At 56.9% G+C, this 115343-nt stretch carries 89 protein-coding genes and 1 pseudogene (2 of these 90 running past the window's edge); 59 read left to right on the forward strand and 31 right to left on the reverse strand.

Annotated elements, in window-relative coordinates:
- Both leuS and K3556_RS00835 read right to left on the reverse strand, forming a co-directional pair.
- Positions 1 to 2047, reverse strand: the 5' portion of a protein-coding gene (leuS, locus tag K3556_RS00830) for a leucine--tRNA ligase (protein WP_260517848.1). It extends 497 nt beyond the left edge of the window; only the first 2047 of its 2544 coding nucleotides appear in the window; its start codon is at positions 2045 to 2047; its stop codon lies off the left edge, out of view.
- Positions 2048 to 2122: 75 nt separating this feature from the next.
- Complete coding sequence (locus K3556_RS00835) at positions 2123 to 2617, reverse strand: DUF3576 domain-containing protein (protein WP_260517849.1); 495 nt, start codon at positions 2615 to 2617, stop codon at positions 2123 to 2125.
- Positions 2618 to 2912: 295 nt separating this feature from the next.
- Between K3556_RS00835 and K3556_RS00840 the strand changes: the two genes are divergently transcribed.
- Positions 2913 to 3749 carry a porin gene (locus K3556_RS00840; RefSeq protein ID WP_260517850.1) on the forward strand — a complete coding sequence of 279 codons (837 nt, stop codon included), beginning with the start codon at positions 2913 to 2915 and terminating at the stop codon, positions 3747 to 3749.
- Between the two features lie 94 nt (positions 3750 to 3843).
- Positions 3844 to 4497, forward strand: coding sequence for a YggS family pyridoxal phosphate-dependent enzyme (locus K3556_RS00845; protein ID WP_260517851.1), 654 nt, complete (start codon positions 3844 to 3846; stop codon positions 4495 to 4497).
- A gap of 60 nt (positions 4498 to 4557) precedes the next feature.
- Here the strand turns inward: K3556_RS00845 and K3556_RS00850 are convergent, their stop codons facing one another.
- Both K3556_RS00850 and ribA read right to left on the reverse strand, forming a co-directional pair.
- Complete coding sequence (locus K3556_RS00850) at positions 4558 to 5055, reverse strand: L,D-transpeptidase (protein WP_260517852.1); 498 nt, start codon at positions 5053 to 5055, stop codon at positions 4558 to 4560.
- A gap of 17 nt (positions 5056 to 5072) precedes the next feature.
- On the reverse strand, positions 5073 to 6152 hold the full coding sequence (gene ribA / locus K3556_RS00855; RefSeq protein WP_260519279.1) for a GTP cyclohydrolase II: 1080 nt from the start codon (positions 6150 to 6152) through the stop codon (positions 5073 to 5075).
- A 202-nt stretch (positions 6153 to 6354) separates the two neighbouring features.
- Between ribA and K3556_RS00860 the strand changes: the two genes are divergently transcribed.
- Positions 6355 to 7041 (forward strand): response regulator transcription factor, encoded by a 687-nt coding sequence (locus K3556_RS00860; RefSeq protein ID WP_260517853.1) that lies wholly within the window; start codon positions 6355 to 6357, stop codon positions 7039 to 7041.
- A 121-nt stretch (positions 7042 to 7162) separates the two neighbouring features.
- A complete protein-coding gene (locus K3556_RS00865; protein WP_260517854.1) occupies positions 7163 to 7669 on the forward strand; it encodes a GNAT family N-acetyltransferase in 507 nt (168 codons plus the stop codon).
- Between the two features lie 53 nt (positions 7670 to 7722).
- Here the strand turns inward: K3556_RS00865 and K3556_RS00870 are convergent, their stop codons facing one another.
- Both K3556_RS00870 and soxR read right to left on the reverse strand, forming a co-directional pair.
- A complete protein-coding gene (locus K3556_RS00870; RefSeq protein WP_260517855.1) occupies positions 7723 to 8196 on the reverse strand; it encodes a DUF4188 domain-containing protein in 474 nt (157 codons plus the stop codon).
- Positions 8197 to 8332: 136 nt separating this feature from the next.
- Positions 8333 to 8797: a redox-sensitive transcriptional activator SoxR gene (soxR, locus tag K3556_RS00875; RefSeq protein ID WP_260517856.1), complete on the reverse strand. Its 465-nt coding sequence runs from the start codon at positions 8795 to 8797 to the stop codon at positions 8333 to 8335.
- An 81-nt stretch (positions 8798 to 8878) separates the two neighbouring features.
- On the opposite strand from soxR, the gene K3556_RS00880 reads away from it, so the two are divergent.
- The 5 genes from K3556_RS00880 (at position 8879) to K3556_RS00900 (ending at position 11957) form a co-directional block, all read left to right on the forward strand.
- On the forward strand, positions 8879 to 9256 hold the full coding sequence (locus K3556_RS00880) for a VOC family protein (protein ID WP_260517857.1): 378 nt from the start codon (positions 8879 to 8881) through the stop codon (positions 9254 to 9256).
- Between the two features lie 88 nt (positions 9257 to 9344).
- Entirely contained in the window at positions 9345 to 10133 is a 789-nt protein-coding gene (locus tag K3556_RS00885) for an exodeoxyribonuclease III (RefSeq protein WP_260517858.1), read from the forward strand.
- Between the two features lie 55 nt (positions 10134 to 10188).
- Positions 10189 to 11097 carry a thioredoxin gene (gene trxA / locus K3556_RS00890; protein ID WP_260517859.1) on the forward strand — a complete coding sequence of 303 codons (909 nt, stop codon included), beginning with the start codon at positions 10189 to 10191 and terminating at the stop codon, positions 11095 to 11097.
- A gap of 27 nt (positions 11098 to 11124) precedes the next feature.
- Positions 11125 to 11769, forward strand: a complete 645-nt coding sequence (locus K3556_RS00895) for an LON peptidase substrate-binding domain-containing protein (protein WP_260517860.1) — start codon at positions 11125 to 11127, stop codon at positions 11767 to 11769.
- A complete protein-coding gene (locus tag K3556_RS00900) occupies positions 11766 to 11957 on the forward strand; it encodes a Trm112 family protein (RefSeq protein WP_260517861.1) in 192 nt (63 codons plus the stop codon). The genes K3556_RS00895 and K3556_RS00900 overlap by 4 nt, the downstream gene beginning before the upstream one ends.
- Positions 11958 to 11961: 4 nt before the next feature.
- Here the strand turns inward: K3556_RS00900 and K3556_RS00905 are convergent, their stop codons facing one another.
- Positions 11962 to 13188 carry an FAD-dependent monooxygenase gene (locus K3556_RS00905; RefSeq protein WP_260517862.1) on the reverse strand — a complete coding sequence of 409 codons (1227 nt, stop codon included), beginning with the start codon at positions 13186 to 13188 and terminating at the stop codon, positions 11962 to 11964.
- An 84-nt stretch (positions 13189 to 13272) separates the two neighbouring features.
- On the opposite strand from K3556_RS00905, the gene K3556_RS00910 reads away from it, so the two are divergent.
- From K3556_RS00910 to K3556_RS00930, 5 genes are all read left to right on the forward strand, one after another.
- Positions 13273 to 14601: an amidase gene (locus K3556_RS00910; RefSeq protein ID WP_260517863.1), complete on the forward strand. Its 1329-nt coding sequence runs from the start codon at positions 13273 to 13275 to the stop codon at positions 14599 to 14601.
- Positions 14602 to 14731: 130 nt separating this feature from the next.
- Complete coding sequence (locus K3556_RS00915; protein WP_260517864.1) at positions 14732 to 15916, forward strand: aminotransferase class I/II-fold pyridoxal phosphate-dependent enzyme; 1185 nt, start codon at positions 14732 to 14734, stop codon at positions 15914 to 15916.
- A 12-nt stretch (positions 15917 to 15928) separates the two neighbouring features.
- Positions 15929 to 18856 (forward strand): DNA translocase FtsK, encoded by a 2928-nt coding sequence (locus K3556_RS00920; protein WP_260517865.1) that lies wholly within the window; start codon positions 15929 to 15931, stop codon positions 18854 to 18856.
- 57 nt (positions 18857 to 18913) lie between these two features.
- Positions 18914 to 19261, forward strand: coding sequence for a RidA family protein (locus tag K3556_RS00925; protein ID WP_260517866.1), 348 nt, complete (start codon positions 18914 to 18916; stop codon positions 19259 to 19261).
- 104 nt (positions 19262 to 19365) lie between these two features.
- Positions 19366 to 19968, forward strand: coding sequence for a LolA family protein (locus K3556_RS00930; protein WP_260517867.1), 603 nt, complete (start codon positions 19366 to 19368; stop codon positions 19966 to 19968).
- A gap of 28 nt (positions 19969 to 19996) precedes the next feature.
- Here K3556_RS00930 and K3556_RS00935 read toward each other — a convergent pair whose 3' ends face one another.
- Complete coding sequence (locus tag K3556_RS00935) at positions 19997 to 20575, reverse strand: transglycosylase SLT domain-containing protein (RefSeq protein WP_260517868.1); 579 nt, start codon at positions 20573 to 20575, stop codon at positions 19997 to 19999.
- 223 nt (positions 20576 to 20798) lie between these two features.
- Between K3556_RS00935 and hspQ the strand changes: the two genes are divergently transcribed.
- Positions 20799 to 21125: a heat shock protein HspQ gene (gene hspQ, locus K3556_RS00940; protein ID WP_260517869.1), complete on the forward strand. Its 327-nt coding sequence runs from the start codon at positions 20799 to 20801 to the stop codon at positions 21123 to 21125.
- A 7-nt stretch (positions 21126 to 21132) separates the two neighbouring features.
- On the opposite strand, the gene K3556_RS00945 is transcribed toward hspQ, so the two are convergent.
- From K3556_RS00945 to K3556_RS00955, 3 genes are all read right to left on the reverse strand, one after another.
- Positions 21133 to 22719 (reverse strand): gamma-glutamyltransferase family protein, encoded by a 1587-nt coding sequence (locus K3556_RS00945; protein ID WP_260517870.1) that lies wholly within the window; start codon positions 22717 to 22719, stop codon positions 21133 to 21135.
- Between the two features lie 107 nt (positions 22720 to 22826).
- The gene (locus K3556_RS00950; protein WP_260517871.1) at positions 22827 to 23255 is read right to left on the reverse strand and encodes an ATP-binding protein; all 429 of its coding nucleotides are present in this window, start codon (positions 23253 to 23255) and stop codon (positions 22827 to 22829) included.
- Between the two features lie 67 nt (positions 23256 to 23322).
- Positions 23323 to 23670 carry an STAS domain-containing protein gene (locus K3556_RS00955; protein WP_260517872.1) on the reverse strand — a complete coding sequence of 116 codons (348 nt, stop codon included), beginning with the start codon at positions 23668 to 23670 and terminating at the stop codon, positions 23323 to 23325.
- A gap of 100 nt (positions 23671 to 23770) precedes the next feature.
- Here K3556_RS00955 and K3556_RS00960 point away from each other — a divergent pair, with 100 nt between their 5' ends.
- From K3556_RS00960 to K3556_RS01015, 12 genes are all read left to right on the forward strand, one after another.
- Positions 23771 to 24949: a thiolase family protein gene (locus tag K3556_RS00960; protein WP_260517873.1), complete on the forward strand. Its 1179-nt coding sequence runs from the start codon at positions 23771 to 23773 to the stop codon at positions 24947 to 24949.
- A gap of 58 nt (positions 24950 to 25007) precedes the next feature.
- Positions 25008 to 25463 (forward strand): GAF domain-containing protein, encoded by a 456-nt coding sequence (locus K3556_RS00965; protein ID WP_260517874.1) that lies wholly within the window; start codon positions 25008 to 25010, stop codon positions 25461 to 25463.
- A gap of 108 nt (positions 25464 to 25571) precedes the next feature.
- The gene (locus K3556_RS00970; RefSeq protein ID WP_260517875.1) at positions 25572 to 26144 is read left to right on the forward strand and encodes a helix-turn-helix domain-containing protein; all 573 of its coding nucleotides are present in this window, start codon (positions 25572 to 25574) and stop codon (positions 26142 to 26144) included.
- Between the two features lie 10 nt (positions 26145 to 26154).
- Complete coding sequence (locus K3556_RS00975) at positions 26155 to 26529, forward strand: GFA family protein (RefSeq protein ID WP_260517876.1); 375 nt, start codon at positions 26155 to 26157, stop codon at positions 26527 to 26529.
- Between the two features lie 23 nt (positions 26530 to 26552).
- Positions 26553 to 29006, forward strand: coding sequence for an FAD-dependent oxidoreductase (locus K3556_RS00980; RefSeq protein WP_260517877.1), 2454 nt, complete (start codon positions 26553 to 26555; stop codon positions 29004 to 29006).
- 19 nt (positions 29007 to 29025) lie between these two features.
- Positions 29026 to 29988 (forward strand): GlxA family transcriptional regulator, encoded by a 963-nt coding sequence (locus tag K3556_RS00985; RefSeq protein ID WP_260517878.1) that lies wholly within the window; start codon positions 29026 to 29028, stop codon positions 29986 to 29988.
- Positions 29989 to 30076: 88 nt separating this feature from the next.
- Positions 30077 to 32524, forward strand: a complete 2448-nt coding sequence (locus K3556_RS00990) for an FAD-dependent oxidoreductase (RefSeq protein ID WP_260517879.1) — start codon at positions 30077 to 30079, stop codon at positions 32522 to 32524.
- Positions 32521 to 33063: a GNAT family N-acetyltransferase gene (locus K3556_RS00995; RefSeq protein WP_260517880.1), complete on the forward strand. Its 543-nt coding sequence runs from the start codon at positions 32521 to 32523 to the stop codon at positions 33061 to 33063. The genes K3556_RS00990 and K3556_RS00995 overlap by 4 nt, the downstream gene beginning before the upstream one ends.
- Before the next feature lie 110 nt (positions 33064 to 33173).
- Positions 33174 to 34067 carry an EamA family transporter RarD gene (gene rarD, locus K3556_RS01000; RefSeq protein WP_260519280.1) on the forward strand — a complete coding sequence of 298 codons (894 nt, stop codon included), beginning with the start codon at positions 33174 to 33176 and terminating at the stop codon, positions 34065 to 34067.
- 38 nt (positions 34068 to 34105) lie between these two features.
- Positions 34106 to 34753, forward strand: a complete 648-nt coding sequence (locus tag K3556_RS01005) for an RluA family pseudouridine synthase (protein WP_260517881.1) — start codon at positions 34106 to 34108, stop codon at positions 34751 to 34753.
- Positions 34754 to 34832: 79 nt separating this feature from the next.
- On the forward strand, positions 34833 to 35960 hold the full coding sequence (locus K3556_RS01010) for a beta-ketoacyl-ACP synthase III (protein WP_260517882.1): 1128 nt from the start codon (positions 34833 to 34835) through the stop codon (positions 35958 to 35960).
- Positions 35961 to 36076: 116 nt separating this feature from the next.
- Complete coding sequence (locus tag K3556_RS01015) at positions 36077 to 36604, forward strand: DUF3833 domain-containing protein (RefSeq protein WP_260517883.1); 528 nt, start codon at positions 36077 to 36079, stop codon at positions 36602 to 36604.
- A 115-nt stretch (positions 36605 to 36719) separates the two neighbouring features.
- On the opposite strand, the gene K3556_RS01020 is transcribed toward K3556_RS01015, so the two are convergent.
- Complete coding sequence (locus K3556_RS01020) at positions 36720 to 38159, reverse strand: aldehyde dehydrogenase family protein (RefSeq protein WP_260517884.1); 1440 nt, start codon at positions 38157 to 38159, stop codon at positions 36720 to 36722.
- A gap of 190 nt (positions 38160 to 38349) precedes the next feature.
- Here K3556_RS01020 and K3556_RS01025 point away from each other — a divergent pair, with 190 nt between their 5' ends.
- Positions 38350 to 39003, forward strand: coding sequence for a peroxiredoxin (locus tag K3556_RS01025; protein WP_260517885.1), 654 nt, complete (start codon positions 38350 to 38352; stop codon positions 39001 to 39003).
- A gap of 72 nt (positions 39004 to 39075) precedes the next feature.
- Here K3556_RS01025 and K3556_RS01030 read toward each other — a convergent pair whose 3' ends face one another.
- From K3556_RS01030 to K3556_RS01040, 3 genes are all read right to left on the reverse strand, one after another.
- The gene (locus tag K3556_RS01030; protein ID WP_260517886.1) at positions 39076 to 39270 is read right to left on the reverse strand and encodes a DUF2783 domain-containing protein; all 195 of its coding nucleotides are present in this window, start codon (positions 39268 to 39270) and stop codon (positions 39076 to 39078) included.
- Between the two features lie 5 nt (positions 39271 to 39275).
- Positions 39276 to 40886, reverse strand: a complete 1611-nt coding sequence (locus K3556_RS01035) for an FAD-dependent oxidoreductase (protein ID WP_260517887.1) — start codon at positions 40884 to 40886, stop codon at positions 39276 to 39278.
- A 114-nt stretch (positions 40887 to 41000) separates the two neighbouring features.
- On the reverse strand, positions 41001 to 41951 hold the full coding sequence (locus K3556_RS01040; protein ID WP_260517888.1) for an MBL fold metallo-hydrolase: 951 nt from the start codon (positions 41949 to 41951) through the stop codon (positions 41001 to 41003).
- Between the two features lie 52 nt (positions 41952 to 42003).
- On the opposite strand from K3556_RS01040, the gene K3556_RS01045 reads away from it, so the two are divergent.
- Positions 42004 to 42570, forward strand: coding sequence for a DUF2585 family protein (locus K3556_RS01045; protein ID WP_260517889.1), 567 nt, complete (start codon positions 42004 to 42006; stop codon positions 42568 to 42570).
- 15 nt (positions 42571 to 42585) lie between these two features.
- On the opposite strand, the gene fahA is transcribed toward K3556_RS01045, so the two are convergent.
- The 3 genes from fahA to hmgA are packed head-to-tail and all read right to left on the reverse strand — an operon-like array spanning position 42586 to position 45852.
- Positions 42586 to 43842, reverse strand: coding sequence for a fumarylacetoacetase (gene fahA, locus K3556_RS01050; protein ID WP_260517890.1), 1257 nt, complete (start codon positions 43840 to 43842; stop codon positions 42586 to 42588).
- 16 nt (positions 43843 to 43858) lie between these two features.
- Positions 43859 to 44503 carry a maleylacetoacetate isomerase gene (maiA, locus tag K3556_RS01055; RefSeq protein ID WP_260517891.1) on the reverse strand — a complete coding sequence of 215 codons (645 nt, stop codon included), beginning with the start codon at positions 44501 to 44503 and terminating at the stop codon, positions 43859 to 43861.
- A complete protein-coding gene (gene hmgA, locus K3556_RS01060) occupies positions 44500 to 45852 on the reverse strand; it encodes a homogentisate 1,2-dioxygenase (RefSeq protein WP_260517892.1) in 1353 nt (450 codons plus the stop codon). The genes maiA and hmgA overlap by 4 nt, the downstream gene beginning before the upstream one ends.
- 194 nt (positions 45853 to 46046) lie before the next feature.
- Between hmgA and K3556_RS01065 the strand changes: the two genes are divergently transcribed.
- The 11 genes from K3556_RS01065 (at position 46047) to K3556_RS01115 (ending at position 60089) form a co-directional block, all read left to right on the forward strand.
- Positions 46047 to 46865, forward strand: coding sequence for a flagellar motor protein MotB (locus K3556_RS01065; RefSeq protein ID WP_260517893.1), 819 nt, complete (start codon positions 46047 to 46049; stop codon positions 46863 to 46865).
- A gap of 122 nt (positions 46866 to 46987) precedes the next feature.
- On the forward strand, positions 46988 to 48295 hold the full coding sequence (locus tag K3556_RS01070) for a flagellar hook protein FlgE (RefSeq protein WP_260519281.1): 1308 nt from the start codon (positions 46988 to 46990) through the stop codon (positions 48293 to 48295).
- A gap of 28 nt (positions 48296 to 48323) precedes the next feature.
- Complete coding sequence (flgK, locus tag K3556_RS01075; RefSeq protein WP_260517894.1) at positions 48324 to 49781, forward strand: flagellar hook-associated protein FlgK; 1458 nt, start codon at positions 48324 to 48326, stop codon at positions 49779 to 49781.
- Positions 49782 to 49791: 10 nt separating this feature from the next.
- On the forward strand, positions 49792 to 50802 hold the full coding sequence (locus K3556_RS01080; RefSeq protein ID WP_260517895.1) for a flagellin: 1011 nt from the start codon (positions 49792 to 49794) through the stop codon (positions 50800 to 50802).
- Positions 50799 to 51902: a flagellar basal body P-ring protein FlgI gene (locus tag K3556_RS01085; protein ID WP_260517896.1), complete on the forward strand. Its 1104-nt coding sequence runs from the start codon at positions 50799 to 50801 to the stop codon at positions 51900 to 51902. The genes K3556_RS01080 and K3556_RS01085 overlap by 4 nt, the downstream gene beginning before the upstream one ends.
- A gap of 357 nt (positions 51903 to 52259) precedes the next feature.
- Complete coding sequence (locus tag K3556_RS01090) at positions 52260 to 53054, forward strand: DeoR/GlpR family DNA-binding transcription regulator (RefSeq protein WP_260517897.1); 795 nt, start codon at positions 52260 to 52262, stop codon at positions 53052 to 53054.
- Positions 53048 to 53827, forward strand: coding sequence for an inositol monophosphatase family protein (locus K3556_RS01095; RefSeq protein WP_260517898.1), 780 nt, complete (start codon positions 53048 to 53050; stop codon positions 53825 to 53827). The genes K3556_RS01090 and K3556_RS01095 overlap by 7 nt, the downstream gene beginning before the upstream one ends.
- Before the next feature lies 1 nt (position 53828).
- Positions 53829 to 55508 carry a Na/Pi cotransporter family protein gene (locus K3556_RS01100; RefSeq protein ID WP_260517899.1) on the forward strand — a complete coding sequence of 560 codons (1680 nt, stop codon included), beginning with the start codon at positions 53829 to 53831 and terminating at the stop codon, positions 55506 to 55508.
- A 295-nt stretch (positions 55509 to 55803) separates the two neighbouring features.
- Positions 55804 to 56826 carry a putative 2-aminoethylphosphonate ABC transporter substrate-binding protein gene (locus K3556_RS01105; protein WP_260517900.1) on the forward strand — a complete coding sequence of 341 codons (1023 nt, stop codon included), beginning with the start codon at positions 55804 to 55806 and terminating at the stop codon, positions 56824 to 56826.
- Between the two features lie 129 nt (positions 56827 to 56955).
- Positions 56956 to 58071, forward strand: coding sequence for a putative 2-aminoethylphosphonate ABC transporter ATP-binding protein (locus K3556_RS01110; RefSeq protein WP_260517901.1), 1116 nt, complete (start codon positions 56956 to 56958; stop codon positions 58069 to 58071).
- Positions 58071 to 60089, forward strand: coding sequence for a putative 2-aminoethylphosphonate ABC transporter permease subunit (locus tag K3556_RS01115; RefSeq protein ID WP_260517902.1), 2019 nt, complete (start codon positions 58071 to 58073; stop codon positions 60087 to 60089). The genes K3556_RS01110 and K3556_RS01115 overlap by 1 nt, the downstream gene beginning before the upstream one ends.
- A 32-nt stretch (positions 60090 to 60121) precedes the next feature.
- Here K3556_RS01115 and K3556_RS01120 read toward each other — a convergent pair whose 3' ends face one another.
- A complete protein-coding gene (locus tag K3556_RS01120; RefSeq protein ID WP_260517903.1) occupies positions 60122 to 61006 on the reverse strand; it encodes a LysR substrate-binding domain-containing protein in 885 nt (294 codons plus the stop codon).
- A gap of 119 nt (positions 61007 to 61125) precedes the next feature.
- On the opposite strand from K3556_RS01120, the gene K3556_RS01125 reads away from it, so the two are divergent.
- The 5 genes from K3556_RS01125 to K3556_RS01145 all read left to right on the forward strand — a co-directional run bounded on the left by K3556_RS01125 (position 61126) and on the right by K3556_RS01145 (position 67312).
- The gene (locus tag K3556_RS01125) at positions 61126 to 62313 is read left to right on the forward strand and encodes a 2-aminoethylphosphonate--pyruvate transaminase (protein ID WP_260517904.1); all 1188 of its coding nucleotides are present in this window, start codon (positions 61126 to 61128) and stop codon (positions 62311 to 62313) included.
- 20 nt (positions 62314 to 62333) lie between these two features.
- Complete coding sequence (gene phnA, locus K3556_RS01130; RefSeq protein WP_260517905.1) at positions 62334 to 63578, forward strand: phosphonoacetate hydrolase; 1245 nt, start codon at positions 62334 to 62336, stop codon at positions 63576 to 63578.
- A 16-nt stretch (positions 63579 to 63594) separates the two neighbouring features.
- Complete coding sequence (phnY, locus tag K3556_RS01135) at positions 63595 to 65043, forward strand: phosphonoacetaldehyde dehydrogenase (protein WP_260517906.1); 1449 nt, start codon at positions 63595 to 63597, stop codon at positions 65041 to 65043.
- Between the two features lie 77 nt (positions 65044 to 65120).
- Positions 65121 to 66476, forward strand: a complete 1356-nt coding sequence (locus tag K3556_RS01140) for an aspartate aminotransferase family protein (protein ID WP_260517907.1) — start codon at positions 65121 to 65123, stop codon at positions 66474 to 66476.
- Complete coding sequence (locus K3556_RS01145) at positions 66473 to 67312, forward strand: DMT family transporter (protein ID WP_260517908.1); 840 nt, start codon at positions 66473 to 66475, stop codon at positions 67310 to 67312. Before K3556_RS01140 ends, K3556_RS01145 begins: the two co-directional genes overlap by 4 nt.
- A gap of 8 nt (positions 67313 to 67320) precedes the next feature.
- On the opposite strand, the gene K3556_RS01150 is transcribed toward K3556_RS01145, so the two are convergent.
- Positions 67321 to 68334: a 2-hydroxyacid dehydrogenase gene (locus K3556_RS01150; protein WP_260517909.1), complete on the reverse strand. Its 1014-nt coding sequence runs from the start codon at positions 68332 to 68334 to the stop codon at positions 67321 to 67323.
- 178 nt (positions 68335 to 68512) lie between these two features.
- Between K3556_RS01150 and K3556_RS01155 the strand changes: the two genes are divergently transcribed.
- The 3 genes from K3556_RS01155 to K3556_RS01165 all read left to right on the forward strand — a co-directional run bounded on the left by K3556_RS01155 (position 68513) and on the right by K3556_RS01165 (position 72376).
- A complete protein-coding gene (locus K3556_RS01155; RefSeq protein WP_260517910.1) occupies positions 68513 to 68737 on the forward strand; it encodes a hexameric tyrosine-coordinated heme protein in 225 nt (74 codons plus the stop codon).
- 276 nt (positions 68738 to 69013) lie between these two features.
- Positions 69014 to 71437, forward strand: a complete 2424-nt coding sequence (locus K3556_RS01160; RefSeq protein ID WP_260517911.1) for an FAD-dependent oxidoreductase — start codon at positions 69014 to 69016, stop codon at positions 71435 to 71437.
- Between the two features lie 9 nt (positions 71438 to 71446).
- On the forward strand, positions 71447 to 72376 hold the full coding sequence (locus K3556_RS01165) for a choline/ethanolamine kinase family protein (RefSeq protein WP_260517912.1): 930 nt from the start codon (positions 71447 to 71449) through the stop codon (positions 72374 to 72376).
- Between the two features lie 49 nt (positions 72377 to 72425).
- On the opposite strand, the gene K3556_RS01170 is transcribed toward K3556_RS01165, so the two are convergent.
- The 5 genes from K3556_RS01170 to K3556_RS01190 form a co-directional block, all read right to left on the reverse strand.
- Entirely contained in the window at positions 72426 to 74870 is a 2445-nt protein-coding gene (locus K3556_RS01170) for an FAD-dependent oxidoreductase (protein WP_260517913.1), read from the reverse strand.
- Positions 74871 to 74881: 11 nt separating this feature from the next.
- Positions 74882 to 75763 (reverse strand): choline kinase family protein, encoded by an 882-nt coding sequence (locus K3556_RS01175; RefSeq protein WP_260517914.1) that lies wholly within the window; start codon positions 75761 to 75763, stop codon positions 74882 to 74884.
- A 3-nt stretch (positions 75764 to 75766) separates the two neighbouring features.
- Positions 75767 to 77758 carry an ABC transporter permease gene (locus K3556_RS01180; RefSeq protein WP_260517915.1) on the reverse strand — a complete coding sequence of 664 codons (1992 nt, stop codon included), beginning with the start codon at positions 77756 to 77758 and terminating at the stop codon, positions 75767 to 75769.
- Positions 77758 to 78780, reverse strand: coding sequence for a glycine betaine/L-proline ABC transporter ATP-binding protein (locus K3556_RS01185; RefSeq protein WP_260517916.1), 1023 nt, complete (start codon positions 78778 to 78780; stop codon positions 77758 to 77760). Before K3556_RS01185 ends, K3556_RS01180 begins: the two co-directional genes overlap by 1 nt.
- A 76-nt stretch (positions 78781 to 78856) precedes the next feature.
- Positions 78857 to 79801 carry an ABC transporter substrate-binding protein gene (locus K3556_RS01190; protein WP_260517917.1) on the reverse strand — a complete coding sequence of 315 codons (945 nt, stop codon included), beginning with the start codon at positions 79799 to 79801 and terminating at the stop codon, positions 78857 to 78859.
- Positions 79802 to 80013: 212 nt separating this feature from the next.
- Between K3556_RS01190 and K3556_RS01195 the strand changes: the two genes are divergently transcribed.
- Entirely contained in the window at positions 80014 to 80787 is a 774-nt protein-coding gene (locus K3556_RS01195) for a DeoR/GlpR family DNA-binding transcription regulator (RefSeq protein ID WP_260517918.1), read from the forward strand.
- 536 nt (positions 80788 to 81323) lie between these two features.
- On the opposite strand, the gene K3556_RS01200 is transcribed toward K3556_RS01195, so the two are convergent.
- Positions 81324 to 81773 carry an Lrp/AsnC family transcriptional regulator gene (locus K3556_RS01200; RefSeq protein WP_260519282.1) on the reverse strand — a complete coding sequence of 150 codons (450 nt, stop codon included), beginning with the start codon at positions 81771 to 81773 and terminating at the stop codon, positions 81324 to 81326.
- Between the two features lie 120 nt (positions 81774 to 81893).
- Here K3556_RS01200 and K3556_RS01205 point away from each other — a divergent pair, with 120 nt between their 5' ends.
- The 6 genes from K3556_RS01205 (at position 81894) to K3556_RS01230 (ending at position 102042) form a co-directional block, all read left to right on the forward strand.
- A complete protein-coding gene (locus K3556_RS01205) occupies positions 81894 to 83033 on the forward strand; it encodes an amidohydrolase (protein WP_260517919.1) in 1140 nt (379 codons plus the stop codon).
- A gap of 22 nt (positions 83034 to 83055) precedes the next feature.
- Positions 83056 to 84249 (forward strand): diaminopropionate ammonia-lyase, encoded by a 1194-nt coding sequence (locus K3556_RS01210; RefSeq protein WP_260517920.1) that lies wholly within the window; start codon positions 83056 to 83058, stop codon positions 84247 to 84249.
- Positions 84250 to 84279: 30 nt separating this feature from the next.
- Entirely contained in the window at positions 84280 to 85035 is a 756-nt protein-coding gene (locus K3556_RS01215) for an aspartate/glutamate racemase family protein (protein ID WP_260517921.1), read from the forward strand.
- A 626-nt stretch (positions 85036 to 85661) separates the two neighbouring features.
- Positions 85662 to 97124 (forward strand): hypothetical protein, encoded by an 11463-nt coding sequence (locus tag K3556_RS01220; protein ID WP_260517922.1) that lies wholly within the window; start codon positions 85662 to 85664, stop codon positions 97122 to 97124.
- A 20-nt stretch (positions 97125 to 97144) separates the two neighbouring features.
- Positions 97145 to 100564, forward strand: a complete 3420-nt coding sequence (locus K3556_RS01225; protein WP_260517923.1) for a hypothetical protein — start codon at positions 97145 to 97147, stop codon at positions 100562 to 100564.
- Positions 100565 to 100887: 323 nt separating this feature from the next.
- Positions 100888 to 102042: a homocysteine S-methyltransferase family protein gene (locus K3556_RS01230; protein WP_312847274.1), complete on the forward strand. Its 1155-nt coding sequence runs from the start codon at positions 100888 to 100890 to the stop codon at positions 102040 to 102042.
- Positions 102043 to 102324: 282 nt separating this feature from the next.
- Here the strand turns inward: K3556_RS01230 and K3556_RS01235 are convergent, their stop codons facing one another.
- From K3556_RS01235 to K3556_RS01245, 3 genes are all read right to left on the reverse strand, one after another.
- Positions 102325 to 103866 carry a trimethylamine methyltransferase family protein gene (locus K3556_RS01235; RefSeq protein WP_260517924.1) on the reverse strand — a complete coding sequence of 514 codons (1542 nt, stop codon included), beginning with the start codon at positions 103864 to 103866 and terminating at the stop codon, positions 102325 to 102327.
- Between the two features lie 15 nt (positions 103867 to 103881).
- Positions 103882 to 106335 carry an FAD-dependent oxidoreductase gene (locus tag K3556_RS01240; RefSeq protein WP_260517925.1) on the reverse strand — a complete coding sequence of 818 codons (2454 nt, stop codon included), beginning with the start codon at positions 106333 to 106335 and terminating at the stop codon, positions 103882 to 103884.
- Positions 106336 to 107270: 935 nt separating this feature from the next.
- Positions 107271 to 108467 carry an ROK family transcriptional regulator gene (locus tag K3556_RS01245; RefSeq protein WP_260517926.1) on the reverse strand — a complete coding sequence of 399 codons (1197 nt, stop codon included), beginning with the start codon at positions 108465 to 108467 and terminating at the stop codon, positions 107271 to 107273.
- Between the two features lie 173 nt (positions 108468 to 108640).
- Between K3556_RS01245 and K3556_RS01250 the strand changes: the two genes are divergently transcribed.
- From K3556_RS01250 to K3556_RS01260, 3 genes are all read left to right on the forward strand, one after another.
- Positions 108641 to 109654 carry a sugar ABC transporter substrate-binding protein gene (locus K3556_RS01250; protein ID WP_260517927.1) on the forward strand — a complete coding sequence of 338 codons (1014 nt, stop codon included), beginning with the start codon at positions 108641 to 108643 and terminating at the stop codon, positions 109652 to 109654.
- A gap of 119 nt (positions 109655 to 109773) precedes the next feature.
- A complete protein-coding gene (locus K3556_RS01255; RefSeq protein WP_260517928.1) occupies positions 109774 to 110859 on the forward strand; it encodes an ABC transporter permease in 1086 nt (361 codons plus the stop codon).
- A complete protein-coding gene (locus tag K3556_RS01260) occupies positions 110856 to 111650 on the forward strand; it encodes an ATP-binding cassette domain-containing protein (RefSeq protein ID WP_260517929.1) in 795 nt (264 codons plus the stop codon). The genes K3556_RS01255 and K3556_RS01260 overlap by 4 nt, the downstream gene beginning before the upstream one ends.
- A 641-nt stretch (positions 111651 to 112291) precedes the next feature.
- Here K3556_RS01260 and pta read toward each other — a convergent pair.
- Together pta and K3556_RS01270 are read right to left on the reverse strand one after the other, a co-directional pair.
- Positions 112292 to 113290, reverse strand: a complete 999-nt coding sequence (pta, locus tag K3556_RS01265) for a phosphate acetyltransferase (RefSeq protein ID WP_260517930.1) — start codon at positions 113288 to 113290, stop codon at positions 112292 to 112294.
- Between the two features lie 11 nt (positions 113291 to 113301).
- Positions 113302 to 113877 (reverse strand): annotated as a pseudogene (locus tag K3556_RS01270) (YeiH family protein); the annotation flags it as partial.
- A 167-nt stretch (positions 113878 to 114044) separates the two neighbouring features.
- Here K3556_RS01270 and istA point away from each other — a divergent pair.
- Positions 114045 to 115343, forward strand: the 5' portion of a protein-coding gene (gene istA / locus K3556_RS01275) for an IS21 family transposase (RefSeq protein ID WP_260517931.1). Its footprint extends 231 nt past the window's final position; the window shows 1299 of its 1530 coding nt (coding positions 1–1299); it begins with the start codon at positions 114045 to 114047; its stop codon lies beyond the right edge, outside the window.

Genomic DNA, 115343 nt, shown 5'->3' on the forward strand with positions numbered 1-115343 from the left:
CGCTGATTTTCAAGGCAGTCGCGTGAACGCGTGCCAGGTGCTTGGCAGCGGCTTCTGCGCCCGAGGCCGTCCATTCGACATCGCGCTCGGGGGGCGAATCGCTGAGCACGAACCAACGAGCGGTGTCAGCACCGAAAGCCGAGATGATGTTCGCCGGGTCGACCACGTTCTTCTTGGACTTTGACATCTTGGCCGAGGGGATGACTTCCACCTCGGATCCGCAAGCCCCAAGCCGTGCTCCGGTTTCGGTCCACTCGATGTCTTCCGGCAAGTGGTACACGGGCCGGTCATTTTCATCACGGGTGACATAGATTTCATGCGTCACCATACCTTGAGTGAACAATGCGTCGAACGGCTCGATCGCTTTGTCAGGCAGGTGGCCGCAGATATTCATCGCGCGGGCAAAGAAGCGCGAATACAGCAGGTGCAGGATCGCGTGCTCGATGCCGCCAATATATTGGTCGACATTCATCCAATAAGCGGCGTCTTCCGCATCCGTGGGTGTTGTCGCATTCGGAGACGTGAAGCGTGCGTAATACCAGGACGAATCAACAAACGTGTCCATCGTGTCGGTTTCGCGCTTGGCAGGCTTGCCGCAGGAAGGGCAGGCGCAGTCGCGCCATGTCGGGTGACGGTCCAGCGGGTTGCCGGGCACGTCGAATGTGACGTCCTCGGGCAGTTGGACCGGCAAGTTCTCTTTTTTCTCGGGCACCACGCCGCAATCCGGGCAGTGCACGACAGGAATCGGGCAACCCCAATAGCGTTGGCGGCTCAGGCCCCAATCGCGCAGGCGGTAATTGGTGACGCCGGTGCCCCAACCCGCTTTTTCGGCGAAATTGATGGTTGCGGCGATCGCTTCGTCACCCGTTGCCTCGTCCAGTTCGGCGAAATGATTGATCCACTTAACTTTTTCGGCCTTTGGCGGAACGAAGGCCTCGTCTGTAACGGGGGTCGGTTCATCAATAGATAAGAAGGTATCGATCACCGGCAAATCGTATTTGCGGCAGAAATCAAGGTCCCGCTGGTCATGCGCCGGGCAGGCGAAGATCGCACCGGTGCCGTAATCCATCAGGATAAAGTTGGCGATCCAGACCGGCAGCTCCCAATTCGGGTCCAGCGGATGCTTAACGCGAATGCCAGTGTCGTAACCCAGCTTTTCAGCCGTCTCGATTGCTTCTTCGGTCGTCCCACCCTTGCGCATCTCGGCGATTTTGGCGGCGATCTCGGGGTTTTCAGCCTCAAGCGTCTTGGAAATCGGATGATCGGGCGAAATACCAACGAAGGATGCGCCCATCAGAGTGTCAGGACGTGTGGTGTAAACTTCGATCTCGCCGCCATCAGTGCGTTCAAAGCTGAATTGCAGACCTTGCGATTTGCCAATCCAGTTGGCTTGCATGGTGCGCACTTTCTCTGGCCAGTTGTCTAACCCGTCCAGCGCGTCCAGCAATTCGCCGGAATAATCCGAGATCTTGAAGAACCATTGCGTCAGCTCGCGCCGTTCCACCGGTGCACCCGAACGCCAACCGCAGCCGTCAATCACCTGTTCATTGGCCAAAACGGTCATATCGACCGGGTCCCAGTTCACGGTCGCGTTCTTACGGTACACCAGACCCTTCTGCATGAAGTCGATGAACATGGACTGCTGTTGACCATAGTATTCAGGATCGCAAGTGGCGAATTCGCGGCTCCAGTCAATCGACAGGCCCAGTGGCCGCATCTGACCTTTCATGGTCGCGATATTGCCGTAGGTATAATCTTTCGGGTGGCCACCTGTTGCCATTGCTGCGTTTTCGGCGGGCATACCGAACGCATCCCAGCCCATCGGGTGCAACACACTGAAACCACAGGATGATTTGTAGCGCGAGATCACATCACCCATCGTGTAGTTGCGCACGTGCCCCATATGGATACGGCCTGACGGGTACGGAAACATCTCAAGCACATAATACTTAGGACGGCTTTCATCGCGCTTTGCGGTGAAAATTCCGGCCTTATCCCAGGCTTCTTGCCATTTTGGCTCGATATCGGCGGCGGTGTATCGCGACATGTGGTCGTGGTCCTTGATGTAAAAACGCCGGGCAGTTGGCCCGGCGTATGTCTTAATCTTGTGGTCGGTCCGGGTCTAGAGCTTGCCGTCACGAATACGTAGCTGACGCGCGCGGGTCAGAATCGCATCTTCGACCTTGCGCACCGCTTCGGCGCTGGCTGGGCCGGACCGAGTATAGAGTGCAACCGACAGCGAACGCGCGTCCAATGCGGGGTCGCGCACGTATACGGTGGCTTTATACGCTGTTCCGCCACCGGGTGGGCGCCCGAAGCCAAAGACAATTATCCCCGAGAATGGATCAGCTGCCTGAACCGGCATGAAGCTCAGTACATCCAGCGAGGCGTTCCAAAGATAGCGGTTAACTTCAACGGTGGTGTTGGGGTCATCCACATTCGTGAACAGATCCCAAATGGTCTCGCGTGGCTCTTCTGCTTTTGGCGAATGCTGAATTGTCTGGCTTTGGTTCTGACTCCCGCCGAACCCAGCAGAGCCGCTGCCGCCACCGCAGGCAGACAGCCCAAGCATGCCAATCAATGAAATCCCAAATGCGGCAGACTTAAAGATGCGCATAAAAAAGCCCCGTTTCCTCAATTTCCTCTTGTTAGTATATAAGCGCCAAGAGGCGGGCAAGCGTTTTCCCAAATGCCGCCTATGCATGCCAAAACGCTGGAAAAGCCTGTCAATAAAGGGATCGGCGAAAAGCGCCCCGCGAAACTGTGGCATAGAAGCACCAATTCCGGCCACAATCTGGTTTCCGGTTTCGCATTTCTTGCAAACGCCAGCGGAAAGGTAGATTGAACCAACATACTCAATTCGGATTTCCCTGAATTGAGGTGAACTTTTGAAACACATGAGGGAAAACGAAATGAAAAAGATTCTCTTCGCTTCGACCGCGCTGATCGCTTCGGCTGGCTTCGCTGCCGCTGAAATCAGCTTCTCCGGTGAAGCTGGTGCTGGTTTTGTCTATAACGACGCAACTAGCGACTGGACACTGGACCACTACGTAACACTGTCGGTTGCCATGACTGGTGAAACCGATGGCGGCCTGGGCTTCGGCGCAAACTTCGACATCACCACCGGCACAACCGGCGGCGCAGTTGACGGTTCGTCAGCTTACATCGAAGGCGGCTTCGGCAAGTTCTCGGTTGGTAACGTTGGTTCGGCTGTTGACGAAACTCTGGGCCTGTCAGACATCGGTTACTCGGGTCTGGGCACCGACAACGTTGCAGAAGCTCTGGTTGACGCAGCTGACTCGGGCAACCTGATGTACCAAGGTACATTTGGCGACTTCGGCGTTGCGATTTCGCACGACCTGGACGGCACCGAGATCACTTCGGTTGCAGCCACCTACTCGATGGGTGACTTCAGCGTTGGTCTGGGTTACGACGACTGGGGCCTGATCGACACGTCGAGCACCATTCACGTGAAAGCTGGCGCAAACGTTGCTGACTTCTCGCTGAACGCTCTGTACTCGCGTAACGACGACAACGACATCACCGCATACGGCATCACCGCTGGCTACACCATGGGTGCAGTTGCTGTGACCGCTGCTTACTCGGAAGTTGACGTCATGGGCGTTTCGGCTGACGCATACGGTCTGGGCGTTGCATACGACCTGGGCGGTGGCGCATCGTTCAACGCTGGTGTTGGCGAAGTTGGCGGCGTGACCGTTGCTGACCTCGGTATCATCATGCTGTTCTAATCCTAACGGATTATTACTTAGGGAAGAGCGGGCCTTGTGCCCGCTCTTTTCTTTTGGGACACCTGTTTTTGAGACTTTAGATTCTGGGGGTTCCATGCCACTTTCCGACATCATCGACCGTATCGCCAAGGAAGAAGCGCGCGTGGGCCGCGCACCCGGATCGACTCAGTTGATCGCAGTGTCCAAAGTGCAGCCGCTGGAGCGGGTTGTTGCCGTTTTGGAAGAGGGCCACCGTGTCTTTGGCGAAAACAAGGTTCAAGAGGCCGCAAGCAAGTGGCCAGATTTGAAGGAACGGTTCGATGGTGTCGAACTGCACCTGATTGGTCCGCTGCAATCCAACAAAACCCGCCAGGCCATGGGTCTGTTCGATGTGATCCATTCGGTCGACAGACCAAAGCTTGCCAGTGCGATTGCCCGTATTGCCGTTGAAGAGGGCCAATGTCCGAAGCTCTTTATTCAGGTGAATACAGGCGAAGAACCGCAAAAGGCTGGGATCATGCCAGCGGATCTAGACGAGTTTGTTGAGGAGTGCCGCGCGCTGGGCCTGCCAGTTGTCGGTCTGATGTGTATCCCGCCCGTTGAGGAAGAACCGAGCCTGCATTTTGCGTTGCTGGCAAAGATGGCGAAGCGCAATGGGTTGGACCAGTTGTCGATGGGAATGAGCAGCGATTTTGAGAGTGCGATTGCCCAAGGGGCGACCCATGTTCGTGTGGGCTCTGCGATCTTTGGAGAGCGCGAGTACGGGTAAGGGGCTTTGCCCCTCAGCCTGCGGCCTTCACCCCAGGATATTTATAGCCAGAAGAAACATTTAGCGGACAATGATGCGGCTTTGCAGTGTCCAGCGCTTAAGGATCCAGCGCAGATCTTCTGGGGCGAAGGCTAGGCATCCGGCGGTGGGGTGGCGCGGTTTGCGCCATTGATGGATGAAGATGGCCGAGCCCTTGCCAGGTTGGGCGTCGGGCCAGTTCCAATCGCTGATCAGAAAGACATCGTACAGCCGGGGCGCCATGCGCAGTCTTTCATGCCTGAATGGATGGTTGGGGGTGCTGAGGGCGTGATTATAAGCAGGATCTTCGGGGTCATCTGACCAGATGTCTTGCGGGCCAATCGGTTGGAGCGCAATGCCGCTGTTGTTCAATTGCGGTATTACGGTTCGGTCGGCGCGGTAGCCGCCGCCCATGATCCGCCAGATCCCTCGCGGGGTGGCCAGGTCGCCTTCGCGCTTGTTGCCCGTCATGCCGCCGCGCCCGATTGAAACGCGAAACCGCCGCCCCAAGAAGCGCGCATTCCAGCGAGTCACCACCATGTCCGTCCGCTGCGCGATCACAGCAGATGACCGGACTTGGCAGCTTTGGTCGCCAGATACTCTGCATTATGAGCGCTTTTGCCTGCTTTCAGTGGCACGCGTTCCACGACAGAGATGCCGGCTTCTTCCATCATGGCGACTTTTCGCGGGTTGTTGGTCATCAACCTTACGGAGGAAAACCCCAACGACTTGAGAATTTTTGACCCGATGCGGAAGTCACGCTCGTCGTCTTCAAATCCGAGGCGATGGTTTGCTTCGACTGTGTCAAAGCCTTGATCCTGAAGCGAATAAGCGCGCATCTTGTTGGCTAGTCCGATACCGCGACCTTCTTGATTCAGATAGAGCAGCACGCCATGCCCTTCGTCGCCCATCCGCTCCAAAGCGGTGTGCAATTGCGGACCGCAGTCGCATTTTAGGCTGCCAAGCACATCACCGGTGAAGCAGGCCGAATGCAGGCGGGTCAAAACCGGTTTGTCGCGAGGCGGGCGCCCGATCTCGACGGCATAGTGCTCTTCGCTGCCGTCGTCCGGGCGAAAGATATGCAACCGCCCGGCGTCGCTGACCGAGAGAGGCAGCCGGGCATGGATCACGGGCGCAAGGGACAAGCTATCGATCAGTTCGTCATCAATCGACAGGGCGGTAAGGTTGTTTCCGGCGATGAGGTCAGATGCGTTGGGCAGATCGACCACCAAAGCCGCGGGTAACAGCCGTGCGGATTTACACAATGCGATAGACTGTGCCTCTAGTTTGTCATCACCGTCACGCAGTGTACGAAACGGTCCTTTCATCGGGTGCGTCAGATCGTCGGCGGGGTCAGCGGCCGACGCGATCCAGTCGGTTCCGGCATCGCGGGGAAGCTCGATCCGGGCTGCGTGGTCGGAGTAGGCGCGTGCCTTCAATGTGTTCGCTCGTCGTGGTGAAATCGCAAGTATCGGTGCGCCAAGGCTCCTCATCTCTGCCAATCGGCCAGACGACAGCGTCTCGGCCGCAGCGATCAGAACTGCGCGCGTGTCATGCATCAGCACAACCGGCACCCCCATGCGCAGATCGGCGCGGGCGCGGGCCAGAAGCTCGGTCTGATTGGGGGCAAGTGTCATCGGCATCCTTTCACGCCCCATAGTTAAAGTGTTTCGCGAAGAACTTGAATCACCGATTTTCGCGAAGTGCGTCAGGACGAACTGACACGATATGAAACATTTACCGGGCAATTGACACGAGGGCGTGAACCCATTGTTGCAAATCTTGCCAATCACGTGAGCTGGTAACAACTGTTTAGACAACACGACAGAGGAGGGCGAAATGTCCACGCTGAAAAAGATATTGCTGGTTGATGATGACGAAGACCTGCGCGACGCGCTGGCTGAGCAGCTCTTGATGACCGAGGATTTCGATGTTTTCGAAGCCGGGAACGGGTCCGAAGCGCTGACCAAGTCGAAAGAGGCGATCTATGACCTTGTGATCCTTGATGTGGGTCTGCCGGACACCGATGGCCGCGAGCTGTGCCGCGTCATGCGCAAGCAGGGCGTAAAGTGTCCTATTGTGATGCTGACGGGCCATGACACCGATTCCGACACCATTTTGGGTCTGGACGCTGGCGCGAATGATTATGTTTCCAAGCCCTTCAAATTCCCGGTTCTTTTGGCCCGCATCCGTGCCCAGTTGCGCCAGCATGAACAAAGCGAAGACGCGGTGTTCCAGCTTGGACCGTACACGTTCAAGCCCTCGATGAAGATGCTGATCACCGAAGAAGACCGTAAAGTCCGCCTGACCGAGAAAGAGACAAACATCCTGAAGTTCCTCTATCGCTCAAACGACGGCGTGGTGGCGCGTGATGTGCTGCTGCATGAGGTCTGGGGCTATAACGCGGGTGTAACGACTCATACGTTAGAGACCCACATCTATCGCCTGCGCCAGAAGATCGAGCCTGATCCGTCGAATGCGCGATTGTTGGTGACCGAAAGCGGCGGGTATCGCCTGAACGCTTAATATATCCCTTGTGTCCAGGGTTATGGGCACATCCTCCCTGATGGACTGGCCGGGCTTTGCGCCCGGTCTTTTTTTGCCAACTGGCGAGGTTTGCGAGTACACTTCTGTCGGGGGATAGAACATGTCAGCAAATATCATTTCAGTTCGCAGCGCGGAAGAGATCGACCATGTAAGGACATTGGTCTGGGAGTTTTTCGATTTTCTGCGCGTCAGATACCCGGAGATGCTTGCCACGATTGATGAGTATCTTGAGGAGCAGAACGTCAAAGGCGAGCTTGAGAACTTCGAAGACTATTTCCTGCCACCGCACGGCGATAGTTTCCTTGCCCTTCTGGATGACGCTCCGGTCGGGATCGTAATGATGAAACCGAAGGGCGACAATGACGCCGAGATGAACCGGATGTATGTGCGCGATACAGCACGCGGCAAAGGGATTGGCCGATTGCTGGGCGAGGCGTTGCTGTCAGAGGCGCGGGCGCAAGGCGTCGGCACGGTCTGGCTTGATGCGCTTTATCGCCACGCCGAGGCGCTGCCGCTTTATGAGAGCTTGGGGTTCGTCAAGTTTACGGATCCAGAGGCGTTTGGTGGGGATGACGAGCGGGTGATTCATATGAAGCTGAAGCTTTGAGGTGGAGAGGGAGCTTTGCGGGACAAAGCTACAACTGCTGCTTTGAGGTCAAATCACGTTTCCAACCTTGTGCGTGCCTCACTCCGGTTTCCCGTTGCCGGCAACAACTCAGAAGCTTTGCCCAAGCCAAAAGGCGGCATCGCTGAGTAAACAGTCTCGTATTGCCCAGCTTTCACCAGATAAGTTTCGTGCCAAATTCCAACGTCTGCTCGGTTGGTTTTCATGCGCTTATTGAATGCCACCCATGCCGGAAAATGCGCATGATCCTTTGAGCGGGCATAACGCTCAAGATGTTCGAAACTCCTCCAATACTGGAGGGTTACACCAAGGCCGGCACTGGTTGCGCCCAGAAACCCGGTCTCTTCCGAGGGCAATGCGTTCAGCTCCTTCAACATCCTTGGCATCGCCATAACAGCCGGAAGCCACTTGTGAGGCTTCAGAAGCTTGTTAATTCTCATGCCAATCAGAAAGACAACGAAGTCCCCCTCTATGTGGGCGGTCATTCTTTTGTCGTTCACTTCGGACATTTCTGGGCTCCAGCTGTTTTGCTACAAGTCAACACACTACGCTTATGCGGTCTTGGTCGGCAAATAAATCTATCAGTCAATTTTTACTGGTCTGTTTGGGCTGAAAGCTGTCAATGCCAGAGAACTGTGAACTCATTCACCCCTCCGGCCGTACCGTCTCATCCCCCAGCAAATACCGCGGTCCGGCGCCATTCTCGGCCGCCACATCCTCCGGGTTGTAGAGCGCGCATCGGTCCAGCGACAGGCAGCCACACCCGATACAGCCGTCCAGCTTGTCGCGCAGGCGGGTGAGCGCTGCGATTTGTTCATCCAGCTCCGCGCGAAAGTCTTGCGAGATCGCGGTCCAATCTCTCGCGGTGGGGGTTCGGTTTTCGGGCAAGCGGCCCAACACCTCGCGGATACGATCCAGTGTGAAGCCAAACTTCTGTGCGATCATGACGAAGCTCAGGCGGCGAATATCCGACCGCAAGAACCGGCGTTGCCCGCCCGCGTTGCGTTCAGGTGCGACCAGACCTTGGGTCTCGTAATACCGGATGGCGGATACGGCCAGCCCGGTGCGGGATGCCAGTGTGCCGATGGAAATCTCGTTTCTGCGCTCCATTGGACCTCTCAAAAAAAGCTTGAGCTAAAGTTAGCTTTAGGAATTATCAACCGAGTCGCAACGAAGATCAAGGAGGCCAAAATGGCAAATCTAGAGCATGTGAATGTGACTGTAAGCGACCCCAAGGCGACAGCTGCTTGGTTGGGGGCGGTGTTTGATTGGAAAGTCCGTTGGGAAGGCGATGCGATCTCGGGTGGGCACACCGCCCATGTCGGGGATGAGCGCAGCTATGTGGCTCTGTACACGCCCAACCGGCGTATTGACGACCCCCAGCATTCCTATACCACCCGGGCCGGTTTGAACCATGTGGGGGTGACTGTTGATGATATCGACGCGGTTGAAACGCGTGTGAAAGCTGCCGGATTTACCCCGCATAATCATGGGGATTATGAACCGGGGCGGCGCTTCTATTTTGACGACCATGATGGCGTCGAATGGGAAGTGGTATCTTACGCTTGAGGGCATGGGGCGGGGTCAAACTCGCCCCTGTTCACTTTTTGATCCGTCCTCTATGGTCGCCTCAAATGCGCGACAATCGGAGGATAACATGAGCTTCACCCTGGCCACCTGGAACATCAACTCGGTCCGTCTGCGCGAACCGATTGTGCAGAAGCTTTTGGCCGAAGAAGGTCCCGATGTGCTGTGCCTTCAGGAATGCAAAAGCCCGGTTGACAAGATCCCAACAGAAGGCTTTGCGGCACTTGGCTACACCCACATGGTGGCGCGCGGGCAGAAGGGATACAACGGCGTCGCGATCCTGTCGCGCCTGCCGATGAAAGAGGTGGTGAGCTTCGATTTCGCAGGCCTAGATCATGCCCGCCATATCGCGGGGCAGTTAGAGAACGGCGTTACGATCCACAACTTCTATGTGCCCGCAGGTGGCGATGTGGCTGACCGTGTGGTGAACGAGAAGTTCGGCCAGAAACTCGATTACCTGACCGACATGCGTGACCAATTCTTCGCCGAGAAACCCGGCAAATCGATCCTTGTGGGGGATTTGAACATCGCCCCGCGCGAGGATGATGTCTGGTCTCACAAGCAACTTCTGAAAGTGGTCAGCCACACCCCGGTCGAGGTTGAAGCGCTGGCGGAGGTTCAGGATGCCGCGGGTTGGGTTGACGTGACCCGGCAGGACATCCCCGAAGGGCTGCTTTACACTTGGTGGAGCTATCGTGCGAAGGACTGGGATGCAGCCGACAAAGGGCGCCGTCTGGATCATGTTTGGGCCACGCCGGATATTTCGAATGCCGCTCATGGCTCGCGCGTGCTGCGCGATGCGCGCGGTTGGGAAAAACCATCGGATCACGCGCCAGTCTTTGCCACTTTCGACCTTTAAAAAAGGCGGGACAGGGGTCATATAGGCCCTAGAGAATTTGCAGGAGCTAATGACAATGGAACTCGAACTCGGTGGCGCGCCAGCCGCAACTGACCTGATCAAAGATGTGGGCGAAGCAACCTTCATGCAGGATGTGGTTGAGGCGTCTCAGGAAGTTCCGATCATTGTTGATTTCTGGGCGCCGTGGTGTGGCCCGTGCAAAACGCTTGGTCCCGCGCTGGAAGCGGCCGTCACCGAGGCCGGCGGCAAAGTGCGCATGGTGAAGGTCAATGTGGACGAGAACCAGGGGATTGCGGGGCAATTGCGCGTGCAGTCGATCCCGACCGTCTATGCTTTCTGGCAGGGCCAGCCTGCTGATGGGTTTCAGGGGGCAGTTCCGGCTTCTGAAGTGAAAGAGTTCGTCAATCGCGTGGCAGCCTTGGGAGGCGATGCGGATAACGGTCTGGCCGATGCCATTGCCGCCGCCGAAGAAATGTTGGAAGCCGGCGAAATAGATGATGCAGCGCAAACCTTCGTTGCCGTGCTTGAGGAAGACCCCAAGAATGCGGCGGCGTTCGGCGGTTTGGCGCGAGCACATGTCGCTGCCGGAAAACCGGACGAGGCAGAAGCCGTTCTGAACGGCGCGCCTGCCGAGATCTCGGACGCACCAGAATTAGAAGTTGCCCGAGCGAAGATCGAACTGGCGCGTCAGGCGGAAAGCGCAGGGCCGGTGGCCGAGCTGCGTGCTGCCGTGGATGCCAACCCAGAAGATCATCAAGCACGGTTCGATCTGGCTGTGGCCCTGAACGCATCAGGCGATGTGCAGGCGTCGGTGGATGAGTTGTTAGAACTGTTCCGCCGGGATCGGGACTGGAACGACGGGGCCGCGAAGGTGCAATTGTTCACTATTTTTGATGCGTTGGACGCGAAAGACCCGGTTGCCTTGACCGGTCGGCGCAAGTTGTCATCAATGATCTTTGTGTGATCGCGTCAGCCGCGCTACAGTGTGGGTATGATCTCAGCCGCTGACCTGCCAGATTTCTTGCCATTGTTCCCATTGCCTGGGGCATTGCTGTTGCCACGCGGGCGTTTACCATTGCACGTGTTCGAACCGCGTTACCTTGCGATGTTTGACGATGCCCTGAAAACGCCCGAGCGACTGATTGGAATGATACAGCCGATGGGCGACGACGAAGGCGAAAATGCCCGCTTGCACGCCATCGGAAGCGCGGGGCGGATCACCTCGTTCACCGAAACCGAAGATGGCCGCTATATGATTACGCTGACAGGTGTGTCGCGCTTTCGGTTGGGCGCGGTACAGCAGGGGTTCACGCCCTACCTGCGCGCTGAAGTGGATTGGCGCAGTTTTGACCGCGACCTTGGCAAGCCAGAACATGACCAGGGGCTGGATCGCGATGCGTTCTTCAAGCTGCTTGAGCGTTATTTTGAATTGGAAGAGTTGCAGACCGATTGGGACAACCTGCAAACCGCAGAAGATGAGTTGATGATCAACGCCCTGTCTATGTTGTGCCCCTTTGATCCCGAAGACAAACAAGCGCTGCTGGAAGCGCCATCGCTGACCACGCGGCGTGAGACTCTGGTGACGTTGATGGAATTTACCCTGCGCAAAGGCGTGGGTGAGGAGAAGGTACAATGAGCGAAGCCAAGACCACCGAGTTTGACCGCCACATGATCGAGGCACTTGTCTGCCCGGTAACCCAATCAGTTTTGAGCTATGACGCGGACAAGCAAGAGCTTGTGTCAAAGGCGGCGCGGCTGGCCTTTCCAATCCGGGGCGGTATCCCCGTGATGCTGGTCGATGAAGCGCGGAAGATCGAAGACTGACGCGTTAAATCTGGCGGCCCTGCAACAACCGAGGCAAGTCGCCGGTCAATCCGGCCGCTTCCCGGATAAAGCCACGGCGCAGGCTCGGCATCGCATTCACCACCCCCAATCCAAGATCACGTGCGGCACGCAAAATCGGGTTGTCGTTTGAAAACAGCCGGTTGGTGGCCTCAGTCGCGGCAACCATCTGTGCTACGTCAAATCGGCGCCATTGTTGATACCGTTCCAGCACATCCCGCCGCCCGATGTCTTCACCGCGACGGCGGGCATGTGTCAAAACTTCGGCCAGTGCAGCGACGTCTTTCAACCCGGCATTCAAGCCTTGGCCCGCAATCGGGTGCAGCCCATGGGCTGCGTCACCAACCAAGGCCAGCCGATCTGCGAAAAAAGCGTTCGCGACGGTCAGGTTCAGCGGATAGGTAAAGCGCTTGCCAGCAAGGCTGATGTCACCAAGAAAAGACCCGAAACGTGGGCGCAATTCTTCAAGATAACCCTCATCATCCAATGCATGGATGCGAGCCGCTTCGGCGCGGGTTTCGGTCCAGACGATCGAGCATTGATTGCCCGGCAGCGGCAGGATCGCAAGCGGACCCGATGGCATGAAGAACTGGTGCGCCGCTCCGTTATGGGGCAGCTCGTGATCAATGGCGCAAACCAGCGAGGTTTGCCCATAATCATGACCGTGCCGACCGATACCAGCGCGTTCAGCCGTGCCCGACCGTCGCCCGTCGCAGCCCACAACCATTCGACCCGTCAGTTGCTTTCCCGATTCAAGTTCAAGAGTGACCGAGGCGGGGTCAACACGCTGAGCAACCACGGTTTCCTGATCAATCAGCGTAACATTTGGATGCGCCTCAACCGCGTCCAGAAAGGCGCGCGACAAGAAGCGATCTTCGACCATATAGCCCATCGGCCCTTCGTCGATTTCAGCGTGGTCGAATTCCAGCACAAAGGGGCTGGGCCCTTCGCCGGGACGACCGTCCGAGATGCGGATATCCAGAAGCGGCTGGGCGTTTGGGGCCACCGCTGGCCAAACGCCAATGGCTGCCAGCAACCGCTGTGAGGCGAGGGCCAGCGCATAACCGCGCCCGTCGAAATCATCCCCGCCGCGCGCGGCCTTGGGCAGCGCATCGACCATTGTGATGGTGAAGCCGGTATCGGCCAGTGCCAAGGCAAGCGCAGGGCCGTTCAACCCGCCGCCAACGATCAGAATATCGGCATCAAGTTTCATCCGCCCTTTGTGAACCCGTTGCGGGGGATTGTCCATGCGCTGATGCGCCGCTACCGTCATCCAAACAAAGGACAGGAGGGGCGGATGAGGAACCAGTGGCTGACCATGAGCATGGGCGACTTGGGTCGTGGGATCGGGACCGGCGAGATTGACCCGCTGGACCTGACCGAAACCTATCTGGCGGCGATCAAAGCGCATGAGTTCGCGGGCCGCATCTATGCCCGCCTGACCGAAACCCGCGCCCTGTCCGAAGCGGCGGCGGCGTCAAAGCGCGCGGCAGCTGGCCATCGCTTGGGTCTGCTGGATGGCGTTCCGATCAGCTGGAAGGACCTGTTTGATACGGCAGATATCGCGACCGAAGCGGGTTCTGCGCTTTTGAAGGGTCGGGTACCTACCCGCGACGCAGCCGTATTGCGCAACGCAACGGCGCAGGGTCTGGTCTGCCTTGGCAAAACCCACATGAGCGAGCTGGCTTTTTCAGGTCTCGGCCTAAACCCCGTAACTGCAACCAGCCCCTGTGTGAACGACCATGATGCTGTGTCTGGTGGTTCAAGCTCGGGGGCAGCGACATCTGTGGCCTTTGGCTTGGCGGCCTGCGGTATCGGCTCGGATACTGGTGGATCTGTGCGCATTCCGTCGGCTTGGAATGATCTGGTTGGCCTGAAAACAACGTCGAAACGCTTATCATTAAAGGGCGTCGTGCCGCTGGCGGCACGTTTCGATACCGTCGGACCATTGTGCCGGACGGTTGAGGACGCAGCGCTTATGCTGGCCGCGCTGGAAGGCGGCACAGCGGCCGATTTGCGCGGAGCAAGCCTGAAAGGTGCGCGCTTATTGGTTCTTGAGAACGGGCTGGAAGGTGCACGGGACGCACCAATTTCCGGTTTCGACAGTGCCATCGGCCGTTTGATGGATGGCGGCGCTGTGATCCAGCGCGCCCATCTGCCTATTGTTGATGAAGCCTTGGCGATGTCCGGTGTTCTGTTCACCACTGAAGCCTATGCGACCTGGCAGGACGAGATCGAGGCACAACCCGACTTGATGTTTGCCGAAGTTCTGGAGCGTTTCCGCGCAGGCAGTCAATTCTCGGGCGTCGATTTTGTGCGCGCGTGGCAACGGCTTGACGGTATCCGGAAAGAATACCACGCGGCCGTGGCCGGGTATGACGCAGTCGTACTCCCCACCTCACCTATCATGCCGCCCAACGCGGCGCGGCTGCTGGCCGATCACGACTACTATGTTGAGGAAAACCTTTGGGCGTTGCGAAATACGCGAATTGGAAACCTGATGGGATCGTGTGGGCTGAGCTTGCCAACCGGGTTGCCGTCCACGGGGATCATGCTGCTGGGCGCGCCTATGGCCGAAGAACGGCTGTTGCGTCTTGGTGCCGCGGCCGAGGCGGTGTTGGCCTAAAAGCCACAGCAAATTCCTACAAGCATCTAAAAAACCGGCGTTTTTCTGGACCTGCCAGAATTTGCGGGCTATCTTCGGTTCAAACGGGGCGAAATGATCCCGAGATTTGAGGCAGTATAGTGACGTTCCAATGACGTTTCCCGAGCGGTATTCCAGCTTGCCCGAGTATGCATTTCCGCGCCTGCGGAGCCTTCTTGACGCCCATAAACCCGGCGGCGAAGTGATGCATATGACCATTGGCGAGCCAAAACACCCATTTCCTGAATGGGTGCCGCAGATTATTGCCCAACACTCTGAAGAATTTGGGAAATATCCACCGAATGAAGGATCGCCAGAGCTTCTGACGGCGATTGCAGATTGGCTGAAGCGGCGTTATGACGTCCGGCTGGACCCGGAAAAACAGATCATGGCGCTGAATGGGACACGCGAGGGTTTGTTCAACACGCTCATCGCGCTGTGCCCTGAACAAACTGCGCGGGGCGACAAGCCCGTCGTACTGATCCCGAACCCGTTTTACCAGGTCTATGCGGTGGCCGCCGCGACGGTTGGGGCAGAGCCGATTTTTCTGCCAGCAACCGCCGAGACAGGCTTTTTGCCTGATTATTCTCAGTTGTCGCCAGATATTCTGAACCGGACCGAGGTTGCCTATATCTGTTCGCCCACCAACCCGCAGGGGGCTGTAGCTGATCGCGATTACTGGGCCAACCTGATCGCGCTGGCCGAGAAATACGATTTCCAGATATTCGCAGATGAATGTTATTCCGAGATTTATCGCGACAGACCGCCAATTGGCGCGCTTGAGATCGCCAACGAAGGTGGCGCGGATCCCGAGCGTGTTGTGACATTCCATTCGTTGTCGAAGCGGTCGAACCTGCCAGGCCTACGGTCGGGATTTGTCGCGGGTGGACCAGAAAGCATTCAACGGGTTCGGCAGTTGCGTGCCTATGCAGGCGCACCTTTGCCGCTGCCCCTGCAACGCGTTGCTGAAAAGGCCTGGGCGGACGAGGCTCATGTCGCCGAGAACCGCGCGCTGTATCAGGAAAAATACGCAGTTGCGGATCAGATTTTCGCCGGAATTGGTGGCTACAAAGGCCCCGATGCCGGGTTTTTTCTTTGGCTGCCGGTTGAAGACGGCGAACAGGCCGCAATGAAGCTTTGGACCGAGACGGGGGTGCGGGTATTGCCCGGTGCTTATCTGTCGCGGGATGTAAATAATCAAAACCCCGGCAAGGGGTATGTCAGGGTCGCAATGGTGGCCCCAAAACAAGAAATGCAGCGCGGGTTGGTTCAGATCCGCGACTGTCTCTTTACGTAAGGACGTGGTGGTATGGCGTATCAGGCGAAACAACGGGATCCGATCTTTGACAGCAATACGCAGGCTGTGATTGAGCGACGGGGGAAAGAGCTTCTGGGGCTAGGGCTGATCGCCCTTGGCGTCATCGTGGCCCTGATCCTTGGCAGCTATACGCCGGAAGATCCCGGTTGGATGTCCGCCACAGACGCGCCTGCGCAGAACGCTTTAGGACGGATTGGTGCCTTCATCGCGTCACCACTGGCGGTTATTGCCGGGTTGGGAGCGTGGTCCTTGTCTTTGATCCTTGCCGTTTGGGGCCTGCGCCTGACCTTCCACATTGGCCAAGACCGCGTTATGGGCCGCCTGATTTTTGCGCCGATCGCTGTGGCGCTGTGTTCGATCTATGCCTCGACACTGGTTCCGGGTGCGGGCTGGACCCATTCTTTTGGGCTGGGCGGCTTGTTCGGAGACACTGTGCTGGGCGCATTGCTCGCAGGGCTGCCGGTCGGCGCTGGGCTCGGTTTGAAAATTATGTCGGTTGTGTCGGCTATCGCAGCCCTTGGCGCAGTATTGTTCGTAGTCGGGATTGACCGGTTCGAAATTCAACGCTTTGGTCATTTCTTGGTCGTCGGGTTGGTGATGAGCTATGCGGGCGTTGTTTCGCTGCTGGGTAAGGGCGCAAAAGGGGCGGCAAGCGGTGCCGCGATGACGGCCCGTCAAATGCAGGCCCGTCAGGCTGCCCGAAAACAGGAGCGCTTGGCACAAGCCGATGCCGACGGTGACTATGCTGACGGTGATGATGAAGAGTTTACCGCGCCGCCGCCACTTCGTGCCGCGCGGGTCATGCGTCCAGAACCACCGTTGAAAGGGGCCACCGCGCCCAATGACGACGTGATCGAACAGCCGGCCCCTGCACCGTCCAAACCTGGTTTGCTGGAGTCGCTGTTTCGCCGCACGCCCGATCCAGAACCCGAGTTGGTCGAACTGCCCACCTTTGACGGCGATATTCCCGAAGGGTTGGGCGGTGAAGACCGCATTCGCGCCAAGATCGCATCCGCCCTGAAAAACCGCGCGCATCAACCGTCGCTGGGCGATCCGACACGCGCCGAGCCGCCGCTGGCACGTGCTGTCGCGCGCCATCGGCGCAGCCCTGATCCTATGATCCTGAACACCGCCCCGCAGCGGGACGAGGCAGACAGCCAATATCTGGATGAAGCCGCGATGATGGCCCCACATGACGATGTTGTGGATGACGATCTGATCGTTGAGGACCTGATGGACCCGGATACAGCCCCGGCAGAACCGCGCGTTTACACGCCACCTCATGCCGGGCTGTCGCAGCCTGCCAAGAAAGTTGTGCAGCATACCGCGCGCAAAGCCACGCCGACCTCCGCCCGCGCCAAGGCTGAAGCCCAGCCGTCATTGAAGTTCGAAGAAAGCCACCCGGATTATGAATTGCCGCCGCTGAGCCTGTTGGCGAACCCGGTGACCATCGAACGCCACCACCTGTCTGACGAAGCGCTGGAAGAAAACGCGCGGATGTTGGAAACCGTGCTGGACGACTATGGCGTCAAAGGCGAAATCGTTTCGGTTCGTCCCGGCCCTGTTGTCACCATGTATGAACTTGAGCCCGCCCCCGGCTTGAAGGCCAGCCGCGTGATTGGTCTGGCAGATGATATAGCACGTTCGATGGCGGCACTGTCCGCGCGTGTTTCGACCGTGCCGGGCCGGTCGGTCATCGGCATAGAACTTCCCAATGAAAAGCGCGAGATGGTATCGTTCCGTGAAATTCTGTCCACCCGTGATTTTGGAGATGGCAACCACGGTCTTCCGCTGGCGCTGGGCAAAGATATCGGCGGTGATCCGATTGTCGCGAACCTTGCCAAGATGCCGCACCTGCTGATCGCCGGGACCACTGGTTCTGGTAAATCCGTGGCCATCAATACGATGATCATGTCGCTTCTGTATCGACTGACACCGGAAGAATGCCGGATGATCATGATCGACCCGAAGATGCTGGAACTGAGCGTCTATGATGGCATCCCGCACCTGCTGTCACCCGTTGTGACTGATCCGAAAAAGGCGGTTGTGGCCTTGAAATGGGTCGTCGGCGAAATGGAAGACCGCTATCGCAAGATGTCCAAAATGGGTGTGCGCAATATTGAAGGCTATAACGGTCGCGTCGCAGATACTCTGGCAAAAGGCGAGATGTTCGAACGCACGGTCCAGACTGGTTTTGATGACGACACCGGCGAGCCGATCTTTGAGACCGACGAGTTTGAACCGCAAAAACTGCCTTACATCGTGGTGGTCGTCGACGAGATGGCCGACCTGATGATGGTTGCCGGTAAGGAAATCGAGGCCTGCATCCAGCGTCTGGCGCAGATGGCGCGGGCCTCGGGCATTCACCTGATTATGGCCACGCAACGTCCATCCGTTGATGTAATCACCGGCACGATCAAGGCGAACTTCCCCACCCGGATCTCGTTTCAGGTCACTTCGAAAATCGACAGCCGCACCATTCTGGGTGAACAAGGGGCTGAACAGCTTCTGGGCATGGGTGACATGCTTTATATGGCTGGCGGATCGAAGATCACCCGTGTGCATGGGCCGTTCGTTTCGGATGAAGAGGTCGAAGAGATTGTTACATACCTCAAGGGCTTTGGTGCACCGGAGTATGTCGGTGGCGTGGTCGACGGGCCAACTGATGACAAGGCTGACAACATTGACGCGGTGCTGGGTCTGAACACTGGCGGCAACACCAATGGTGAAGATGCGCTTTATGATCAGGCCGTGGCGATTGTGATCAAGGATCGCAAATGCTCGACCTCTTACATCCAGCGAAAGCTGGCCATCGGATATAACAAAGCCGCGCGACTTGTGGAGCAGATGGAAGACGAGGGTCTTGTGTCAGAATCGAACCACGTCGGTAAGCGCGAAATCCTGATCCCCGAACAATAAGAACTGATGGGCCTGCCAAGGTGGGCGCATTCCAAAACAGCAATATCGAGGCATGAAATGATACAACGACGCCATACCACCGACCGGATGAGCCAAAGCGTGACCCACAAAGGCGTTATTTATCTGGCCGGACAAGTGGGCAACGCGGGTGACAGTGTCGCCGATCAGACACGCGAATGCCTTGCCCGTGTCGAAGCGCTGCTGAACGAGGCAGGATCGTCAACCAAGCACATGTTGCAAGCTGTCATCTGGATGTCCGACATGAAGGACTTCGCCGAGATGAACGCGGTGTGGGACGCATGGGTGCCAAAAGGCCACGCGCCCGCACGCGCGACCGGTTCGGCCCATCTGGCAACGCCAGAGCTGAAGGTTGAAGTTATCGTCACCGCAGCGGTCGCGGAATAACACAGCATCTTGTAAAGCGTGTTATCGCCTATCATCTTCTGTTCGGACTTAATCTTCCCATATCAATCGGGATAGAGTACGCCCGAGCAGTAGAGGTAGGATGAATGACCCCCGTACGTATGATGATAGCCGCCGCCGTGGTGGCGCTGAGCGCGGTGCCGGCAATGGCGGAAAAGCTATCGCTGAACACAATTTCGCAATATCTGAACAAGCTGGACACGGCCAAAGCTCAGTTTACGCAGATCAACGACGATGGCACCATCTCGACCGGAACGATCTATTTGAAGCGGCCAGGCCGGGCACGATTTGAATACAACGCGCCGACCGATGCTCTGGTCGTCGCCGGCGGCTCGCAAGTCGCGATCTTTGATGGAAAATCAAATGCGGGCCCGCAGCAGTATCCATTGAAACGCACGCCGCTGAACCTGATTCTGGCAAGAAATGTGGACCTTAATCAGGCCCAGATGGTGGTGGGTCACAAGTATGACGGGACAGCGACCACCGTGTTGGCACAGGATCCGCAGAACCCCGAGATCGGTACGATTGAACTGAAATTTACCAGCAACCCGACCGAGTTGCGTCAGTGGATTATCACTGACAATGCCGGGTCGAAAACGACGGTCATCTTGGGTGAGCTTTCGAAAGGCGCGCCTCTCAAAAGCTCACTGTTTTCGATCACGGCAGCGATCAAACAGCGTTCGCGCTGAGCCAGTTGTCGCTAAACGGCTTGCTGGCTTAGCGACGGCAACTGGCAAGCTGACGTTGATACAGGATCGCGCGGGCGTTTACTTCTGACGCGATCCGCAACAGCCAGGCTTTCGACTGATAGCTGCCACGCAGATAGCCTGTGCGCCCTTCGTGATAAGCCAGATACTGGTTGCGAGCGTCATTCAGGGGGATGCCCGTCTTGTCGCGCGTCTCGTTCATGTACCAGCCCATGAAATCCGCCGCGTCCTTGATGTCAGTGCGCCGCGCGCCTCGGCCACCTTCGGCGCGTTGGTATTCTTTCCATGTGGCATCCAGTGCCTGGGCATAGCCATATGCCGAACTTTGGCGGCCCATCGGAAGAACACCCAGCACATATTTGACCGGTGTTCGGGCGTCTTTTATGAACTTCGATTCCTGATAGATCATCGCCATCAGAACGGGCGTTGGCACGTTCCATTTCCGCTCGGTGCGCTTCAATGCCCGATAGATGTTCGGACGCTGTTTGATAATGCTGCACGCATTGTCCAGATTTCGCGGCGCTTTGGAGTCCCCTCCGCATGATGCCACGAATAACAAGATTAATGCTGCGCGAAGAAGTCTGCTCATCTGCCTCTCGCAATCTTTTATTTTTTTTAGGACTATAGCCGAAAATCTCTGGGCTGGGAAATGAAAGAATGTGAAAAAATTGCGACCAGCATGGACCCGCGCACAAGCGTTCATAAGGGTCACAGGACCGCGCGTTACACAATTTGTTTCGTAAAAACAGGGGCTGTTCGCATAGACAAACACCCCTTGAAAGCGCTAATTATTAGTTTAGGAGCTTTGCTTTATGTTAAAGACACGCGCCAAATATTCGCTTGGGCAAATTGTCCGTCACCGGAAGCACCCCTTCCGGGGTGTTGTGTTTGACGTGGACGCCATGTTTTCGAACACCGAAGAATGGTATGACGCCATTCCTGAAGACAGCCGACCCCAGAAGGACCAGCCTTTTTATCACCTGCTCGCTGAAAACGACCAAAGTTACTATGTCGCTTATGTGTCAGAGCAGAACCTGATCGCGGATTATTCGGGCGAACCGGTGAGCCACCCGGATGTGCCAGAGTTCTTCGGCGATCTTGAGGATGGACAGTATCCTTTGCATGTCCAGATGAATTGATCGCGCTTCAAAAGCCGATCGCACATCCATCTTTGCGGGGGTCAGACGCCCCGATCAGCACCCCACGCTCGTGATCAATGCGAATGGCTTGTGCACCGCCCAACGGTGTTTCGGGAGTTTCGATCTTGTGCCCCATGTCGGCCAACTCTGCGCCTACATCCGTACCGTATCCTCGTTCCAGTTTTAGCACGCCTTTTTCTGAGAACGCGCGCGGGGCATCGATCGCGGTTTGCGCGTCCATGCCGAAATCGACCATGTTGGTCAGGAACCGCACATGCCCGTTTGGCTGATATGCCCCCCCCATAACACCAAACGGCATTGTAACCCGCCCGCCTTCGCGCAGCATTCCGGGAATAATCGTGTGCATCGGACGTTTTCCACCACCCGCTTCGTTCGGGTGCCCGGCGATCAGATTGAACCCCGCGCCACGGTTCTGAAACAGAACACCAAATTTGTCCGACGCCAGTCCCGTGCCGAAGGAATGGAAAATTGAGAAGATCATCGATACCGACATCCTGTCCTTGTCGACGACCGTCAGATAGACCGTGTCGCGATGGGTGGCTTCGCCTGTGTTGGGCGGTGCGGTCATCGCCCGGCTGGGGTGGATAAGATCAGCCAGTTTGGCGGCAAATTCTGCCGACAACATGTCATCTAGCCCGGTGGTTTTATTCGGATCAGCGATGATTCGGTTGCGTGCGTCATAGGCCAGCTTGGCGGCCTCCACTTCGATATGCGCCCGCTGTGCGCCCAGTGGGTCGAAGGATGGCAGATCAAAATGCGACAAGATGTTTGCCATCAGGATCGCTGTCGCGCCCTGGCCATTTGGGGGATGCTCAACCAGATCAATTTCCCTGTAAGTACCTGAAATCGATTTGGTATAGAATGCCTGTGGTGCTGCAAAATCGTCCAGGTCGTGAACGCCACCCATAGCCTGCAAACTGGCCACCAGATCTTCGGCGACCTCTCCCTCATAGAACCCGGCACGCCCTTTTTCAGCAATGGCGCGAAAGACCCGGGCCTGCTTAGGCGACCGAAAAACATCCCCGATCTGAGGGGCTGCGCCATCGTGAAGGTAGTAATTGCGCGCAACACCAGACAAGCAGCCATCACGCGCCGCGATTTTCCAATCTTGTGCGACGCGCGGGGCTACTGGCACACCATTTTCTGCGTAGTGGATGGCTGGAGCGAGGGTTTCTGCCAAAGAGAGCCGCCCCCAATCCGCGGCCAACATGCAGAATGCATCGACCGCACCGGGGATGGTGACAGAGTGGACCGAGCGTTCAGGGATGTTGGTGTGACCTGCGCTGCGCAATGCGTCCGCCGAGAGGCCGCGGGGTGACCGACCGGATCCATTCAATGTGATGATCTCGTTTTGTCCCGGCGCATCCAGCAAGACGAAACAGTCGCCCGCGATACCTGTCATATGGGGTTCGCAAATGCTCAGCAAAACCCCGGCTGCAATAGCCGCATCCACGGCATTCCCACCCGCCTTTAAGATGTCCAATGCGGTTTGCGCCGCAAGCGGATGCGACGTCGCGCAAAGCCCGTTCGTGGCAATGACGGGCGAGCGCCCGGGCAGGTGGAAATCTCTCATGGATCCTCGCGGTGTGACTTTCGCGAAGACTAGGTGGTGACGCAACCTTTGCCAACTGAGTGAATCGGGTGAGCGCGTGATTTACCCGTCCGGTCTGTGCCGCGGTGTCAGCTGACCCGCGTATTCGCCAAAGCAATGGTGAAATTCAACTTGTTTCGGACGTTGCTGCGTATATAGGTCAGGTCTTGTGTCAGTTCTTTTATCAAGAACCATCCAAACCCACCTTCGGGAAGATCGGCAACGGGGCCTTCAAGTTTAGGCGCAGGCCCCTTCAGCACGTCGTCACCCTGCAACGGCACACCATCATCCAGAACCGTGAAAACCAAGTTGTCCGACATGCGTTTAACCTGCAGTTCAACGACGCCTTTTTTATTGTTCGCATAGGCGTGTTCGACGACATTATTCAGAACTTCGGCCAAAACAATCTCGATCACTCCCTTTTCGTCCGAAGTCAGGTTTAGGTGCATCAATCCTGCCATTGAAGCTTTAAGCGCCTTTCGGACAGCCATCGGCTCAGCTGGGAAAAAGAGCTGCATCTCGTTCTTCTGTGGCGTGAGTGCCGATTGGTGAAGGTCAGTTGCTTGCCCCATGAAACAAAGCGTCTCAGCTGGCATCGGCGAGGCCGCCACCCAAAGCGGTGTCGACATTCGTGTGGATCGAGAAGACGGTATCCATCCGGGTCAGCTTGAAAACCTTCTGAACGGTTGAAGACAGGCTCGCCAATTCGAAAGACTTGCCAGGCCCAACTTGTTTCATCGCGGCGACGATTGCCCCCAACCCGCTGGAATCAATGAAGTCGACTTGCGCCAGGTCGACCAAGATGCGGTCGGGTCCGCCTTCTGTCAGTTCGCGCATGCGGTCTTTGAAGCTGATGGCGATGGCGGCGTCGATTCTGTTCTCGTTCACCGTGATTACACGCGCGATGGCAGTATCCTTATGGGTCAGTTCCAACTGTTGTCTCCTTCAGGCGAATGGTAGAACTACAGTCTAGACGGCGATCGTTACCATTCGGTAAGCGTAGTCAGGATTTTGCATTGGGACGGAGAAGACGATGAAGAACGTAGTAATCGCAGGTGCCGCGCGCACACCGATGGCAGGTTTCCAAGGCGCGTTTTCTGGGGTGGCAGCGGCCGACTTGGGTGGTGCCGCCATCAAGGCCGCGCTTGTGGATGCTGGCGCCGACGCTGGGGATATCCAAGAGCTTCTGATGGGGTGTGTCTTGCCAGCCGGGCAGGGTCAGGCCCCAGCGCGCCAAGCCGGGTTTTCAGCGGGTTTGGGCAATGAAGTGCCCGCCACCACGCTGAACAAGATGTGCGGCTCGGGTATGAAAACCACGATGATTGCCTACGATCAAGTTGCATTGGGTGGCACTGACATAATGGTTGCCGGCGGGATGGAAAGCATGACCGAAGCGCCGTATATCCTGCCCAAAATGCGCAGCGGCGCGCGGATTGGTCATGGGGCCGTGATCGACCACATGTTTCTGGATGGGCTTGAAGATGCCTATGACAAAGGTCGCCTGATGGGCACTTTTGCCGAGGATTGCGCAGAAAGTTTTCAGTTCACCCGCGAAGCGCAGGACGAATATGCACTGAAATCCTTGTCCAATGCGCTGGACGCCCAAAGAACCGGTGCTTTCGATGGCGAGATTGCTCCGGTAACCATTCAGACCCGCAAGGGCGAGGTCGTCGTGTCGGAAGATGAGCAACCCGGCAATGCCCGGCCCGAAAAAATTCCAACCCTGAAACCTGCCTTCCGCAAGGATGGCACGGTAACGCCCGCCAACAGTTCCTCGATCTCGGATGGGGCAGCGGCATTGGTTGTTGCGTCCGAAGATGCAGCCAAAGCAAAAGGCTTGAAAATTCGCGCGCGAATACTCGGCCATGCCAGCCATGCACAGGAACCCAACCTGTTTCCAACAGCGCCCGTGCCGGCCGCCAAAAAACTGTTGAAGCAGTTGGGCTGGTCGACCGATGACGTTGATCTGTGGGAGGTGAACGAGGCATTTGCTGTCGTGCCGATGGCTTTCATGCACGAGTTGGGCCTGACCCGTGACAAGGTGAATGTGAACGGTGGCGCCTGTGCGCTGGGCCATCCGATTGGCGCGTCTGGCGCGCGGATCATCGTGACGCTTCTGAACGCTCTTGAAAAACGTGGGTTGAAACGTGGTGTTGCCGCGATTTGTATCGGCGGGGGCGAAGGCACAGCTATCGCGATTGAACGAGTCTGATCACCGGCATATAGAGCAAAGGGCGCGGGTGGCCGCGCCCTTTTGCATTGGAGCCCATATGTCGCAGGTTGACTATGACAATCTCGCGCAGGTGATTGCGTCACTGACCGAGAATGAACGCGATCACGTGGCGTTGATGGCAACGATTGCCTGCGAAGTGCATCATGCCGATGATCGCTTCGATTGGACCGGCTTTTACCGTGTAACAGAGCCTGGCATGTTGAAAATCGGCCCTTACCAAGGTGGCCACGGGTGTCTGCAATTTCCGTTCTCGCGCGGGGTTTGTGGTGCCGCGGCGCGTACAGGTCAGGTTCAACTTGTCGATGATGTGGACGCGTTTCCCGGCCACATTGCATGCGCTTCCTCGACGCGCTCCGAGTTGGTGTTGCCCGTCTGGAACGGCGCGGGTGGCTTGATTGGCGTTTTCGACATCGACAGCAATCAACCCAGCGCTTTCACGCAGGACGATGCGACCCACCTGACCAATATCCTGAACGCGACTTTCCAGCGCTAAGCAGAGCGGGAAGAGATTCCGCTTGCCTCGAATCACGATTGCGGCCCATCGTGAAAAAATGCGTGAAAATTTCACGCGCCGTTTCAAGCCTCGCGATGGACGACCAGCATGCTACACAGCGATCCCGCCTCATCCAGAAGCTTGGGCGCAGATATTCGCGCCCTGCGCAAAGCGCGTGGGATGAAGTTGACGGATCTGGCCGCAGCACTGAAACGTTCGGTTGGCTGGTTGAGCCAAGTTGAGCGAGACAAGTCAGCGCCATCGATCACAGACCTACGAGGTATCGCCCAAGCGCTGGGGGTGCCGATGTCGATGTTGTTCGTGAATACCTCTGCGCCCGCACAAGAGCTTGGCTATGTCGTACGCGCCCAAGATCGGCGATCAATGGGATCTGGTGACGACGGCCTGATCGAGGCACTTTTGTCCCCCGACCTAACCGATGATTTTGAAATGGTGCATTCCACCTTCAAGCCGCATTCGAAGATCGAGAAACCCACACAACGGCCGACGCAAGAGGTCGGGTATATGGTGTCTGGCAAGTTGGATCTGATCATAGGCGGGCGACGCTTCACCGTCGGGCAGGGCGACAGTTTTCGGATAAAGGGCGAGCTGCATGAATGGGCAAATCCCTATGACGATCCCGCCATTGCAATCTGGGTCATCGCCCCGCCAGTCTATTAAGGAGAGCACCATGCTCAAAGGAAGCTGCCTGTGCGGTAATATCCAGTTTGAGACCAACGCGTCGCCAAAAGGAGTTTCGATGTGTCATTGTTCGCAGTGCCGAAAACAATCCGGTGGCGTATGGTCATCTGCCTTTGTGCCAACGAGTGAGCTGACCATCAAGGGCGACGTCAATTGGTATGCCGCAAGTGATATCGCCGAGCGTGGCTTTTGCCGCAACTGCGGGTCGTTTCTGTTCTGGAAAGCCCATGATGAGGACGCGATCAGTTTTGCGCTTGGGGCCATTGATGGACCGACTGGCCTGACCCTCGAAAAACACATCTTTGTCGCTGACAAGGGCGACTATTACGAAATTGCTGACGGCTTGCCACAAAGTGCTCAGTAACACCTTAAAAGACGGAGACCCGAATGTCTGACTTCCCCATCAAAGCCCGCGTTGTCATTATTGGCGGCGGCGTCGTCGGTGCCTCGACGCTGTATCATTTGGGTCTGAAAGGTTGGACTGATTGTGTCCTTTTGGAAAAGAACGAACTGACCGCCGGGTCGACGTGGCACGCGGCAGGTAACGTCCCCACCTTCTCGACTTCGTGGGCGATCATGAACATGCAGCGCTATTCGACCGAGCTTTACGCGCGGCTGGGTGAGGAAGTCGACTATCCGATGAACTATCACCAGACCGGCTCGATCCGTTTGGCGCATACGAAAGAGCGGATGCAGGAGTTTGAGCGCGCCTGTTCCATGGGCCGCTATCAGGGCATTGAGATGGAGATCTGGACGCCAGAGCAAGCGAAAGAGCATTATCCGTTCTTGGAGATCCATGATCTCGCTGGCGTTCTTTGGGATCCGTCGGACGGGGATATCGACCCGGCGCAGGTCACACAGGCACTGGCCAAAGGCGCGCGTGACATGGGGCAGAAAATTCTGCGCTTCACCCCGGCGACTGGAGTCACCCAGAAGGACGACAAGACATGGATTGTGCACACCGACAAGGGTGACATCGAATGTGACTATGTGGTGAACGCAGCCGGGTATTATGCCCAGCGCGTTGGCGAATGGTTCAAGCCTTATGGCGGCCGCACGGTGCCAATGATGGTGATGGAGCACCAATACCTGCTGACAGAACAGATCCCCGAGATCGAAGCCCACAGCAAAATTACCGGCAAAAAGCTTCCCCTGATCCGCGATGTGGATGTGTCTTATTACCTGCGTCAGGAAAAGAACGGCTATAACCTTGGTCCCTACGAACCGAACTGCAAGGCGCATTGGGTCGACGCTAGCGACCAGATGCCCGACGATTTCAGCTTTCAGCTTTGGCAGGAAGATCTGGATCGGATCGAGGATATCGTGGTTGACGCCATGGCTCGCGTACCACTGATGGAGACCTCTGGCGTGTCCAGCGTGATCAACGGCCCGATCCCCTATGCGCCCGACGGGCTGCCTCTGATGGGGCCAATGCCGGGCGTCGCGAATGCGTTTGAGGCCTGCGTCTTCACCTTCGGCATCGCGCAAGGCGGCGGGGCTGGCAAGGTCATGGCCGAATGGATCGTCGATGGCGCGACCGAGTGGGACATGTGGGCGGTGGATCCGCGCCGTTACACTGACTACACCGACCAGGATTATTGCGATCAGAAGGGCATGGAGGTTTACGGCAACGAATACGCCATGCACTTCCCGCATCACGAATGGCCCGCCGCGCGCGACAAGAAACTGTCACCGGTGCACGACCGTGTGATCGCTGCAGGCGGTGTGATGGGTGCCTATAACGGTTGGGAACGTGCCAACTGGTATGCGAAAGAAAGCGACGATACATCGCTTGAGGCGACCCATACATGGGGCCGTCAGGGTCCGTGGACCCAACGCGTAAAAGAAGAATGCGAAGCGGTGCGCGACCATTGTGGCGTTCTGGACCTGCCGGGTTTCTCGCGGTTCAAAATCAAGGGTCCCGGCGCAGACGAATGGTTGCGCGGGCTGGTCACGGGTGCGCTGCCAAAGATTGGCCGGGTCGGTTTGGTTTACTTCGCGGACGAACGTGGCCGGATCCAAACCGAGATGTCGGTCACCCGAGAAGCTGAGGACCAGTTCATCCTCGTCACAGCTGCGACCGCGCAGTGGCACGACCAGGAATGGCTTCAACGCCACATGCCAGCAGACCGCGCCTTTACACTCGAGGATTGGACCACCCGGATGGACACCCTGATTGTCACAGGTCCAGCGTCCCGTGATATTCTTGAAACGTTGTGTGACGCTGATCTGTCGCTGCCTTGGCTTAGTCTTCAGGAAAGCGAAATCGCAGGGGGTTGGGTGGCACTGCTTCGGGTGTCCTTCGCCGGGGAACTTGGCTGGGAAGTCCATGCAGAGAATGCCGATATGCCCGCCATATATGACGCCATCATCGCCGCGGGTGCCAAGCCGTTCGGCATGTATGCCTTGAACTCCTTACGTCTGGAAAAAGGGTATCGTGCGTGGAAGGGCGATCTATCGACTGACTATTCAATGTTCGAAGGCGGTTTGGATCGCTTTGTGAAGCTGGACAAGCCGCAGGACTTTCCTGGCAAAGCGGCGCTTCAGGCCGAGAAACAGCAGGGATCGAAAAAACGTTTCGTCACCCTTCTGGTCGACGCTGGCGACTGCGACGCGCCCTACATGTCCTGCATCTGGTCGGGTGATCAGATCGTCGGAGAAACCACTTCGGGCGGGTGGGGCTATCGGATCAATGCCTCGATCGCGCTGGGCATGGTGCGGTCGGATTTGGCCTTGCCTGGGACTGTGCTGGAGGTCGAGATCTACGGCGAAAAATATCATGCCGTGGTTCAGGAGGACCAACCGCTGTGGGACCCCGACAACGCAAGGCTGCGCGCCTGATTGCTGGATGGGGGATCGTGTGACACCGTTGAAGGAGCATATTCCGATCCAGGTCGATATACTGGTGGCAGATGGCTTTGTGCTGACCGAGTTTTCCGCCATTGTCGAAGTGTTACGCACGGCAAACCGTGTATCGGCAAAGGAAGTTTTTCGTTGGCAGTGGTATTCGCGGCGGGGCGGCCCGGTTACCTGTCGCGCTTCGATTACAATCGACACACTGCCAATCAAGACAAAACCAAGGGCGGACTATGTATTCGTGCTGGGGAATTCTGATCCCGACGCAGCGGATTTGTCACTGCGCAAAGAGATCAAGGCCTACCAATGGGCCGGGGCGCGGGTGTTTTTGCTGTCTGAGGCTGCAAGTCGTTACATTTCTGAAACCGGTGAACAGTTGATGAACCACACGACACATTGGGAAAATCGCGCGCTGCTGAATGAACGAGGCACGCCGGGTGTCGGGTCATACGCGCTGGCTGCAGAGGATGGGAAGATCACCACCAGCGCAGGTATGGGTGCGAGCTATGACCTTGTGCTGGGGATGCTCAATGGCCACATCAGCGCTGCGTCGGTGGCGACCGTGGCAGACATTTTCCTGCACGAGACGATCCGAACATCGTCGACCCTTCAGCCCTTTGGCGGCAAAGAGATGGCGCGTACCGGGAAGCGGTCGCTCGACCAGTGCCTTGAGCTGATGCAAGCCAACCTTGAGGAACCGCTGCTGATCTCAGAGCTGGTCCGGTATCTGGCCGTTTCCGAACGGTCTCTGGAACGGCAGTTCCGTAGCTTCCTGAACACAACACCCAAGGCCTATTACCGCGAGCTGCGTTTGAACTACGCCAATACGCTGCTTCTGAAAACGTCGATGAGTGTTCGGGACGTCGGGCTGGCAAGCGGATTTCCCAACGGGTTCTCGAGCTTGTTCAGACGGCATTTCGGCGTGACGCCAATGACGCTGCGGCGATCACGGACATCAGCCGGATGATCGTTTTCCGTCAAATATGTCGGATCGAAGGGGTTTCCCCGCCGGCAATCGTGCAACCCTCGGCCAAACCCACATGGAGTGAGATGCTATGAGCCTTCCTACCAATGCCCGTGTTGTCATTATCGGTGGCGGCGTCATCGGATGTTCTGTTGCTTACCACCTGACCAAACTTGGTTGGACAGATGTCGTTTTGCTGGAACGAAAGCAACTGACGTCTGGCACCACTTGGCACGCGGCGGGCCTGATCGGGCAGCTGCGATCTTCGTCAAACATGACCAAGCTCGCCAAATATTCGGCCGATCTGTATCGCGGGCTAGAGGATGAAACCGGCGTTGCAACAGGATTACGCCAATGCGGGTCGGTATCGGTGGCCTTGACGGATGAACGGCGCGAAGAGCTTTTCCGAAGCGCTGCGATGGCCCGCGCTTTCGGTGTTCCATGTGAAGAACTGTCACCTGCCGAGGTGAAAGAGCGCTATGAACACATCAATCTTGAGGGTGTGACAGGCGGCATCTGGCTGCCAACGGATGGGCAGGCTGACCCCGCGAATATCGCACTGGCACTGGCGAAAGGAGCGCGTCAGAACGGCGCCGTCATCAAGGAGCGCACAAAGGTCACCGGCGTAGAACGGGCTGGTCGCCGAGTTACAGGTGTGAACTGGGCATCGGATGACGGGTCGGATCAGGGAACGATTGCCTGTGACATGATCGTCAACTGCGCGGGTATGTGGGGCCATGAAGTCGGCAAGATGGCCGGCGTGAATGTGCCGCTTCACGCCTGCGAGCACTTCTATATCGTGACCGAAGGCATCAAAGGGCTAAGCCAGATGCCGGTGCTGCGCGTTCCGGATGAATGCGCCTATTACAAGGAAGATGCGGGTAAAATCCTGTTGGGCGCGTTTGAGCCCAATGCCAAGCCGTGGGCGATGGACGGCATTCCGGACAAGTTCGAATTTGACCAGCTGCCAGAGGATTTTGACCATTTCGAACCTATCCTCGAAGCCGCCTGTAACCGCATGCCGATGCTGGCCGAGGCGGGTATCCACACGTTCTTCAACGGTCCTGAAAGTTTCACGCCGGATGACGCTTATCACCTTGGCCTAGCACCCGAGATGGACAATGTCTGGGTGGCCGCCGGGTTTAACTCGATCGGCATCCAATCGGCAGGCGGCGCAGGTATGGCCTTGTCGCGGTGGATGGACAGTGGCGAAAAACCCTTTGATCTTGGTGACGTGGACATCAGCCGGATGCACCCATTCCAGGGCAACAAGCATTACCTCTATGAGCGCTCGAAAGAGACTCTGGGCCTGCTGTATGCCGACCACTTCCCGTTCCGCCAGAAAGCCACAGCGCGCGGTGTCCGGCGCACGCCGTTCCATCAACACCTGTTGGATCAAGGTGCGGTCATGGGGGAAACCGCTGGATGGGAACGTGCCAACTGGTTTGCACGTGAAGGGCAGGTGCCCGAATACGAATACACGTGGGGTCGTCCGAACTGGTTTGAAAACGCAGCGGCAGAGCACAAAGCCGTGCGCGAGAACGTGGGCATGTATGACATGACGTCGTTCGGGAAGATCCGGGTTGAAGGCCCGGATGCCGAGACATTTCTGAATAGGGTTTGCGGGGCAGACATGTCGGTGCCAGCGGGCAAGATCGTCTATACGCAGTTCCTGAACAAACGCGCCGGGATCGAGGCGGATGTAACCGTCACGCGCCTGTCAGAGACAGCCTATCTGGTGGTGACACCCTCGATCACGCGATTGGCGGATGAAACATGGATGCGCCGCCATGTCGGGGATGCTCGCGTTGTTATCACCGACGTCACCGCTGGCGAAGGCGTGCTGGCGATTATGGGTCCAAATTCGCGCAAGCTGCTGGAACGTGTCAGCCCCGCCAATTTTAGCAATGATGCGAACCCATTTGGCACTGCGCAAGAGATCGAGTTGGGCATGGGCCTGGCCCGCGCCCACCGTGTGTCCTATGTCGGCGAATTGGGTTGGGAGATCTATATCTCGTCCGAGATGGCCGCCCACGCGTTTGAAACTCTGTTCGAGGCCGGGCAGGATATGGGATTAAAGCTTTGCGGCATGCACATGATGGACAGTTGCCGGATCGAAAAGGCGTTCCGCCATTTCGGCCATGACATCACGTGCGAGGATCATGTGCTTGAGGCCGGGTTGGGATTTGCGGTGAAAACCGACAAACCTGACTTCATCGGGCGTGACGCTGTGCTGGCGAAGAAAGACAGCGGGCTTGAGAACCGCTTGGTGCAGTTCAAACTGACCGACCCTGAACCGCTGCTGTATCACAACGAACCACTGATCCGGGATGGTGAAATCGTGGGCTATCTGAGTTCCGGTGGCTATGGGCACCATCTTGGGGCAGCGATCGGCATGGGTTATGTGCCCTGCAAGGGCGAAAGCGCTGCAGATGTTCTGGCGTCCAGTTACGAGATCGATGTGGCCGGTACGCGTGTGAAGGCAGAGGCTTCGTTGAAACCGATGTATGATCCCAAATCAGAACGCGTGCGTGCGTGAGCTTTGACGACCAACCAAGATTGGAAGGCGAAACGCTGATCCTGCGTGGGATAACCGGGCAGGATCGCGAGGACTTGCACCGCGCAGCCAACGCACCCGAGATCTGGGCAGGTCATCCCAGCAAGGACCGTTACAAGCGCGAGGTTTTTGATCCCTATTTCGACATGCTCTTGCGGGAAGGCGGGACGCTTGTTGTGATCGACAAAACGTCGGCCAAGATCATTGGCTGCTCGCGGTATTATGTTGGACCCGATGCGCCCGAAGATATCTCAATCGGCTTCACCTTCCTGAACAATCTGTATTGGGGCGGAACGGTGAATTTTCACATGAAGCAGCTGATGCTGGATCATGCGTTCCAAACGTTTGATCGGGTTTGGTTCCACATCGCGCCCGACAATATCCGTTCGCAAAAGGCGACATTGAAGTTGGGAGCGGAATTCGTGGGTGAAGATGAAATTGACCTTACTGGCAACCCCGCGCCATGGAAGCGCTTTCGGTTGGACAAGGCGGTTTGGCAAAAGGTCAAGGCGGCCCAGTAGGTCAATTAAGGTCCATTGCGTTTGGTGATGGGGCACCCCACAAATTACGCCCTGTGCAACGCGACGATTTGCCTGTCATATGGCCCGGTAAGGAACGCGCGATGTTGGATATGACGAAATCTGAGAACACCGATTCACTGCAGGGTCTTGCCTTCGCGACCACGGCCTATGTGCTGTGGGGGTTTCTGCCCTTATACCTGAAGGCGCTCAGCCATATCCCTCCGACCGAGGTGCTGGCCCATCGGGTGATCTGGTCGGTTCCCGTTGCCGGTGCGGTGCTGGTTGCCACAGGACGCACGCGCGATCTGCGCACCGTGCTGACCAATCCCCGAAATCTTGGTCTGGCTCTGATCACAGCGACGCTCATCTCGATCAATTGGGGGATCTATATCTGGGCGATCTCGGTCGAACAGACGGTTGAGGCCGCATTGGGATACTATATCAACCCGCTATTTTCGATCCTGCTGGGCGCGTTGCTGCTGGGGGAAAGCATGTCGCGTGCGCAGTGGGTTGCGGTTGGTTTGGCGGCCATTGCCGTTCTGATCCTGACCGCCGATACAGGCCGGCTTCCCCTTGTGGCGCTGAGCCTGATGCTGACCTGGGGCTTTTATGCGTTGTTCAAGAAATCGCTGCCCATCGGACCGAACCAGGGTTTCCTGCTGGAAGTTCTGATCCTGACACCTCCGGCGCTTGCATATGTCGTGTGGTTGGGCATGACAGGCAAGGGGCATTTTCTGACCTCGGTCAATGATACGTGGATGCTGCTGGGATGCGGCGTGGTCACGGCAGTGCCGCTGATGTTCTATGCCAACGGGGCCAAGCTTCTGCGCCTGTCGACCATAGGCATCCTGCAATATATCGCGCCAACGATGATCTTCCTTGTGGCGGTGCTTGTCTTCAAAGAGCCGTTCGGAGGGGCCAAGCTGATTGCCTTCCCGCTGATCTGGCTGGCGCTGATAATTTACACCACGTCGATGTTCAGACAAATGCGGCGAAATCGCTGAGCCTTGCTTGCCTGCGCAGCGCAGGCTATCTGGCGCACATGTCAGATGAATACGCGCCCCCCAACGATCCGCTGGTGATCGTCCATCAGGACCACGAACTTTTGCTGGTTGATAAACCTGCGGGCCTACTGTCGGTTCCGGGCAAAGGCGAACATCTGGCAGATTGTCTGTTGTCGCGCGTACAGGCCGTGTTTCCCGATGCGCTGCTTGTTCACCGGCTAGACCGGGATACGTCTGGCATCATGGTGTTTGCAATGACACCCCATGCGCAGCGCCATCTTGGGCTTCAGTTTGAAAAACGACAGATGAAGAAGGCCTATGTGGCACGGGTGTGGGGACGTGTGGCCGAGCGGGAAGGCACGGTTGACTTGCCACTGATTGTTGACTGGCCAAACCGCCCCAAGCAGCACGTTGATTTTGAGAATGGAAAACCGGCCGTTACCGACTGGAAAGTACTGAAGTATGAGGAAAAGACCACACGAATGCGCTTGTTCCCGCAGACCGGGCGCAGCCACCAACTACGGGTCCACATGAAGGAAATCGGCCACCCGATTTTGGGGGACCCCTTTTATGCAGAAGGTGACGCCCGCGACGCCCCACGGCTGATGCTACACGCCGAAAGCTTGCGGCTGCGTCATCCGGATGGTGGAAAAGGGCTGACGTTCAAGGCGAAGTGTCCGTTCTGAAGGGGATGACCTAGGGGCAGTTCCCCTTGCCGCCTACTAAGCTTCCTGATTGACTGGGCCAACTTTCGAGGAGATCCACATGATCCAGCCAGTAATCTCTGGGACCGGGGTGTTTACCCCCGAACCCACCATCACCAATGCCGAACTTGTCGTGGCCTTTAACGCCTATGCCGACAAAGAGAATGCTAAGAACGCAGACGCGATTGCGGCTGGCGAGTTGCAGCCTGTCGGCCATTCGAGTGAAGAGTTTATCGTGTCCGCCTCGGGTATCCACCAGCGGTATGTGATGGATAAAACCGGGGTGCTGGACCCGACTATCATGCACCCGACGTTGCGCGAACGCACCGATGACGAGTTGGGCATTATGGCCGAAATGGGGGTGGACGCCTGCCTGAAAGCGCTGGTCAAGGCTGGGCGCGATGCCAGCGAAGTTGACCTTGTTATCTGCGCGGCCTCAAACCATGAACGGGCCTATCCGGCAGTTGCGATTGAAATCCAGCAGGCGCTGGGCGCGGGCGGCTTTGCGTTCGACATGAACGTGGCCTGTTCCTCGGCGACGTTCGGCATTCAGGCGGCGGCAGACATGATCCGGTCTGGGTCGGTCAAGCGCGCGCTGGTGGTGAACCCCGAGATTTGTTCGGCCCATCTGGAATGGCGCGACCGCGACTGCCATTTCATTTTTGGCGACGTGGCGACAGCCACTCTGCTGGAACGCAAAGAGGACGCGAAGGGCGATCATTTTGAGATCCTGTCGACCAAGTGCTTGACCCAGTTTTCCAACAATATCCGCAACAACAACGGCTTCCTGCGCCGCACCCGTGAAGCAGCGGATACTCTGCCGGATCGCCGCGATATGCAGTTCATGCAAAACGGGCGCAAAGTCTTCAAAGAAGTGCTGCCGATTGTATCCCAGCACATCCTTGAGCACATCGCCGAGATTGGCATCACACCTGACGATCTGAAGCGGCTTTGGCTGCACCAGGCGAACAAAACCATGAATGATTTTATCGGGAAGAAGGTCCTAGGTCGCATCCCGGCAGAGGGCGAGCAGCCCAATATCCTGCAGGATTATGCCAACACCTCATCTGCGGGATCAATCATTGCATTCTCTAAGCACTCTGATGACCTGCAACCTGACGACACCGGTGTTATTTGTTCGTTCGGCGCGGGGTATTCAGTCGGGTCGGTGGTGGTGCGGCGCGCATAACCTCCGGAAACCAAGACCGGTAATGTGATCCGAAAACACCCGGGCCGCGTATCATTCAAGAATGGTTTGCATACAAGCAGACCGGAAATGACACGATACCAATCCAGAGGTGAACCATGAACCTGAAACTATCAGCACTTGCCTGCGCTTTTTTGATCGGCTGCAGTGGAGCGCCCGATCTGGATGATGCCAAACTGAGTTCGCGCAACCTCAATCTTGAAGAGTTTTTCGAAGGTAAAACTGTTGCGCGCGGCCAGTTTCAAGACTTGTTTGGGAATGTGCAGCGCCGCTTCGACGTCAATATTCAAGGCAGTTGGGATGGCCAAACCCTGACGCTGGTCGAAGACTTCGTCTATGCCGATGGCAGCACGGAACAGCGGATCTGGACCCTAGACAAAACCGGCGAAGATACGTGGTCTGGGACAGCCCCTGGCGTCATTGGCAAGGCCAATGGAACCGAGAGCGGCGATACCTTCAACTGGAAGTACCGGATCGACCTTCCCGGTCGAGACGGGAAAACCATGCGCGTGGATTTTGACGACTGGATGTGGCTTCTGTCCGACGACCGCCTTTTGAATCGCGCCTATGTGAAGAAATACGGTGTGACGATCGGCGAGGCGATTATTGTGTTCGAAAAGGGCTGACGCAACGAAAACAAAAAAGGCCCGCAGAAGCGGGCCTTTTTTGCTTATTGCCGCTGATTAAAGCGTTTCGCGCGTTTGGCCAAAAACCGGTGCGTCAGGTTTTTCACGAAACGCTTTAGTCGTTCGACCAGCCCGATACGGCTTTGACCTCAAGGAAATCCTCGATCCCTAGAATGCCGCCTTCGCGCCCGTTGCCGGACTGCTTATAGCCACCGAAGGGCGAGCCTGCGGCGCGGGATGTGCCGTTCATCTCGACCATGCCAGACCGCATTTTACGGGCGACGCGGTTGGCGCGTGCGCCGTCTTGGGTCTGCACATAGTTGGTCAACCCATAGACCGTGTCATTGGCGATCTCGACGGCTTCTTCTTCGGTGTCGAACGGAATCATCGCCATTACCGGGCCAAAAATCTCCTCGCGTGCGATGGTCATCTGGTTGTTGACGTCCGCAAAGATGGTCGGTTTGACGAAATAGCCTTTGTTCAGACCCTCAGGCCGCCCGGTTCCCCCGGCGATCAGGCGCGCACCTTCGTTGATGCCGACCTGAATCAAGTCTTGAATCTTGTTCCACTGAAGCTCGCTGACCACCGGGCCGATGTGGCGGCCTTCTTTGCTGGCCGGGCCAACCTGAACCTTCTCGGCAGCCTCGCGCGCGGCTTCGACGGCTTGGTCATAAACCCCGCGCTGTACCAGCATGCGCGACGGTGCGTTACAGCTTTGCCCGGTGTTTTGCATCATGTGCATCACACCCCGCTTCACGGCCTTCTCATCCGCATCGTCAAAGACAATGTTGGCACCCTTGCCGCCCAGCTCAAGGCTCACGCGTTTCAGGGTGTCGGCAGCTGCTTTGGAAATCGCGATGCCAGCGCGGGTCGAACCCGTGAAGCTGACCATATCCACGTCAGGGTGGGTGGACAGTTGCGTGCCAACACCCACACCGTCGCCGTTCACCATGTTGTAGACGCCGGCGGGGAAGCCAGCCTCGTCGACGATCTCGCTCCAGACAATCGACGACAACGGCGCGATTTCGGACGGTTTCAGAACCATCGTGCAACCTGCCGCCATTGCTGCCACGACCTTCAGGGACACCTGATTCATCGGCCAGTTCCAAGGCGTAATCAGCGCGCAAACCCCGATGGGTTCATAAAGCAGGCGATCGTTCGGGGCATGTGCACCCAGCATCTTGTCAAATTCGAAATCTTTGAACGCGGTGATGAAGTTCTGGATGTGCCATGTGCCCGATCCCGCCTGTGACGTGCGGGCCAGATCAATGGGGGCACCCATCTCGATGCTCATCGCTTCGGCCAGATCATCCGAGCGTGTCTGATACACTTTCAAGAGCTTTTCGATCAGAGCCAGCCGGTCCTCTTTCTTCGAAAAGCCCCAGTCGGCAAAAGCGGCCTTGGCGGCGGCGACGGCAGCATCAGTATCAGCCTGATCGCCCAGCGAAATGACCGCGCAGACCTCTTCGGTCGACGGGTCGATGACATTCAGGTCCTTGGGTGCCGCAGGGGCCACCCACTGGCCGTTGATATAGAAATCGCGCTTCTCAATCATTCCAGTCTCCTTGGTCGGATTTGCGTGCACTCTGGCACCGGGAATTGTCAGGCGCAACCCACGGAAACAAAATTTGATCAAATTTTTGAGTGCGACGATTTAGACGCAATTGGTCTCGTTCTGGGCCTTTAAAACCGTGAAATAGGTCGTAACTTACTTCCAACCGAAACGTATGGACAGGAGAGACCCTATGGGACTTCGCATCAACGACATTGTACCGAATTTTACAGCCGAGACAGATCAAGGAGAGATCACCTTCCACGATTGGATTGGGGATAGCTGGGCGATCCTGTTTTCGCACCCGAAAGACTACACACCTGTTTGCACCACAGAATTCGGCGCGGTTGCGCAGTTGTCAGACGAATGGGCCAAACGCGGCACCAAAGTCATCGGCCTGTCCGTAGACAGCGCCAAAGAACATGTCAGCTGGAAAAAAGACATCGAAGGGTTTTCGGGTGCCAAGGCGGGCTTCCCGATCATCGCTGACGAGAACCTCGCCGTTTCGAAAGCTTTCGACATGTTGCCGGCAGAAGCATATCTGCCTGACGGACGCACCGCGGCTGATTCTGCATCGGTGCGGTCTGTCTTTATCATTTCGCCGGATAAGAAAGTTCAGCTGATCATGACATACCCGATGTCTGTTGGCCGTAACTTCGCAGAAGTTCTGCGTGCTCTTGATGGTCTGCAAGCCACATACGGCACACCGATTGCCACACCGGCGAACTGGGTGAAAGGACAGGATGTGATCGTGGCTCTGTCCCTGTCGGATGACGAGGCGCGCGCCAAATTTGGCGATGTTGACATCAAGCTGCCTTACCTGCGTACAACAGCTGATCCCAGCTAAAATCTACGCGTCAAAAATAGCAAAGAGCCCGCGGCATATATCGCGGGCTCTTCTTGTTTTCGGGGTTAGGCTTTAGCCATTCTGCTTTGCAGCCTCGACCGCTTGCGACAAGACATCACGGTCGCCGACATGGTTCGCCAGCACAAGGATCAGCCGTGCATTAAGCGCGTCGCTGTCATCCTTTGACAACCCCTCATGCGCCGCCAGAAGCTCGGCATAGAAATCATCGGCGCGATTGATATTTGGCGTTAGGATAAGGTCGGTCATCGGCATTACTCCTTGCCCGTGGCGCGGCGGATGGCGGCGCGGAATTGGTTTTCATCAAAACTGGGGCGCCGGGCAGCCACATGTTGGTCGGGGCGGATAAGGTAAACGGCGCTTTCCGCATTGCCCAGATAACGTTCCTTCAACGCGCCGGTCCTGTCATCTTTGACGGACAAAGCCAACCGCGTGGCTTTGACCCCGCCTTCTTCAATGAAATCTGGCGCATCTGCGTCGATGGTCAGAAGAACAAACTGGTCACCCAGCTTGGGCAGCAGGAACTCGTCACCGAGTGGTGCGTCGGGGCAAGAAGATCCTGGTCGTGTTTTGATCGGGCCATCCAGTGCGTCGGCTGAATTCAGCGGCGATCCGTCATAGGTGCACGGCACCGACAGGCGGCCGGAGTTCACCAATGGACGGGCAAACTCATATTGTTCTGCCAGATCCAAAACAGCGTCGCGCAGAAGGCGGCTCGTATCAGATTTCGGTGTGATGAAATCGGTGGAGCGCGAGGAGTTCAGAATGTTCTCGTCTGCACCGTGGATGCGTTCGATATCATAGCTGTCCAGCAGCGTCTCGTCCGCCTTGCCATCGATCACCAGCTTCAGCTTCCAGCCAAGATTGTCGGTGTCTTGTAGGCCTGAGTTCGCGCCGCGTGCGCCAAAGGGGGACACTTGGTGCGCGGCGTCGCCGGCAAACAGGACGCGGCCGTGGCGAAACTTCTCCATCCGGCGGCACTGGAAGGTGTAGATCGAAACCCATTCAAGATCGAACTCAACATCCTCACCCAACATGGCTTTCAGGCGTGGGATGACGTTTTCGGGTTTCTTCTCTTCTTCCTTGTCGATGTCCCAGCCCAGTTGCAAATCGATCCGCCAAACGCCATCGGGCTGCTTGTGCAGCAAAGCTGACTGGCCACGGTTGAAAGGCGGGTCGAACCAAAACCAACGTTCCGATGGAAAATCTGCTTCCATGATCACATCGGCGATCAAGAAGTTGTCTTCGAACACGCGCCCGACAAAGTCGAGCCCAAGCATCTGCCGTGTAGGCGAGCCTGCGCCATCGCAGGCAACCAGCCAATCAGCCTCGACGTTATAGGGCCCTTCGGGCGTGTCGATCTCCAGCGTTGCATGATCGGGGTGGGTGCCGATCGCAGTGACTTTATTGCCGCCCCGAATTTCGATCGGTGCGCCTTCCGCTTCCAGTTCGCGCACCCGGTTCACCAGGTATTCTTCAAAATAGTATTGCTGAAGGTTGATGAAGGCGGGGCGTTGGTGGCCTTCTTCAGGCAGCAGGTCGAACTTATAGACCTCGCGGTCGTCAAAGAAGACCTTGCCCACATCCCATTCGACGCCCTTGTCCACCATCGGTTGGCCGCAACCAAGGCGGTCAAGAATTTCAAGCGGGCGTTTGGCAAAGCAGATCGCACGAGAGCCGAAGCTGACCTTGTCGTTGTCGTCAACGATCACGACTTTTACACCCTGTTGTGCTAGGTCGATCCCCATGCCCAGACCAATCGGACCCGCACCGATAATGACAACTGGATGACGCACAGGCGTTGTTGCGTCTTGGTCAGGGCTGCGCTCATAGGGGTAAAGCGGGACTTCGAAAATCTTGTTCATGTTGTTCTCCTCCGGCTGGCGATCCGCACCGCACCTAGTGTAGCGTAATTCATTGCGAAAGCAACGAATTTGGGTGGGATGCGCTGATATGCCGTCACCGCATCCGCTAACTACTTAACCTTGCAAGGATTCCCACATTTCCAGATCGCGCTGTGCGGTCCAGATGCGAGGGGTGTCGATGCCGCGGGCCTCGTCATACGCGCGGGCAACGTTGAACGGCAGGCAATGCTCATAGATCGCGTAGTCTGCAAATTTCGGGTCACACTCGGCGCGGACGGCGTCCCAAGCTTCTTTCAACGAGCCGCCACGCGCTGCCACTTTGGCGGCCGGGGCGTAGGTGCTGTAGACGAAATCGCGGGTGCTTTCGATGGCGCGTTCGACGGCTTCCTTGCCGATCAGTGCACCGCCACGACCCGGCGCAATGGCGTCCACGTCGAAGGACGCGATGTTGTCCAGCGTATCGCCCCAGTCCGAGAAGTGACCGTCGCCGCAATAGCAGGCCGAGTGATCTTCGACGATGTCGCCAGTGAACATGACGTTCTGGTCCGGCACGTGGATCACGATATCGCCTGACGTGTGGGCGCGGCCCAGATGCATCAGGTCAATCCGTCGGTTGCCTAGGTAAACGGTCATGTCGTCCGAGAATGTGGTGGTCGGGAAGGTCAAGCCGGGGATCGACTCGTGGCCTTCGAATAGGCGCGGGAAGCGTTGGAATTCACTGTCCCAGTCTTCCTGACCGCGTTCCACAACCATCGCACGGGCTTGGTCGCCCATGATGATCTGATCGGCGCCATAGGCCGACGCCCCCAACACGCGGACCGCGTGATAGTGCGTCAGCACCACGTGGCTGATCGGCTTGTCTGTCACAGACCGCACGCATTCGATTACCTTATTGGCCAGACGTGGCGTGGCCTGAGCTTCGACGATCATCACACTGTCATCGCCAATGATAACGCCCGAGTTCGGGTCGCCTTCGGCGGTAAAGGCATAAAGGCCGTCGCCAATTTCATCGAAGGTGATCTTTTTCTCGGTCATGTCCCCTTGGGACGCAAAAGCCTTAGCCATGGTCAGGTTTTCCTTTCTGGACAGCGGGGTGGGTTCATGTTCCCTTCGCCCCATGTTTGATCGTCAGTATCTGCCCTATTGGGCTACGTTTTTTGTCACTACCGCCACGCTTGTTACGCTGTTGGCGATGGGTCGTTATTTCTCATGCCCCTGCGGATACACTTTGCTTTGGTATGCAGGTGATGACAGCGGGCAGGGGTCGCAACATCTGTTTGACTGGTATTCGCCCAGCCATCTGATCCACGGGTTTCTGTTCTATGGCGCAACTTTTCTGTTGATGCGCCGTTTTGCCCTTGGCTGGCGTCTGTTGGTTTCGACCATCATCGAAGGCGCGTGGGAAGTGGCAGAGAACACCGAAGCTGTCATCAATCGCTATCGCGAATTCACCGTGTCGGGCGAGTATTGGGGTGACAGCGTGCTGAACTCGGCGGTTGACCTTGGCGCGATGTTTGTTGGCTTTTGGCTGGCCTTGCGTTTGCCGATCTGGGTCAGTTTCCTGATCGTCGTCGGTTTTGAGGTTTTGACCACATACCTGATCCGCGACGGGTTGGCCTTGAACATCATCATGCTGCTGATGCCATCCGAGGCAATCCTCGAATGGCAGTCTGCAGGGGGATGATGCGCAAACGCGCATTTATTTGGGCCACTTAACGGCGGGCAGGATTTTTCCGACGCAGTCGCCAAACCCGATCTGGAAGCCATCGCCTTTGGCCGTGCCCCGCAGGGTCAGTGTGTCGCCGTCTTCGATGAATGTGCGTGTCTCGCCAGTGTCGAGCGTGAAGGGCTCTCGGCCCGCCCAGCTCATCTCCATCAGTGAACCATATTCGGTTTTGGTTGGGCCAGAGATGGTGCCGGAGCCGAGAAGATCACCCACGTTCATCCCGCAGCCACCAATGGCGTGGTGGCACAGCTGCTCAGCAGCCGAATAATACATGCGGGTGTAGTTGGTTTCGCCAACAACCGACGCTGTGTCGCCGCCTTCGGGCTGCATCAGCACCTGAAGCTCGATGTCGTACAGACCGTCCCTTGAGCCATCCAGATAGGGCAGCAGCTCTTTCTCGCGTTCCGGTGTGGGCGCGCGGAAGTCTTCCAGAGCGGCGGCGGTCACGATCCATGGGGAAATTGAGGTGCCGAAGGCTTTACCCTGGAACGGGCCAAGCGGTTGGTATTCCCAACCCTGGATATCACGGGCAGACCAGTCGTTCAGAAGAACATAGCCAAAGATCATGTCATCGGCTTCGTCCACGGTGATCGGCTGGCCAAACTCGGACGGTTTGCCAACGATGGCCCCCATCTCAAGCTCGATATCCAAACGCATCGAGGGGCCAAAGCTGGGCATCTCGGCGTCGGGCGCTTTGCGCTGACCGTTCGGGCGGTGGATCGGCGTGCCCGAGATCACAACGGACGACGCACGACCGTTATAGCCGATCGGGATGTGCAGCCAGTTGGCGGGCAGATCGGGCGAGCCGCGCAGGATCGCGCCCATGTTGGCGGCGTGCTGTCGACCGGCGTAGAAGTCAGTGTATTCCGAGACAGCAAAGGGCATCAGAAGCTCGGCGTCTGCCATCGGAACCAGATGCTCTTCGATTTCACTCTGGTAGGGGGACCCCTCTGCGAGCATCTCGTTCAGTTTGCTGCGAAATTCAGCCCAAACCTCAGACCCCAAATCCATGAATTCGTTCCACATGCCGGATGTGAAAACAGGCTCTGCGCTGTACTCAAAGTACTCATCTTCCAGAGCAGTCACATCAAGGATCATATCCCCGATGGCCACACCGCAGCGCGGCTCTGACCCGGCGGTCGAAAACACGCCGTAAGGCAGGTTGTTCAGCGGAAAGGGTGTCTCGGCGGAGTTCGCGCTGTCCACCCACGACTTTTTTAATTGGCTCATGTGATCCTCAAACAGGTTAGCTCTGGGCGTCCGGCTGTGCCTCAGGCTTTGCGGCGGCAAAGGCGGGCAAGGCCAAACAGGTTTCTTCGATTTCGGTCAGGCGCGGATATGCGGTCAGGTCCAGACCCCAGCGCCGTGCGTTATAGTACTGCGCAACAATGCAGATGTCCGCCAGAGACGGCGTGTCACCAAAGGCGAATTTCGTGTCCCTTTCGACCATCTGTTCAAGGGCGGTGAAACCCTTGGCCATCCAGTGACACATCCATTGGCGCTTGGCGTCCGCATCCGCGCCGAATTCATCAGCCAGATGGGCGACCACACGCAAGTTGTTCACGGGATGAATGTCCATCGCAACGACATGCGCGGCAGCCAAAACCTTGGCGCGGGCAATCGGATCTGACGGCAAAAGCGCCGGGTCCGGCTGCACCGCCTCAAGGTAGTCAATGATCGCCAGAGACTGGGTTAGGACAATCCCATCTTCCAGCTCAAGCGACGGGACCAGATGGGCTGGATTTTTGGCGACATAGTCCGCCATGTGCTGCTGCCCGCCATCTTTCACAAGATGAACAGACACATGCTCGGCGCTGATACCCTTAAGGTTTAGCGCGATACGCACGCGATAGGCCGCTGTGGACCGCCAATATCCATACAGCGTCATCATTTTTTACCGGGTTTCCCATCGAATTTCTTCTCAAGGCTGTCCCAGCAATCGATATAGTCGTCCTGCAAGGGCGCTTCGTTTGCAGCGAAGGCCGTCAGGTGCTGCGGGAAGCGGGTTTCGAACATGAAAGACATGGTGTTCTCCAGCTTCTCGGGCCCGAGATTTGAATTCGACGCCCCCTCGAACGCCTCCCGATCCGGCCCGTGCGGCAGCATCATGTTGTGCAGCGACACGCCGCCGGGAATAAAGCCCTGCGGCTTGGCGTCATACTGGCCATAAATGTTGCCCATCAGCTCGGACATGATGTTCTTGTGATACCACGGCGGGCGGAATGTGTTCTCGGCAACCATCCAGCGGTCGCGGAACAGGACGAAGTCGATATTCGCGGTGCCGGGCTGGCCAGACGGTGCGGTCAGTACCGTGAAGATCGAGGGGTCCGGGTGGTCAAACAGGATCGCGCCAACCGGGCAATAGGTCGTCAGGTCGTATTTGTACGGCGCGTAGTTGCCGTGCCATGCAACCACGTCCAGCGGAGACTGTCCGATCTCGGTCTTATGGAACTGTCCACACCATTTGATGGTGATGGTCGAGGGCACTTCGCGATCCTCAAACGCCGCGACTGGCGCTTTGAAGTCACGCGGGTTGGCCATACAGTTGGCGCCGATGGGGCCGCGGCCCGGAAGCTCGAATTTCTGACCATAGTTTTCGCAGACGAAGCCACGCGCCGGACCTTCCAGAAGTTCGACCCGATAGACAAGACCGCGGGGGATAACGCCGATTTCCTGCGGGGCAAGGTCGATGATGCCGAGCTCTGTAAAGAAGCGCAGTTTGCCTTCCTGCGGTACAACAAGCAGTTCGCTGTCAGCCGAAAAGAAGTAGTCATCTACCATAGATTCCGTGACCAGATAGATGTGCGATGCCATGCCGACCTGCGTGTTCACGTCGCCCGCCGTTGTCATGGTGCGCATTCCAGTGATCCAGTTCAGACCCTCGGTCGTAGGTACCGGATCCCAGCGATACTGACCCAGACTGATCACGTCCGGGTCCACACAGGGTGCGGACTTCCAGTAAGGCATATCAACCTTGGTATAGCGCGCAGAATGTTTCACAGATGGACGGATGCGGTAACACCATGTGCGTTCGGGTGGGTTGGCCGTGAACGCCGTGCCAGACAGCTGTTCGCCATACAGCCCATATTCACATTTCTGCGGGCTGTTCATGCCTTGTGGCAGCGCACCGGGCAGTGCCTCGGTCTCGAAGTCATTGGCCCAACCGGGCATATAATGCGTTTCGGTGCCCACAGAGGACACCGCGCGCGTCATTTCGCGCGCAGAGCTGTGCTGGTTCATGTGAAACCTCGTTTCAATACCCTTTGCAGGGCTCATCCTGTTTGCAGCGCAATGGTATCGTTGCGAATGAAACGAAGTCAAGAAAAAGTGACACTTCACAGGTGAAGTATTGAATTGCCAACAATTTGAAAGGTTAAGCCCCTATCAACTTCGGCCGGCTAACACTGATCCCGGGTGAAGTATGAGGTGGTGAGATGCGCGCAAATGCAAATGCGCCTGTAATCATCAAAAGGGTTAAGAAAGTCAGTGGTGGCGGACACCACGGTGGTGCATGGAAAGTGGCCTATGCCGATTTCGTGACAGCCATGATGGCGTTCTTCCTTCTGATGTGGCTTTTGAATGCAACGACGGAAAAACAGCGGAAGGGCATCGCGGACTATTTCAGTCCAACCATCCCCGTGACACGTGTGTCGGGTGGTGGCGACGGCTCGTTTGGTGGCGATAGCGTCTTTGTCGAAGAGACTCTGTCGCAGACCGGAAACGGTGGGCTGCCGCGCGATCCGACCATGCAAGGCGGCGGCGCTGCGGCTGACGTCGCCATGGAAGACGCGCATTTGGAAGATGTTGAAAAGATGCTTTTTGCCCGCAGCGGGGACAGCATGGCCAGCGACGGAATTGCGCGCCACATCGTGACCCGCGTTACCGATGAAGGCCTGCTTGTCGAGCTGTTTGATCTGCCGGACGCTCCGTTGTTTGAACCGGGGACCAGTACGCCGACCGGACTGCTGACAGAATTGGTGGCTATGGTCGTGCGTGTTTTTGCACTGGTCGAAAACAGGGTCGCGATCGAAGGGCACGTCGCCACGCAGCCGGTCGTGGTCAAGGAGAACACCGCTTGGCCCTTGTCCACCAATCGCGCAAGCCAAGTGCGAGTGATGCTGGAAAGCGAATCGTTTCCGCCTGTGCGTATCGACCGTGTAACCGGTCACGCAGATCGTGATCCGACCGGGCAGAACATCATGGCGGTGCGCAACAACCGTATTGAACTGATCCTTCTGCGCCACGGGCATTGATCCGCTTCTTTAGCTTTGCCGGGACCGTATTCGCTGCAAATTTTAGCTGTTAGCGGCCTGTTAAGGTCAGGTGGCTAAGCATGGTGTTCGACATAGAGGTAGATGCAGCAGAAAGGCGCACCATGACGATTTCCTCCTCACTAAGTGCCGGCGTCGCCGGTTTGAACGCGCACGCAACCAAACTGGCCACGATTTCGGACAACATCGCGAATTCTTCGACATTTGGGTATAAGCGGGCCACAGCGGACTTTCAGAACCTTGTAATCGGCGGATTGGCTGGCGCGGGTACCTACTCTGCCGGTGGTGTCCGCACGACGACCCACCGCATCATCGATGAACACGGCCCCCTGATCTCGACATCAAACCCGATGGATATCGCGATCAGCGGACGCGGCATGCTGCCGGTCACGCAAGAGGTTTACCGCGATGCCAATCCCGGCGCGCGCCCGATGATGATGACAACGACCGGCTCGTTTCGGACGGATTCTGAAGGTGTGTTGAAGACCGAAACAGGGTTGGTTCTGCTGGGTTGGCCCGCGGATGCCGACGGAAATGTCGCCACGTTCCCTCGGGATACGGGAGTAGGGCTGGAGCCTATCGTTATCAACGCAAACCAAACCGCGGGCGACCCGACCACGACCATGAAACTGGGTGTCAACCTGCCCGCCGTTGAAACCGAGGCTGGCTCGGCTGGCACAGCGCGGCCTTTGTCGGTGGAGTATTTCGGCAATCTCGGCACCTCTGAAACACTTGATTTCTCGTTTACACCGACAATCCCCGCCACCGGCTCTTCAAACCAGTGGACCATGGTCGTCACCGACAGCGCGTCTGGTGGCGCGACGATTGGTGAATATACGCTGACATTCGACGATTCGCGCACGGATGGCGGGTCGCTCGCTTCAGTTGCCGTGGTGTCTGGTGGGACCTACAATGCCACGAACGGTACTCTTGATCTGACCGTTGCTGGAGGGCCGCTCTCGCTCACAATCGGGAAAATTGGTGACCCCAATGGGCTGACCCAACTTTCTGACAGTTTTGCCCCTGTCTCGATCACCAAAGACGGCTCGCCTGTAGGCAATCTTACAGCGGTGCAGGTGGACGAGCATGGCTTCATCAAAGCCACTTATGATACCGGCTTCATTCGCACCATTTATCAGGTGCCCTTGGTTGATGTGCCAAACCCCAACGGCCTGATCTCGATATCGAACCAAGCATACCAAGTGTCCCCGGAAAGCGGATCGTTCTTCATGTGGGACGCTGGGGATGGCCCCACTGGCGAAGTTGTCGGCTTCGCCCGCGAAGGGTCAACCACTGACGTTGCAGGCGAGCTGACGAGCCTGATTCAGACACAGCGTGCCTATAGCTCGAACGCCAAGGTCATCCAAACCGTGGATGAAATGCTGCAAGAAACGACCAATATCAAACGTTAATGACGGATCGGAAACCAAGGCCTGACCCATGAGCATATCTGGCGCCTTTTCAAACGCCCTTTCGGGCCTCAGCGCATCGTCGCGCGCGGCAGAGCTTGTCTCGTCCAATGTCGCAAACGCGATGACCGAAGGCTATGGTGCCAGATCATTGGAGTTGTCGACCCGAACCTTGGGGCAATCCGGGTCGGGTGTGAGGGTTAATGGAGTTCAACGACAGACAGATGAGGTTTTGATCGGAGACAGGCGATTGGCGGATGCCGCAATCGGCTACCACGGCACGCAAGAGCAGTTTTTGAAGGGGCTGGGCGATACTATCGGCACACCCGACCAACCTGGTTCCTTGTCTGGACGGCTAGCACAATTTGAAGCCTCGTTGATAGAAACTGCCGCGCGGCCGGATAGCGATGCCCGCTTGTTGGCTGTGCTGGACGCGGCCGAAAACCTGACGAGGCACGTGAAGAACACAGCAGATTTCATCCAGAACGCCCGACTCAACGCGGATCGCGCGATTGAAAACCAAGTCGCAACATTGAATGCGGGGCTGGACGACGTCAGGTCCCTTAACATCAAGATACAAGAGGCGCGCGCGCGGGGTGTTGATCCGTCCGGATTGATGGATCTGAGGCAACAGAAAATTGACGAGTTATCGCCAATTGTTCCGCTGAAACAGCTTCCGCGTGAACATGGAATGATTGCCTTGATCACAACCGGCGGTGCCGTGTTGCTCGACGGCAAGGCGGCGCAATTGGGTTTCACATCCGTCAACATGATTGTGCCCGAAATGACTCTCGCTGGTGGCGCTTTGTCCGGACTGACCATCAACGGCCAACTCGTCGAGACCGGCGGTGATCGGAGTCTGATTGCTGGCGGCGCTTTGGCAGGCCAGTTCGCTGTGCGAGATGACTTGGCGATAACGGCACAGCATCGGCTCGACGGATTTGCACGGGATATTGTTGAAAGGTTTCAGGATCCGTCTCTGGATTCGACGCGCGCGCCGGGGGGTCCGGGCTTGTTCACCGATGCAGGGGCAGCATTCGCCGCAACAGACGAGACTGCCTTATCTACACGATTGTCGCTTAACGCGGCTGTTGATCCCAAGCAAGGCGGCGCAGCTTGGCGGTTGCGCGATGGACTGGGCGCGGCTTTGCAAGGCAATGTGGGATCCGCGACATTGCTCCATCAACTCGCAGACAGGCTCAATGCATCGCGCGTTCCCGGCTCGATTGGGTTTTCCGGTGCAGCGCGCACGTCCGCCGGATTGGCGGCGGATGTTCTGTCACTTGCAAGCTCTGATCACTTGCAGGCGGAAACGCGATTGGGATTTGCCACCGCTCAACATCAGACCTTGCGGCAAATGGAGTTGTCGCAAGGTGTCGATACAGATGCAGAGTTGCAAAAGCTGATGCAGATCGAACAGGCCTACGCAGCCAACGCCCGAGTTATCTCGACCGCAGACGAGATGATACAGACAATCCTCGCCATTTAGGAGATGAGACATGTCATTCGCGACATACGGTGATCTCGCCAGCACGTTTCACACGCGCCATCAGACAGCCAAGCTCAAACAAGATATGGAGCTTTTAGGTATGGAGCTGTCTTCGGGCCGCAAGGCGAATTTGGCGACACATGTATCCGGAGATTTCGGTCCAATCGCCGGGATCGAACACAGCCTAAAACTTTTGGCTGCCCAGACCCAAGGGATAAGTGAAGCGCAGACAATGGTCAGGGGCGCGCAGACCGTACTTGGAAACATCCAGGATCAAACGCAAACACTTACCAGCGGTTTGATCAGCGCGATTAGCTCTCAGAACACTGGTCTAATCCAATCAACGGCTGTTACTGCGCGCGAGATTTTTTCATCAACAGTTTCTAATCTGAACACTAGCCTCGGCGGGAGAAGCCTTTTTTCCGGTGCCGCAACGGACGGTTTGGCGTTGGCCGATGCCGAAACGATATTGGCCGATTTAATGTCGTTGGTCTCTGCTGAAACTACGGCCGCTGGTGTGTCGTCCCAGATTGATGACTGGTTCATGTCACCCAGCGGCGGGTTCGAGTTGTTCGGGTATCTCGGCGCGGACGAAGAGCTTGGCCCGTTCCGCCTGCGCGAAGGTGAGGAAGTATCCCATCCTGTCAAGGCAAATGACACCGAGATCCGAAACCTTATGAGTGCGCTTGCCAAATCTGCGGTTCTTGCCGAAGGGGCTCTGTCTGGGGATGCGGCATCCCAAAGGGACCTTGCAAAGATATCGTCGAATGAATTGCTCGCAGCCAGCGACAACCTGACATTCGTGCGTGCCCGCGTGGGCAGCATAGAAGCGCGGATCGAAACAGCGTCTGTCAGGAACACTGCTGAAAAATCCGCGTTACAGCTGTCCTACAATCAGCTAACGGCGGCGGATCCGTATGAGACGGCGACTGCGTTGCAGGCGCTCTATGGTCAGATGGAAAGCCTCTACACAGTGACCGCCAGACTTTCGAACCTGAACTTCACGGATTATATGCGATGACCCGATTTCTCATCTTTACCTTCACGCTGCTGCTTTCTCTGTCCGCGGCGCAGGCAAACTCTGTCCGAATCAAGGACCTTGTTGAGTTTGATGGCGTGCGCGGAAACGATTTGATCGGCTATGGTCTGGTGGTCGGACTGAATGGCACGGGCGATGGGATCCGCAATGCACCTTTCACAGAAGATATCATGTCTAATATTCTGGAGCGGTTGGGGGTCAATATCACCGGCGAGCAGTTTCGCCCCAAGAATGTTGCGGCCGTTTTTGTGACCGCCTCGCTGCCACCCTTCGCGCGCGCTGGGTCGCGCATTGATGTGACGGTGTCGGCAATAGGTGATGCGAAAAGCTTGCTCGGGGGGACTCTTATCATGACCCCACTTAACGCGGCGGATGGCGAAATCTATGCCGTCGGCCAAGGGACAGTCATCGCGGGAGGCGCAGAGGCCGAAGGGGATGGCGCCAAGGTCATCCAAGGCGTACCAACAAGTGGTGTCATCCCGAATGGTGCTCGCGTAGAACGTGAGATCGATTTTGACTTTACCAAGCTGAAATCAATCCGCTTGGCGTTGCGCACGCCCGACTTCACCACTGCAGAGCGCATCGAGCGTGCGATCAACGGCAAATACGGCCGCTTGGTTTCGCGGATGCTGGACAGCGGCACTGTGATCGTTGACATCAGCGCAACACGCGCAGTTTCCCCCGCGCATGCGATAGGTGCGATTGAAAACCTGGGCGTCGAACCGGAACGAAAAGCCAAGGTCGTCGTTGACCAAAGATCTGGGACAATCGTGATGGGGTCCGATGTTCGGATCAGCAGGGTTGCCGTGTCGCAGGGAAATTTGACTCTTAGGATACAGGAACAACCGATCGTTGTGCAGCCCAATCCTTTCTCGAATGGAGAACCACTTTTGGTCCCACGTACCAACGCAGCCATAGAGGAAGAGCCCGGCATCGGCCTGGCTGAGGTAGAGGGCGGCACTTCATTATCCGAAGTCATCGCGGGCCTGAACGCCCTGGGTGTTGCGCCGCGCGATATGATCGACATCCTAAAAAGCATTAAAGCCGCAGGTGCACTCCATGCGGATTTCATAGTGCGCTGAGGCAGAACGCTGCTTGAATCGCGAGCGGTCAATTGCGGGCGATCCCCAAACCTATCTGTTGGCTAAGGCTAAAATCGCGCGTTTCGACGTGGGCACATGTGCCCTTCCCGAGGTTTTCACCGCAACAGACCAAAGAGCCTGGTTGTTGGACAAAGCCAAGTGGAACTGCGTCGGGTACGATCGGCTACCGCAGTGTTTTCTGGAATGGCGTGGGTATTCGCAGATTAAAATTTCTGACCGCTCTCTCGAATTTGACTTGCAAACTCCAATAAAACGGTCAAAAATCCACAAAACTGTGAATAACTGTGGTATACGCTTCAGTTAAAGGCCTAATAAATGTGTGCTTTTGGGGGCGTCGTGGCAGAAGACACCAAACATTCTTACCGTGAACTGGAGTTGCTGGATGCAATTCGAAGGGTGGGTGGTTTTGCGAAGAATTCTGATCTTGCTGGCGCATTAGGCGTTTCGGAAGAGACTGTGCGACGGACAATCAAGTCGCTTTCCAAGTCGGGGGCTGTCGCGCGCGTCCACGGCGGTGCCTATCTGGTGGGAACACAAAGTGACCCCAGTTTTTTCAGACGGATAGAGCAATATGCCCGCGAAAAGCGTATGGTAGCGAAGGCCTTGGTGCGTGATGTCGCCGACGGAATGACACTTTTTCTGGACGTCGGAAGCACCACTGCTTTCGTTGCAGAAGAGCTTCGTGCCCGAGGTAAACTGTCGATCACAACCAATTCGGTGCAGGTTGCGCAGACATTGGTGGGTCACAACGACAATCGCGTTTATCTGTTGGGCGGAGAGATGCAGGTGGACGAACTTGGTGCATTTGGCCATGTTGCCGAACAGCAGGCGCGGAATTTCTGCTATGATTTGGCCGTGCTCAGCGCGGATGCGCTGCATCCAAAATATGGATTTCTGTACCTCAACCGAGCGGAAGCAGATTTAGCCTCAGTCGTGATCGACTGTGCGGATACGACAGTTGTGGCGATGACCCATCATAAATTTGGCGCCAAAGCTCCCCATCAAAGTTTCTTGCCCGAAAAGATCGACCATGTGGTGGTGGATCAGATGCCGGATCGAATACTCGCGCGCCAAATGTCCTCTTGGGGCATCACACTCGTTTCAGACCATAAGGAATTGTTGGAATGCTGACCGGCAACGATACGCTGATATCTCATGTGGATCGGCTTGCGGATTTGGCCGGCAGTGCCGCAATGGGATATTTCCGCAATTTGCTTGAGATTGAGCTTAAGGATGATGAAAGCCCCGTCACCCAAGCTGATCGCGGTGTGGAGCTGCAAGTGCGCGCGTATCTCGACCGGCACTTTCCGGATGATGGCATTCTTGGTGAGGAGTTTGGCCAATCCGATATATCCCGCGATCATGTCTGGAGTATCGACCCTATTGATGGAACGCGGTCTTTTCTTTCAGGTCACCCACTATTTGGATTTTTGTTGGGGCGGCTGAACAATGGCGTCCCGCAGATTGGCGTTATCGGTATGCCAGCTTTAGGCGAAAAGGTGATCGGCGAGCGGGGTGGCGATGCCACTTTGAACGGTTCAAAAATCCGCGTTTCGTCGCAAACCTCGCTGGACCAAGCCATTCTATTCGTGAACGAGGGCGAAAAGGTTCTTGCCCGTCACCCTGAGGTCTTCAGCCGCCTCATGACTGTCGGGCAGACGCGGCGGTTTGGTTACGATTGTTACCCCCATGCGCTGGTCGCGATGGGACATGTCGACGCCGTGGTGGACGAGGATTTGCAACCTTACGACTATCTGCCATTGGTGCCCATCATTGAGGCCGCCGGGGGTGTTATCACCGACTGGACCGGTCGCGCCTTGACCTTGGATTCCGGCACCTCGGGTGTGGTGACGGCGGCAACAGCGGAGCTTCACGCTGACCTGCTAAACGTGGTGGGTTCTTAGCATGGCGATTATCAGTTTTGTCATCAGCCTTGCTGGCGCAACGATGCTTTTGCTATTTGCCGTGCGGATGGTTCGCACCGGTATCGAACGCAGCTTCGGTGCTTCGTTCCAGCGAATGTTAACCGGCAGTCAAAGCTTGATAGGCGCAAGTGTGACGGGCCTTTCACTTGCGATTGTTTTGCAAAGTTCAGCAGCGGTAGCGCTTTTGGCGGCCGGATTTGCGTCGAGTGGTTATTTGGCGTTCCCGACTGGCCTTGCGATTGTTTTGGGCGGCGACCTGGGGTCTGCGCTGATCATCCAGATACTGTCATTCAAGTTGGATTGGCTGGTCCCAATGCTGCTGGCAATGGGCGGCTGGTTGTTTGTGAAAGTTGAAGACAAGCGGGGCCGTCAACTGGGCCGGATCTTGATGGGCGTCGCATTTATCCTGATTTCGCTTCAGTTTCTACGAGAGGCGGTCTCCCCAATCCGCGACAGTTCCTTCCTGCCTGCTTTAGCTGACTACTTGGCACGCGACTTCCTGACAGCGTTCATCGTGGGCGCCGCATTGGCATTCGTCATGCATTCCAGCGTTGCAGCCATCTTAATGTGCGTGACGTTGGTGCAGATCGACGCGATCCCATTTGCCGCGGCGCTTTCTTTGTTGCTTGGTGCGAACCTTGGCAGCGCGTTCATACCGATTTGGTTGACCCGCGGAATGCTGACAAAGGCGCGGCGTATCCCTTTCGCAAATCTGATGTTGCGTGGCGGTTGGTCGCTGCTTGTCCTGCTTGGCATCAACCTGCTGGCCGATCCAAACCACCTTCTTTTGGTTAGTCCGGGTCAATCGCTAATCTACGCGCATATCGGTTTCAACCTGTCCTTGTTGCTGTTGGCGTTGCCTATTTGCGGCCTGCTGGAACGACCGATCTCGATTATGTTTCCAGGCGAAGCAAACGGTCAGGTGATTGCAAGCGAACAACCGGGCAGCGCATTGGACCACGCCGCACTTGACAACCCACAGCAAGCTATCGCCAGTCTGAAACGCGAACTTCTTCGGATGATCGGGTTGGTCGAACACATGTTTCGGACCACGCCACAGTTATACGAAGCGTCCGACAATGCTGTGTTACGGGCAACGCGCGCCCAAGATGAAAAGGTGAACGAAGCGCTTTCAGGCATCCGATCTTATGTCGCCAGCATGCCGCAAGACACATACTCCAAAGCTGATAACAAAACCGTCCGGGGATTGATGGAATTTGCCATTCGTCTGGAAGCTGCCGGGGACGTGATCGCGATCAAATTGACCTCGGTTGCGAAAGAGAAGCTGGATGGCCAATTCCGGTTCTCAGAAGAAGGCTGGACAGAACTTGTCCGTATGTACGACGCCGTTTGTGCAAATTTCCATTTGGCCAGCAATGTATTGGTATCAGACGATCTGGAAAGCGCGCGATTGTTGGTGGAAGAGAAGGCCGATCTCAAACGAACGGAGCGTAAAAGCCGCAAAAACCACCTCGCCCGACTACAACATGGTCGCGTTGAAAGTTTCGAAACAAGCGACATTCACTTGGAGACGCTGCGCGCCTTGCGCGACATCAACAACCACATTGCTGCGATTGCCTATCCGATCCTGTATCGAAATGGCCAATTGTTAGAAACGCGTTTGATTGAAGATTTGGACCCCCAGGAGGTGTCTAGCTGACCGATGAGCAAGGCCGGCCGCAGGATGGATAAGCCGGCCCTACGAAGGAGGAGCCCGCTTTGTCATAAAACATTGATAGAGTCATGGCACGAGGCGCGGTGTGCGAGTTGCATTTCGGAAGGCCCTGCTGAGTGTGCAGTTGAGCGGGGCATGGTTTGTATAAGGTGAGCTAATTATATGGTAGGTATAATCGATTTTTCTTGTCGACAGAACCTGCCAAACTGGCTCGAAAAGGATGGTGTGGAAAGTGATCAGTCCCGCCAACAACAAGAGAAGATCAACAGAGGAGAAGACTATGAAACACACAGCAAAAAGGCTTACGTCATTTCTGGCCGGCGTCGCCTTTGCCACAGCAGCGGTCGCCGAGACCGAACTGACAGTCTATACAGCGGTAGAAGCGGAAGACCTGGCCCGCTACGCTGAGACCTTCAATCAAAGCAACCCCGACATCAAGATCAACTGGGTCCGGGACTCTACCGGGATTATCACCGCCAAGCTGCTTGCAGAGCGTGATAACCCGCAAGCCGATGTGATCTGGGGCCTGGCCGCAACGTCGCTTTTGCTTCTGAAATCAGAAGGCATGCTTGAGCCCTATGCGCCTGCAGGCGTCGAAAAACTTGATCCGAAATTCGTGGATGGGGACAACCCGCCCGCGTGGGTCGGCATGGACGCATGGGTTGCGTCGGTTTGCTATAACACCGTTGAAGCTGAAAAGCTTGGTCTGACACCGCCCACATCATGGAAAGACCTGACCGACCCGATGTATGCGGGCCACGTGATTATGCCGAACCCGAATTCATCCGGTACCGGTTTCCTTGACGTATCCAGCTGGCTGCAAATGTTCGGTGAAGAAGGTGGATGGGAATTCATGGACGCACTGCATGAAAACATCGCGCGCTATACCCATTCCGGTTCCAAACCCTGCAAACTGGCCGCTGCTGGTGAGATCCCGATCGGTATCTCGTTCGCCTTCCGCGGCGCCAAGTCGAAGGCCGATGGAGCACCTTTGGAAATCATCGTTCCGTCCGAGGGCGTAGGTTGGGATATGGAAGCCACGGCGATTGTTGCGGGCACTGCCAATCTTGAGGCCGCTCAGGCGCTGGTTGATTTTACCGTCACCAAAGAGGCCAACGAGATGTACAACACCGGCTATGCCGTTGTTGCTTATCCCGGTGTGGCCAAGCCGGTTGAGCACTTCCCCGAAGGTCTGCTGGACGCGATGATCGACAACGATTTCGAGTTTGCGGCAAACAATCGGGCTGCGATTCTTGAGGAATGGCAAGGCCGCTATGACGGCAAGTCTGAACCCAAGTCATAAGCTAAGAGAGCGGGGGACGGATCCTGTTCCCCGCTTCTTCACCGTGCTCTCCCCAGAACTGAAAAAACCATCCAGTTGCGACTGGACTGGATTGGCGCATCTGCCAACCGCATATGTAAGGACAAGCCTGTGACAAAAGAAACCGCTCTAGGCCAGAACACCTATCTCAGTATCGACAAGCTGTGGAAAGCCTTCGGCACATTTCTTGCGCTGAAAGATATCTCGCTGGACATCAACGACGGCGAATTCGTCTGCTTTCTTGGCCCATCGGGTTGCGGTAAGACGACCTTGCTTAGGGCGATCGCTGGGCTTGACCTGCAAACCAAAGGCACGGTCATGCAGGACGGAAAAGATGTTTCGAACCTGCCGCCGTCCGAGCGAGACTTCGGCATCGTGTTCCAGTCCTACGCTTTGTTTCCAAACCTGACGATCGAGAAGAATATTGCCTTCGGGCTTGAAAACACCGGTCGGAGTAAATCCGAAATTGCCGTTCGGGTCAGCGAGTTGCTGGAGTTGGTCGGTTTGCCGGATCAGGGCACCAAATACCCGGCGCAACTGTCTGGCGGACAACAGCAACGGATCGCGCTTGCCCGAGCGATCGCGACCAATCCGGGTCTGTTGTTGCTGGATGAACCGCTTTCCGCGCTGGATGCCAAGGTGCGCGTCCACCTGCGTCACGAGATTAAAGAACTTCAGCGCAAGCTGGGTGTGACCACTGTGATGGTGACACATGATCAGGAAGAAGCCTTGGCAATGGCGGACCGGATCGTGGTGATGAATCATGGTGTGATCGAACAGGTTGGGTCACCCACCGAAATCTATCGCGAACCTGCAAATCTTTTTGTCGCCGACTTCATTGGCGAAATGAACCAGATCAAGTCAGTCGTCGCCAAGGGCGGCAGGCTCAGCGTCGGTGAAAAGACCTTTGCGTGCCACGATCACAGATTCAGCGATGGCACCCCCGTTGTGGCCGCCATCCGACCAGAAGATATTATTCCACATGAGGAAGGCTATTCCTCGGACGACCCGAACCGGAACTGCATCGACGTGCTGCTGCATGAAATGGAGTTTCTGGGATCGTTCTGGCGGTGCCGACTGCGCAACGAGCGGTTCGGCGATTCCGAGTTGATTGCAGACTTTTCGATCAATGCCGTGCGACGACTTGGGCTTGGTCAAGGTAAGCAGATGGTCATCGAACTTCCAACAGATCGTTTAATGGCGTTTGATCGGCCGGAGGCAGTCTGATGACCGATACGACCAATCTTTCACAAATGCCCGCAGGCCCGGTTGTCAAAGGCAAACTAAGCCGCGACGACATAATGATGCGCGGTGGGATGTTGGTAATCGCCCTATATCTGGTGATTACCCTGGCCTTTCCACTTTACGCGATGTTGTCGAAATCTTTTTCGACCTTCCGTTTCGAATTGTCGCAGTACGAATTCCAGGTCAGTAACGAGGATGGCGTTTTTGATGGCACCATCCTGAACGGCGCGGCTCTGAACCAGCAAGTAAGCGCAATCGAGGAAGCGGATCTGAATACCGGATCAGATGGGCGACTGCCCGTCACCGGCTTGTTCCCGGATTTCAGCTTCCGAAGCCCGGTGATGTACCAGGTTCGCAACACGAGCGACGACGGGAGGTTTTTGGTTGGGTCAACTTTGCAGGACAGTACCGACTGGGTAACGCTTGACAGCAATACGTTTCGGCGGGTGCAGCTTCGACCTCTAAAGGCGACGGGATTTGATAACTTTATCAACTACTTCTCAACGCCAGCCTTGTTTAATTCGATCAAGAACTCGATGTGGATCGCGGTGGTCAGTACGATTGTGACGGTGACGCTCGCGTTCTGGTTTGCCTATGCACTGAACCGCAGTTGTATGCGCTACAAGGGTGTCTTCCGACTGATCGCCATGGCACCCATTCTTGTGCCGTCGCTGTTGCCGGGGATCGCTCTGGTCTATCTGTTCGGCAATCAGGGTATGATGAAAGAGCTTCTGTTCGGCGCCAGTATCTATGGCCCGATCGGGATCGTCATTGGCTCGGTCTTCTTCACCTTTCCACATGCTTTCATGATCATCTCGACAGCGCTCGCGATCTCGGACGCGCGACTTTACGAAGCGGCGGCCAGCTTGCGGGCCACGCGGTGGCGCACGTTCTGGACCGTCACAATTCCCGGCGCGCGCTATGGTCTGATCTCGGCAGCCTTTGTGGTTTTCAACCTTGTGATCACCGATTTCGGTCTGCCGAAAGTCATCGGTGGTCAGTTCAACGTACTAGCTGTCGACATCTATAAGCAGGTGATCGGTCAGCAGAATTTCGAGATGGGCGCGGTGGTGTCGGTTGTACTGGTCATCCCTGCGATTTTTGCCTTCGGCATTGACCGATTGGTGCAGTCAAAGCAAGTGGCGTTGCTGTCGGCGCGTTCGGTTCCTTACCAACCGCAACCCGACAAGCGTGCAGATACAATCTCGTTCATCTATTGTGCCTTTGTCGGCCTGTTTATCGTCGGCATTCTGGCCGTCTGCCAATACGCTGCCCTGATCAAGTTTTGGCCCTACGACCTGAGCCTGAGCTTGAACAATTACCAATTCGACAAGATGGATGGTGGCGGCTGGGGCTCCTATTACAACTCGATCAAGCTGGGCTTGCTGACGGCTGTGTTTGGGACAGCAATTGTGTTCTTCGGTGCCTATCTGGTTGAAAAGACCAACGGCTTCAAAACAGGCCGCGCCTTGTTCCAGATGTTTGCCATGCTGCCCATGGCCATTCCGGGCATGGTGCTTGGCTTGGCGTATATCTTTTTCTTCAACAATCCATCCAACCCGCTGAATGCGATTTACGGGACGATGGCGATCCTTGTGATCTGTTCGGTGACACACTTCTATACGGTGTCCCACCTGACGGCGGTCACCGCGCTGAAACAGATGGATCGCGAGTTTGAATCCGTATCGGCATCGCTGAAACAACCGACTATGAAACTGTTCAGCCGGGTGACCGTGCCCGTGTGCTTGCCATCAGTTCTGGACATCTCGATCTATCTGTTCGTCAACGCGATGACGACGGTATCAGCGGTGGTGTTTCTGTATTCGCCCAAGACGTCCTTGGCGTCGATCGCGGTGTTGAACATGGATGATGCCGGTGACATTGCCCCTGCGGCAGCGATGGGGATGATGATTTTCTACACCAACGCGGCGGCGCGGATCATCCATTTGCTGGTGTCAAAAGGCGTGTTGACCCGCACACAAGCCTGGCGAACGCGGTGATCGCTGTTTGACAAGCAATTGAGAACGCCAGCCTAACCGCTGGCGTTTTTTTCGTCCTGTGCCTTGCGTGCGAAATCCATGAAGGCCCGGATCACTTTGACATCGCGCCTTTGGCCCAAATGAACAAGTGTCTCGCTCATCTCGATATCAGCGTCGGTCAGGGTAATCTGCGTCAGCCTGTCATCGTGCCCGTATTCCGCCTGAGACACAAACCCGATGCCAGCACCCGATGCAACAACTTCGCGCACCGCCTCACGGCCTTCAGCAACAATTGCGGGGGTCAGGCTCAGACCTTGTTTTTTCGCGGTCTCTTCAAGCTTCTGCCGGGTTTTTGATCCTTGCTCGCGAAAGATCAGCGGCAACGCGGTCAGTTCTTTTAAGCTAAGCGACGGTTTTGATGCCAGTGACGACCCGTGCGCTGCAAAGGCCGTAATCTTGGTTGTTCCAAGATTCAGCGCCTCCATATCCGCACCGGGCGTCAGGCTGCCGACGATGCCGATCTCAGCGTTGTAGGCACGAAGCTCTTCCAGAATTTCCTCGGTGTTGCCGGTCCGCAAAGTGACCGAGATATTGGGGTAGCGGGCGCGAAAGTCACCCAGAAAATGGGTGATGTGATGCGCGCTGTCCGCGACGATGCGCAGCTCGCCGTCGATGGCGGCACTGGTCGAGGACATGTATTCCTCGATCTGTTGTTCAATTTCGAAATACTGCTTTGTAAACCGGAAAAGGTGCGCACCTTCCTCAGTCAGTCGGACGCGCTTGCGTTCGCGGTGAAATAAAAGCGTGTCGTGATCCTGCTCCAGTTTCTTAACCTGTTCCGAGATCGCAGGCTGGGTCAGAAAAAGCGCTTCGGCAGCACGTGAAAAACCACCCAGAAGGGCAACATGGTGAAAGGCTTTCAACTGACTATGACGCATGCTAATCCAGTATTTTTAGTGCATAAGTAAAACCTATGCTTTGATCGTTAATTGCAATTTCACATATGGATCAATCTGCTGCAATGCTGTTTTCAAGTTCCCCCTTCCGGAGACAAGAAATGACCGCTGCAGACATCAAAATCGAACCGCCGCGTTTGGGCGAACCTTACCTTCTGACACCCGGCCCCTTGACGACGTCGTTCGCTGTGAAAGAGGCAATGCTGCGCGATTGGGGAAGCTGGGATGACGACTTCCGTGCCATGACCCGCGACATGCGTCAGCGCCTTCTGGCCCTGCTTGGTCCCGGTTCGGAAAATTTCGATTGTGTGCCCATGCAGGGCAGCGGGTCATTCTCGGTCGAGGCGATGCTGGCCTCTTTTATTCCACGTGATGGCAAAGCACTTGTTTTGGCAAACGGCGCTTATGGAATGCGCTCGGCGCAGACGCTGGAATATCTTGGTCGCGATCATATCGTTTTAAACAAAGGTGATTACCTTCCGCCACGTGGCGAAGAGGTGGCGCAGATATTGGCGGATGATCCAGCGATCACCCATGTCGTCGCGATCCATTGCGAAACCAGTTCCGGCATCCTGAACCCGGTCGAAGAAATTTCGGAAGCAACATACGCTGCCGGACGAAAACTTTTGATCGACTCTATGTCTGCTTTCGGCGCGATAGAGTTGAAGGTCGCTGATATCCGTTACGAGGCCATGGTATCCTCGGCCAACAAATGCATTGAAGGCGTGCCGGGGTTCGGCTTCATCATCGCGCGCACATCCGAACTTGAGGCGGCCAAAGGCAACAGCCATTCGCTGAGCCTGGATGTTCATGCGCAATGGGCGCATATGAACAAAACCGGCCAGTGGCGGTTTACCCCGCCCACCCACGTGGTCGCTGCCTTCCTGGAAGCGCTGCGTGGGCACGAGGCCGAGGGTGGTGTCGCTGGTCGTGGTGGGCGTTACACACGCAATCGCGATGTGATGGTCGACGGCATGCGCGAACTGGGGTTCGAAACCTTGCTGAAAGACCGCTGGCTGTCGCCCATCATCGTGACCTTTTTCTGCCCGGCGGACGAGAATTTCGTCTTCGATCGGTTCTATGAGCTCATGAAAGACAAGGGCTTTATCATTTATCCCGGCAAGCTGACGGTCGTTGACAGCTTCCGTGTAGGCTGCATCGGTCAAATGGATGAACATGTCATGCGGCAGGTCGTCACCGCCGCCAGAGAAACACTGGACGAGATGGGCGTTAAAAGCGCTGCTCCTCCTGCAATTGCACTTGAAGAACGCGCCAAGCTGGCCGCCTGAAAAATACGAAGGAATACTCTATGACCATTCAATCTCCCGTCGTTGCGAACGGGCGCGCTTATCCTGCCCCGAAAACTTGTGCGATTGCGATCTGCCTTGATGGGTGCGAGCCGGAGTATCTGGATAAAGCGATCGCCGATGGGCTGATGCCGACCCTGAAGCGGATGCGGGCAGACGGCACCGACCGGTTGGCCTATTCGGTCATTCCATCCTTCACCAATCCCAACAACCTGTCGATTGCAACTGGCCGCCCGCCGGTCGTGCATGGCATTTGCGGCAACTATCTGTACGAGCCGGAAACCGGCGAAGAAGTGATGATGAACGACGTGCGCTTCCTGCGTGCGCCGACGGTATTCAAGGCGTTCTATGACGCGGGCGCTCGTGTGGCCATTGTGACCGCCAAAGACAAACTGCGCGCGCTTCTGGGCGCTGGGCTGGAATTTGGCGACGATCGCGCCAAGTGCTTCTCGGCCGAGAAATCGGACACTTCGACCCAAGCCGACCATGGTCAGGCGGAAGCCAGCAAGTGGTTGGGTATGGCCCAGCCCGATGTTTATTCTGCCGAACTGTCCGAGTTCGTGTTTGCCGCTGGCGTCAAACTGCTGCGCGAATGGAAGCCGGATGTCATGTACCTGACAACCACGGATTACGTGCAGCACAAATACGCCCCCGATCAGGCTGAGGCCAAAGCGTTCTATGAAATGTTCGACAAATATCTGACCGAGCTGGATGCGATGGGCGCTACGATCGTAGTGACGGCTGACCACGGCATGAAGCCCAAGCATCACGCCGACGGCTCGCCCTCGGTTGTCTATGTTCAGGATTTGCTGGACGAATGGCTGGGCGAAGCCGCCGCGCGGCTGATCTTGCCGATCACCGACCCCTATGTGGTACACCATGGCGCGCTTGGCTCTTTCGCGACAGCCTATTTGCCAGACAGCGCTGATCAGGACGAAATCATGGCGAAGTTGCGAGCGACGGATGGGATCACCGACGTGTTGACCAACGCCGAAGCCGTCGCCCGCTTTGAATTGCCTGCGGACCGGATTGGTGACATCGTGCTGGTATCGGGCGAAAACATTTGTATTGGCACGTCCGAACATCGCCACGATCTGGCCGCGTTGAACGAACCATTGCGCAGCCACGGTGGTCTGACGGAACAAGAGGTGCCGTTCATCTGCAACCGCGTTTTGCCCTTACCGGAACGCCCAGTGCTGCGGAACTTTGACGCCTTTTTCTATGCCACGACAGCAGCGGCGACTTGATATGAAGGATAACGTAATGAGCAAAGACGACATCCGGCATGAAGGCATGCGTATCGGGGGCGAGATCGTGTTTACCGACGATGTCGTGCCGGTGAAGTATCCCTATACCGACGAGGTTATTGGCACCGTTCCTGCCGGTCAGGCAGAACACGCACGCCGGGCGTTTGAAATCGCTGCGAACTACAAGTCCAAATTGTCGCGCTATGAACGGTCGCAAATCCTGCAGCGCGCAGGCGAACTGATCGGTGAACGCCGTGATTTTCTGGCCAAGTGGCTGACGCTCGAGTTGGGCATTTGCCACCAGCACGCCATTTACGAAACCAAGCGCGCGCAGGATGTTTACCAATTCGCCGCGGCTCAAGCTCTGAACGATGATGGCGAGATTTTCTCGTGTGACCTGACCCATAACGGGAAAGAGCGGAAGATTTTCACTAAGCGCGAGCCCGTTAAAGCGATCTCGGCGATCACTCCGTTCAATCACCCACTGAACATGGTCAGCCACAAGATTGCGCCGTCGATCGCGACCAACAATTGCATGGTGTGTAAGCCGACCGAGCTGACTCCTCTGACCGCGATCGCTTTGGCGGACATCCTTTACGAAGCCGGGCTTCCCCCCGAGATGTTTCAGGTTGTCACGGGATGGCCGCAAGACATCGGCGAAGAGATGATCGTCAATGAAAATATCGACATCATCACCTTCACCGGCGGCGTGCCGGTGGGTAAAATGATTGCCGAGAAAGCATCTTACAAACGTCAGGCACTGGAACTTGGCGGCAACGATCCCCTGATTATCTGCAACGATCTGAACGATGCCGATCTGGACAAGGCCGCGACCATTGCGGTGGCTGGCGCGACGGGTAATTCCGGCCAACGATGCACAGCGATCAAACGCATTCTGGTGCAGGAGAGCGTGGCGGACAAATTTGTGCCGCTGGTGTTAGAGAAGGCCAAGAAGATCAAGTTTGGTGACCCGCAGGACCCGGACACCGAACTGGGCTGCGTTATTCATGCGCAAGCTGCCGAGCTGTTTGAAAAGCGTGTTTTTATGGCCGAGAAAGACGGCGCAGAAATTCTGTATCATCCCGGTCGCGACGGCGCACTGTTGCCGCCTATCGTAGTCGACCGTGTGCCCCATGACAGCGAATTGGTGATGGAGGAAACCTTCGGCCCGATCATCCCGATCGTCCGGGTGCCCGACGATGACGACGAAGTTATGCGGATCTCAAACTCCACCGATTTTGGTCTATCATCGGGTGTTTGTACCAACGATCTGAACCGGGCGATTGCCTATATCAACGGGCTGGATGTGGGCACCTGCAACATCTGGGAACAACCCGGATATCGCATCGAAACATCGCCATTTGGTGGCATCAAAGACAGTGGTAATGCCGTCAAGGAAGGCGTCACCGAAGCGATGAAGTTCTTCACCAATGTGAAGACCTATTCGCTGCCTTGGCCAAACTAGGGTGTACCGTAAGCACGTAATCTCTCCCTGACTGTGAGGCCCGGTCACCGGGTCTCACCTTTTCTTTCTGAGGAATCATGGCCACGAAGATCGTTCACACCGAAGGCGAATCCAACACCTCAGATGCGCGACGTTCGTGGCTGAAAAAATCCATTGGACCGAAATCTGAGCCTCTGCTGAAGCGTGACGCCGACGCGTTCATGCACCAAAGCCTGTCGAGCCCATGCGTCAGCACCATTGCCAAGGCTGATGGCATTTGGATCGAGGATATGGACGGGCGCCGCTTCATGGATTTTCACGGCAACTCGGTACACCATATCGGCTATGGCCACCCCAAACTGATCGCTGCGATCAAGGCTCAGCTTGATGATTTGCCCTTCGCGCCCCGCCGGTTCACCAATGATCCCGCCGTTGAACTGGCCGAGAAGCTTTCCCAGATTGCGCCCGGCGATCTTGGCAAAGTCCTGTTCACAACAGGGGGCTCGGACGCCAACGAGGTGGCGCTGAAAATCGCCCGCGCAGCGACGGGCCGTTACAAGACAATCTCGTTCTGGGATGCATTTCACGGCGCTGGTATGGGTGCCGCCAGTGTTGGGGGCGAGGCAACGTTTCGCAGCCACATCGCAGGCCCGCTGCTGTCGGGCACGGAGCACGTCGCGCCGTTCGCCTGCTATCGCTGCCCTTACAATCACGAAAGCCCGGACACCTGCGGTTTGGCCTGCGCCAAGATGGTCGACTACGTGTTGGAACGCGAAGGCGACGTGGCGGCGGTGATCGCCGAGCCGATGCGTGCGGTGCCGTATGTTCCGCCCCCCGGTTTTTGGAAAGCCGTGCGCGAGGCCTGCAACCGTCACGGCGCGCTGTTGATCATGGACGAAATTCCGACGGGTCTGGGCAAGACCGGCAAGATGTTCGCGTTTGAGCATGACGAGATAATCCCTGACATCGTCACCATGGGCAAAGCGCTGGGTGGGGGTATTCTTCCGATCGCAGCGTGCGTGGCAAGGCGCGAACTGGATGTCTGTGGCGATTTCGCTATTGGGCATTATACGCACGAGAAAAACCCGGTCACGTCCCGCACCGCCCTGACAACCATCGAAATTATCGAGGAAGAGGGGTTGGTCGAACGGTCCGCAGCACTTGGCCAACACGCGATGCAGGTACTGCAGGATCGTCTGCAAGACGTCCCGGTTGTCGGCGATATTCGCGGACGCGGTCTGATGTTCGGGGTCGAGATCGTCGAAGATCGCACCCTGAAAACCGCCGGCAATGCGCGGGCTGAACGGATCTATTATGCCTGCCTTGAAGCGGGGCTGAGCTTCAAAATCAGTCAGGGATGCGTGCTAACCCTGTCGCCGCCCCTGACAATTTCGCGTGACGATCTGGACCGCGCTCTTGATATCGTGGTGACGGCGATCAAAGACGCGGCATGACGGCTCAGGTCGCCCTGATCGTTCTGTCGGCGGCATTCCTGCATGCGCTGTGGAATGCACTGGTCAAAGGGGCAGGCGACCGGGTGATTATGCTGGGCATGATTGCTTTGGGCCACGTTGCTTTCGGTCTGGCGTTCATTGGGTTCGTGCCGATCCCGGACAGCTCTGCTTGGCCCTACATGGTTGCGTCCATCGCGATCCATTGGCTCTATTTCTACTTTCTGAATGTAGCCTACCGGCTGGGAGATCTGAGCTTCATCTATCCTGTAGCTCGGGGTTTCGCCCCGGTTCTGGTCGCCTTGGGCGCGCAATTTTGGGTGGGCGAGGTGCTCCCCATTCAAGCGTGGATAGGCATCTTCTGTGTTTCGGCGGGGATCATGTTTCTGGCCCAAGGCGCGTTCAATGCGACAATGTCCAGAAACGCGCTTCTGGCGGCGCTGGCGATAGGTGGAACAGTGGTGGCCTATACGTTAGTCGATGGGTTCGGCGTGCGGGCTTCCGGCAACGCGCTTGGCTATATCGGTTGGTTGTTCCTGTCGAAAATCTTGATCGTCTTGTTCCTGTTCCCCTCCCGAATGGACCGGCTGCGTACACAACCGCCACGAACGCTTTTGATCGGGTTCATCGGGGGTGTTGTATCGGGCACCGCCTATGCGCTGGTGCTGTACGCGAAGACCATCGCGCCGCTTGGCATCGTGTCTGCGCTCAGGGAAACATCAGTGATTTTTGCGGCCCTGATTGGGGTTCTGTGGTTCGGTGAAGGACCGCGGGTGCGACGCCTTCTGTCTGCCGGGGCTGTTGGCGCCGGGATCATCTGCATCGGGTTGGTGCGTTAGGCCGTGCGCTATTCCGCAAAGACCACGCCCTTGCGTTGTGCGCGCAGACGCGGGTCGTGCGATTTGATCAGCACATCGCGCCCCGCCAGAACCTCCTGACACCGCTCAATCGTTTCGTCTTCCAGACGTTGCATCGCGTCTTCTGTGTAAAAGGTAAGGTGAGGCGACAAGATCACGTTCGGATGCTTAAACAGTTCGCTCATCGGGTGGCCTGTTTTGGCCAGCGGCTCTTGGCTGAACACGTCCAGCCCGGCCCCGGCAATCCAGCCTTCGCGGATCGCCTGGACAAGCGCGGCCTCGTCCACAATTGCACCACGCGAGACATTGATCAGAAACGCAGAGGGCTTCATTGCCCGAAGTTCATCCGCGCCAATCATGCCACGGGTGTCGTCATTCAAGACTGAATGGATGGTCACGAAGTCGCTTTGCGCCATAAGATCATGCAGGTTTTCGATCTTCGTAACACCCAGTTCGGCCATTTCGGTGGCTGAGGCATGCGGGCTGTAGGCAATGACATTCGCGCGAAACCCCTGCCCAGCCATCCGCGCCATACTGCGCCCGATCTTGCCCAGCCCGATAATCCCGACGGTCTTGCCGGCAATGTCTGACCCCAACCATGTCGGTTCGGGCCATGCCCAGCCCTCAGCCGTCATATGGGTGTTGAGCGCGGTCAGTTTCTTGGCCAGTGCAATCAAAAGGGCAAACGCGCCTTCCGCGACTGTTTCTTCCGCGTATTCCGGTACGTTCACCACGGCAACACCCGCTTCGATGGCGGCAGGAATGTCGATGGCGTCAATCCCGACGCCATACTTGACGATGCCCCTAAGCTTGGCGGCATTTTTGATCACCTGCCGGGTGATCGGCGTATAGCACATCAGAATCAGGTCGGCGTCGCTGGTCGCCTCCAGCAACGCGTCATCCGCGATCCCATCGGGCAACAGCACCAGATCATGTCCCGCGGCTTTCAACGCCGCATCCAGTTTAGGTGTCTGAAGTTCGCTGTCTGTGCGCACAATTTTCATGGGGCGTCCTTTGTTCCAGTCAGCGCCTGTCAGCGGCGTATTGTTGAAAAGGCTACCGGGTGCGGCGTTGAGATGCCAATGCAAACAAGCCCGTTTTGCGGGTTGATCAGAGGTGTTGCTTTGTCGGCGCGGCGGTCACAAACTGCGGATGAATGATGCCAACCTGAAAGGACATATCATGTCATCCTGGCTTCCATCCCTGATCACTGAAAATCCGGAACAAGGCTATGAACTGGCCGTCAAACTGTCGCGCGTGGCGGTCAAGATGACCCAGCCCGATGCGGAAGCCCGCGAAAGGATGCGGCCCGAGTATGCAGAAGACGCCGAGGCATTGATCGCTGTCAGCCAAGTGGTCGCGACCCATTTCGCCACTGTTGCCGCGGCCAACGGGTATTGGCGGTAGATCAGCTGAGGTAGGGCGCTAGGGCGAAAGCGCCTAGGTCACATCGTGCGCCACACCTTCGAAGAATGCGAGCCCGACCTCTTTGGTATTGTGATCCGAGTGCCGCTTCACGGACTCTGTCCCCAGGCTGGTGCCTCGTTCTGCGTCCCATAGAAAGAGATTGATAGGTGAAGTCTTTTGTGCCTAAATCCAGATATTGGCGATATTAAGTAGAACTTTATGTTGCTTTATGTTGCAATGATCACGAATTATTGCACGTCATCGGGATGGCAATGAATGTGCACACACTCTGTCAAACACCTCATTATTGGTGGTGGGATTATTGGTTGTTCGACGGCTTATCACCTTGCGCGTGGCGGTGAGAAAGACGTTGTCCTGCTCGAAAAAGCGGGTCTGACTGAAGGGGCGACCTGGCATGCAGCCGGACTGGTCGGCCAGTTGCGATCATCACGCAATACAACTCGCATGCTGAAACGATCGGTTGCGATGTATGACAGGTTGGAAGAAGAAACCGGTATGGCATTCGACTGGAAAAAGGTCGGAAGCCTGCGGCTTGCTGCAACGAAAGAACGCATGCTGGAAGCCAAGCGGCTGACAACAATGGCCCGCAGCTTCGACCTTGAAATGGAGATGATTTCGGCCAGCGAGGCCAAACAACTTTTCCCTTACATTGACGAAACCGGTATTTTGGGCGCGGCTTTCATTCCATCCGACGGACATGTTGACCCCGCAAGTCTTTGCCAAGCGATTGCAGCGGGCGCCCGCAAATTTGGGGCCCAAATCCGTCAGGGTGTGACGGTGCTGGATTTCGAAGTGAAAAACGGCCGGATCACCAAGGTCATGACGTCCGACGGGGATTATGAGGCGGAAACCGTCGTCATGGCTGCGGGCATGTGGAGCCGCGAACTTGGCGCTAAGCTTGGCATCCAAGTGCCGGCTTGTGCCGTTGAACATCAGTATATCGTGACCGAGCCATTGCCCGATGCCGACCTTGTTCGAGGTTTGCCAACGCTGCGCGACCCAGAGCGGCTGGTTTACTACAAACCCGATGCGGGTGGGCGTCTGGTGATTGGCGGCTACGAGGAAGGTACGCTGCCTTTCGGCGATCGCGGGATCCCCGGCGAATTTGTCCGCCAACTTCTGCCTGATAACTTGGATCGGTTCGGCCCCCTTGCCGAGTTGGCCGCCGAAGTCACACCGGTGTTGAACGAGGTTGGTATTCGTTCGGTCATCAACGGGCCGATCCCCTATTCCGCCGATGGTGATTTCGTCATGGGTTGGGCGCCGGGTTTTGACAATCTGATGATGGCCACCGGCTTTCTGTATGGCATCGCCGCTGGCGGCGGTGCCGGAGAGATGATTGCAGAATGGATCACAGATGGCCGGCCGGGGCTTGATCTGTGGCCGTTGGATTGTCGACGTTTTGGCCCGCATCATGGAACCCGTGCCTTCATGTATCCGCGAGCCGTCGAACATTACGCCCACCATTACAAGATGCGATACCCTGGTCAGGAAGCTGAAAGCGTGCGCAATCTACGGCTGTCGCCCCTTTATGAGGTGCTGAAAGAAAATGGTGCTGTCTATGGCTCGAAGAACGGGTGGGAGCGACCGCTTTGGTTCGCACCTGACGGGGTCGAGCCGGTCGATCAGCTCGATTTCCTTGATCCCGGATGGCATACCTTTGCAGCGGAAGAGCATAAAGCGGTGCGTGAAGGAGTAGCGCTGATTGATCAGTCCAGCTTTGCGAAGTTCGAAATTCTCGGCCCCGGCGCACTGGACTTCCTGCAACGCCTTGCAGCCTGCAACATGGATAAACCGGTTGGCGCGGTGATCTATGCCCAGTTCTGCAACGAAAAGGGCGGGATCGAGGCCGATGTCACCATCACGCGGCTTGGGCGCGATCACTTCTATCTTGTGACCGGCTCTGGCTTCGGCACACATGATGCGGACTGGATGCGCCGCCATATGCCAAAAGATGGCTCGGTTCATCTGATCGAAGTGACTTCGGCGCGTGCTGTGATAAACATCTGTGGCCCCATGGCCCGCGATGTCCTTCAGGTGGCGTGTGAGCAGGATGTTTCAAACGCGGCGTTTCCCTTTGCCACCGCACGAAACATTACGATCGGCTGTGCGCCTGTGCGCGCGGTACGCATTGGCTTTGTTGGTGAGTTGGGGTGGGAGCTGCATGTACCAACCGAGTTTGGTGCCCATGTTTATGGAGTTCTGCGCGAGGCGGGTGCGGCCCACGGTATCCGGGATGTGGGATATCGCGCGATCGACAGTTTGCGGCTTGAAAAAGGGTATCTTTACTGGTCGGGTGACATCTCACCCGACTATACGCCCATCGAGGCCGGGCTGGGGTTCCGCGTGCATTTGAAATCCGGCGGCGATTTCATCGGCCGCGACGTGCTGAGCCAGCAAAAGGCGGACGGCCCTGATCGGTTGCTCTGTACATTCGTGACACCGATGAAACTTCCGCTGTTTGGCGGTGAAACAATTTTGCAGGCTGGCGAAACGGTATCGCTCGCCACAAGTGCTGGGTTTGGTCATACCGTCGGTCAGACGATTGTCTTCGGGTACCTGACCCGAAAGCAATCCCAGTCCACCGATTTTGAGATCGAAGTGTACGGTGAGCGGCACCCGATTACCCGGATCGAAGGTCCGATCTATGACCCGGACAACACCAGATTGAAGTCGTGAGGTAGGACAATGACTGAACATGCCAACAAGGTAGTATCCGTATTGCGCAATGCACCCGGTTTTAAAAACCTTGGTGTCGGTGATTGTACCATTACCCGCTTGGGTGGGCTGACAAATCTGGTTCATCTTGTGGATACCGGGCACGAGCGCGTCATCGTACGCATCCCCGGTGAAGGGACCGAGGAATATATCGACCGGGCCGTGGAAATCACCAATGCAAAAGCCGCCTGGCGGGCGGGTGTTTCCGCTGAAGTCCTATGGGCCGACAGCGCAACCGGCGATATGGTGACACGCGCCATTGACGATATCACCACGATGACGCCCGGCTTTTTTGCCAGCCGCGACGGCGCCGCGCTGCGGGCGGGCCAAGCCCTTGCCAAACTGCACAATTCCGGCGAGCGGTTCGAATTTCGGTTCGAGTTGTTTGCAATGATCGACGACTACCTCAAGGTCCTGTCGACCCGGGATGTGACCTTGCCCGAAGGGTATCACGATATCGTCGATGCGGCAGACCCAGTGAAACAGGCTCTTGCGGCCAATCCGTTGCCCTTGGCCCCATGCCATTGCGATCCACTTTGCGAGAACTTTCTGGACGACGGAAACATCATGTGGATCGTCGATTGGGAATATTCCGGCATGAACGACCCGTTGTGGGATGTCGGTGATCTGTCGGTCGAAGCCGAGATGAACGCCCAACAAGAGGCCGAGCTGCTGCAAGGGTACTTCGGGCGCGCACCCACAGGGTCCGAGATGGGGCGGGTGGTGATCTATAAGGCAATGTGTGATTTGCTTTGGACGTTGTGGGGTCTGATCCAGCATGCGGATGATAACCCGGCAGAAGATTTCTGGGCTTATGCGACAACCCGATTTGATCGATGCAAAGCGTTGATGCGTGACCCGGATTTCGATCGTCACGTGGCTGCCGTGAAGGCTGGATAAAACCTACCTACTTCTTAGCCCTGAACGCTCTACCGCCAGGACTGCGACGTCAGCTTTTCACCCGCTGCATTTTCGGATCGTAGAGAGGTTCCATATGTATCTGCGCCGGAACCCGTTCAGTTGCGACCTCAAGCTCATACGCACCGCCCTGTACATAATCGGCGTCAACACCATCCGGGTTCCGCACATAGCCATATCCGATGGATTTACCGACGGTATAACCAAAGCCACCAGACGTTAGCCAACCAACGCGTTCGCCATTGCGGTAAATCGTCTCGCGACCCTGCAGCACAATGTCTGGATCGACTGTGAAACAGGCCATCAGTTTTTTGACACCCGCTGATTTCTGCGCCTCCATCGCGGCGCGGCCTTTGAAGTCGGTGTTTTTGCGCAGCTTGACAGCCCAGCCCAGCCCGCTTTCGAAAGGAGTATGATCCGGCCCGATATCCGATCCCCACGCACGATAACCTTTTTCCAGTCGCAGCGATTCAATGGCGCGGTATCCGGCATTCACCAAGCCATGATCGGCGCCCGCCTTCATCAGCGCGCTGTAGACCGAGGTGGCGTATTCCACGGGCAGATGTAGTTCCCACCCCAATTCGCCCACATAGGTCACACGCAGAGCCTGAACCGGACAGCCTGCAATGCCGATGGTGCGGATTGTGCCGAACCTGAACCCGTCATTGGACACGTCGTCGCGCGTGACTTGCTCAAGGATCTCACGCGCTTTGGGCCCCATAAGTGACAGCACCGCGTTGGACGAGGTGATGTCGAACAGCTGACAATTCATGCCTTCGGGAATATTGCGCTTGATCCAGTCAAAGTCATGCGTGGCAAAGCCCGTGCCGGTGACGATGTAGAATTCATCATGGGCCACACGCCCGACGGTCAGGTCACATTCGATACCGCCGTGATCGTTCAGCATTTGCGTATAGGTCAATGAACCGACGGGTTTGTTGACGTCATTGGCGCATATCCAGTCGAGAGCAGCCACCGCATCCGGACCCTTGAGCGAGAACTTGGCGAAGGAAGTCTGATCGAACAGCACCGCGGCCTCGCGCGCCGCCACATGTTCGCGTCCAACGGCGTCGAACCAGTTCTGACGGCCAAAGCTGTATTCATCCTTCGGGGTCTCGCCCCGGCGCGCATCAGCGTACCAATTTGGCCGTTCCCACCCAAGTTTTTCGCCGAAACACGCCCCTTGTTCCTTGAGGACTTCATAGAGCGGTGACTTACGGCAAGGGCGGCCTGAATCATGCTCCTCATAGGGCCACGCCATCGTATAGTGTTTGCCATAAGCCTCGACCGTACGGGTGCGTATCCAGTCGGTATCGAAATGCGGCCGCCCGAAGCGGCGGATATCGGCGGACCACAGATCGAAGGGCGGCTCGCCTTTGCGCACCCATTCTGCCAGCGCCATACCAGCCCCGCCACCTGCCGCAATACCAAAGGCATTGAAGCCAGCGCCAACAAAGAAATTCCGCATCTCTGGCGCTTCCCCGATGATGAAATTGCCATCGGGCGTGAAACTTTCAGGGCCGTTGGTCAGGGTTTTGATGCCTGCATTTTCCAGTGCCGGGACGCGGCCCAGCGACAGTTCCATCAACTGCTCAAAATGATCGAAATTGCTGTCCAGCAGGCTGTAGTGGAACCCTTTGGGAATACCTCCGACCGCCCAAGGGATCGGGTTGGGCTCATAGCCGCCCATCACCAGCCCACCGACCTCTTCCTTGTAATAGGTAAGCCGATCGGGGTCACGCAATGTAGGCAGGTTGGGGGGTACGCCGTCAAAAGGCTCGGTGACCATATACTGGTGCTCCATCGGCACAAGCGGCACGTTGACGCCAAAGCGAGAGGCGAAGTCGCGCGTCCATTGTCCGGCGCAGCAGATGACCTTTTCGCATTCGATGCGGCCATGGTCGGTGATCACGGCGCGGATTTTGCCGTTCTCAATCTCAATGTCGGTGACTTTGGTGTCTTCAAAAATCTTCGCGCCAGCCATCCGTGCACCCTTGGCCAGAGCTTGCGTGATGTCGGACGGGTTGGCCTGGCCGTCAGTTGGCATGAAGGCAGCCCCGATCACATCCGAAACGTCCATCAGTGGCCACAATTCCAGCGCTTCCTGAGGGGTCAGCAATTCCATTTCCAGCCCAAAAGAATGTGCGGTCGTGGCCTGACGTTTCACTTCGGTCCAGCGTTCTTCGTTACACGCCAACCGCAGGCCGCCATTCATCTTCCAGCCGGTGCCCAGCCCGGTTTCTTCTTCGATCTTGTTATAAAGATCTACCGAATAGCCCAGAAGCTGCGTGATATTGGCGTTCGATCGCAGCTGACCGACCAGACCCGCCGCGTGAAAAGTTGTGCCCGAGGTCAGCTTCTTGCGTTCCAAAAGAACAGTATCCGTCCAGCCCAGCTTGGCCAAATGGTAAGCCGTCGAGCAGCCGATAATGCCGCCGCCGATGATGACCGCTTTGGCGGTGGTTGGAAGTTCCATAGTGTCGGTCCTCAGGTGTTTTTTAAATCAGTTAAGGCCGCGCGGAACCGCGCGAGGTTTTCGGATGTGTAGGCGCCATAATCGAAGTCGATGTCCGAGGTGAGTTCGGACACCATGCTCCACATCGTTTCGCGCAGAAGCGAGGCGCATTTCATCGCCGTGTAACGGGATCGCAGATCGTCCGTTATCGGGGCTTCGAAGTATGTCTCTAACATCCAGTCTTCTTGTTCTGGTATCAGGCCGTTGTTGGACGCCAAACCGCCAAGATCGAACAGCGGGCTATTGAACCCGGCATAGTCAAAGTCGATCAGCCACAACCGCACGCCGTCATCCAGAAAGTTGCCGCACAACAGGTCATTGTGGCCAAACACCATATCGAACGGTCCGGCTGACTGTTCCAATTCGTTGCCGGTTTTTACCAGTTCGGGGATTAGGCCTGAGTGCGGACTTTCGCGTTCGATCAACGTGGCGCCATAGTCGCGGATCACGTGGAATACCCAAAAGACCAATGCCGGTCCGCGCAGATGAGCAGGAACCTCGCGGTGGCAGCGGGTGATCAGATCCAGCGCGCGCGGCAACATGTCAGGGTGGCGCACATCCGCTTCGCTCAGCGTGCGGCTTTCGATATAGTCCAGAACAGTCAGGCCGTTATCGGCATAGACTACCGCTGGCGACAGCCCGGCAGCATGGGCCGCACGCGAGGCCGACAGTTCATTAAACCGCATCACCTGATGCAACGGAATGTCATCACCTACGCGCACGACATAGCTGCCAGCATCGTCCGTGACACGGTAATTCACATTGGTAATCCCGCCCGTCAGGGGCGTGGCGGCAATCTCTCCTTGCCAGAGTGGAAGGGCGCGAATTCGGGTCAGAAGGTCATTTTGGTTCATGCGTCAGCCCTCCAACCCAAAGCGTATACGCGCTTGCCGGGCACTGGCCTTGATCAGCCGGTCTGCAATGATGGCGATAAAAGCGATGGCCAGACCGGCCACCAGACCCCGCCCGGTATCGGCTTTGGTCAGGGCGATATAAACCTCCTGTCCAAGGTCGCGGGTGCCCACCAACGCTGTAATTACCAACATGGACAGCGCCAGCATGATGGTCTGGTTGATGCCCAAAAGGATCTCGGGCAAGGCCATCGGAAGGCGAATAAGTCGTAGCATTTGGAAGCGGGTACATCCCGAAACCTGACCCGCCTCGATCAGATCTTGACCGACCGATCGGATGCCGTGAGCGGCGTAGCGCACCGCCGGCGCCAACGCGTAAAGGACAATCGCGATCATAGCCGTGAAATCACCGACCCGGAACAGCATTACCACCGGGATCAGGTAAACAAAACTTGGCAGCGTCTGAAGCGTGTCGATCAGCAGGTTGATCACCACCCCGGCACGATGGTTCAAGGCGGCCAGAACACCCATGGGCACACCAATCACCGTTGCAAGGATCACCGAGGCACCACACAGATAGACCGTCACCATCGCCTTGGCCCAAAGGCCCGTCATGGCAATCAGGCCTGACATCACAGCGCACATCACCGCGAGCCGCCAACCGCCTGCATACCAACCAAGCAAGGTCAGCATCGCAATGACCCAGATCCAAGGAATACCTAGCAACGTCCTCTTGATCGGCAGCAAGAACCAATGCAGGAAGAACACTTTCACCGCCTCGAAGCTGTCGAAATAGTTGACGTTCAGGTACTTCACCAGATCGTCCCAAAAAGCACCGGTTGTGATGGTTTGTTCTGCTGGATAATCCAGCAACAGCGGCGAAAACCGGCCCAGACCCCAGGTGAGGATTAGCAAGACCAGCACCAAAACCACTCGTTTGTGCCGTGCATACCATGGCCCCCTGATAGGTTTGTGTACTTGGCCGACCCGCTCGGCAAAGGCTTGGCTCAGCCGATCCACGGCGATGGCCAGCACAACGATTGCAATCCCCGCTTCGAAACCGGCGCCGATATCAAGCCTGCGCAGGGCTGCCAACACGTCAAACCCAAGACCGCCCGCGCCGATCATTGAGGCGATGATCACCATGTTCAGCGTCAGCATGATCACTTGGTTGACGCCAACCATCAGGCTTTGACTGGCGGAGGGCACAAGAACGCGCCACATCAACTGGCGCTTGGTGGTGCCAGTCATGCGGCCAAAGTCGAGGATCTCCGGATCCACCGCTTTCAGGGCCAGTGTCGTGACCCGAACCATTGGCGGCGTCGCGTATATGATCGTGGCGACCAGTGCCGAGACGGGGCCAAATCCGAACATGAACAGGATCGGCACCAGATAGGCAAAAATCGGGATCGTCTGCATCAGATCCAGTACCGGGTTCAGCAGCCGTTCAAACAATGAATGGCGATATGCAGTGATCCCCAACAGCAACCCACCCCCTGCGCCAATCGGCACTGCGATCAGAACCGAGGCCAGCGTTACCATTGCGCTGTCCCATTGGCCGAAGACCGCGAGGTAAAGAAAGCACGCCCCTACGAGCGCTGCCAGCAACCAATCGCGGCAATAATGCCCAAGCGCGATCACTGCGGTGGTGACAACAATCCAGCTGACGGCTGGCAGATAGGTTTGGGCGGTGTTGCCCTGACCGGTGACAAACCCGGCGGACAGCAGCGACAGCACCAGTTGATAAGGCTGTTCGATGGCCCAAGCGATGGCGCGGGTGAAATCTGTGAACGAGATCGCACCGATTGCCGCATCTTCGACCAGCCATGTCATTGCGGCAGAAATGTAGTCTTTAAACGGGAAGCTCCATCCTGATGGGAATTTGGTTAGCCAACGCGCATCCAACGCCTTGGACAGATCGGGCCCGACTTGGCCAAGCAGGATGGTGATCACCACCAAGGCGATTATGACAATTCGTTCGCGTGTCGCCGTCGGCATCACAACGCACCCCCGTCCCCGAACAGCACGCGCGCGATGGCTGCACGGTCGACGCTTCCGACGACCTTGCCGGCTTCATCAGCAACTGGAAACGGTGTGTCAGAGGTTATGATACGTTCTGCCTGTTCGGCCACCAGACAGGACTTGCGGATTGGCTCGCCCGTGCCGTCAAGCGCATCTGACATGATGCCTCCTATGGTCAGAACCTTCGACCGGGGAATGTGGCGCGTAAATTCCGCGACATATTCGGTGGCTGGGTTCAGAACCAGCTCTTGCGGGGTGGCGATCTGAATGATCTTGCCGTCTTTCATGATGGCAATTCGATCAGCCAATCGCACAGCCTCTTCGAAGTCATGGGTGATGAAGACGATGGTCTTATGCAAGCGAGATTGCAGGCGCAGAAATTCGTCCTGCATTTCTCGGCGGATCAGCGGATCAAGCGCCGAGAAAGGTTCATCAAGAAACCAAATCTCGGGCTCTGTCACGAGCGAACGGGCGATGCCGACCCGTTGTTGTTGTCCGCCCGACAGCTCACGCGGGAAATAATCCTCGCGGCCTTTTAGACCAACCAGATCGACGACCTCCCGCGCTCGGACCTCGGCTTCGCCTTTGGATACGCCTTGCACAGTTAAGGGGAACATCACATTTTGCAGAACACTCAGATGTGGCAACAGCGCAAAATGTTGAAACACCATTCCCATCTTGTGACGGCGAAGCTGGATCAACTCAGCCTCGTTTGCTGCCAGCAGATCAACATCATCGAACAGCACTTGCCCGGCTGTGGGTTCAATCAGGCGTGACAGGCAACGCACCAGCGTCGATTTTCCTGATCCTGAAAGACCCATGATGATGAAAATTTCCCCCTCGGCGATCTCGATGCTTGCATCGCGGACCGCGCCGATCAGGCCGGCACGTTTCAGATCCTCTTGGGTCGGTGCTGGATTTCGCTGCAGAAGCGCGTCAGCACCGGCGCCGTAAAGCTTCCAGACATTACGGCAGGCGAGTTTGATCTTAGGGGGCATCGTTGTGGTCCAAAGCTGACAGAAGCGGCGTACCGGCGCGGGCTGGTGTTAAAGCGCCCGCGCCAACCAGATTAAGTTACTCGGCAATCCAAGCAGACCAACGATCCTTGTTCGCAGTCATCCAATCTGCCACGACGGTGTCAATTTCGACCCCATCCAGATCGGCTGTTCCAACCATCGCGCTCATCTCTTCGTTGCTCAGTTTGTAGTCTGCAACGATGTCGTAAGCGCCTGGCCATTTCTCCTGCATGCCAGCCCAAGCGGCTTTCCAGATCGGACCGCGTGGCTTGCCACAGTCGTAAGCCATATCGGGATTTACGCCGACGGAGGGGTCAGAGTAGCATTCCGGCGAGTATGCTGGGAACTCGACAAATTCGCCTTCATATTTTGCGGTCGCCCAATGCGGGACATAGACCCACAGGACGATTGGGTCCTGCCGCTGATAGGCCGATTCCAACTCAGCGAATAGCGCGGCATCTGTCCCGGCATGAACCACTTCGAACCCCATATCCAAAGCTTCGACGCGCTCGTCATCAAATCCGCCCCACGTTACAGGCCCGCCAACATAGCGGCCATTCGGTGCTGTTTCAGCGGTGGAAAACTCCTCGGCACAATCGCGTAGGGCTTCCCAATTGGGAAGGCCAGGGCAGCGCTCTTTCATGTACATCGGGTACCACCATTCCTCGATCGCCTGCAGGCCGGTTTCGCCCACATTCACAACATTGCCAGAGCCGGTCGCGTCATCCAGAGCTTCGCGCCCGGTGGTTTCCCAGATTTCCATGGCCAGATGCAGGTCGCCGGATTTCAGCCCCGCAAACTGGGCGATATAGTCCGCCTGCACGTATTCGACGTTATAGCCAGCTTCCTGCAAGATGCTGCCCATGATCTTTGTGTTGATCAACTGGCCGGACCAATCATGCAGAGTCAGCTTGATCGGATCAGTCGATTCGACGGCGTAGGCCATCGTTGACGAGGCGGCAAGCGCAAGGACCATCGCGCTGGTTTTCAGGTGTTTAGACATGTGAATTCCCCCCACATTTGGTTTTTTTTGGTAATTTCGTGTTTGTGACTAAAAATTTGCGGAATAAATCGAAAATAGTCAATAAAAAACACATTAAGCCAAAGAATGGTGCCATGTTTCAGACTTACACCTAGCTGACGCTTCATTTCGTTGCATTATGTGGATATGCTGGATAGGTGAGACACCAAATCTGTCAGTTCGAGTAGGCTTTTATGAACCACATTACGACCAATCAGCGGGAAGAAGAGATTCTGCGGGAACTCAGTCGAATTGGCGGATCTTGTCGCATTAGTGTTCTGGCAAGAGAACTTGGTGTGACCAATGAAACCATCCGCAGAAACATCAGGAACCTGGAAGACAGGAATATCGTGCGCAAGGTGCATGGCGGCGTTCATCTGATCGAAGACCTTAAAGAACCCACCTTTGAAAGCCGGCTGGAGAACAAAGCCGAATCCAAAGAAGACCTTGCCCGCGCCGTTGCTGAGACCATCAACGATGGCGACTCGCTGTTTCTCGATATTGGTTCAACTACCGCCTATGTTGCGTTGGCGTTGAAAAACCACAGCAACTTATTTGTCGTAACAAACTCTGCCTTCGTGGCCAGCACGCTTGCGACCCGCAATAATAACCGGGTCTTCATGGCTGGCGGCGAGCTGCGACCGCATGATGGCGGCGCTTTTGGCGTGGAAGCGCATGACCTTGTCCGGCGTCTGAACGTTCGCTTTGCGATCTTGTCAGTTGGTGCCATCAATGCAGAATTCGGCCTGATGCTGCATGATCTGCAAGAGGCCAACCTTGCGCAGCTGGCGATGGACAATGCCCAAGTTTGCGTGGTGATCGCAGATAGCGAGAAGCTAGGCAAACGCGCGCCCGTAGTCATGGAAAAGATGTCACAGATTGACCTGCTCTTTACCGACAAGACCCCAACGCAAGAGATTGCCCAGATGCTGGAAAAACACGAAATCGAAGTAGTCGTAACCGCCTGACTGCCTGACTGCCTGACTGAGGAGAGTCGGCGTCCTGGCGAATTAACTGTGTAGGTCGACGCTGGTTCTTTTGAACCGTTGCTATTTGCAGCCAGCGCGATGCACAGCGACTTCGGCGGTAAGCGCTTCATAGGCGTGATAATCAGCCGCCCCGATCCACCCGTCACTTTGGTTCGGAAACGCGAAGTGAAGATCTATGCTACCTGACGTCTTACAAAAGGAGGGAGCGTCACGAACATTTGGCTCTTTTGGCAGTCAAAACTTCAGGAGACAAGAAATCACGTCATTCAGTTCTAACCTATACGTCATGCATTTCGGACCCTGCATGAAAATCGGACCTTCGCCCAAGCAGCAGCGAATAGTCTGATTTGAGTTCATTCTGCAGAATACAGCACCGTACACGAACTACGGCAAACACCGCAGGAACCAGCCTTTGGCAGAGGGGTCGACATTGGACTGGCGCGGTGTGACGCGCCGAACAGGAAAAAATACTGAAACCTGCAACACAGCTTCAGGTTCCGTTTCGGGCCAACCAGCTACAGCACATCTAACGACACTTTCACCCGGTCCATCACAACGGCCGTTTTGAACCGGCTGATATTGCTTTCGTCAAAGAAATACTCCTGCGTGAACGCCTCGTATTCCTGAATGTCCTTCACGGTGAGGATCAGGAAAAAGTCACCTTCCCCGGTGGTGTAGTAACACTGCTGCACACAGGGCGCCTTGCGCATCTTGCGTTTGAACGCGTCCAGATGGGCACGATTCTCGCGTTCTAAAATGACCTCGACGATGATCGTCATCTCGCGACCCAGCTTGCCGGGCGACAGTACCGCGATCTCTTTCTCGATTACGCCGCTTGCGCGCAACTTCTGCAGCCGTTTTTGCACGGCGGGCGGGGACAGTCCAACATCCTGACCGATCGCCTCGGCGGTCAGGCGCATGTTGGATTGCACAAGGTGCAGAATCTCAAGGTCTTTGGTGTCCATCTTCCGAATCCAATCGTCGCTGTTAGGAATTGCGATGAATTTCATCGCCAACTGCAAAATTGATACCACAAACGGATCAATTTCTGGATATTCTTGCGCAATAAGGACCACGAGGACCCCATGAGCGATTTTGCCGCCCGACTGACCGCGTTGCGCCGGGAGTTTCACCAAAATCCCGAACTTGGCTTTGCGGAGACCCGCACCAAGGCCGAGGTGGCAAAGCGTTTGCACGAAATCGGTATCGAGGTGCATCAGGGCGCAGGCGTCGTCGGCGTTTTGCGCATGGGCCAGGGCAACCGCGCCATCGGCCTGCGCGCCGATATGGATGCACTGCCGATCGTTGAAACTTCGACACATGATTACCCTTCGAAGACGTTCGGCGCGATGCACGCCTGCGGCCATGACGGGCACATGACCATGCTGCTGGGCGCGGCCCTACGGTTGGCCACCGAAGGTGGATTTGACGGCAATGTGGTGTTCATCTTCCAACCGAACGAGGAACACGGGCTGGGTGCCAAGGCGATGATCGAAGAAGGCATGCTGGACGCCCACCCGATGGACGAGGTTTATGCCATTCACAACCTGCCCGGTGCGCCACTTGGGCAGGTATCCTCACGCACCGGTCAGATTTGCGCCAGCGAAAGCCTGTTTGAAATCACGATCACAGGTCAGGGCGGCCATGCCTCGATGCCGCAGGTTGGGGTTGATGCCATCACCGTCGGGGCCGAGATGGTCACCGCCCTGCAAACCATCGTGTCGCGCAAACTTGCCCCTGATGCAGGTGCCGTGGTGTCCGTCACCGAATTCATCACCGACGGTCAGCGTAACGTTTTGCCCGGTCAAGCGGTGCTGAAAGGTGACGTGCGCACCCGCCAACCCCAAGACCGCAAAACCGTGGATCGTTACATGCGCCAGATTGTGGGCGGCATCGCGCAGGCACACGGCGTCGAGGTATCCGTCACCTTCAACACCGAGTTTGTAGAGGTGATCAACGCCCCCCATCCGACCCAAGCCGTCTATCGCGCCGCCGACGCCGCCGGGCTGGATCTGATCCGCGAACGCCCACCGATGAGCTTTTCTGAAGATTTCGCCCATCTTTCAAACACCGTTCCCGGCTGTTTTCTGTTGATGGGAAATGGACAGGACGGGCCACATGGCCAGCCGCTCCATGCCTCTGACTATGATTTCAACGATGATTTGCTGCCCATCGGCGCAAATTTCTGGGTCGAGCTTGTGCGCGACCGCTTGCCCGTTCGATAGGGCCCGCTCGAAAGGACAGACCATGACAGACGCTTTTGCCACCGCCCACCTGAACCACATTGCTGTAACCCCGGCCAGCGGCGATGCCGCCCAGCGGGTGTTGTCGAAACTGGACTTCGCTGACAGTTGGGCCGAGATCACCCAATGGGAGGGGTATGAACCGACCCCGCTGGTGTCCCTGTCCGGTCTGGCCGCGCAAATCGGCGTCGCGCGCATCGACTATAAACACGAAGGACCGCGGTTCGGTCTGGGCAGTTTCAAAGCGCTTGGAGGTGCCTATGCCGCGATGCGTGTGTTGCAACGCGAGTTGGCCAACCAGCTGGGCCACGCGGTGACGCTCGAAGATATCCGCAAGGGTGTTTATGCGGAGGCCTGCCACCACATCACCCTCAGCTCAGCTACCGATGGCAATCATGGCCGGTCACTGGCCTGGGGCTGCCAGCGCGTCGGCGCGCCGTGCAAAATCTATATCCATGCCGAGGTCAGCGAAGGCCGCGCGCAGGCGATGCGCGATCTGGGCGCGGACGTTGTGCGGATCGACGGCGATTACGACGACTCGGTGAACCTTGCCAAATCTGAAGCCGCCGATAACGGCTGGTTCGTGGTGTCCGACACCTCATGGGAGGGTTATTCCGAACCGCCCCGCGATGTGATGGCCGGATATGGTGTGATGACCCGCGAAGCCTGCGAGGCTCTGGACCAAGCACCCACTCATGTCTTCTTGCAAGGCGGCGTTGGCGGCTTGGCAGCCTCGGTCGCTGCATTTCTGCGTCAGTATTGGGGCGACAAGGCCCCGCGTGTTGTGATCGTTGAACCTGACCTGGCCGCCTGCCTGTTTGAAAGCGCCCGCAAAGGTGTGCCGACCGCGGTGCAAATCGACGAAGAAACCATCATGGCGGGCCTGTCCTGTGGCGAGCCGTCGGAAATGGCGTGGGAGATCTTGCGCGAAGAAGCCAGCGACTTCGTGACCATGCCTGACAGCATCGTCGCCCCCACCGTGCGCCTGCTCGCCAATGGGGAAAGCGGCGACGCAAAAGTGGACGCGGGCGAAAGCGCGGTGGCTGGCTTGGCCACGCTGATTGCCGCCATGCGTGACGTCCACATGGCCCGTGCCCTTGGGCTCGACAAATCGTCGCGTGTGTTGCTGATTGGGTCAGAAGGCGTCACCGACCCCGCGATATTCGAGGCGATCATGAGTGGGGCGGATCACATCTGAACCGCAAATGTGGACCAAAGGACGAACGAAATGAAACTGGACTTCGACACAGATGACGGCATCGGCACCCGCGCCAATCTGGGTGTGATCGTTTTGGAAACCGACGAAACGCTGGAAAGCGAGTTTCGCCGGATGACCGATCTGGACGGCGTCGCGCTTTATCACTCGCGTATCCCGATGGTACCCGAAGTCCGGCCCGAGACATTGGCGCGGATGCTGGATGATATGCCTGCCTCTGCCCGTCTTTTACCACCGTCGCTTGATTTCGACGTGATCGGATATGGCTGCACCTCGGCCTCGACCGTGATCGGGTCGGAAAAAGTGGCTAAGGCGATCCAATCCGTCTGTCCTTCGGCGAAAGTGACCGACCCGCTGGCCGCCATCATCGCCGCCGGTCACCACCTTGGCGCAAAGCGGCTTGGGTTCATCACGCCCTATGTCGCGTCCGTATCCGAGCAGATGCGCGACAGGCTGGAGGAGGCCGGGTTCCAGATTGTCGGCTTCGGATCCTTCGAAGAAGGCCGCGATCCGGTGGTTGCGCGGATCTCTGAAGCCTCGATCATCAAAGCCGCTGACCGCGTGGCAGCGCAAGCCCCCTGCGATGCCATCGTCATCTCGTGCACCAACCTGCGCTGCCTTTCGATCATCCCCGAGATTGAATTGCGCACCGGCGTACCCATGCTGTCCAGCAATCAGACATTAGCTTGGCATATGCTGAAGCTGGCGGGCGTCGATAGCACGCGAAAGAATATGGGCCGGTTGTTTGAGGATTGTGGTCTTGGTTGATTTAATGGCCGCTTTGATACGATTCTCTCTCTTGTCTCAACGTTACCAAGAAGCTCTGTCCAAAGTGTTTCGTTGATCCACAATTTTACAGATCAAAGTGGCGATGAGAGACACTTGCGGCGGTCCAGAGATCAGCAGCGTTCAATTTCGCTTAGAGAAGATGTCACACCCGGTGGAGGGCTTTTGCGTGTGTTTGGCTGGCATGACAACGAAAGGGGCTTTTCACATCGGATATGGGATGCGTCGAAGATGGTTGCAAACGCGGTTCAAAGTCACAGAAAATCGGTGTTCTAAGCCGAAACTCGGCGTTGATTGACGTGTGGGCAATTGTCCACACCCAACTCTATTATGCAGAGAACGTGAACAATGGTTAATCTGTCTGTTGTCTAGGTAGAGCTTTCTTACTAACAATTCCTAAAGCAAGTAGTTTTTGGCGTGCAAAGGTGTGTTTTGTAGATGGCCGTCGCCACTACTACCCAGTTGGACCGAAGAGAAGCCAACAGAAAAACGCGCAGTTTCGAGGTTGTGAGCAGATGAATGAGTCCCGTGATAGACAGACGAGTAATCGGCTTGGACCCGTCTTCCGTGCAGCCGCAGCGATAAAGACTGCCCTGCTTGCTATTTTCATGGTTGCGTCGTTTGCGGGTGAGGCTGATGCATCCGACTTCACCCTGACCTCTGTGCCCAACAATTTCACCGCGATCCTTGAAGACGGCAACGGCAACTCGATTACGGTCACTGTTTCGCCGCAAAACACGTCTTGCGCCAGCATTAGCGGTGCTGGCCGCATAACGCTGTTTCCCAGTCAGAACCGCGCTGCCTGTAACCAATCCTCGATTATGACCTATACGACCAATGGGTTCTTGCTGGATCGGGCTGTCTTCGAAGATATCGACGATATGGACGGCACTGCGCCAAGGGATTCCTTCGCGGCAAACGTGCCGGGCACATGGACGTCGCCTACCATTGAGATTTATCCGCTGGTCGGACCGCTCCCCCCCTGGCTGTCAGCCGCCAATGATCAGCGCGGCCGATTGATCGCCTCGGGCGCTGTCGGAAGCTTCTTGGCAAACGCGAGCGGCAATAACCCGACAAACGAGTCTGCGACTTTCACGTTGGATACGCCGACCACATCTTTCTCGATCATCATGGATGATGTTGAAGGCTCACGGAATGCGCGTGTTCAGTTTTCACTCGCCTCCATCACCATCGATATTTCACCTGAGCTGACGTTGCAAAAGGTCGTCGACAATTCGCTTGGCGGCGATGCGGGGCCGGGTGACTTTACCTTGTCCTATACAAATGGCGGCACGGCATCCGGCAGCGGTGTCACCGGGGCTGCGTCCGTCACCGACGTCACGGTGCCGGTTGGCACATACACGATTTCAGAGACGAACGACCCGGACTATGCCTTGACGGCTACCTGTTCGGGCGGGGCGGACAGCAATCCGCTGGATGGTCTGGCTTTGGGGGACGCTGAAGATGTGACCTGCGTTCTGACCAACACCTTTGTTCCCGCCCCCGCGCTGGAGGTGACCAAGACCGTCCCGGCGACCAATCTGTCAAACCCTCCATCGGTGGGCGACACGATTGCCTATCAGGTGGTGGTTGAGAATACCGGCAACGTGGATATGTCCAGCGTGGCCCCGGTTGATACCGGCCCGACCTTTGACGGAAATGCCCATGCGGGTGCTGATCTAAGTTGGGTGACGGGCGACAGCACGACACTTGCGCCGGGTGATACGGCGACGTTCACCGCGACCTATACGTTGGCGGCGGCAGATGTCGCAGCACTGACCAGCGCGGCGGACCCAACCAACGCAATAGCCAACAGCGCGACCGCAACCGGCACGCCTGCGAACGGAACGCTGCCCCCCGTGACGCCCAGCACGGCCACGACCGGATACAGCGCCGCCCCGGGTTTGAGTGTTGCCAAGTCCGTGCCAGCCACCAACCTGTCGACACCGCCCACGGCGGGCGACACGATTAACTATCAGGTGGTGATTGAGAACACCGGCAACGTGGATATTGCTGGCGTGGCCCCGGTTGATACCGGCCCGACCTTTGATGGAAGCGCCCATGCGGGTGCCGATCTAAGCTGGACGACCGGTGACAGCACGACGCTGGCCCCCGGCGCCTCGGCGACGTTCACGGCAACCTATACCTTGGTGGCGGCAGATGTGACGGCGCTGACAGGTGCGGCAGACCCGACCAACGCGATTGCCAACAGTGCAAGTGCAACCGGCACGCCGACCTCTGGCAGCTTGCCTCCGGTCACGCCGAGCACCGCGACGACGGGTTACACGGCCGCGCCCGGTATGAGCGTGGCGAAAAGCGTTGGGGCCAACAATCTGTCCACCCCACCCGTTGCGGGCGACACGATTGAATACGAGGTTGTCGTCACCAACACCGGCAACGTGAACATCGACGGGGCAACGCCGGTGGACACCGGGCCGACCTTCGATGGTGATGCTCATGCCGGGGCAGATTTGTTCTGGTTTACGGTTGGCAGTACGACACTGGTGCCGGGCGAGGCCAAGACCTATTTCGCGACCTATACGCTTGTGGTCGCCGACGTCGCTGCGTTGACCAGTGCGGCAGACCCGACCAATGCGATTGCCAACAGCGCAACCGGCACCGGCACGCCGACCAGTGGCACCTTGCCGCCGGTGACGCCCAGCACGGCGACAACGGGCTATACAGCCGCGCCGGAACTGAGCGTTGCGAAGTCCGTGCCTGCGACCAACCTGTCGAACCCGCCCGCGATTGGGGATACGGTCGACTATCAGGTCGTTGTGACGAACAGCGGCAATGTGGACATCTCGGGCGTTGCCCCTGTGGATACCGGGCCGACCTTTGACGGTAACGCCCATGCCGGTGCTGATCTTGTCTGGACGACAAGCAACAGCACGACGCTAGCGCCCGCCGACACGGCGACCTTCACCGCGACTTATACGCTGGTGGCGGCGGACGTAACTGCTTTGACCTCGGCCGCCGATACGGCGGCCGCGATAGCTAACAGTGCGACGGCGACCGGCTCGCCGACCTCTGGCAGCTTGCCTCCCGTGACGCCAAGCAGCGCGACCACGGGGTATACCGCAGCGCCCAGCATCAATGTTGAAAAGACAGCAGACACATCAGGGTTCAGCACGCCGGTCGCAGCGGGCGATCAGATCATCTTTACTATTCAGGTCGCCAACACCGGCAATACGGCGCTGACCAATGTGTCGCTGAATGACAGTCTGACCCGGCGCGACGGCGCGACGCTGACCTTGTCGGTTCCCGGCACGCCCAGCTCCGGCGATGGGGGCGTGACTGGCACGCTCGATATCGGCGAGACATGGGAATATCAGGCGACTTACACGCTTGTGCAGGATGACATTGACGCAGGTGGTGTGCAGAACACTGCAACCGGTAGCGCTGATGTGCCGGGCGGCGGAAACGTTTCGGATGTATCGGACGATGGCGATGATGGGGACGGCAACACCACCGACGACCCAACGCAGGTGAATATTGCCGCAACGCCCACGATCACACTGGCCAAAAGCCTTGCCGTTAGCAGCCCCAACCCGTTTGATACGGTGGGGCAGGTGCTCGCCTATGAGTTCCTTGTTACCAACACCGGCAACGTGACGATCACCGCGCCGGTCTCGATTAACGACCCCCTGATCGCCGGGCAGGGTAGCGGACCTGTCACTTGCCCGACCGGACCGATCCTACCAACTTCCAGCATCACCTGCACCGGCAGCTATCAGGTCACGCAGGACGATCTGAACGCAGGGCAGGTCGTGAACGCGGCCACCGCAAGTGTCACCCAGCCGGTTGTGCCGGTAACCCCCGGCGGGCCAACATCAGTGACCGCGACCGATGGGCCGTCCGGTGTGACAGTTCCGGCCGACACGACGCCATCCATCAGCTTTGGCAAGGCGTTGGCATCCTCATCAGCCCTGACCTATGCGGCGGTTGGCGATCAACTGACATATGAATTCACCGTCACCAATGACGGCAACATCACTTTGGATGGGCCGTTTACCGTGGATGACGACCAGATCGGTAATGGTCTGGCCTGCGGCACCGGCCCGCTTTTGCCCGGCGCAAACGTGACCTGCACCCATGTCTGGACCGCCGCTCAGGAGGATCTGGACGCGGGATCAGTGACCAATATCGCGTCCGCTGCCACAACGCAGGGTGGCAGCCCGGTTCAGTCGCCAACCGACACGCTGACGGTCAATGCCTCGACCAGCCCCGCGCTGACGGTTGACAAAACGCTGCAATCCGCCACGCCGGACGTGTTCGATGAAGGCACCGTGCTAAGCTATCAGTTCGAAGTGACGAACACCGGCAACGTCACCATCGACGGGCCAATCACCATCACCGACAACAAGGCTACGGGCATCACCTGTGCGCCGTTGACGAATGGAGAATTGCTGCCCACCGAAAACGTCATCTGCACCGGTTCCTATACGATGGTTGCGGGCGATGTGGGCTTTGGGTCCGTCACCAACGTCGCCACCGCGACGGGTGATTATAACGGCACCCCCGTCACCTCGCCGTCTGATGATGCGATTTATCCGGTCAGCGCGGCGCCTGCCATCTCGTTGACCAAGGACAGTGACCCGACCGATGTGACCTTTGCGGCAGCGGGCGACGTGATTACTTATTCTTATGAAATCACCAACGGTCCGACCGTCGCCCTGTCGGAAGACATCTCGATTGATGATGACAAGATCGGCGCGCCTTTCGTGTGTTACGATGCGTCGGTCAGTGGTGTGTTTGGGGTGAATGAAACCGCGACCTGTACCGCGCAATATACCGTCACGCAAGATGATGTGGACGCGGGCGAGGTTACCAACCTCGCCGTCGGCTCGACCACCTTCGCGCCGGGCACGCCGGATGAAACGCTGGTGTTGTCGGGTCAGGCCACCAAAACCGTTCCCGCAGTGACCGACCCGTCGCTGTCGATTGCCAAGACCATCTCGAACGGCCCGCAACCTGCCGCCGCGGGTGATGTGATCGAATTCACCATCACCGCGACCAATGATGGCAACCAGACCATCGCGAATGCTTCGATAAGCGACCCGGATGTGGCCGCGCTGACCTGCACCCATCTTGGATCGACCGTCACCGGGCCTGTCACCCTGTTGCCGACCGAGACGATCACATGCGTTGGTGACTATACCGTGACGCAAGACGACATTGACGCGCAAAGCAAGATCAACATCGCGAACGTGTCTGGCACCGATCCCACCGGGGCGACGGTTTCGGTTGACGGGCAGGTCACTGTTGCGCTGGTGGACAATACCGCAGCGCTTGAGTTGGAGAAATCCGTCACCCCCGCTGTGGCCCCCGGCACGCCGGTCTTCACGCAGGCAGGCGATACCGTCACCTTCTCGGTTCTGGCGCGCAACACGGGCAACGTGTCGCTGGAAAATGTGGTGATCACCGATGACCTTCCCGTGACGCCGACAAGCTGCACGGTGGGCGACCTTGCCGTCGGTCAGGCGCTGACCGTTTGCACCTTTACCTATACCGTGACGCAAGATGACGTGGATGCCGTGAACGGAGCCGCCCCGACCTATGGCGGGTTCACCAACATCGCGCGTGCCACGGCCAATGACGTGACGCCGGATGCCACGCCGATCACTGCGCAAGACGACGTGTTCGTGCGCGGCCCGGATCAGGCGCCCAGCTTCTCGCTTGCCAAATCGGCAGATGCGGCGCAGATCGCATCCGTTGGGCAGGTGGTGAATTACAGCTATCTGGTGACCAACACGGGCAATATCACGCTGACCGCCTTGCCGATCGTGGCGGACGACAAGATCGCCAGCGTTTCCTGCCCTGCGCTGCCGGGTGGAGAACTTGCACCGGGCGACGATCTGACCTGCACCGGCAGTTACACGGTGACGCAGGCCGACCTGAACGCAGGCAGCCTGACCAATATCGCGCGCGTGTCCTCGCCCGAAGTGCCTTTGCCTGTCACACCGGGTCCTGAAACGGACACCGTGACCTTGCCCGCCAACCGCACCGCGTCGGTGGATTTCGCCAAAACGGCCTCGATCACCTCAGGCGCGGCTGTTGGCGATGTGATCACCTATACCTACAGCGCGACCAACACCGGCAATGTGACATTGACCGATGTGGCGGTCAGCGACCAGCACACAAGCGCGGCTGGCACCGTGGCGCTGAGCGTCGGTGGTGATGCGATTGATACGGATGTCGCACCAGCCGGGGACAGCACAGATGCCGCCGCCGATGGCAGCTGGGATACGCTCGCGCCGGGCGACAGTGTGACCTTCACGGCCAGCTATACCGTCACGCAGGATGACGTGAACCAACAGGGGTCGCTGGACAACACAGCAAGCTTGACTGCCACACCGCCCGCAGGGCTTCCCCCTGTTAATGAAACCGACGGGCTGTCGATCCCGGTCACCGCCCCGACGCCGGGGATTACTGCGCTTAAGACGCTGGCGACCGGTGGGTTGTCTTCGCCCCCCGTGGCGGGCGAGACACTGGATTACACCATCACCGTCACCAACTCGGGCAATCAGGATCTGAGCAATATCAGCCTGATCGACGTGTTCCAACGGCTTGACGGATCGACCATCACCCCCGCCGCCCCGCCGCAATATGTCAGTGGCGATGTTGGCACGGCCAATGTGTTGGATGTGGGCGAGGCATGGACCTATTCCTTCCAACACGTGCTGACGCAGGCGGATATCGACGCAGGTGGCGTCAGCAACCAAGTCACCGCGCGCGGCCAGTCGCCCAGCAATGCGCTGGTGTCGGATGCGTCCGACGATGGCAACCCGGCCAATGGTGACGACAACCCGACCGTTTTGCCAATCGCCGTGACACCGGGGATCGAGGGGCAGAAAACCCTGACTTCGGGCAGCGGCGTGGTGGGCAGTCAGCTGGTCTTCCTGATCGAGGTGACGAATACGGGCAACGTGACGCTGACCAGTACCGGCATCCAATCTGACACGCTGACGCGAGTGGATGGCACACCGCTGACGCCCTCGGCCCCGTCGTTCGTTGGATCGACGCAAGGGTCTGGCGCAGGCACTCTGTTGCCCGGCGAGGTTGCCAGCTACGAGGTCCGCTATACGCTGATCCAAGACGATATTGACGGCGGCGGCGTGCGCAACAGCGCGACCGTCACCGGCACCCCGCCCAGTGGCGTGCCGATCACCGATGTAACCGATGACGGTGACGACGGTGACGGCAACACAACCAATGACCCGACCGAGGTTCTGATCACCCCGACCCCGGCGCTGTCGATGGTCAAGACGGTTGGGGCGGGATCGTCCAACCCCTATGACACCGTCGGCCAGCAGATCAATTATGACTTCGCCGTCACCAATGATGGCAATGTCACCCTGACCGATCCGATCACCATCGCGGATGATTTGATTGACGGGGCAGGGGGCAGTGTCACCTGCGATCCTTTGCCAGTTGGCGGTTTGGCTCCCAACACGACGCTCAGCTGTGCCGGCAGTTACCTTGTCACACAAAACGACATCGACGTCGGGTCGGTGGTCAATACCGCAACGGCCTCTAGCGGAGTGACGACCTCAGCGCCTGACAGTGTGACCGTTCCCGCCAGCCAAACCGATGCCTTGACCCTCGTGAAAGTGGCGGACCCATTGGCGGGCGCGGACTTCTTTGTCGGTGCCACTGCGACGTATACCTATACCCTGACCAACACCGGTAATACGACGCAGGTCGGACCATTCAGCGTGGACGATAATCTGATCGACGCAGGCGATATCACCTGCCCGATTCCCGTGGGCAACGAGCTTGCGCCAGGTGATGATCTGGTCTGTGCGGGCACGTATCTCATCACCGCGACAGATGTGGATCTGGGTGTCGTGACCAACCTTGCCAGCGGAAGTTCATCCGCGACCACCTCGCCGCTAACATCCGAGACCATTCCTGATCAAGGTGTGGCAGCGCTGACGATTGACAAGCAACTGGTAGCAGGCCCCGATTTCTCAGAGATTGGTGATGTGATCGGGTATCAGTTCATCGTGACCAACAGCGGCACCCGGACTCTGATCGACCCGATCATCGTGCGTGACAGCATTTTGGGTGATATCACCTGCTGGACCCCCGACCCGCCCACCGATCCCGATTTCCAAGTCGGCGAGGACGCATTCTGTATCGCTGATTATGTCGTGACGCAGGCCGATCTGGACCGCGGTTTCGTTTTCAACGAGGCCTACGGCGAAACTACCTATGGCCCTGGTGACACACCGGTGGTCAGCCCGCCGGACAGTGTGACGGTGGCTGGTGACCTGATGCCGGGCCTGACGCTGACCAAAACGGCCGCGACCTTGCCCGTCACATCAGTTGGTCAGGTGCTGACCTATACTCTGACGGCGGAAAACACTGGCAATCAAACCCTGTCGAACGTGTCGATCACCGACCCGCTTCTGCCCGGTTTCAACTGCGAAACGTCGTCACTTGTGCGTGGTGACACGCTGCAATGCACCGGCACCTATACCGTCACGCAACCCAATGTGGACAGTGGCACCCTGTCGAACCGCGCCGATGTTACAGCGCAGAATCCGCAAGGGGCGCCGGTGGCCACTTTTACCACATTGGACATTCCGATGCCCGCAGCAGCCCCGGCGATGGACTTAAACAAGGTCGCCACGCCATCCCCCTTTGGGGCGGTTGGCAGCACGCTAACTTATCAATTGTCAGTCACCAACACCGGCAATGTGACCCTGACGAATGTCGCAGTGGATGACCCCATGGGCGGCGGGCAGATTTGCACCATTGCGTCGATCGCGCCGGGCGTGACGGCGGGCGGGTGCAATTTTGATGTGACCGTCACTCAGGATATGGTTGATGCAGGCGAGATTGTGAACAACGCCTCTGCCGCCGCGACCGACCCTTTCAACACGCCGGTAAGTGACACCGTCGAACTGACAACCCCCGGCGCAGCACGCAATCCGGCGCTTGAAGCGACCAAGGTGGTGCTGGGCGGACAATCGGTGGTTGGCGGGCTGGTGGATTACAGCCTGTCGGTAGCAAACACCGGCAACGTCACGCTGCGCAATGTCAGTGTCGTTGACCAGATGCAATCGCTTCTGGGTGCAGTCACCGCGTTGGATGCGCCCTTTGCACTGGACCCTGCCAGTGACACCGATAGTGATGGCGAATTGGATGTGGGCGAGGTCTGGACCTATGCCGCCTCGGTCACGCTGCGCCAGATTGATCTGAACCATGCGGGCTTGTCCAACCAAGTCACCGTCACCGCCGATGGCCCCGCTGGCAGCGGGCAGGCAACCGATGTGTCCGATGATGGCGATGACAGTGACGGCAACACGGTCGATGACCCAACCATTTTCAATGTGGTTGTGGACCCGCAACTGACTGTTGTCAAAGCCGTTTTGACCCCCGGAACCCGCGCTGGTGATCAGGTGGTGTTCGAGATTACGGCGACCAACACCGGCAACCAGGACCTGACCGATCTAAGCGCCAGTGACACGCTGCTGCGCGCCGATGGCACGCCGATTCCGGCCATCGCCACGCCGTTGTCGGTGCCCGCGACGCTATCGCCAACCGAGGAAGCGGTTTGGCGCGTGACCCACAACCTGATCCAAGCGGATGTGGATGCTGGCGGGTTGCGCAACAGCGCGGTGGTCAGCGGCCTGTCGCCCGATAACACACCCATCAGCGATCTGTCTGCCGATGATGATCCGTTGGACGGCAACAACACCGACGACCCGACCGAGATGCTGATCCCGCCCGCGCCGGGCATGGAGGTCATCAAGCGCGAGGTCTCAGCCGGGACGCGCGCCGGCGACAGCGTGGACTATGAGGTCACGGTCGAAAACACCGGCAATGTGACGCTGACGGGTATCGCGCTGGCGGACCAACTGACTGCCATTGATGGGACCGACCCGCGCGCCCTGACGCCGGTCTTCAACAGCGCGGATGGCACGCCGCCGTCACCCGCTGGCACATTGCTGCCAGGCGAGACCGCGACCTATAATGTGTCCCACGTGCTGACGCAGGATGACGTGAACAAGGGCGGGGTGATCAACGTAATCACCGCAAGCGCGGCTACGCCGCTTGGTGGCTCGACCTCTGATGTGTCCGATGATGATGGAGTGGGGACGGACGACCCAACCGTCACGCCGATCGCCGCCGCTCCTGCGCTGGATGTGACGAAAACCGCCGGAGCGCCCTCGCGCCTGTTCCACACGGTTGAGCAATCGACCTTCACGATCACTGTGACCAATACCGGCAACATCACCCAGACGGGCATTCAGGTAGTGGACGATCTGGTCACTTTCCTTGCGCCGGCAACACTGTTGTCTGCCGACTATCCGGTCACGACCACAGCAGCGGACTTCACCAGCGGGGCCGCCAGCGCAACCTTTGACGGGGTCGGTGACACGGCGCTTTTGTCTGGCGACCCGACACTCGATCCCGGCGAAACCGGTACGATCACGATCACTATGGTCTATTCCACCGCGAATGGCTTCCCGACCGCACCGAACACGGCCAGTGCGACCTCGACCCAGTTGACCACGCCCAGCATCGGGCAGGGACCGCTGACCCCGAATGACAATGATGGCGACGGGATCCCGGACTATCAGGATTTCGACCCGACCGGCTATTTCTATTGCGAACAGGACGGGTCTGTTCTGACAGGCGGTCAAGTTAGCATCTCGGGTGGCGGATTCACGCAAACCGGTGTGGGGACCAATGGGCCGATTGTCGTCACCGATGACGGGTCGGACGGGTTCTATCAGTTCTTTGTCACTTCGCCGGGGACATACACATTGGCCGTGACCTATCCGCCGATTGGCACGCCGTCGACGACGCGCGCGCCGGGTGGCACGCTGGATACGACCACGCTGTTGCCGGCAAATCCGGCGCTGATCGGGTCGGGGACAACGGCAGACGGATTGACGCTGACCGACTATTCGGCCGGGGGCAATCCGTTCTACTTCACATTTGATATCGAAGCGGGCGATCCCGAGGTTCAGAACAACAACATCCCGTTGATGGATTGCCGCCCCAGCGTGCCGATTGTCGCCACCAAATCGGCAGATCGTGATACCGCGGTGTTTGGCGAGACTGTGAATTTCACTCTGACCTTTGAGAACCTGTCCGGCGCGACGTTCCCTGACACGCGTTTGGTAGACGAGCTGCCGCCGGGCTTGCTGTATACCCCCGGCACCGCGAGGGTGAACGGAACAGCAGTGGAACCGAACGTATCTGGCCGCCAGTTGCGCTGGATCGAAACGCTCAGCGCGTCTGAGAAGGTGACGATCACCTTTGCCGCCCGCATCGCGTCGCGCGGAAACTTCGGAACTCTGACCAACCGCACATGGGCGCAGGATGCAAACGGAAACGTGCTGTCGAATGTCGCAATGGCCGATATCGAAATCCGGCCCGAGCATGTGTTCGATTGCTCGGATGTGATCGGCAAGGTGTTCGACGACAAAAACCGCAATGGTTATCAGGATGGACCAGGCACCTTGCCCGAGGCGATCCTTGACGACAACATCTATGACGGAAGCAAAGGCAAGCTTGCCCCGACAATTGAACGCCCCAACACGACCGAGCCGGGCTTGCCTGATGTGCGCCTTGTGTCGCCCAATGGCACGATCATAACTACAGATGAATATGGCCGCTTCTCGGTCCCCTGTGCTGCGCTTCCCCGCACGATCGGGTCGAATTTCATGCTGAAGCTCGACAAGCGCAGTTTGCCGACAGGTTATCGCGTCACCACAGAAAACCCGCGGGTGATCCGCTTGACACCGGGCAAGATCGCCAAGCTGAACTTCGGAGCCGCGATTGGAAATGTGGTCGATATCGACCTGACCCGTGCAGCCTTCGCCAACGGAAAGACGCAGCCAAGCGCAGGGCTTGCGCGGGCTCTGACGGCGCTAATCAACCAGATCAGTGGCACGGAGACTGCGATCGAGCTGACATATGTGCTAGGCGCGGGTGAAGACCCGGCCACAGGACGCGCACGTCTGAGGGCCGTCAAGCAAGTGCTTGAAAGCCAGTGGCACGGATACTATCGCCTTGATGTGGGCACCAATGTGGTGCGCAAACAATGAGCGCGGTGAGGTATAAGATGATGTATCGATTGACCAAATTCACCTTGGCCTGCGGCGCTTCAGTGCTGGCGCTGATCGGGACTGCGCGCGCGCAGGACGGGTACAGCATCACCATCAATGACGAACAATTTGCAGGTGATCCGGCGGTGCAGACTGCCGTTCGCCAGATTGACCAGTCGTTGGCGGCGGCAGACTTGCAGGTTAAGTTCGACGGGCTTGGCGTGGTGCCGCGCTTGACGCTTTTGGTTCTGAACGACACGCTGCCCAAACCCGGTGAAACCGTCGCTGTGCGCAGCCAGCTGAACTACCCGGCTTTTGTGACCTGGGCCGAGCTGCGGGTGATTGACCCGCGCGCTTTGGGAGGAGCGCGCACGGTTTTGGTAGCGCCGATCGCCCCCAATGGGGATGCGAGCTTCACCATGCCCGAGGGACGAGATCTTTTAGTCGTGCATCGCGTTTACGACCAGTTCGGACGCTACGATGAAACCAACCCGATCAACATCGGGCCGCTGTCCGACAGCCGCGCGGAAACCACCGAGGCCGAGGCGGGCGTTGACAATTCCGCGCGCCGCCGCATCCCCGTACGTGGCGGTGCCGTGACCGTCAGCGGCAGCAGCGTTGCCCCCGGTGCGACGGTGCAAACCCTTGGCGAACAAGTCAAAGCCGACCCCTCTGGTAGTTTCGTCATTCAACGCATTCTGCCCCCTGGCGAACACCCGATCGGCGTGCGCGTCGCGGGTGGCGGTACGGGCTATATCGAACGCGAGATATCAATCCCCAACACCGAATGGTTTGGCACGGGGTTGATCGACCTGACCTTCGGGCGCAAGCTTCAGGGCGGGGTGGGTGCCGCAGGTGGGCCGTTTGAGCGCGACTATGGTTATGGGCGCATCGCGGGCTATGTCACCGGTAAAACTGCGACCGGGTGGGACCTGACCGCACGGATCGACACTGGCGAAGACGAGTTCAAGAACCTGTTCAGCGGGCTGGACAAGAAAGACCCGCAATCGCGGTTGCGCCGGATGCTGATCGAAGACGGCTATCCGACCTATGGCGACGACAGCACGCTGATCGACGGCGCGCCGTCAGACGGCAAGATCTATCTAAAACTGGCCAAGGCTGGCAGCCACATCCTATGGGGCAATTACAAAAGCCAGATTGAAAACAGCACCTATCTGCGCAATGAGCGCACGCTATATGGGGCGCAGGCGGTGTATCGGTCGCAGGCGCAAACCTCCGATGGCGAAAGCCGACTGGCCGCCGAAGTCTATGCCGCCAGCCCCGACCGTCTGCCCGGACGCGAGTATTTCGACGGCACTGGCGGGTCGATCTATTTCCTGACGCGCGATGACCTGACGCTTGGGTCTGAAACTGTCTCGGTCGAACTGCGCGACAAACGCACGGGGCGGGTGATTTCTACAACGCAACTTGTGCATGGCGTGGACTACGAGATTGACTATAGCCAAGGCGTCGTCACCCTTTCTGCGCCGTTAAGCGGATTTGGAGCGTCGAGAAATCTGGTCACCGAACCCGGCGGGGATCAGGTTCTGCGCCTTGCCGTGCAATATGAATACACCCCCAGCGCCACCGAAATCGACGGTGTTTCCTATGGTGGCCGGGTGGAGAGCTGGGTCAGCGACAGCGTGCGCGTTGGGCTGACGGGCATGGTTGAACAGACCGATATCGCCGACCAAACCGCGATCGGTGGCGATGTGCGTCTACAATTCGGCGACGACAGCTTTGTCGAGGTCGAATACGCCGAAACCAAAGGGCCGGGTTTTGGCTCGTCGATCAGCTCGGACGGTGGGTTGATCGTGACGACCTCGACCACCGCGGGCACTGTCGGCGGTACCGGCGAGGCATGGCGGTTGCGCGGACAGGCCGAGTTTGCCGATCTGGGTGTAGATACGCCTGGCCGCGCAACCGGCTATTACGAAAAGCGCAGCGCGGGTTTTTCGACGCTAGATTACCAGATCGTCAATGACGAAGAACTTTGGGGCGTCACGCTAGAGATTGAACCGACCGAAAGGCTGGCCTTCCGGCTTTATGCCGATGACTACAAGGACAGCACCGGCAAGACTTTGACCGAGGTCGGGGCGGAGTTGACCTTCAAGGCGACCGAGCGGATCACGCTGGATTTCGGGGTCGAGCATCTGGATCAGGTGACGCCCGGCGGCGACGCGGATGAAACCGGAACACGCACAGATGCAGCGGTTCGTCTGACCTATAAGGTCAGTGATGACCTAAGCTGGCATGTGTTCGGCCAGCACACGCTTAGCCGCGCGGGCGGGCTGCGCCGCAATGACCGGTATGGTGCCGGGGCCGCGCTGCGGTTTGCGCAGAACTGGACCGTTGAAGGCGAAGTGTCAGACGGCACCCTTGGCATCGGTGGAAAGCTGTTGCTGACCTATCAAAGCGATGGCTATGACAGCGCCTATTTTGGCTACGAGCTTGAACCGGGACGAGATCTTTCAGGTATTACCCTGAACGGAGCGGACAGCGGACGGTTCGTGCTTGGCGGCAAGCGGCAGGTAAGCAATTCAGTCAAGCTCTACGGTGAAAATACATATGATATCTTTGGCCGCCACCGGTCGCTGGTCAGCGCCTATGGCGTCGAATACGCCTATGACGAAGCGCTTAGCTTTTCGGCTGGGTTCGAGACAGGCCGCATAAATGACAGGACCGAAGGCGACTATGACCGCAATGCCTATTCCGTGGGTGTGCTGTATGACGACGGCAACGCGCTGAGCTTTGCGGCCAAGGCCGAATACCGTCGCGACCGGGGCGTTAGCGGGGGAACGGTCCGCGATGCGGACGCGTGGCGCGTTGCGGCGTCGGGACAATACAAGTTCAACGAAAGCCACCGGCTGGTTTTCTCGGCCGACCACACCAATGTGGACAGCGTTAGCCCCACGCTGGACAATGGTGTCTATACCGATGCCGTTTTGGGCTATGCTTACAGGCCTGTTGATCATGACCGGCTGAACATGTTGTTCCAGTACCGCTATTTCCACGACTCGCTGGGGCAGGTGATTGACCAGACCGGCGAACGTGGACAGCGTCAGGAAAGCCATATCCTGTCGTTTGACGTAGAATATGACCTGAACCGGTTCTGGACAATTGGCGGCAAGTTGGGCCTGCGCAAATCGGTATCGTCACCCAGTTCAGGCGTCGCCTTCCAACAGAACGATGCAGGTCTGGCGGTCGTAAACGCCCGCTATCACGTTGTGCACAAATGGGATTTGTTACTGGAAGCCCGCCATCTGGAAGCCAAACAGGCGGGCCTGTCGGAAACAGCGTTCTTGGGGGCGGTCTATCGTCAGATCGGGGACAACGCTAAAATCGGTGTCGGGTATAATTTCGGCAGTTTTAGTGACGATTTGACCGACCTGACCTTTGACGATGAAGGCGTGTTCATCAATGTGATTGCCAAGTTCTGACAGTTTTCAGTTGTTCTGGCTTCCAATGATTGGATTGGTATTTTTGATCCTCAGCATGTTTTTCGCGGCCATCATGCTCTAGGTCTGCATCGATTGCGATGAGCGCGTTCACGAATACTTTTTTCTTACCACATAGTGATTGGCGGCTTTTTTGGCTGCAACCGCAGGCTTGAGACACAGTGTTCAAATTCTGAATTAGGCCGAGTGACGCCATTCGGATTAGATGAAACGGTCGATGCTGAAAAGTGTAGAAAGTCGTCGTTTAGCCTTTACTGGACCTTGTTTTTCGTGCCGCAAGCGCTCGCGGCGGTAGAACGCTGCACATGCAAGGGTCGGAGTGCTGTCAGTGGCGGGGAAAACCGACTATTCGATCAAAACGCAGCGAGATTTGCTGCACGAATAGACCGGCCGCGGATGAAGTAGTCGTTTGCTGCGGCTTCGCCAATGACAGCTTTCGGAAAAACACCAAATCCCCAAGCAACGGTGACGCTATGGAAAACACGTGCTACGGTTTGGGACGACATTCTGAAAGGCTCTGCGCGATGGCAATTAATCAAGGCGCTTTTCCTGCAGCGAGTGCCGATTTGTTTTTGGTATATGTGGGTATGGAAACAGATTTGATTTTCAACCGCGGCGTGGAATTGCCCGGCTTTGCTTCATACCCACTGTTGGAAAGCGCCGGCGGTCAGGAGTTTCTGCGAGGCTACCTGACGGACATGGTGACTTTGGCAAAGGACACTGGCACAGGTGTAATTCTTGAAAGCCCGACCTGGGTTGCAAATCGAGACCGTGCGGCTGCCCTTGGCTATACCCCCAAAGCTTTGAAAGAGCTCAATCAGCGAGCCATCGCCTTGATGCAAGACGTTCGGACGGCCAACAGCCATATGCCGACCATCATCAGCGCCAACCTCGGACCACGTGACGATGCCTACAAGCCTTCGGAACAAATGACTGCCGAAGAGTCAGAGCGTTACCATTCCGAACAGATCTCGTTTTTGGCGGAGACGGATGTTGACGTTATCAGCGGTTACACGATCGCCTATCCGGCTGAGGCGGTCGGAATCGTACGTGCGGCGCAGCGTTTCGAGCTGCGTGTTGTGATTGCGTTTACAGTCGAAACCAACGGCAGGCTGCCGACGGGGATTAGCCTTGAGGATGCTATATCTCAGGTCGATGCCGCAACCGACGGTTACCCCGCCTATTTCATGATAAATTGCGCGCACCCTGAGCATTTCAACTCCGTTCTTGAGGATGCGCCTTGGATGCAACGTATCAGAGGAATTGTCGCTAACGCGTCACGCTGCAGCCATGCAGAGCTTGATGAAGCCGAGGAGCTTGATGACGGCAACCCAACCGAGTTGGGAACGCAGTTGGCTGAAATCAGGAGGCGGTTCCCACACATTCAAGCCTTGGGAGGGTGTTGCGGAACGGATATGCGACACATGGCTCAAATTGCGAAAGCCGCGCGCGCAACCTAAGCAGGCGTTCGTGCAAAGCGCAGCATTGGCAGAAGCGGGCTGTTCGCTGTCATGCGGTACCGAAGTTATTGGCCACAAGAACACAAACTCAATCCGGACAAAGGCTGTGAAAATCAAAAAAGCTTATGAGAGCGCAGGAATCTGCTCCTACCGGCATTCGACCCTCTGAACACCATATTCACCAGAAAACCATTACCCGTTTTGTCCACCCCAGCACCAACCAAATGGCCTTGGTATGCGTCCTGAGTTACTCAAACTAGATGTGAGTTTACATCCCAATCATCAAGCGTCGCTTTTGGATTGGTATTCTGCCGTCCGCTTGGCGACGAACTCGCTCAACGAGCCGGTTTGATCGCTCGGCATCGGCGGCTGGACGTAATTCTCAATCATTTCTTTAGCCGCTTTACGGCCGACTTCATCTGCATTCGCGCTGCCTTCAATTTCCCATTGTTCGAAGCTGTCGTTATTTTGCAGCGGATTCATAACCATAGGGTTTTCCCGCGTGTGGTCCGTTCCAAGGAAATGCCCACCCGGGCCGATATTTGAAATATCCTCAAGGATCGCGTCGATGTTTTCTTCCTGCAAACCCGAGAAGAAACGATGAAAGCTCTCTAATTGATAGCTGTCATGAATCCATTTCGAATAGCTTACTCCCAACGCGCCCTCTACAAAACCAGCAGAGTGCACAACGAAATTGCAGCCCCCCAGCAAGACCGGCCACATTGAGTTGGCGCTGTCAAACCCTGCCTGCAGGTCCGGTGATTTCGAACCCGACCACATGGTACATGAGCGCCAGGGCACGCCATAAAAACGCGCCATCTGACCTACAAGCAAGTTCATGAGTCCGGGTTTAGGCGACCCCATCATCGGCGCGCCGGTTTTCATGGACACCCCCATGATTGCCACACCCAGCACCATCGGGCAGCCTCGACGGATGATTTGCGAGTAGGCCATTCCGGCGAGGCTCTCGGCGATGAGTAAAGCAACCCCGCCCGTTGGGCTTGCCGGTGTTGACGCCCCTGCCAGTACGAAAGGCGATAACAGGCAGGGTTGATTGGCCGCCGCATAAACCCGCAGGCTTTGTAGCATCGTGTCATCCCAAACGAGCGGCGTATTGCAATTCAACAGAGCCGCGACAACTACGTTCTCGTCCACAAATTGCTCACCATGGACAATGCGTAGCATATCCATCGTATCCCGCGCCGCAGTTTCAGACAGCACCGACCCCTTGATAGGTTTGTCGGTCAAAGTCAGCGCAGCGCTTACCAATTCAAGATGGCGCAAAGGAACCGGCACGTCCTGCGGCTCAGCCGGCAGGATGCCGGGCACGTGCATGCTTTGGCTCATTTGTGCGAGCTTGAAGAAGTTGCGAGCGTCCTCGAGCGTAGAGGGGCGCCGGACGCCGTCGAGGCCATAGACAAACGGCGCACCATAGGCATTTGCGAAAACCGTGTCGCGCCCGCCAACTTTGGTTGACCGGTTGGGATTGCGGCCGTGATAGGCCCAATCGGTGGGCACTGTGGAAATCAAGTCCATCAACATTTCTCGACCTATGCGCACCCGCTGATCGTGCACATCCGCACCAAATTTCTTCCATTGTGCCAGCGCTACAGGATCGCGGAATTCGATCCCAATACTCTCGAGTATGGTTATTGCGGCGTTGTGGATTTTTTCGACACCTTCTGGACCTAAAAGGTCCATCGGCCCAACGGAACGGTGCAACGTCGGAAGATAGACCGGTGTCGGATTTGTACGGGCCGCAACACGGGCAGAGCGCCCGCCACTACGTCCACCACGACGATTTTTCGTCTGATCCTTACTCATAGTACTGGCCTCTCTCTACATGCGAGTGCGGATGCCCTTGGGGTCGTAGGCACATATGTCGATCACTTCGCCATCTCGTATCTCATTGTGGATTTTGACCTGAAGCTGCGTGCCCGAGACTGAAAGTTCTTGAGGAACCAGAGCCATGGCAATGTCGTGCTGCAAGTAATACGAGAACCCGCCCGAAGTCACACGACCTACAAGGCGGTCATTCTTATAGACAGCCTCATCCGCGATGACGGACGTGTCACAATAGGGAAGTTTTAGGGTGACAAGGACCCTATGGCCCCCCTTCTTTTTCTGTTCAAGTAACGCTTCTTTGCCAATGAAATTGCGATCTTTGACAACACCCTGAACCTTTTCGGTCAAAGCAACGAAGCGACCAAGGTCGGCCTCATATGGCGTCATATCCTTGCGTATTTCTTTGTTAATTGCGCGGTATGATTTCTCTAGCCGCATGGATTCAAGTGCCAGCGCCCCGAAGGGCCGAACGCCAGCTTTCAGCAATTGATCAACGATGTGGCGATTGTAGTTTGCCGGGTGGTGGATTTCCCAGCCGAGTTCACCAGTGTAGCTGACCCTGAGCAGGCGCACGCCCTTGGCATATCCAACCTCACCCATTTGGGCGGAAAGCCAGGGAAATGCCTCGTTCGACAGTTCGTTATCCGTCAGGTTTTGCAGGATTTCACGCGATTTCGGTCCGGCCAAGGCGACGACGCCGAACTGTTCCGAGACATCTTGCATCTGCACAGAGCCATCTGTGGGCAACAGCTTGGACAGCACATCCCAATTGTAGACCTGTCCGTTGGGCGTGGACACCAAATAGAAATCGTTCTCACCTTCGCGGACGATTGTGAATTCGGCGTCCATGCCGCCACGGGTGTTCAACATCAGCGACAGTGTCATACGCCCGAATTTGGGCAGTTTGTTTGCCATCAAGCGGTCGAGCCATGTCGCAGCACCCACACCGCGCACATTGAACTTGGTCATCGGCGACATCTCGATGAAACCAACTTCCTCTCGGGTGGTTCTTACTTCTTGCGTGACATAGTCCCAGGCGTCAGTGCGTCGGAAACTATGAACCGGAATCGCCTCCTCTGGCGTTGGTGCGAACCATTTTGGAAATTCGTAGCCGTTATAGAGCGTCCAGACCGCGCCTTTTGCGTTCAACAAATCGTAGGATCCGACAGTGCGCATCGGCCGGGCTGACGGAAAATCTTCACCCGGAATGTGCGCATGCATGTGGTTGCCCCATGTTTCGCGCACCTTGTCCATCGTCCAGCGCTTTGCGGCATAATCACCAAAGCGACGCGGATCGAGCTCGGACATATCGATAGAAGGCATTCCTTTGAGTATCCACTGCGCCAGTTGATTGCCAACGGTTCCCCCCCACAAAATTCCGCCGGGCATACCTTCGGCTAGCCAAAGATTGTCGTGACCGGGGGCGGGGCCTGCCAGCGGCAATTCATCTGGTGTCATCTGGAACGGACCGCGGGTATTAGCCTTGATGCCCACCTCGCCCAGCACAGGCACACGCTCGATTGCGCGTTCCCACTGGGTTTCCACCGCGTCGAAATCTTCGGGCAATAAATCTGCCCCGAATTCTGGCGGGACCCGATCTTCGGCAAAGAGTTTCAGGTCTTTTTCAAATTCATAGGGGCCAAATTGGAGTCCACCCACATCTTCGCGCAAATATGCGCCATAATCCTCATCCCGAAGGATCGGATACTCTCGCAGTCCCCGTTTCCTGCGTTCTATGAGCTGTGGCACATGGTCTGTGGTCCAGTATTGGTGAACGATCGGAATACATGGCAGGTCAAGCCCAACGCGCCGGGCGTTTTCGCGGGCATAGTTTCCGGTTGCGAAGATCAGATGCTCGCAGGTGATTTCACCCTGAGTGGTAAAAACTTTCCAAAGGCCATTGGGCAGCTTTTCATACTTTTGTGCTTCAGTGTTTTGATAGATTTTCGCACCCTGATCGCGCGCAAGTTTGGCCATCGCCTGTGTTATGTCTGCAGGGTTCACATAGCCGTCTTCAGTGTGCAGAATTCCACCTTCAATATTCTCATTTTGATTAAGGAGCGGGTGGACCTCAGCGACTTCTGCGGGGGTCAGAAGCTTGCAAGGCACGCCGGCCGCTTCAGCCACGGACAGATAGCTCTGAAACTCATCCCAACGTTCGGGCGTATTTGCGACCCGCAATTGCCCCACTTTGCGTAGCCCTACGGAGCTACCAATCTTTTCTTCCACCTCGGTGTAGATTTGAATCGTCTCGAGGGTCATCTTCGAGACGTTGTGTGATCGAACAAAAGTGACGAGTAGACCCGCAGCGTGCCAAGTAGAGCCAGCGGTCAATTGTGTCCGCTCTAACATGACAGCGTCCGAACAACCATGTTGGGTTAGGCCGTACAATATCGACGCGCCCACGCACCCTCCACCAACGACAACTACCTTTGCGTGTGACTTCATAAGACCCTCCGTTCAAATCCATGCCATTTTCGACTGAGTTGATCTTGGCTACCCCAACACGATCACCTCCCTCAGCTTTCTTATGCGGATATCCTGTCTGTTGCATGGATATGTTTCTCAGACGCTAGTCTGCCCTCGATCTATTACAATAGCGTCATGAAATTCTCAGCCAGCTCTCTACCCTGCAATCTTTTTGAGCCGGATAGTCAGGTAGGTCACACAACCGGAATATGGGGCCATTGCTCGCCGCGAAAAAAAGCGGCCATTGGCGCAACTGCAGCGAAAACTCACTTGGCCCGTGTCTCGTTCGCCTGATTTGCCCCCAGCGAAATGTCAGTTTGAAACTCGCCAGAATTGACACTGCCGAAGGCTCGGTTTGAGGACAATTGCTGCATCGTTGAAATTTATCAGCCGCAAGTGCGAAGCGATGCTTTTTCAGCGAGGGTCGAATAGCCAAGGTCGATTTTGCCCGCAGTGCAGTCAAACGAAGAGTCCGGGATGTGTGGCGTCTTCCGGTCGTAAGCGACCGCGCAAGGCTGACGCCATAACCCGACATCGTGTCCTATTTGACGGTATGTCGCAGAATGGAACTTATCAGAAAGTGGAGCAAGGGATTTAGCTGATCCAGCTCCAAGCTGAATTTTCTCAATGAAAAGTTAAAATAGTGGCCCAAAAGGCAACTTACGTTGGTGTCCGACAAAAAGTGTGGGGCGACACATAGTTTTGCCATTGGCACGCGGCCAAGTCATTGATTTTGAATCAACTGTATTTTCCTCGGTGCACTAGTATTACCTTTTGCGACTCAAAGGTTTTCCATCGCATCAGAGCAGCGTGATAGCTGCCATTGGCCCCGGGTGCAGAGAACGATCGGAAAGAGCCCAATATGACCGATGCAGCAAGAAACACGAATGGCTGCTTCAGCAAAAGCTTTTCAGTTAAACCGTCATCCCAACACTGGCCTGCATCATGAATTGGGCACCAATAGGCCGCGTTGCTGCACCAATGGCCCTTGCCTTCCCGCCGATGCTACCACCTTCGATCCGGGGTTGGATCAGACCGCGTGTGTCTTGGGTCACGACATATCGGCGGACTCGACTGACAAGATCGTCGCGGACGCTGGCAGGGAAGGCACCGTCGATCAAGATCGCTTCAAAATCAATGACCGAACAAGTGGAAAGGGCAGCCTTAGCCAGTTCTTGGGCGGTCTGTCCAAGCCATGGATCAACGTAGCGGGACAAGTTGTGCCAGCTACCAGGATCAGACCAGAGTTGCTGTGGATCGAGGTCAACTTCACGTAGGCGCAATTCCAACTGGTGGATCGACGCCATATCGACCAACTGCATACTCTCACCGTGGGGGCCGATGCTTCGCAACGATCCGAGTGCGCCCGCATTCCCTTGGCGTCCTTCAAAGACAGAGTTGTTCAATACAATGCCACCGCCGATGAATGCCCCAATAAAGAAGTAAGCGTAGTCCCGAAATTCTTTACCACGACCGTAGGTGTGTTCGGCCTGACAGGCGGCAGTCGCATCGTTCAGCAGGAGCACTGGCAGTTGCGTTCGTGCCTGCGCCTCTGTCTTTAGATCAATGCCTTTCCATGGCGCGAACGCTGCCGACATGTCCATGGATGGGTCTGGCCAGTTCCACATCTCAAAGGGTGCCGCAATTCCAATGCCGCAAATACGCTCAGCATGATCAGGGTCCATCGCGTCGGTGATGCTCCGGACACCCTCCTCAAGAAAGGCAAAAATGTCTGCCGGTACTGGAAACGGGTAGGTCAACTGCCGTTCTTCACGCAACTCGCCATTCAGGTCGATCAACACTAAATCGGTAGATCTGCGCCCGATCTTGAGGCCAAATGAAAACACACCATTTGATGCCAAACGCATCGGGATCGAGGGCTTGCCCACCTTGCCACGCACTGGGTCTCCACGTTCAAGAATCCCTTCACTTTCAAGGCGTCGAAGGATGCTTGAAACCGTTGGTGGAGATAGCTCTGCCAGCTTTGACAGATCGCTTCCCGGCATAGGACCATTGCGCTGCAACAGCGACAGCAAAAGCCGTTCGTTATGATCGCGAACGCCCTTCTGGCTTAGGCCAGTGCTGATTGATCTGATGAGTCCGTCGTCCATAGACTGCACCATAGCAGCCTTATAATACAGGTAAACCAATTAATAAGAAAAGTTAACTAACTAATTGACAGGTGATTGAGAATCACGTCACTTAGGGTCAAGCGGCTGGCAAATGCGGGTCGTATCAATGTCGGGGTGGAGGCTCTGACCTATCAATTGTCTGGGAGGACATCATGAAAAAGTTGCTCATCGGCACTGCTCTTGCGGCCATTACATCTGCTGGTTCCGCTATGGCGCAGGACGTATCCGCCTGCCTTATTACTAAGACGGACACCAACCCATTCTTCGTTAAGATGCGCGAAGGCGCTGAAGCTGCCGCGGCTGAGGCTGGCATCACGCTGCGTTCCTTCGCAGGTCAGGTTGATGGTGACCACGAAACACAAGTTGCTGCGATCGAAACATGCATTGCAGACGGCGCGTCCGGCATCCTGCTGACCCCGTCCGACACATCGTCCATCGTTGGCGCTGTGACACAGGCCCGCGAAGCTGGCCTGCTGGTTATCGCATTGGACACGCCGCTTGACCCGATCGACGCGGCTGATGCGACGTTCGCAACTGACAACTTCCTTGCGGGTGAATTGATCGGTCAGTGGGCTGCGGCGCAATTGGGCGACGACGCTGCAAACGCAAAAATTGCCATGCTTGATCTGGCTGTCAGTCAGCCAACTGTTGGCGTTCTGCGCGATCAGGGCTTCTTGCAGGGCTTCGGCATTGATCTTGGCGACCCAAACAAATGGGGCGACGAAGATGACGCGCGCATCGTCGGCAACGACGTGACTGCAGGCAACGAAGAAGGCGGGCGTACCGCGATGGAGAACCTCCTCGCTGTCGATCCTGAGATCAACGTTGTTTATACCATCAACGAACCAGCAGCAGCGGGCGCATACGAAGCCCTGCGGTCTATCGGTCGTGAAGACGATGTTCTTATCGTATCGGTCGATGGCGGTTGCCCCGGTGTTCAGAACATCGCTGACGGTGTGATCGGTGCAACGTCCCAGCAGTATCCACTGCGCATGGCGGCCCTCGGCATCGAAGCAATTGCCGCTTACGCCGCAGATGGGACATTGCCAGAGAACACACCTGGCAAGGACTTCTTTGACACGGGCGTTGCCTTGGTCACAGATCAGCCAGCAGACGGTGTGGAAAGCATCTCCGTCGCTGAAGGCACTGAACTTTGCTGGGGCTAATCTAACCTCCCGCATCTCATCGTAGGTGCAACTCAAGGGGCGGGTCATTTTCCCCGCCCCTTATTACAAAGTGGGATAAGGTCCTACTGACATCCAATTCAAGACAAGGGGATCGAACAATGTCTGGCAACGCCGACGATTTTGAAGCCGCCATCAAGCCACCAGCAGCCGACACCGTGGCTTCGTTCGCCGAACGCAAAGGCTTTCTTGCTAGGCTGCAACACGCCCTGCATGTGAACCCTGCACTTGTGCCGCTGTTCGTCCTTCTCGTCTCTATTACCCTTTTCGCTCTCTTGCTGGGGTCGAGATTCCTCTCCCCCTTTGCGCTGACATTGATCCTTCAACAGGTGCAGATCGTCGGCATCGTCGCCGCCGCTCAAAGCCTTGTTATCCTCACCGCTGGAATCGATCTCAGCGTTGGGGCGATTGCCGTCCTGTCCAGCGTCATCATGGGGCAGTTTACGTTCCGTTACGGCGTCCCCGTCGAAGTTTCTGTCGCACTTGGGCTGGCCTTTGGCACACTCATCGGGTCGATCAATGGCTGGCTTGTCGCGGTGATGAAACTGCCACCCTTTATCGTAACGCTCGGCATGTGGCAGATCGTTCTGGCCGCAAACTTTCTTTACTCGGCTAACGAGACCATCCGCAGTCAAGACATCGAACAAAATGCACCCTTGCTTCAATTCCTCGGATCCACTTTCAAAGTTGGCGCGGACGAGGCAGGGCGCGGCGGTGCGACATTCACCTTTGGCGTCATCGCAATGGTCCTGATCTTTGCCTTCCTTGCTTATGCATTGAAACATACTGCTTGGGGGCGACACATATACGCCGTGGGCGATGACCCCGAAGCAGCACAGCTTTCTGGTGTAAACGTCAAATTCACTTTGATTTCGGTCTATGCCGTCACCGGCTTCATTTGCGCCATCGCGGGCTGGGCCCTGATTGGCCGCATCGGCTCCGTTAGCCCGACGTCCGGCCAACTCCTGAATATTGAAAGCATCACGGCTGTGGTGATTGGCGGCATCTCGCTGTTCGGTGGGCGTGGGTCGATCATGGGGCCGCTCTTCGGTGCCCTCATCGTGGGTGTTTTCACCCTTGGTCTTCGCCTTGCAGGTGCTGACGCACAATGGACATTCCTTCTTATCGGCGCACTTATCATTGGTGCTGTCGCAGTAGATCAGTGGATCAGAAAGGTCTCAGCATGACTTTGATGGAAAACATCGCCAATGGGTCGATTGAACCCATCCTCAAAGGCCGTGGCTTGGTCAAGCGTTATGGCAAGGTCACAGCACTCGATCACTGCGATTTCGATCTCTACCCCGGTGAAATCCTCGCGGTGATTGGCGACAACGGGGCAGGTAAATCATCCCTGATCAAGGCTGTCTCCGGGGCTGTTATCCCTGATGAAGGAGAAGTGTTCCTCGAAGGCAAAGAGGTGAACTTTGCGTCCCCCATCGATGCCCGCAAGGAGGGGATCGAAACGGTTTACCAGACCCTTGCTATGTCGCCCGCTTTGTCCATCGCGGATAATATGTTCATGGGGCGAGAAATCCGCAAACCGGGTTTTCGCGGAAAATGGCTGCGCCAGTTGGACCGCCCAAAGATGGAGCAGGTTGCCCGCGACAAGCTGTCAGAACTTGGCTTGATGACGATCCAGAACATCAACCAAGCGGTTGAGACGCTTTCTGGTGGCCAACGTCAAGGTGTGGCCGTGGCCCGTGCTGCGGCGTTCGGATCAAAGGTCATCATCTTGGATGAACCTACGGCGGCCCTTGGTGTTAAAGAATCTCGTCGTGTGTTGGAACTCATCCTTGATGTTCGATCTCGCGGCATCCCGATCATTCTGATCAGCCACAATATGCCTCATGTGTTTGAAGTCGCGGATCGCATCCACGTCCACCGTCTTGGCAAACGTCTCTGCGTGATCGACCCAAAGGACTACACTATGTCAGACGCGGTCGCATTCATGACGGGAGCGAAGGAAGCACCGGCCTGACGCGACTAGACTTGGATCGCTCTGCGCCAATCTTCAAAACCGGTCATTGGCGCAGACGCAGCGAAGGTCTGAAGAGTCCGCACCATGCTAGATGGTGGCCGACGCAGCGAACGGCGGGTGATTTGGGACTTGCCATTCATGACCGGCGCGGCGAAAGTGTCGGGAGAGCCCATTGCTGACCCTATCAAAACTCTGCTGCGCGCGCTCGCAGCGAAATCCATGCTACTTCGGAGTGATAATTCATGCTGTTCGGCAAAAACCAATGCAGCCACTCAAATCAGGCGCGCATGTCTTAAGTCATTGTAATTGGAACAGAAGAGTGTAATTAGAAACGGAAAGCTTCTGGTTCATCGTAAGCTTCACGGTGTGAAGAAAAATAGAAAGCCTTGTAGAAGCCAAGCTTCCTGTAGGTGAGTTGGTAAAGAAAACCCGTCGTATAAACACGGCAAGCAAAAGCGGCTAATGAGAAGTTCCACATCGTTTTAGTAGGGATGCGTTGTGGTGAAAGCATTTCGGATTGGTACGAATATAGCCTTGTGCTCTTGATCAAGAGTGATCGTGCAGATCATGAGCACGTCTATTGTTTTGGCGTTGAAGCGATCGCAATTGCTGCTTCGCCACCCGGAAAGGCTTCGAACACCTTACGTTCCTGCCTGAGCGGCGGTCACGGCAATCATATGAAGGATATCTTCGGAACTGCAGCCACGCGACAAATCATTGGCGGGCTTCTCTAGTCCTTGAAGCACTGGGCCAATGGCCACTGCCCCGCCAATGCGCTGTGCAATCTTGTAACCAATATTGCCGCTTTCCAAATTGGGAAAGACAAAGACGTTCGCGTCTCCGGCCAGTGGGGAGTCTCCGGCTTTAGATGCTGCAACGTCAGGGACAAACGCGGCATCAAATTGAAGCTCTCCGTCAATCAGCAGTTCTGGATCAACCATTTTGGCTATCTTGGTTGCTTCCACAACTTTAGATACTTTTTCATGTTGCGCACTTTGCCGGGTCGAGAAGGACAACATGGCTACGCGCGGACACTCTCCAGTAAGCGTTGAGAAAGACGCAGCTGAATCCAGAGCGATTTGCGCCATTTCTTCAGCCGATGGGTCCACCACCAAACCGCTATCTGCGAATATATGCGCGCCCTTCTTGACGTGGTGGGTTTGACAAAACAGCATCAGAAAGAAGGACGAGATAAGTTTCGAACCTGGTTGGGGCCCAATCACCTGAATGGCTGTTCGCACTATCTCGGCAGTGGTCGCGACAGCACCGCCAACGGTCCCATCGGCATGACCGGTTTTGACCAGAAGCGCGGCAAAGACTTGTGATTTGCGCGCTTCACGCACTGCGACATCCATTGAAATGCCCTTGTGCTTGCGGAGTTCAAAATAGGCCTGAACCAACTCATCCGAGAGAGGAGATATGGCAGGGTCGTGTAACTCGACGCCATCGTCGGGTTTGGCGTCGAAAGCAGCATATTGATCGAGGATATCTTTCTGTGGACCAATCAAGATGATACGCGCGATACCTTGCTCTCGTGCGTCAATTGCGGCCTGTACAACGCGTGGATCACTTCCTTCGCTCAGGACAATTTTCTTTTGTGACCGGGCGGCGTTCTTCAAAAGCATTTCTAACGGCTTCATGAGACTTCCTTTTAGTGGCCCAGAAGGGCGACGCCTGCCAAAACAAACAAGGCGATGAAAACTGTTTCGACGACAATCAGCGCAATCGCCTGCCCACCAACCTCAAGAATGCGTTTGAGCGATGTTTTCATGCCGACCGCAGCGATTGAGATCAACAAAGCCCACCGGCTGAGTGACGACATGGCTTCAACGATAATCGTTGGGATAAGACCGAAAGAATTCAGGGCAGCAAAGATCAGAAAACCAATAACAAAGGTGGGCAGAATTGGAGGGCGCTTGCCGTCTGTGCCACCGTCCTCTGCGTGACGGCGAACCAACATAGAAATGATCAAAACCACCGGTGCCAGCATGGCAACACGGATCAGTTTGACCAGCGTCGCGACCTCTCCAGCCTCATCCGACACCGAAAACCCTGCACCGACAACTTGAGCAACGTCGTGAATCGTGCCGCCAAGAAATACTCCCGAGACTTCGTCGTTAAAATCGAATGTCTCGGTCAGGATCGGATAGACGATCATCGCAATTGTAGACAATACGGTGACTGATAAGACGGTGAAAATGAGGTTGCGTTCAGAGTGCTCGTTTTTGGTGCGTATTCCGGGGTGATCCGCCCACCTATTCCGATTTGATGCGCCCACCCGTTCCGATTTTATCCGCCCACCGATTCCGGGGTATTCGCCCACCCCTGTGACGTGCTGCTGCGAGGCAATCTGTAACCGGCTACCCTTCGTCTTTTTGGCATGAAGGAAGCCCGATGAAGAGATTGCCGATGCGGAAGATACGAGATGTTTTGCGGCTCTCAGCCGAGGGCCTATCAACCCGCCAGATCGCAACGAGCCTGGCGATTGGGCGGACAACCCTTCGGGGCTACCTTGATCGCGCTACTGAGTTGGGTCTGGGCTGGCCGCTGCCAGCGGAGATGTCTGATACGGACCTTGAGCGATGCCTATTTCACCGAGCTCACCAGAACACCCAACGGATAGAGACGCAGCCTGACTGGTCGTATATTCACCGCGAGTTGCGTCGGAAGGGTGTGACGCTGTCACTCTTGTGGGAGGAACATCGCGCCGACCACCCCGAGGGATACGGCTACTCCCGATTTTGCGAACTTTACACGCGGTGGGAGGGCAAGCTGTCGCCTGTGATGCGACAGCGTCACCCGGCGGGCGAGCGGCTGTTCGTCGATTACGCGGGGCACACCATCGACGTGATTGACCCCGAGACCGGGGAGGTGCGCACGGCACAGCTGTTCGTCGCGACGCTTGGGGCCTCAAGCTATACCTTTGCGGAGGCGACCTGGACGCAATCGCTGCCGGATTGGATCTTGAGCCATGTGCGTGCCTTTGGCTTCCTTGGTGGTGTGACGGCGCAGGTCGTGTCCGACAACCTGAAGGCCGGGGTCACCAAAGCGTGCTTCTACGACCCTGTGATCAACCGAACCTATGCGGATCTCGCCACACATTACGACACAGCCGTTGTGCCCGCGCGGCCGCATAAACCAAAGGACAAGGCAAAGGTCGAAGGGGCGGTCTTGCTGGTCGAGCGCTGGATTCTGGCGCGGTTGCGCAATCGGCAGTTCTTCAGTCTCGGGGATGTGAACGCTGCCATTCGCCCGTTGCTTGATCGGCTCAACGACAAAGTCTCGCGACATCTCGGGGCCAGCCGCAGGCAGCTGTTCGAGCAGTTGGATAAGCCCGCTCTGAAGCCGCTACCGACGGCTCCCTACGTGTATGCGGAATGGAAGAAATGCCGCGCGGGGCTCGATTACCACGTCGCAATCGACAAACATTACTACTCCGTGCCCTATCAGTTGCTGAAGAAAGAGCTGTGGGCCCGCATCACCGCCCGCACGGTCGAAGTCTTTCACGTTGGACAGCGTGTTGCTTCCCATATGCGCACCTCTGGAAACGGCAAACATTCGACACAGCGCGACCACATGCCGGCGCACCACAAGTTCCGCGAGGATTGGACACCACAACGTATTATCGCACGGGCCGCTCGTGTCGGGCCGAATGTCGCCACCTTCGCAGAGGTTGTGATGCGCGAACGCAAG

It is taken from the genome of Aliiroseovarius sp. M344, assembly GCF_025140835.1.
GTDB lineage: Bacteria > Pseudomonadota > Alphaproteobacteria > Rhodobacterales > Rhodobacteraceae > Aliiroseovarius.

Excerpts from the sequence above, each read along its gene's own strand:
- K3556_RS00835 (WP_260517849.1), bottom strand. The coding sequence starts at position 2,617 with ATGCGCATCTTTAAGTCTGCCGCATTTGGGATTTCATTGATTGGCATG.
- K3556_RS00840 (WP_260517850.1), top strand. The coding sequence starts at position 2,913 with ATGAAAAAGATTCTCTTCGCTTCGACCGCGCTGATCGCTTCGGCTGGC.
- K3556_RS00845 (WP_260517851.1), top strand. The coding sequence starts at position 3,844 with ATGCCACTTTCCGACATCATCGACCGTATCGCCAAGGAAGAAGCGCGC.
- K3556_RS00850 (WP_260517852.1), bottom strand. The coding sequence starts at position 5,055 with ATGGTGGTGACTCGCTGGAATGCGCGCTTCTTGGGGCGGCGGTTTCGC.
- ribA (WP_260519279.1), bottom strand. The coding sequence starts at position 6,152 with ATGACACTTGCCCCCAATCAGACCGAGCTTCTGGCCCGCGCCCGCGCC.
- K3556_RS00860 (WP_260517853.1), top strand. The coding sequence starts at position 6,355 with ATGTCCACGCTGAAAAAGATATTGCTGGTTGATGATGACGAAGACCTG.
- K3556_RS00865 (WP_260517854.1), top strand. The coding sequence starts at position 7,163 with ATGTCAGCAAATATCATTTCAGTTCGCAGCGCGGAAGAGATCGACCAT.
- K3556_RS00870 (WP_260517855.1), bottom strand. The coding sequence starts at position 8,196 with ATGTCCGAAGTGAACGACAAAAGAATGACCGCCCACATAGAGGGGGAC.
- soxR (WP_260517856.1), bottom strand. The coding sequence starts at position 8,797 with ATGGAGCGCAGAAACGAGATTTCCATCGGCACACTGGCATCCCGCACC.
- K3556_RS00880 (WP_260517857.1), top strand. The coding sequence starts at position 8,879 with ATGGCAAATCTAGAGCATGTGAATGTGACTGTAAGCGACCCCAAGGCG.
- K3556_RS00885 (WP_260517858.1), top strand. The coding sequence starts at position 9,345 with ATGAGCTTCACCCTGGCCACCTGGAACATCAACTCGGTCCGTCTGCGC.
- trxA (WP_260517859.1), top strand. The coding sequence starts at position 10,189 with ATGGAACTCGAACTCGGTGGCGCGCCAGCCGCAACTGACCTGATCAAA.
- K3556_RS00895 (WP_260517860.1), top strand. The coding sequence starts at position 11,125 with ATGATCTCAGCCGCTGACCTGCCAGATTTCTTGCCATTGTTCCCATTG.
- K3556_RS00900 (WP_260517861.1), top strand. The coding sequence starts at position 11,766 with ATGAGCGAAGCCAAGACCACCGAGTTTGACCGCCACATGATCGAGGCA.
- K3556_RS00905 (WP_260517862.1), bottom strand. The coding sequence starts at position 13,188 with ATGAAACTTGATGCCGATATTCTGATCGTTGGCGGCGGGTTGAACGGC.
- K3556_RS00910 (WP_260517863.1), top strand. The coding sequence starts at position 13,273 with ATGAGGAACCAGTGGCTGACCATGAGCATGGGCGACTTGGGTCGTGGG.
- K3556_RS00915 (WP_260517864.1), top strand. The coding sequence starts at position 14,732 with ATGACGTTTCCCGAGCGGTATTCCAGCTTGCCCGAGTATGCATTTCCG.
- K3556_RS00920 (WP_260517865.1), top strand. The coding sequence starts at position 15,929 with ATGGCGTATCAGGCGAAACAACGGGATCCGATCTTTGACAGCAATACG.
- K3556_RS00925 (WP_260517866.1), top strand. The coding sequence starts at position 18,914 with ATGATACAACGACGCCATACCACCGACCGGATGAGCCAAAGCGTGACC.
- K3556_RS00930 (WP_260517867.1), top strand. The coding sequence starts at position 19,366 with ATGACCCCCGTACGTATGATGATAGCCGCCGCCGTGGTGGCGCTGAGC.
- K3556_RS00935 (WP_260517868.1), bottom strand. The coding sequence starts at position 20,575 with ATGAGCAGACTTCTTCGCGCAGCATTAATCTTGTTATTCGTGGCATCA.
- hspQ (WP_260517869.1), top strand. The coding sequence starts at position 20,799 with ATGTTAAAGACACGCGCCAAATATTCGCTTGGGCAAATTGTCCGTCAC.
- K3556_RS00945 (WP_260517870.1), bottom strand. The coding sequence starts at position 22,719 with ATGAGAGATTTCCACCTGCCCGGGCGCTCGCCCGTCATTGCCACGAAC.
- K3556_RS00950 (WP_260517871.1), bottom strand. The coding sequence starts at position 23,255 with ATGCAGCTCTTTTTCCCAGCTGAGCCGATGGCTGTCCGAAAGGCGCTT.
- K3556_RS00960 (WP_260517873.1), top strand. The coding sequence starts at position 23,771 with ATGAAGAACGTAGTAATCGCAGGTGCCGCGCGCACACCGATGGCAGGT.
- K3556_RS00965 (WP_260517874.1), top strand. The coding sequence starts at position 25,008 with ATGTCGCAGGTTGACTATGACAATCTCGCGCAGGTGATTGCGTCACTG.
- K3556_RS00970 (WP_260517875.1), top strand. The coding sequence starts at position 25,572 with ATGCTACACAGCGATCCCGCCTCATCCAGAAGCTTGGGCGCAGATATT.
- K3556_RS00975 (WP_260517876.1), top strand. The coding sequence starts at position 26,155 with ATGCTCAAAGGAAGCTGCCTGTGCGGTAATATCCAGTTTGAGACCAAC.
- K3556_RS00980 (WP_260517877.1), top strand. The coding sequence starts at position 26,553 with ATGTCTGACTTCCCCATCAAAGCCCGCGTTGTCATTATTGGCGGCGGC.
- K3556_RS00990 (WP_260517879.1), top strand. The coding sequence starts at position 30,077 with ATGAGCCTTCCTACCAATGCCCGTGTTGTCATTATCGGTGGCGGCGTC.
- rarD (WP_260519280.1), top strand. The coding sequence starts at position 33,174 with ATGACGAAATCTGAGAACACCGATTCACTGCAGGGTCTTGCCTTCGCG.
- K3556_RS01005 (WP_260517881.1), top strand. The coding sequence starts at position 34,106 with ATGTCAGATGAATACGCGCCCCCCAACGATCCGCTGGTGATCGTCCAT.
- K3556_RS01010 (WP_260517882.1), top strand. The coding sequence starts at position 34,833 with ATGATCCAGCCAGTAATCTCTGGGACCGGGGTGTTTACCCCCGAACCC.
- K3556_RS01015 (WP_260517883.1), top strand. The coding sequence starts at position 36,077 with ATGAACCTGAAACTATCAGCACTTGCCTGCGCTTTTTTGATCGGCTGC.
- K3556_RS01020 (WP_260517884.1), bottom strand. The coding sequence starts at position 38,159 with ATGATTGAGAAGCGCGATTTCTATATCAACGGCCAGTGGGTGGCCCCT.
- K3556_RS01025 (WP_260517885.1), top strand. The coding sequence starts at position 38,350 with ATGGGACTTCGCATCAACGACATTGTACCGAATTTTACAGCCGAGACA.
- K3556_RS01030 (WP_260517886.1), bottom strand. The coding sequence starts at position 39,270 with ATGACCGACCTTATCCTAACGCCAAATATCAATCGCGCCGATGATTTC.
- K3556_RS01035 (WP_260517887.1), bottom strand. The coding sequence starts at position 40,886 with ATGAACAAGATTTTCGAAGTCCCGCTTTACCCCTATGAGCGCAGCCCT.
- K3556_RS01040 (WP_260517888.1), bottom strand. The coding sequence starts at position 41,951 with ATGGCTAAGGCTTTTGCGTCCCAAGGGGACATGACCGAGAAAAAGATC.
- K3556_RS01045 (WP_260517889.1), top strand. The coding sequence starts at position 42,004 with ATGTTTGATCGTCAGTATCTGCCCTATTGGGCTACGTTTTTTGTCACT.
- fahA (WP_260517890.1), bottom strand. The coding sequence starts at position 43,842 with ATGAGCCAATTAAAAAAGTCGTGGGTGGACAGCGCGAACTCCGCCGAG.
- maiA (WP_260517891.1), bottom strand. The coding sequence starts at position 44,503 with ATGATGACGCTGTATGGATATTGGCGGTCCACAGCGGCCTATCGCGTG.
- hmgA (WP_260517892.1), bottom strand. The coding sequence starts at position 45,852 with ATGAACCAGCACAGCTCTGCGCGCGAAATGACGCGCGCGGTGTCCTCT.
- K3556_RS01065 (WP_260517893.1), top strand. The coding sequence starts at position 46,047 with ATGCGCGCAAATGCAAATGCGCCTGTAATCATCAAAAGGGTTAAGAAA.
- K3556_RS01070 (WP_260519281.1), top strand. The coding sequence starts at position 46,988 with ATGACGATTTCCTCCTCACTAAGTGCCGGCGTCGCCGGTTTGAACGCG.
- flgK (WP_260517894.1), top strand. The coding sequence starts at position 48,324 with ATGAGCATATCTGGCGCCTTTTCAAACGCCCTTTCGGGCCTCAGCGCA.
- K3556_RS01080 (WP_260517895.1), top strand. The coding sequence starts at position 49,792 with ATGTCATTCGCGACATACGGTGATCTCGCCAGCACGTTTCACACGCGC.
- K3556_RS01085 (WP_260517896.1), top strand. The coding sequence starts at position 50,799 with ATGACCCGATTTCTCATCTTTACCTTCACGCTGCTGCTTTCTCTGTCC.
- K3556_RS01095 (WP_260517898.1), top strand. The coding sequence starts at position 53,048 with ATGCTGACCGGCAACGATACGCTGATATCTCATGTGGATCGGCTTGCG.
- K3556_RS01100 (WP_260517899.1), top strand. The coding sequence starts at position 53,829 with ATGGCGATTATCAGTTTTGTCATCAGCCTTGCTGGCGCAACGATGCTT.
- K3556_RS01105 (WP_260517900.1), top strand. The coding sequence starts at position 55,804 with ATGAAACACACAGCAAAAAGGCTTACGTCATTTCTGGCCGGCGTCGCC.
- K3556_RS01115 (WP_260517902.1), top strand. The coding sequence starts at position 58,071 with ATGACCGATACGACCAATCTTTCACAAATGCCCGCAGGCCCGGTTGTC.
- K3556_RS01120 (WP_260517903.1), bottom strand. The coding sequence starts at position 61,006 with ATGCGTCATAGTCAGTTGAAAGCCTTTCACCATGTTGCCCTTCTGGGT.
- K3556_RS01125 (WP_260517904.1), top strand. The coding sequence starts at position 61,126 with ATGACCGCTGCAGACATCAAAATCGAACCGCCGCGTTTGGGCGAACCT.
- phnA (WP_260517905.1), top strand. The coding sequence starts at position 62,334 with ATGACCATTCAATCTCCCGTCGTTGCGAACGGGCGCGCTTATCCTGCC.
- phnY (WP_260517906.1), top strand. The coding sequence starts at position 63,595 with ATGAGCAAAGACGACATCCGGCATGAAGGCATGCGTATCGGGGGCGAG.
- K3556_RS01140 (WP_260517907.1), top strand. The coding sequence starts at position 65,121 with ATGGCCACGAAGATCGTTCACACCGAAGGCGAATCCAACACCTCAGAT.
- K3556_RS01145 (WP_260517908.1), top strand. The coding sequence starts at position 66,473 with ATGACGGCTCAGGTCGCCCTGATCGTTCTGTCGGCGGCATTCCTGCAT.
- K3556_RS01150 (WP_260517909.1), bottom strand. The coding sequence starts at position 68,334 with ATGAAAATTGTGCGCACAGACAGCGAACTTCAGACACCTAAACTGGAT.
- K3556_RS01155 (WP_260517910.1), top strand. The coding sequence starts at position 68,513 with ATGTCATCCTGGCTTCCATCCCTGATCACTGAAAATCCGGAACAAGGC.
- K3556_RS01160 (WP_260517911.1), top strand. The coding sequence starts at position 69,014 with ATGTGCACACACTCTGTCAAACACCTCATTATTGGTGGTGGGATTATT.
- K3556_RS01165 (WP_260517912.1), top strand. The coding sequence starts at position 71,447 with ATGACTGAACATGCCAACAAGGTAGTATCCGTATTGCGCAATGCACCC.
- K3556_RS01170 (WP_260517913.1), bottom strand. The coding sequence starts at position 74,870 with ATGGAACTTCCAACCACCGCCAAAGCGGTCATCATCGGCGGCGGCATT.
- K3556_RS01175 (WP_260517914.1), bottom strand. The coding sequence starts at position 75,763 with ATGAACCAAAATGACCTTCTGACCCGAATTCGCGCCCTTCCACTCTGG.
- K3556_RS01180 (WP_260517915.1), bottom strand. The coding sequence starts at position 77,758 with ATGCCGACGGCGACACGCGAACGAATTGTCATAATCGCCTTGGTGGTG.
- K3556_RS01185 (WP_260517916.1), bottom strand. The coding sequence starts at position 78,780 with ATGCCCCCTAAGATCAAACTCGCCTGCCGTAATGTCTGGAAGCTTTAC.
- K3556_RS01190 (WP_260517917.1), bottom strand. The coding sequence starts at position 79,801 with ATGTCTAAACACCTGAAAACCAGCGCGATGGTCCTTGCGCTTGCCGCC.
- K3556_RS01195 (WP_260517918.1), top strand. The coding sequence starts at position 80,014 with ATGAACCACATTACGACCAATCAGCGGGAAGAAGAGATTCTGCGGGAA.
- K3556_RS01200 (WP_260519282.1), bottom strand. The coding sequence starts at position 81,773 with ATGGACACCAAAGACCTTGAGATTCTGCACCTTGTGCAATCCAACATG.
- K3556_RS01205 (WP_260517919.1), top strand. The coding sequence starts at position 81,894 with ATGAGCGATTTTGCCGCCCGACTGACCGCGTTGCGCCGGGAGTTTCAC.
- K3556_RS01210 (WP_260517920.1), top strand. The coding sequence starts at position 83,056 with ATGACAGACGCTTTTGCCACCGCCCACCTGAACCACATTGCTGTAACC.
- K3556_RS01215 (WP_260517921.1), top strand. The coding sequence starts at position 84,280 with ATGAAACTGGACTTCGACACAGATGACGGCATCGGCACCCGCGCCAAT.
- K3556_RS01220 (WP_260517922.1), top strand. The coding sequence starts at position 85,662 with ATGGTTGCGTCGTTTGCGGGTGAGGCTGATGCATCCGACTTCACCCTG.
- K3556_RS01225 (WP_260517923.1), top strand. The coding sequence starts at position 97,145 with ATGTATCGATTGACCAAATTCACCTTGGCCTGCGGCGCTTCAGTGCTG.
- K3556_RS01230 (WP_312847274.1), top strand. The coding sequence starts at position 100,888 with ATGCAAGGGTCGGAGTGCTGTCAGTGGCGGGGAAAACCGACTATTCGA.
- K3556_RS01235 (WP_260517924.1), bottom strand. The coding sequence starts at position 103,866 with ATGAGTAAGGATCAGACGAAAAATCGTCGTGGTGGACGTAGTGGCGGG.
- K3556_RS01240 (WP_260517925.1), bottom strand. The coding sequence starts at position 106,335 with ATGAAGTCACACGCAAAGGTAGTTGTCGTTGGTGGAGGGTGCGTGGGC.
- K3556_RS01245 (WP_260517926.1), bottom strand. The coding sequence starts at position 108,467 with ATGGACGACGGACTCATCAGATCAATCAGCACTGGCCTAAGCCAGAAG.
- K3556_RS01250 (WP_260517927.1), top strand. The coding sequence starts at position 108,641 with ATGAAAAAGTTGCTCATCGGCACTGCTCTTGCGGCCATTACATCTGCT.
- K3556_RS01255 (WP_260517928.1), top strand. The coding sequence starts at position 109,774 with ATGTCTGGCAACGCCGACGATTTTGAAGCCGCCATCAAGCCACCAGCA.
- K3556_RS01260 (WP_260517929.1), top strand. The coding sequence starts at position 110,856 with ATGACTTTGATGGAAAACATCGCCAATGGGTCGATTGAACCCATCCTC.
- pta (WP_260517930.1), bottom strand. The coding sequence starts at position 113,290 with ATGAAGCCGTTAGAAATGCTTTTGAAGAACGCCGCCCGGTCACAAAAG.